This is a genomic window from Bradyrhizobium dasycarpum, from assembly GCF_042019905.1.
Taxonomy (GTDB): Bacteria; Pseudomonadota; Alphaproteobacteria; order Rhizobiales; family Xanthobacteraceae; genus Bradyrhizobium; species Bradyrhizobium japonicum_B.
Genome location: NZ_CP169574.1, coordinates 340,956 through 453,590, shown reverse-complemented (window position 1 = coordinate 453,590; position 112,635 = coordinate 340,956). Strand labels below are relative to the sequence as shown.

Annotated in this window: 105 protein-coding genes, 1 tRNA gene and 12 pseudogenes (2 of these 118 running past the window's edge); 62 read left to right on the top strand and 56 right to left on the bottom strand. The window is 65.2% G+C overall.

The features are described 5' to 3' along the window. Positions 1–282: the 3' end of a hypothetical protein gene (locus ACETMP_RS02200; RefSeq protein ID WP_375159738.1), read on the top strand. It extends 1,077 nt beyond the left edge of the window; 282 of the gene's 1,359 nt are visible here — the last part of the coding sequence; its start codon lies beyond the left edge, outside the window; it ends in the stop codon at positions 280–282. Positions 283–722: 440 nt separating this feature from the next. Here the strand turns inward: ACETMP_RS02200 and ACETMP_RS02195 are convergent, their stop codons facing one another. The 3 genes from ACETMP_RS02195 to ACETMP_RS02185 form a co-directional block, all read right to left on the bottom strand. Then, entirely contained in the window at positions 723–962 is a 240-nt protein-coding gene (locus tag ACETMP_RS02195) for a hypothetical protein (protein ID WP_375159737.1), read from the bottom strand. Positions 963–1,673: 711 nt separating this feature from the next. Next, positions 1,674–1,883, bottom strand: coding sequence for a cold-shock protein (locus ACETMP_RS02190; protein ID WP_028180113.1), 210 nt, complete (start codon positions 1,881–1,883; stop codon positions 1,674–1,676). A gap of 753 nt (positions 1,884–2,636) precedes the next feature. Beyond that, entirely contained in the window at positions 2,637–3,164 is a 528-nt protein-coding gene (locus ACETMP_RS02185; protein ID WP_375159736.1) for a hypothetical protein, read from the bottom strand. On the opposite strand from ACETMP_RS02185, the gene ACETMP_RS02180 reads away from it, so the two are divergent. Beyond that, positions 3,157–4,092: a LysR family transcriptional regulator gene (locus ACETMP_RS02180; RefSeq protein WP_375161819.1), complete on the top strand. Its 936-nt coding sequence runs from the start codon at positions 3,157–3,159 to the stop codon at positions 4,090–4,092. The genes ACETMP_RS02185 and ACETMP_RS02180 overlap by 8 nt on opposite strands. Before the next feature lie 421 nt (positions 4,093–4,513). Here ACETMP_RS02180 and ACETMP_RS02175 read toward each other — a convergent pair whose 3' ends face one another. Beyond that, entirely contained in the window at positions 4,514–5,611 is a 1,098-nt protein-coding gene (locus ACETMP_RS02175) for a helix-turn-helix transcriptional regulator (RefSeq protein WP_375159735.1), read from the bottom strand. 188 nt (positions 5,612–5,799) lie between these two features. Further along, a pseudogene (locus ACETMP_RS02170) lies at positions 5,800–5,928 on the bottom strand (alpha/beta hydrolase); the annotation flags it as partial. A 249-nt stretch (positions 5,929–6,177) separates the two neighbouring features. Here ACETMP_RS02170 and ACETMP_RS02165 point away from each other — a divergent pair. From ACETMP_RS02165 to ACETMP_RS02155, 3 genes are all read left to right on the top strand, one after another. Further along, positions 6,178–6,792 carry a hypothetical protein gene (locus tag ACETMP_RS02165; protein WP_375159734.1) on the top strand — a complete coding sequence of 205 codons (615 nt, stop codon included), beginning with the start codon at positions 6,178–6,180 and terminating at the stop codon, positions 6,790–6,792. Positions 6,793–7,021: 229 nt separating this feature from the next. Then, entirely contained in the window at positions 7,022–7,597 is a 576-nt protein-coding gene (locus ACETMP_RS02160) for a sodium:calcium antiporter (RefSeq protein WP_375159733.1), read from the top strand. Then, positions 7,594–8,028, top strand: coding sequence for a sodium:calcium antiporter (locus ACETMP_RS02155; protein WP_375159732.1), 435 nt, complete (start codon positions 7,594–7,596; stop codon positions 8,026–8,028). Before ACETMP_RS02160 ends, ACETMP_RS02155 begins: the two co-directional genes overlap by 4 nt. 9 nt (positions 8,029–8,037) lie before the next feature. Here ACETMP_RS02155 and ACETMP_RS02150 read toward each other — a convergent pair whose 3' ends face one another. The 3 genes from ACETMP_RS02150 to ACETMP_RS02140 all read right to left on the bottom strand — a co-directional run bounded on the left by ACETMP_RS02150 (position 8,038) and on the right by ACETMP_RS02140 (position 10,982). Beyond that, on the bottom strand, positions 8,038–8,730 hold the full coding sequence (locus tag ACETMP_RS02150) for a universal stress protein (RefSeq protein ID WP_375159731.1): 693 nt from the start codon (positions 8,728–8,730) through the stop codon (positions 8,038–8,040). A gap of 324 nt (positions 8,731–9,054) precedes the next feature. Further along, positions 9,055–9,810 (bottom strand): alpha/beta fold hydrolase, encoded by a 756-nt coding sequence (locus ACETMP_RS02145; protein WP_375159730.1) that lies wholly within the window; start codon positions 9,808–9,810, stop codon positions 9,055–9,057. Between the two features lie 35 nt (positions 9,811–9,845). Next, positions 9,846–10,982, bottom strand: coding sequence for a hypothetical protein (locus ACETMP_RS02140; protein WP_375159729.1), 1,137 nt, complete (start codon positions 10,980–10,982; stop codon positions 9,846–9,848). Between the two features lie 307 nt (positions 10,983–11,289). Between ACETMP_RS02140 and ACETMP_RS02135 the strand changes: the two genes are divergently transcribed. Then, the gene (locus tag ACETMP_RS02135) at positions 11,290–11,535 is read left to right on the top strand and encodes a zinc-finger domain-containing protein (protein ID WP_008562814.1); all 246 of its coding nucleotides are present in this window, start codon (positions 11,290–11,292) and stop codon (positions 11,533–11,535) included. 19 nt (positions 11,536–11,554) lie between these two features. After that, a complete protein-coding gene (locus tag ACETMP_RS02130) occupies positions 11,555–12,757 on the top strand; it encodes an FAD-dependent monooxygenase (RefSeq protein WP_375159728.1) in 1,203 nt (400 codons plus the stop codon). An 18-nt stretch (positions 12,758–12,775) separates the two neighbouring features. Here the strand turns inward: ACETMP_RS02130 and ACETMP_RS02125 are convergent, their stop codons facing one another. Next, positions 12,776–13,210 carry a twin-arginine translocation pathway signal gene (locus tag ACETMP_RS02125; RefSeq protein ID WP_375159727.1) on the bottom strand — a complete coding sequence of 145 codons (435 nt, stop codon included), beginning with the start codon at positions 13,208–13,210 and terminating at the stop codon, positions 12,776–12,778. Positions 13,211–13,383: 173 nt separating this feature from the next. Between ACETMP_RS02125 and ACETMP_RS02120 the strand changes: the two genes are divergently transcribed. The 3 genes from ACETMP_RS02120 to ACETMP_RS02110 all read left to right on the top strand — a co-directional run bounded on the left by ACETMP_RS02120 (position 13,384) and on the right by ACETMP_RS02110 (position 16,659). Next, positions 13,384–13,472: transfer RNA gene (locus ACETMP_RS02120), tRNA-Leu, on the top strand. Beyond that, positions 13,430–15,214, top strand: a complete 1,785-nt coding sequence (locus ACETMP_RS02115; RefSeq protein ID WP_375159726.1) for a hypothetical protein — start codon at positions 13,430–13,432, stop codon at positions 15,212–15,214. The genes ACETMP_RS02120 and ACETMP_RS02115 overlap by 43 nt, the downstream gene beginning before the upstream one ends. A 194-nt stretch (positions 15,215–15,408) precedes the next feature. After that, complete coding sequence (locus ACETMP_RS02110; protein WP_375159725.1) at positions 15,409–16,659, top strand: multidrug effflux MFS transporter; 1,251 nt, start codon at positions 15,409–15,411, stop codon at positions 16,657–16,659. Positions 16,660–16,936: 277 nt separating this feature from the next. Here ACETMP_RS02110 and ACETMP_RS02105 read toward each other — a convergent pair whose 3' ends face one another. After that, on the bottom strand, positions 16,937–18,544 hold the full coding sequence (locus tag ACETMP_RS02105) for an ABC transporter substrate-binding protein (protein ID WP_375159724.1): 1,608 nt from the start codon (positions 18,542–18,544) through the stop codon (positions 16,937–16,939). Between the two features lie 268 nt (positions 18,545–18,812). Between ACETMP_RS02105 and ACETMP_RS02100 the strand changes: the two are divergent. The 8 genes and pseudogenes from ACETMP_RS02100 (at position 18,813) to ACETMP_RS02065 (ending at position 29,370) form a co-directional block, all read left to right on the top strand. Further along, positions 18,813–19,944 (top strand): annotated as a pseudogene (locus ACETMP_RS02100) (M20/M25/M40 family metallo-hydrolase). 240 nt (positions 19,945–20,184) lie between these two features. After that, entirely contained in the window at positions 20,185–21,126 is a 942-nt protein-coding gene (locus tag ACETMP_RS02095; RefSeq protein WP_375159723.1) for an ABC transporter permease, read from the top strand. A gap of 21 nt (positions 21,127–21,147) precedes the next feature. Continuing rightward, positions 21,148–22,035, top strand: a complete 888-nt coding sequence (locus tag ACETMP_RS02090; RefSeq protein WP_028137266.1) for an ABC transporter permease — start codon at positions 21,148–21,150, stop codon at positions 22,033–22,035. A gap of 131 nt (positions 22,036–22,166) precedes the next feature. Beyond that, on the top strand, positions 22,167–23,816 hold the full coding sequence (locus tag ACETMP_RS02085; protein WP_375159722.1) for an ABC transporter ATP-binding protein: 1,650 nt from the start codon (positions 22,167–22,169) through the stop codon (positions 23,814–23,816). 264 nt (positions 23,817–24,080) lie between these two features. Next, a complete protein-coding gene (locus tag ACETMP_RS02080; protein WP_375159721.1) occupies positions 24,081–25,586 on the top strand; it encodes a M81 family metallopeptidase in 1,506 nt (501 codons plus the stop codon). A gap of 13 nt (positions 25,587–25,599) precedes the next feature. Next, entirely contained in the window at positions 25,600–26,772 is a 1,173-nt protein-coding gene (locus tag ACETMP_RS02075; protein WP_028137269.1) for a M20 aminoacylase family protein, read from the top strand. Next, entirely contained in the window at positions 26,765–28,186 is a 1,422-nt protein-coding gene (locus tag ACETMP_RS02070) for an amidase (RefSeq protein WP_375159720.1), read from the top strand. The genes ACETMP_RS02075 and ACETMP_RS02070 overlap by 8 nt, the downstream gene beginning before the upstream one ends. 293 nt (positions 28,187–28,479) lie before the next feature. Further along, positions 28,480–29,370: a crotonase/enoyl-CoA hydratase family protein gene (locus ACETMP_RS02065; RefSeq protein ID WP_375159719.1), complete on the top strand. Its 891-nt coding sequence runs from the start codon at positions 28,480–28,482 to the stop codon at positions 29,368–29,370. A 96-nt stretch (positions 29,371–29,466) separates the two neighbouring features. On the opposite strand, the gene ACETMP_RS02060 is transcribed toward ACETMP_RS02065, so the two are convergent. The 3 genes from ACETMP_RS02060 to ACETMP_RS02050 form a co-directional block, all read right to left on the bottom strand. Then, complete coding sequence (locus tag ACETMP_RS02060) at positions 29,467–30,444, bottom strand: NADPH:quinone oxidoreductase family protein (RefSeq protein ID WP_375159718.1); 978 nt, start codon at positions 30,442–30,444, stop codon at positions 29,467–29,469. Beyond that, positions 30,444–31,052, bottom strand: coding sequence for a 2-hydroxychromene-2-carboxylate isomerase (locus ACETMP_RS02055; RefSeq protein ID WP_375159717.1), 609 nt, complete (start codon positions 31,050–31,052; stop codon positions 30,444–30,446). The genes ACETMP_RS02060 and ACETMP_RS02055 overlap by 1 nt, the downstream gene beginning before the upstream one ends. A gap of 141 nt (positions 31,053–31,193) precedes the next feature. Next, a complete protein-coding gene (locus tag ACETMP_RS02050; protein WP_375159716.1) occupies positions 31,194–31,895 on the bottom strand; it encodes a glutathione S-transferase N-terminal domain-containing protein in 702 nt (233 codons plus the stop codon). A gap of 132 nt (positions 31,896–32,027) precedes the next feature. Here ACETMP_RS02050 and ACETMP_RS02045 point away from each other — a divergent pair, with 132 nt between their 5' ends. Then, positions 32,028–33,050 (top strand): methionine synthase, encoded by a 1,023-nt coding sequence (locus ACETMP_RS02045; RefSeq protein ID WP_375159715.1) that lies wholly within the window; start codon positions 32,028–32,030, stop codon positions 33,048–33,050. Between the two features lie 25 nt (positions 33,051–33,075). Here the strand turns inward: ACETMP_RS02045 and ACETMP_RS02040 are convergent, their stop codons facing one another. From ACETMP_RS02040 to ACETMP_RS02030, 3 genes are all read right to left on the bottom strand, one after another. Beyond that, positions 33,076–33,693 carry a hypothetical protein gene (locus ACETMP_RS02040; RefSeq protein WP_375159714.1) on the bottom strand — a complete coding sequence of 206 codons (618 nt, stop codon included), beginning with the start codon at positions 33,691–33,693 and terminating at the stop codon, positions 33,076–33,078. Between the two features lie 125 nt (positions 33,694–33,818). After that, the gene (gene gpt / locus ACETMP_RS02035) at positions 33,819–34,346 is read right to left on the bottom strand and encodes a xanthine phosphoribosyltransferase (protein WP_375159713.1); all 528 of its coding nucleotides are present in this window, start codon (positions 34,344–34,346) and stop codon (positions 33,819–33,821) included. A gap of 41 nt (positions 34,347–34,387) precedes the next feature. Beyond that, entirely contained in the window at positions 34,388–35,125 is a 738-nt protein-coding gene (locus ACETMP_RS02030; RefSeq protein ID WP_257175330.1) for a molybdopterin-binding protein, read from the bottom strand. Between the two features lie 279 nt (positions 35,126–35,404). Here ACETMP_RS02030 and ACETMP_RS02025 point away from each other — a divergent pair. From ACETMP_RS02025 to ACETMP_RS02000, 6 genes and pseudogenes are all read left to right on the top strand, one after another. Continuing rightward, positions 35,405–36,822, top strand: a pseudogene (locus ACETMP_RS02025) (circularly permuted type 2 ATP-grasp protein). Positions 36,823–36,826: 4 nt separating this feature from the next. After that, complete coding sequence (locus ACETMP_RS02020) at positions 36,827–37,771, top strand: alpha-E domain-containing protein (protein ID WP_375159712.1); 945 nt, start codon at positions 36,827–36,829, stop codon at positions 37,769–37,771. A 114-nt stretch (positions 37,772–37,885) separates the two neighbouring features. After that, complete coding sequence (locus ACETMP_RS02015) at positions 37,886–38,722, top strand: transglutaminase domain-containing protein (protein WP_375161818.1); 837 nt, start codon at positions 37,886–37,888, stop codon at positions 38,720–38,722. A 63-nt stretch (positions 38,723–38,785) separates the two neighbouring features. Further along, the gene (locus ACETMP_RS02010; protein WP_028137281.1) at positions 38,786–39,193 is read left to right on the top strand and encodes a carboxymuconolactone decarboxylase family protein; all 408 of its coding nucleotides are present in this window, start codon (positions 38,786–38,788) and stop codon (positions 39,191–39,193) included. Between the two features lie 192 nt (positions 39,194–39,385). Then, positions 39,386–40,144 carry a proteasome-type protease gene (locus ACETMP_RS02005; RefSeq protein WP_126257829.1) on the top strand — a complete coding sequence of 253 codons (759 nt, stop codon included), beginning with the start codon at positions 39,386–39,388 and terminating at the stop codon, positions 40,142–40,144. 24 nt (positions 40,145–40,168) lie between these two features. Further along, positions 40,169–40,927, top strand: a complete 759-nt coding sequence (locus ACETMP_RS02000; RefSeq protein WP_283086070.1) for an SDR family oxidoreductase — start codon at positions 40,169–40,171, stop codon at positions 40,925–40,927. On the opposite strand, the gene ACETMP_RS01995 is transcribed toward ACETMP_RS02000, so the two are convergent. Next, on the bottom strand, positions 40,924–42,207 hold the full coding sequence (locus ACETMP_RS01995; protein ID WP_375159711.1) for a hypothetical protein: 1,284 nt from the start codon (positions 42,205–42,207) through the stop codon (positions 40,924–40,926). The two genes, ACETMP_RS02000 and ACETMP_RS01995, sit on opposite strands and share 4 nt — an antisense overlap. Before the next feature lie 344 nt (positions 42,208–42,551). Between ACETMP_RS01995 and ACETMP_RS01990 the strand changes: the two genes are divergently transcribed. Continuing rightward, positions 42,552–43,802, top strand: a complete 1,251-nt coding sequence (locus ACETMP_RS01990) for a NupC/NupG family nucleoside CNT transporter (protein WP_375159710.1) — start codon at positions 42,552–42,554, stop codon at positions 43,800–43,802. A 15-nt stretch (positions 43,803–43,817) separates the two neighbouring features. Here ACETMP_RS01990 and ACETMP_RS01985 read toward each other — a convergent pair whose 3' ends face one another. Together ACETMP_RS01985 and ACETMP_RS01980 are read right to left on the bottom strand one after the other, a co-directional pair. Continuing rightward, complete coding sequence (locus tag ACETMP_RS01985; RefSeq protein ID WP_375159709.1) at positions 43,818–44,330, bottom strand: cupin domain-containing protein; 513 nt, start codon at positions 44,328–44,330, stop codon at positions 43,818–43,820. A gap of 152 nt (positions 44,331–44,482) precedes the next feature. Continuing rightward, the gene (locus ACETMP_RS01980; protein WP_049820194.1) at positions 44,483–44,770 is read right to left on the bottom strand and encodes an usg protein; all 288 of its coding nucleotides are present in this window, start codon (positions 44,768–44,770) and stop codon (positions 44,483–44,485) included. A 378-nt stretch (positions 44,771–45,148) separates the two neighbouring features. On the opposite strand from ACETMP_RS01980, the gene ACETMP_RS01975 reads away from it, so the two are divergent. Beyond that, positions 45,149–45,463, top strand: coding sequence for a co-chaperone GroES (locus ACETMP_RS01975; RefSeq protein ID WP_025037205.1), 315 nt, complete (start codon positions 45,149–45,151; stop codon positions 45,461–45,463). Positions 45,464–45,508: 45 nt separating this feature from the next. After that, entirely contained in the window at positions 45,509–47,149 is a 1,641-nt protein-coding gene (gene groL, locus ACETMP_RS01970; protein ID WP_375159708.1) for a chaperonin GroEL, read from the top strand. A 323-nt stretch (positions 47,150–47,472) separates the two neighbouring features. Here the strand turns inward: groL and ACETMP_RS01965 are convergent, their stop codons facing one another. From ACETMP_RS01965 to ACETMP_RS01955, 3 genes are all read right to left on the bottom strand, one after another. Continuing rightward, complete coding sequence (locus tag ACETMP_RS01965) at positions 47,473–47,760, bottom strand: GIY-YIG nuclease family protein (RefSeq protein ID WP_375159707.1); 288 nt, start codon at positions 47,758–47,760, stop codon at positions 47,473–47,475. A 53-nt stretch (positions 47,761–47,813) separates the two neighbouring features. Beyond that, a complete protein-coding gene (gene lepB / locus ACETMP_RS01960) occupies positions 47,814–48,560 on the bottom strand; it encodes a signal peptidase I (RefSeq protein ID WP_375159706.1) in 747 nt (248 codons plus the stop codon). 128 nt (positions 48,561–48,688) lie between these two features. Further along, a complete protein-coding gene (locus ACETMP_RS01955) occupies positions 48,689–49,528 on the bottom strand; it encodes a LysR family transcriptional regulator (protein ID WP_375161817.1) in 840 nt (279 codons plus the stop codon). Between the two features lie 131 nt (positions 49,529–49,659). Here ACETMP_RS01955 and ACETMP_RS01950 point away from each other — a divergent pair, with 131 nt between their 5' ends. The 3 genes from ACETMP_RS01950 (at position 49,660) to ACETMP_RS01940 (ending at position 52,364) form a co-directional block, all read left to right on the top strand. Then, entirely contained in the window at positions 49,660–50,253 is a 594-nt protein-coding gene (locus ACETMP_RS01950) for a cysteine hydrolase family protein (protein ID WP_028137290.1), read from the top strand. 11 nt (positions 50,254–50,264) lie between these two features. Then, entirely contained in the window at positions 50,265–50,903 is a 639-nt protein-coding gene (locus ACETMP_RS01945) for a glutathione binding-like protein (protein WP_375159705.1), read from the top strand. Between the two features lie 108 nt (positions 50,904–51,011). Then, positions 51,012–52,364, top strand: coding sequence for a caspase domain-containing protein (locus ACETMP_RS01940; RefSeq protein WP_375159704.1), 1,353 nt, complete (start codon positions 51,012–51,014; stop codon positions 52,362–52,364). 31 nt (positions 52,365–52,395) lie between these two features. Here ACETMP_RS01940 and ACETMP_RS01935 read toward each other — a convergent pair whose 3' ends face one another. Then, positions 52,396–53,487 (bottom strand): DUF2778 domain-containing protein, encoded by a 1,092-nt coding sequence (locus ACETMP_RS01935; protein ID WP_375159703.1) that lies wholly within the window; start codon positions 53,485–53,487, stop codon positions 52,396–52,398. A 682-nt stretch (positions 53,488–54,169) separates the two neighbouring features. Between ACETMP_RS01935 and ACETMP_RS01930 the strand changes: the two genes are divergently transcribed. Together ACETMP_RS01930 and ACETMP_RS01925 are read left to right on the top strand one after the other, a co-directional pair. Next, on the top strand, positions 54,170–54,694 hold the full coding sequence (locus tag ACETMP_RS01930; protein ID WP_375159702.1) for a FecR domain-containing protein: 525 nt from the start codon (positions 54,170–54,172) through the stop codon (positions 54,692–54,694). Positions 54,695–54,741: 47 nt separating this feature from the next. After that, positions 54,742–56,630: pseudogene (locus ACETMP_RS01925) on the top strand (CHASE2 domain-containing protein). A 2-nt stretch (positions 56,631–56,632) separates the two neighbouring features. Here ACETMP_RS01925 and ACETMP_RS01920 read toward each other — a convergent pair. The 4 genes and pseudogenes from ACETMP_RS01920 to ACETMP_RS01905 form a co-directional block, all read right to left on the bottom strand. Further along, positions 56,633–58,136, bottom strand: a pseudogene (locus ACETMP_RS01920) (glycosyltransferase family 39 protein). 6 nt (positions 58,137–58,142) lie between these two features. Continuing rightward, positions 58,143–59,276, bottom strand: a complete 1,134-nt coding sequence (locus ACETMP_RS01915; RefSeq protein WP_028137296.1) for a glycosyltransferase family 2 protein — start codon at positions 59,274–59,276, stop codon at positions 58,143–58,145. Positions 59,277–59,517: 241 nt separating this feature from the next. Continuing rightward, complete coding sequence (locus ACETMP_RS01910) at positions 59,518–59,721, bottom strand: hypothetical protein (protein ID WP_375159701.1); 204 nt, start codon at positions 59,719–59,721, stop codon at positions 59,518–59,520. 71 nt (positions 59,722–59,792) lie between these two features. Next, positions 59,793–60,167: a hypothetical protein gene (locus ACETMP_RS01905; RefSeq protein ID WP_028137298.1), complete on the bottom strand. Its 375-nt coding sequence runs from the start codon at positions 60,165–60,167 to the stop codon at positions 59,793–59,795. 117 nt (positions 60,168–60,284) lie between these two features. On the opposite strand from ACETMP_RS01905, the gene ACETMP_RS01900 reads away from it, so the two are divergent. Both ACETMP_RS01900 and ACETMP_RS01895 read left to right on the top strand, forming a co-directional pair. Then, on the top strand, positions 60,285–61,106 hold the full coding sequence (locus tag ACETMP_RS01900; protein WP_375159700.1) for a DUF72 domain-containing protein: 822 nt from the start codon (positions 60,285–60,287) through the stop codon (positions 61,104–61,106). A 7-nt stretch (positions 61,107–61,113) separates the two neighbouring features. After that, positions 61,114–61,575 (top strand): DUF488 family protein, encoded by a 462-nt coding sequence (locus ACETMP_RS01895; protein WP_375159699.1) that lies wholly within the window; start codon positions 61,114–61,116, stop codon positions 61,573–61,575. Between the two features lie 114 nt (positions 61,576–61,689). Here the strand turns inward: ACETMP_RS01895 and ACETMP_RS01890 are convergent. The 6 genes and pseudogenes from ACETMP_RS01890 to ACETMP_RS01865 form a co-directional block, all read right to left on the bottom strand. Beyond that, a pseudogene (locus ACETMP_RS01890) lies at positions 61,690–62,603 on the bottom strand (PhzF family phenazine biosynthesis protein). Positions 62,604–62,746: 143 nt separating this feature from the next. Next, on the bottom strand, positions 62,747–64,054 hold the full coding sequence (locus ACETMP_RS01885) for an adenylate/guanylate cyclase domain-containing protein (RefSeq protein WP_375161816.1): 1,308 nt from the start codon (positions 64,052–64,054) through the stop codon (positions 62,747–62,749). Positions 64,055–64,163: 109 nt separating this feature from the next. Then, a complete protein-coding gene (locus ACETMP_RS01880; RefSeq protein WP_375159698.1) occupies positions 64,164–65,327 on the bottom strand; it encodes an ABC transporter permease in 1,164 nt (387 codons plus the stop codon). Next, positions 65,324–66,253 carry an ABC transporter ATP-binding protein gene (locus tag ACETMP_RS01875; protein ID WP_375159697.1) on the bottom strand — a complete coding sequence of 310 codons (930 nt, stop codon included), beginning with the start codon at positions 66,251–66,253 and terminating at the stop codon, positions 65,324–65,326. The genes ACETMP_RS01880 and ACETMP_RS01875 overlap by 4 nt, the downstream gene beginning before the upstream one ends. Then, entirely contained in the window at positions 66,250–67,038 is a 789-nt protein-coding gene (locus tag ACETMP_RS01870) for an HlyD family secretion protein (RefSeq protein ID WP_375159696.1), read from the bottom strand. Before ACETMP_RS01870 ends, ACETMP_RS01875 begins: the two co-directional genes overlap by 4 nt. Next, the gene (locus ACETMP_RS01865) at positions 67,035–67,721 is read right to left on the bottom strand and encodes a TetR/AcrR family transcriptional regulator (protein WP_375159695.1); all 687 of its coding nucleotides are present in this window, start codon (positions 67,719–67,721) and stop codon (positions 67,035–67,037) included. The genes ACETMP_RS01870 and ACETMP_RS01865 overlap by 4 nt, the downstream gene beginning before the upstream one ends. Before the next feature lie 108 nt (positions 67,722–67,829). On the opposite strand from ACETMP_RS01865, the gene ACETMP_RS01860 reads away from it, so the two are divergent. Genes ACETMP_RS01860 through ACETMP_RS01850 form a run of 3 tightly spaced genes read left to right on the top strand, consistent with a single transcriptional unit; the run spans position 67,830 to position 69,052 of the window. Continuing rightward, positions 67,830–68,165 (top strand): ArsR/SmtB family transcription factor, encoded by a 336-nt coding sequence (locus tag ACETMP_RS01860; RefSeq protein ID WP_375159694.1) that lies wholly within the window; start codon positions 67,830–67,832, stop codon positions 68,163–68,165. After that, a complete protein-coding gene (locus ACETMP_RS01855; RefSeq protein WP_375159693.1) occupies positions 68,162–68,626 on the top strand; it encodes an SRPBCC domain-containing protein in 465 nt (154 codons plus the stop codon). The genes ACETMP_RS01860 and ACETMP_RS01855 overlap by 4 nt, the downstream gene beginning before the upstream one ends. 12 nt (positions 68,627–68,638) lie before the next feature. Next, complete coding sequence (locus tag ACETMP_RS01850; RefSeq protein WP_375159692.1) at positions 68,639–69,052, top strand: GFA family protein; 414 nt, start codon at positions 68,639–68,641, stop codon at positions 69,050–69,052. 32 nt (positions 69,053–69,084) lie between these two features. On the opposite strand, the pseudogene ACETMP_RS01845 reads toward ACETMP_RS01850, so the two are convergent. The 12 genes and pseudogenes from ACETMP_RS01845 to ACETMP_RS01790 all read right to left on the bottom strand — a co-directional run bounded on the left by ACETMP_RS01845 (position 69,085) and on the right by ACETMP_RS01790 (position 79,530). Beyond that, positions 69,085–70,364 (bottom strand): annotated as a pseudogene (locus ACETMP_RS01845) (alpha-glucosidase/alpha-galactosidase). Between the two features lie 17 nt (positions 70,365–70,381). Further along, positions 70,382–71,407: an alcohol dehydrogenase AdhP gene (gene adhP, locus ACETMP_RS01840; RefSeq protein WP_375159691.1), complete on the bottom strand. Its 1,026-nt coding sequence runs from the start codon at positions 71,405–71,407 to the stop codon at positions 70,382–70,384. Between the two features lie 135 nt (positions 71,408–71,542). Continuing rightward, entirely contained in the window at positions 71,543–71,953 is a 411-nt protein-coding gene (locus ACETMP_RS01835; RefSeq protein ID WP_375159690.1) for a DUF2000 family protein, read from the bottom strand. Between the two features lie 137 nt (positions 71,954–72,090). Further along, on the bottom strand, positions 72,091–72,480 hold the full coding sequence (locus ACETMP_RS01830; protein ID WP_375159689.1) for a DUF4189 domain-containing protein: 390 nt from the start codon (positions 72,478–72,480) through the stop codon (positions 72,091–72,093). A 195-nt stretch (positions 72,481–72,675) separates the two neighbouring features. Beyond that, complete coding sequence (locus ACETMP_RS01825) at positions 72,676–74,280, bottom strand: NTP transferase domain-containing protein (protein ID WP_375159688.1); 1,605 nt, start codon at positions 74,278–74,280, stop codon at positions 72,676–72,678. Continuing rightward, positions 74,277–74,966: an XdhC family protein gene (locus ACETMP_RS01820; protein ID WP_375161815.1), complete on the bottom strand. Its 690-nt coding sequence runs from the start codon at positions 74,964–74,966 to the stop codon at positions 74,277–74,279. Before ACETMP_RS01820 ends, ACETMP_RS01825 begins: the two co-directional genes overlap by 4 nt. Before the next feature lie 15 nt (positions 74,967–74,981). Beyond that, complete coding sequence (locus ACETMP_RS01815; RefSeq protein ID WP_007602422.1) at positions 74,982–75,305, bottom strand: XdhC family protein; 324 nt, start codon at positions 75,303–75,305, stop codon at positions 74,982–74,984. 10 nt (positions 75,306–75,315) lie between these two features. Further along, positions 75,316–76,518, bottom strand: a complete 1,203-nt coding sequence (locus tag ACETMP_RS01810) for a VWA domain-containing protein (protein WP_375159687.1) — start codon at positions 76,516–76,518, stop codon at positions 75,316–75,318. A gap of 114 nt (positions 76,519–76,632) precedes the next feature. Continuing rightward, a pseudogene (locus ACETMP_RS01805) lies at positions 76,633–77,555 on the bottom strand (AAA family ATPase). 60 nt (positions 77,556–77,615) lie between these two features. Next, positions 77,616–78,421 (bottom strand): annotated as a pseudogene (locus ACETMP_RS01800) (FAD binding domain-containing protein). Between the two features lie 27 nt (positions 78,422–78,448). Continuing rightward, positions 78,449–78,934 carry a (2Fe-2S)-binding protein gene (locus tag ACETMP_RS01795; RefSeq protein ID WP_028137319.1) on the bottom strand — a complete coding sequence of 162 codons (486 nt, stop codon included), beginning with the start codon at positions 78,932–78,934 and terminating at the stop codon, positions 78,449–78,451. Positions 78,935–79,083: 149 nt separating this feature from the next. After that, complete coding sequence (locus ACETMP_RS01790; protein ID WP_028137320.1) at positions 79,084–79,530, bottom strand: carbon monoxide dehydrogenase subunit G; 447 nt, start codon at positions 79,528–79,530, stop codon at positions 79,084–79,086. A gap of 204 nt (positions 79,531–79,734) precedes the next feature. Between ACETMP_RS01790 and ACETMP_RS01785 the strand changes: the two genes are divergently transcribed. The 3 genes and pseudogenes from ACETMP_RS01785 to ACETMP_RS01775 all read left to right on the top strand — a co-directional run bounded on the left by ACETMP_RS01785 (position 79,735) and on the right by ACETMP_RS01775 (position 82,383). Continuing rightward, entirely contained in the window at positions 79,735–81,057 is a 1,323-nt protein-coding gene (locus tag ACETMP_RS01785; RefSeq protein ID WP_375159686.1) for a 3-carboxy-cis,cis-muconate cycloisomerase, read from the top strand. Positions 81,058–81,084: 27 nt separating this feature from the next. Then, a pseudogene (gene pcaD, locus ACETMP_RS01780) lies at positions 81,085–81,866 on the top strand (3-oxoadipate enol-lactonase). Positions 81,867–81,990: 124 nt separating this feature from the next. Next, on the top strand, positions 81,991–82,383 hold the full coding sequence (locus ACETMP_RS01775; protein ID WP_028137323.1) for a carboxymuconolactone decarboxylase family protein: 393 nt from the start codon (positions 81,991–81,993) through the stop codon (positions 82,381–82,383). Here the strand turns inward: ACETMP_RS01775 and ACETMP_RS01770 are convergent. Continuing rightward, the gene (locus ACETMP_RS01770) at positions 82,345–82,884 is read right to left on the bottom strand and encodes a hypothetical protein (RefSeq protein WP_375159685.1); all 540 of its coding nucleotides are present in this window, start codon (positions 82,882–82,884) and stop codon (positions 82,345–82,347) included. The genes ACETMP_RS01775 and ACETMP_RS01770 overlap by 39 nt on opposite strands. A gap of 271 nt (positions 82,885–83,155) precedes the next feature. Further along, entirely contained in the window at positions 83,156–83,329 is a 174-nt protein-coding gene (locus tag ACETMP_RS01765) for a hypothetical protein (protein WP_375159684.1), read from the bottom strand. A gap of 279 nt (positions 83,330–83,608) precedes the next feature. Between ACETMP_RS01765 and ACETMP_RS01760 the strand changes: the two genes are divergently transcribed. The 5 genes and pseudogenes from ACETMP_RS01760 to ACETMP_RS01740 all read left to right on the top strand — a co-directional run bounded on the left by ACETMP_RS01760 (position 83,609) and on the right by ACETMP_RS01740 (position 88,706). Beyond that, the gene (locus ACETMP_RS01760) at positions 83,609–84,526 is read left to right on the top strand and encodes a branched-chain amino acid ABC transporter permease (protein WP_028137325.1); all 918 of its coding nucleotides are present in this window, start codon (positions 83,609–83,611) and stop codon (positions 84,524–84,526) included. A 27-nt stretch (positions 84,527–84,553) separates the two neighbouring features. Beyond that, positions 84,554–85,855 carry a high-affinity branched-chain amino acid ABC transporter permease LivM gene (gene livM / locus ACETMP_RS01755; protein ID WP_375159683.1) on the top strand — a complete coding sequence of 434 codons (1,302 nt, stop codon included), beginning with the start codon at positions 84,554–84,556 and terminating at the stop codon, positions 85,853–85,855. Then, a pseudogene (locus ACETMP_RS01750) lies at positions 85,852–86,686 on the top strand (ABC transporter ATP-binding protein). Before livM ends, ACETMP_RS01750 begins: the two are co-directional and overlap by 4 nt. Next, positions 86,683–87,426: an ABC transporter ATP-binding protein gene (locus tag ACETMP_RS01745; protein ID WP_375159682.1), complete on the top strand. Its 744-nt coding sequence runs from the start codon at positions 86,683–86,685 to the stop codon at positions 87,424–87,426. The pseudogene ACETMP_RS01750 and the gene ACETMP_RS01745 overlap by 4 nt, the downstream one beginning before the upstream one ends. 161 nt (positions 87,427–87,587) lie before the next feature. Beyond that, entirely contained in the window at positions 87,588–88,706 is a 1,119-nt protein-coding gene (locus ACETMP_RS01740; protein ID WP_028137329.1) for a branched-chain amino acid ABC transporter substrate-binding protein, read from the top strand. Between the two features lie 80 nt (positions 88,707–88,786). Here ACETMP_RS01740 and ACETMP_RS01735 read toward each other — a convergent pair whose 3' ends face one another. Then, positions 88,787–89,173 (bottom strand): response regulator, encoded by a 387-nt coding sequence (locus tag ACETMP_RS01735; RefSeq protein ID WP_375159681.1) that lies wholly within the window; start codon positions 89,171–89,173, stop codon positions 88,787–88,789. Positions 89,174–89,409: 236 nt separating this feature from the next. On the opposite strand from ACETMP_RS01735, the gene ACETMP_RS01730 reads away from it, so the two are divergent. The 3 genes and pseudogenes from ACETMP_RS01730 to ACETMP_RS01720 all read left to right on the top strand — a co-directional run bounded on the left by ACETMP_RS01730 (position 89,410) and on the right by ACETMP_RS01720 (position 93,532). After that, positions 89,410–92,217 carry a PAS domain S-box protein gene (locus ACETMP_RS01730; protein ID WP_375159680.1) on the top strand — a complete coding sequence of 936 codons (2,808 nt, stop codon included), beginning with the start codon at positions 89,410–89,412 and terminating at the stop codon, positions 92,215–92,217. Positions 92,218–92,274: 57 nt separating this feature from the next. After that, positions 92,275–93,269, top strand: a pseudogene (locus tag ACETMP_RS01725) (P1 family peptidase). 107 nt (positions 93,270–93,376) lie between these two features. Then, on the top strand, positions 93,377–93,532 hold the full coding sequence (locus ACETMP_RS01720) for a KTSC domain-containing protein (RefSeq protein WP_375161814.1): 156 nt from the start codon (positions 93,377–93,379) through the stop codon (positions 93,530–93,532). 13 nt (positions 93,533–93,545) lie between these two features. Here ACETMP_RS01720 and ACETMP_RS01715 read toward each other — a convergent pair whose 3' ends face one another. Further along, on the bottom strand, positions 93,546–94,334 hold the full coding sequence (locus tag ACETMP_RS01715; RefSeq protein ID WP_375159679.1) for an EF-hand domain-containing protein: 789 nt from the start codon (positions 94,332–94,334) through the stop codon (positions 93,546–93,548). Between the two features lie 252 nt (positions 94,335–94,586). Between ACETMP_RS01715 and rpe the strand changes: the two genes are divergently transcribed. The 4 genes from rpe to ACETMP_RS01695 all read left to right on the top strand — a co-directional run bounded on the left by rpe (position 94,587) and on the right by ACETMP_RS01695 (position 95,990). Beyond that, complete coding sequence (gene rpe / locus ACETMP_RS01710) at positions 94,587–95,288, top strand: ribulose-phosphate 3-epimerase (RefSeq protein WP_375159678.1); 702 nt, start codon at positions 94,587–94,589, stop codon at positions 95,286–95,288. Between the two features lie 163 nt (positions 95,289–95,451). Continuing rightward, on the top strand, positions 95,452–95,595 hold the full coding sequence (locus tag ACETMP_RS01705) for a hypothetical protein (RefSeq protein ID WP_375159677.1): 144 nt from the start codon (positions 95,452–95,454) through the stop codon (positions 95,593–95,595). Between the two features lie 5 nt (positions 95,596–95,600). Beyond that, positions 95,601–95,774, top strand: coding sequence for a hypothetical protein (locus ACETMP_RS01700; RefSeq protein WP_375159676.1), 174 nt, complete (start codon positions 95,601–95,603; stop codon positions 95,772–95,774). A 24-nt stretch (positions 95,775–95,798) separates the two neighbouring features. Continuing rightward, positions 95,799–95,990, top strand: a complete 192-nt coding sequence (locus tag ACETMP_RS01695) for a hypothetical protein (protein ID WP_375159675.1) — start codon at positions 95,799–95,801, stop codon at positions 95,988–95,990. A gap of 26 nt (positions 95,991–96,016) precedes the next feature. Here ACETMP_RS01695 and ACETMP_RS01690 read toward each other — a convergent pair whose 3' ends face one another. From ACETMP_RS01690 to ACETMP_RS01670, 5 genes are all read right to left on the bottom strand, one after another. Further along, positions 96,017–97,456, bottom strand: coding sequence for a serine/threonine protein kinase (locus ACETMP_RS01690; RefSeq protein WP_375159674.1), 1,440 nt, complete (start codon positions 97,454–97,456; stop codon positions 96,017–96,019). Positions 97,457–97,461: 5 nt separating this feature from the next. Then, positions 97,462–98,202: a metallophosphoesterase family protein gene (locus ACETMP_RS01685; protein ID WP_375159673.1), complete on the bottom strand. Its 741-nt coding sequence runs from the start codon at positions 98,200–98,202 to the stop codon at positions 97,462–97,464. 114 nt (positions 98,203–98,316) lie between these two features. Further along, the gene (locus ACETMP_RS01680) at positions 98,317–98,922 is read right to left on the bottom strand and encodes a hypothetical protein (protein ID WP_375159672.1); all 606 of its coding nucleotides are present in this window, start codon (positions 98,920–98,922) and stop codon (positions 98,317–98,319) included. After that, positions 98,915–99,586, bottom strand: a complete 672-nt coding sequence (locus ACETMP_RS01675) for a hypothetical protein (RefSeq protein WP_375159671.1) — start codon at positions 99,584–99,586, stop codon at positions 98,915–98,917. The genes ACETMP_RS01680 and ACETMP_RS01675 overlap by 8 nt, the downstream gene beginning before the upstream one ends. Continuing rightward, positions 99,583–100,350, bottom strand: a complete 768-nt coding sequence (locus ACETMP_RS01670) for a MotA/TolQ/ExbB proton channel family protein (RefSeq protein ID WP_375159670.1) — start codon at positions 100,348–100,350, stop codon at positions 99,583–99,585. The genes ACETMP_RS01675 and ACETMP_RS01670 overlap by 4 nt, the downstream gene beginning before the upstream one ends. A gap of 199 nt (positions 100,351–100,549) precedes the next feature. On the opposite strand from ACETMP_RS01670, the gene ACETMP_RS01665 reads away from it, so the two are divergent. The 3 genes from ACETMP_RS01665 (at position 100,550) to ACETMP_RS01655 (ending at position 102,993) form a co-directional block, all read left to right on the top strand. Next, positions 100,550–101,920, top strand: a complete 1,371-nt coding sequence (locus tag ACETMP_RS01665) for a sensor histidine kinase (RefSeq protein ID WP_375161813.1) — start codon at positions 100,550–100,552, stop codon at positions 101,918–101,920. A 7-nt stretch (positions 101,921–101,927) separates the two neighbouring features. Then, positions 101,928–102,578, top strand: coding sequence for a response regulator transcription factor (locus ACETMP_RS01660; RefSeq protein WP_257175394.1), 651 nt, complete (start codon positions 101,928–101,930; stop codon positions 102,576–102,578). A gap of 109 nt (positions 102,579–102,687) precedes the next feature. Beyond that, positions 102,688–102,993 carry a hypothetical protein gene (locus ACETMP_RS01655; RefSeq protein WP_375159669.1) on the top strand — a complete coding sequence of 102 codons (306 nt, stop codon included), beginning with the start codon at positions 102,688–102,690 and terminating at the stop codon, positions 102,991–102,993. Positions 102,994–103,029: 36 nt separating this feature from the next. On the opposite strand, the gene ACETMP_RS01650 is transcribed toward ACETMP_RS01655, so the two are convergent. After that, positions 103,030–103,617: a TetR family transcriptional regulator gene (locus ACETMP_RS01650; RefSeq protein ID WP_375159668.1), complete on the bottom strand. Its 588-nt coding sequence runs from the start codon at positions 103,615–103,617 to the stop codon at positions 103,030–103,032. A gap of 548 nt (positions 103,618–104,165) precedes the next feature. On the opposite strand from ACETMP_RS01650, the gene purB reads away from it, so the two are divergent. After that, positions 104,166–105,473 carry an adenylosuccinate lyase gene (purB, locus tag ACETMP_RS01645; RefSeq protein WP_375159667.1) on the top strand — a complete coding sequence of 436 codons (1,308 nt, stop codon included), beginning with the start codon at positions 104,166–104,168 and terminating at the stop codon, positions 105,471–105,473. A 113-nt stretch (positions 105,474–105,586) separates the two neighbouring features. Next, complete coding sequence (locus ACETMP_RS01640) at positions 105,587–106,759, top strand: M20 aminoacylase family protein (protein ID WP_375159666.1); 1,173 nt, start codon at positions 105,587–105,589, stop codon at positions 106,757–106,759. A 194-nt stretch (positions 106,760–106,953) separates the two neighbouring features. Here ACETMP_RS01640 and ACETMP_RS01635 read toward each other — a convergent pair whose 3' ends face one another. Beyond that, complete coding sequence (locus ACETMP_RS01635) at positions 106,954–108,861, bottom strand: acyl-CoA synthetase (RefSeq protein ID WP_375159665.1); 1,908 nt, start codon at positions 108,859–108,861, stop codon at positions 106,954–106,956. A gap of 248 nt (positions 108,862–109,109) precedes the next feature. On the opposite strand from ACETMP_RS01635, the gene ACETMP_RS01630 reads away from it, so the two are divergent. From ACETMP_RS01630 to ACETMP_RS01615, 4 genes are all read left to right on the top strand, one after another. Further along, positions 109,110–110,192 (top strand): preprotein translocase subunit SecD, encoded by a 1,083-nt coding sequence (locus ACETMP_RS01630; protein ID WP_375159664.1) that lies wholly within the window; start codon positions 109,110–109,112, stop codon positions 110,190–110,192. Positions 110,193–110,442: 250 nt separating this feature from the next. Further along, complete coding sequence (locus tag ACETMP_RS01625; protein ID WP_375159663.1) at positions 110,443–111,249, top strand: Crp/Fnr family transcriptional regulator; 807 nt, start codon at positions 110,443–110,445, stop codon at positions 111,247–111,249. 152 nt (positions 111,250–111,401) lie between these two features. Then, the gene (murI, locus tag ACETMP_RS01620) at positions 111,402–112,199 is read left to right on the top strand and encodes a glutamate racemase (RefSeq protein ID WP_375159662.1); all 798 of its coding nucleotides are present in this window, start codon (positions 111,402–111,404) and stop codon (positions 112,197–112,199) included. Between the two features lie 61 nt (positions 112,200–112,260). Then, positions 112,261–112,635 carry the start of an HpcH/HpaI aldolase/citrate lyase family protein gene (locus ACETMP_RS01615; protein WP_375159661.1) on the top strand. It continues 399 nt past the right edge of the window, so only the first 375 of its 774 coding nucleotides appear in the window; its start codon is at positions 112,261–112,263; its stop codon lies beyond the right edge, outside the window.

Here is a 112,635-nt window from a genome sequence, read left to right as displayed (position 1 = left end):
CAGCTCGACTTCACCGCGATCAACTGGCTGCATGTGCCGGTGGCGCTGGCCTCGATGCTGGCGCTGCTCGCGCTGCTCGGCAACGCACTCGCGCGCCGCCGGCTCGACGACCTGACATTGCTGGCGGCGACCGTGACGCTGGCCCTGCTCGGCAACGCCTTCATCTGCGCCGTCATCTCCGGCCCGCACGACCGCTACGGCGCGCGGATGGTGTGGGTGGCGACGTTCGTGGTGCTGATGGCGCTGGCGCGGCGGTTTGGCGAGGATGCCAATGCGCGATGAGATTGGGGTGAAGCGCCTTCGCGCTTGGTTCGTCCGGGCAGCGCGAAGGGTAAGCCGGACCTCACAGGTGCCACCCAAAGTCGGCGCGAACGACCCGAAGCGACATCCGGCCCCCGTCAGCATCTCTTGTCAGGTGCTGTTTCGGTCGGAAGGTTACTGAAAATACGAAAGTTGATCTTCCGTCACGACGCGCTCGATCTTCTCGGACTTGCCCCTGATGCGGTATCTAACTCGTCCATCGGACTCGATGGGCATGCATCGAATGATGGTATAAATCATCGGCGGTTCAGCGGTGGCACGTCCTTGTGGACCTTGGGGTTGGTGGCGAACGTCTTCATTCAACTTATAAGCATACGACATGTGTGACCTCAACGTTTGCGGCTTGGAGTGACCTAACGCGTACTGTCGGCTCTGGTTCGTAAAATCGAATACGAGATGCTCTAGCCCTCGAGAATGGATTTTGTAGCTTCGAATATCTGTTCCGCTGTGCCTTTGATCGTGCCCTTGGCCCAGGCCTGAAACACGGTCACGTAGGCGCTCTTGTAAGCCTCTTCGTCTGCAGAGAAGTAGACCTCATCTGTGACGGTATCCAAGACAAGCGCTCCTTTATCGATGCAAATTTCTTCGATTAGAACCAGTCGCTCTTCTTGCTCGGCGAGATGCCGTTTCAGAATGCTCATTGAAACTCCTGCTTTGCGCTGATCCACGTTCTTCGGGTGCATCGCCGCCCAATGCACACGCGAATGACTTCATAGAGAGCTGGAACAAGCCGCTGAAAGGAGCGCGCGACATCACCTAAGGAATGACGCGCCTGACACGGGACAAAGATGGCTCAGCCGGCTGGGGCGCTGGCGGACGAATGCGCCATGAACGTCTCATCCGATCGCCGGCTGCTGGTCCAATCTGCCAGTTGTATCATCCCTCGGACGGGGAATTCCGTACGGGACCGACAATCAACCTGTAGGTGGGCACCGAAGCAGTGTCCCACGATTCCAGGGTCGCGCCGCAAACCGTGCACTCGAAGCTGGCGATTTGCCGACTGGGGGCTTTTCCCTCGGTTCGACTATAGACGGCGCCGCACCGACAGGATCGGTGATGAGATTCGATCATGCCGATCTATGCGCCCGAAAGACGAAACAAGCCACGTCTAAATTCGATTTGGCTATTGAGCTCCGAGACAGAGACGCCTCGTCGTTTCACCTTTTCGGTCCGTTCAAGTTTTGGCTGGGCAACCACCGGGCCGAATGTCGAAGAGAAGCTACGACAACTCGCTTGACGGTCGCTTCCACGGGTTGAAGCAAGAACCCCGCCCCTGATGACTCAGGCGCGGGGGGACCACAAGCTCTGCCAGTACATCCGTGGCTAGAGCAACAGGTCTGTCGTGCTCTTAACTAAGCAGCACGAAGATTTTCGGCAGCGGACTTGCCCGTACGACGGTCTGCGACAACGTCGTAAGACAGCGTCTGACCTTCGTTCAGGGTGCCCATTCCGGCGCGTTCGACCGCGCTGATATGAACAAAAACGTCGTTGCTGCCGTTTGCCGGCTGGATAAAGCCGAAGCCCTTTTGGGTGTTAAACCACTTCACTGTACCTGTATTCATCGGGTCTTCCTTTCGCATACGCGCAGGAGCTGGCGCGCGGACTTGCGGCCAGTGTTCCAGTTTGTCGATGTTGGAGAATGTCTGAAACGTGCGCGCCGTCAGGACCTGAGGCGAAAGCGGAGCAGTTGTTCGGCCAGTATCGATGCTTGAGACCATACATCAATAGTTGTGAGACTTCAAGGAGAAGCCAACAGCACTTCTTATTTGGTCTGTGTCCTTTTCCGGTAGTTGAAATCCGTGATGACTGATGCGGAAGCGACCTCGGGCGCTCGGAGTTGTAAGAAGCTCTTCGTCGGCACGACAAATTGAGGCTGACGACAAGTTGCTCGAAATGGTTCCCTGAGGTTCCCTTTTCGCGCGCTTTCCTGCATGGTTCGGCATGGCAAAAGCAAAAGTAGACTTCAAACCACTTCGTAACTCAGAGGGCGACTGGACTATTGTTGCCGAGTACCCCGGCGCAGAACCCCGAGAAATCACGGGCTTCACGAGCAAAGCCGAAATCGATGATTGGATGAACGGGGAGCGCCGGATCGCTTGGCTCCGGTCACAGGGTTACGCGAAGTGACGTGGTGATCCCTTCTTCCAACTGTCGCATTGTCGCTTCTGGCTTGTGGCGAAGATCTGGCCGTCATCGCTATTCGAGCCTGCTTGATTGGCTGGATTATCGCTGACGGCCGAAGTTCTCGTCGCGGCAAGTCTGACAGCTCTGGTCAGGGCCGATGATTGTGCACAGTCACCGTTCTCAGTAATTTTTCAAATTGCCCTGGCGAGCGCGAACAGCCGGAAATCCTCGAGCGCCGCGTGCCGATGCGGAGCGACTTCGCGCCGGTAGGTCTCGGTGTCGACGATCGCGCGGAAGGTGGCGAAATCGCCGTATTCGTTGATCGCCGCTTCGTCCCAGCGTTCGCCTGGCGAGCCGACGAGACTCGCCAGGAACGGCCCGGAAAACATCCGCGCGAGCGGCTTGCCGGCCGCGAGACGCCGGAATGCCGGCCTGTAGCGTTCATTGAAGGCTTCGCGGCCCGAGCAGGGCGCGGCGTCGAATCCATCCTCGTAACGCGCCTGCGGGCGGTAGCGCAGCAGATTGAGCATGTAGACCGGCTGGCCGGGTGGAATCGCCCGCTCGGCGGCATCGAGAGCTTGCAGAGTGATTTCGATAGGGTTCATCGGACTTCCCGCGTTTCCAGCGCCGCAGAATGCGTGCTGACGCTGCCTAATTAGGCGTTCGGAAAAACTCTTGTAGTGACCGGACAGCCATGATTGTGTGGACTGCATGTCCACAACGACTTTGCCTCCCGATCTCTCCCGTCTGCTCGCCTTCGTCCGCGTCGTCGAGGCGGGCTCGTTCGCTGAAGCGGCGCGGCGTGCGGGGACGACCACCTCGGCGATGTCCAAGGCGGTTGCCCGCTTGGAACAGGCTCGCGGGTTGCGGCTGTTGCATCGCTCCACCCATTCATTGGCGCTGACCGACGAGGGCGACAGGCTGATGACGGCGGGACGCGCGTTGGTCGAAAGTCTCGCCCGTGTGCAATCCGCGCTTGGCGAAGTCGCGCGCGACGATGGCGGACGGGTGCGCGTGACTGCCCCCGCCTCGTTCGCGCGCGCCTGCATCCTGCCGCGGCTGCCCGCGTTCCTGCGGGAACGGCCGGAAATCGAGATCGAGGTCAAATTCCGCAACGAGATTCTCGATCTCGCCGCGGAAGGCGTCGACGTCGCGATCCGTTCAGGACCCCTCGACCGCACGCCCGGCCATCAGGCGCGGCGGCTTTGCACGTTCTCCTGGATCGCCTGTGCTTCGCCCGCCTATCTGAAGGCGCGCGGCGCGCCGGCCACTCCCGTTGAGCTTTCCGCGCACGACCACGTCGGCTTCCGCAATCCCGCGAGCGGTCAGATCCTGACCTGGCGCTTCGCCGACCCGCGCGGCAAAGCACCCATTCGCCTCACGCCCAAGCCCAAGCACATTTGCGACGACGCGCATGCATCGCTCGCGTTGATGGCGAATGGGTTTGGGATCGGCTGGGGGCCGGCGTGGCTGGTCCACGAAGACCTTCGCGCCGGCCGGCTGGTCGAGGTGCTGGCGCCCTGGCGCGCGCCCGGGGAGCCCCTGTGGATGCTGCGCAGCTCGGGCCGCCGCCCGCCCCTGCGCACACAGCGCGTCATGTCGTTCCTCAACACGCTTCCCGCCGCGTTCGGCGACAAGGCAGCGTGAAGCATCGGCCGTCATCGCACCCAGCGCGCTGAGCCCCGCTATACGGGAAGCCGCGACCGATAGGGCGCGGTGAGAAGCAGCATGAAAAGCGCTCTTTCAGCCTGGTACTTGGCGGCAGGTCGACTTGATTCCCGGCCCTGCGCCGCGACCGCTCCCTGGCTGGTGCAGACGCTCCAGGCCCATCGTTTTCGCCTGCGCTGCACCAGGACCACCTCGAATATCGGAAACTCCGGACTGGCCATAGTTGCCGCTTCTCGCCCAAAATCCAACCCAACAAACTTGAACCCGGAGGATTGACTTGAGTCTTCACCCATTTGGGTGAAGAGGGAGTTGGCGCATACCGGGACAAAGCCTGATCCAGACCGTCGCGTGTCAGATCAGGACGGGCGATCAGGGAATATGTCTGCGGATGGAAAACCGTCTAGCCGCCGCGCAATGCCTTGCCGGCGAGCAAGCTGACGAGCTCCTGCTGACGGGACAGACCGGTCTTTGAAAGCACGGCTTTGAGCTGCGTGCGCACTGTCTCTCGCGCAACGCCGATTGTTGCTGCGAGTGCATCGATCGATTCGGCCCGCGCCACGCCACGCGCGACCTGGGCCTCTGCCGGCGTCAGATCGAAAAGCCCTTGCAGGACTTCCGCACTCGGCACAGCGCCGCGGTCGACCGGGGTCACGACCAGCATGAAGGTGGCCCGCGTGAAGATATCGCGCGCCGATCCGCGCACCGGGATGACATGCAGGACCATCGGTACGCGATCCATCGCCGCTGCGATGGCAACGGACTTGACTATCCGATTGTTGCCAACCAACGGCGCCCCCACTGCGGCCACGAACAACTCGTCCGCGGCAGCATCGGTCAAGGTCAACCGCTCGGCGCGGTCGTGGAACAGCGACGGCATCAGCGCTTCGAACAAGCCGTTTGCCGCGAGCAATCGGCCGCGCTCGCGCAAGACCGCTCCGGGCAGCCCGATCGCCTGCAACGCATCGGCTTGGGCGCGCGCGCGCTCGAAACCAAGGCGGCTTGCGGTCAGGGACGCCCGGGCCAGGTGTGGCCTCAAGTCATCGAGGAACGAGACGACGTCGCGCGGCACAGGCCCATTGTCCTGGTGTCGCGGCATGACGATCGCGATCGAATCGCCGCTCGGGATCGGGATGATTGTCCCGGCCCTGTAGCCGAGCCCGTGCCTGCGGTAGAAGTCGCGGTACACTTCATTGGTCGCGATTTCCTCGTCCGACAGGAGGTCTCCATCATTGAGGAAGCCGGCGTAGTTGAGAGCGGCGGCACGCGGCAGCAACGGATCGCGCTCGCTCCATCCCTCATTCAGGAAAAGAGGCATGGTCTGGTCGAAATTGTTGGAATTGACCGCACTGATATAGCCGTCGCGTACTGCGAAAAGCAGGCCGCCATTCCCGCCGATAGCGAGACCGATTTCACTGAGGACCTCGGGCCACAATGACGGTATCAGCCCGGCCTCGTAGATGCGATCAATCAGATGATCGAGATGCCCAGATCCACTCATGCGCTGCGCGAAGGAGCCAATGGCGCAATTATAGCTGGATGACCAAGGGACGCAATCAGCCACATGGAGCGAGGTCCCGGGTCCTGCCGTGGAGCCAGCTGGCTCCTTAATCCCTGCCGTGGTGGTCGCCCAGGTGGTGCGCGCGCCCGCGATTCGGCTGGTGCCTCCTCGCCTCAGGCAACATGCCCTCACCCGCGGCGTGACAAAAAATCCAGCACGCCGGTCTTGTAGACCTTGTCGCCGACCGCGCGCATGTGGTCGCGATTGGGAATGTCGAGCACTTCCGAGCCCGGGATGATCGCACCCAGCGCGCTGGCCCTGCTCGGCAACGCCTTCATCTGCGGCGCGTCTCCGGCCCGCACGACCGCTACGGTGCGGGGATCCTGTCCGGCTCGCCGGCCAGCGCACCCGGAGCGGCTCCGGCAGTATAGGCATTTCAGCAACCTCGTGTTTAGCGATGTGAACCTCTTCTACGGAGAAGAAGAGACGCTTAGGATCGATCGGCCTCCATGACCGGCATCGACATGAAGCCCGTGAGAGTGACAAGCCCGGAGCAATGACGACCAATGATTGACCAAACATCCGAGGAGGTCATCGAACTCCGGGTCGACGACATCGCCCAGCTCTTTCACACGCTCGATCCCTTCCCGTTTCGCGAGCGCGACCTCGATCGAGAGGCGGAAGAGTACGTTGTCGGCTGGGCGCGAGAGCTGGCGGGGCAGAAGGCGATCCGGATTCGGATCCATCATCCCGACACTGATCTGCAGGTGAAGGCGGCGCTGGAGCTCCGCGAAGCCTTTCGCCACTATTTTGCGGATCGGGCGGAGGCAACCCAAAGAGATATCAATGAATTGTTCAGAATAGGCCGCCGGTCACTGGCGATCGGGCTAGCCATTCTGATCACATGTTTGCTCGTGGCGCATTTCGTCGTTGGCGCGTTTGTTGCCAACCCCTTGCAGCGTCTGCTGGAGGAAAGCCTCTTGATCTTGGGTTGGGTTGCGAACTGGCGCCCGTTGGAGATATTTCTGTACGACTGGTGGCCGCTAGTTCGCCGGCGCGACCTGTACCGGCGCCTCTCTCAGGCTGTCATCGAAAGCCGACCGCGTATTGACGAGCGGAGCCCAGCCAGTGGGTTAGGAATTCAAGGTGGTTCAAAGGCAGAACGCGTGCAGTCAAGCTAAGTCGGTCCCTATGGAGCCACGGAATCGTCGATATTCTTCTCGTGGATCGTGCGCACGCGCTGCCGTCGGTCCCAGCCACGCTCTGCTCACGTCCTCGCGTTGGTTCTCGACGCCGGAGGCTCCGCACGTCACGCCATCGGCGGACGATGTGGCAATCATCGTCAGCAGCCATTGGCCGCTAGTTCGGGTCGACCGCGCATCGTCCTGCTTGCCGGGTCGAGGTCGCTAGATGAATGCCGCGTTACCTTGGTTCGAGTTTGCCCTCTGTGTCATCATGATTGGCCTGGCCGGGCCTGTGCTGACGCGGTACGGCGATGCTATCGCCCGGTTGACAGGACTGAGCCGCTCCTGGATCGGGCTCGTCCTGCTCGCGACAGCAACTTCGTTGCCGGAATTGTTCACGGGGATCAGCTCGGTTGCCATCGCACGGGTGCCGGACATCGCAGTCGGAGACGCACTGGGCAGTTGTGTCTTCAATCTTGCGATGCTGGTTCTGCTCGACGAGCTGAGCCGCAGCGAACCTTTGTACCGGCGAATCGACCAAGGGCACGTGCTGACGGCGGGGTTTGGTATCGTCCTGATCGGAACCGTAGGTGCCATCATTCTGATCGGTCGCGGATCTTTGAGTGTCGAACTGTTCCATATCAGCATCTACACGCCGCTTCTCGTCCTGCTCTACCTCGTCGCAATGCGCGCGGCTTTCGAGTACGAGCGGCGCACACCCCTCTTCCAGAGACCGTCCAGACCGGCTCTGGCGTCAACCTGTCCGAGGCGCTGCTGCGCTATGCCGCAGCCGCCGCCGTGATCGCCGCCGCCGGAACCTGGTTGCCATTCGTCGGAGCGCAAATCGCCGATACGATGGGCTGGCAGACAAGCTTCGTCGGCACTCTGCTGATCGCCGCGGCGACGTCGATCCCCGAGTTGGTCGTGAGCATCAGCGCACTGCGGCTAAAGGCCGTCGACATGGCGATCGGCAACCTGCTCGGAAGCAATCTGTTCGACGTGCTCGTGCTGGCGATCGACGACCTCGCCTATCGCGACGGACCCCTGCTGTCCTCGGTGTCGCCCGTCCACGCAATCTCGGCCTTCGCGGCCGTCGTCATGTCGGGAATCTTCATCATCGCGATCCTGTACAAGCCGGAGACCCGCATCCGCGGCACAATCGGTTGGGTCAGCATCGCCCTATTGGCTGTCTATCTGTTCAGTGCGTACGCCGCGTATCTGCACGGGCACTGACGCCCGCCTCTAGTGAAAAAGGAACAGGGGACAAGGCGGCCGCTCGACCAATCGCCGCGTCGTCGAGCCAAACAACGCGTTGCTCCAGCCGCGATGGCCAAACGCGCCCATCACCAGCAAACCGATACTCCGATCAATCACCTCAATTCGGATCGCCTCGGATGGGTCCACCGATGACTCGATCGGAACGATCGTACAGTGTACTTCATGGCTCCGTAAGAACTCAGCCGCAGCATGAGCGCGTCGGGTCGCAAGCTCCGATTCCGCCGCGATCGACGTCACGTGCACGCGAGCCTCGCGCCACAATCCCAGAAGCGCGTACATCTGCAAGGCGCGCATGGCGGGCAGGCTGCCATCATATGCGACCAACACGTCGCTGGGACAGCGATAGTCGTCGCCGCAGACGACGACTGGCCGTGGCGACAACAGCAGAAGACCGGCTACCAATTCCGGCAAGGCCGCGGGCGGGTCGACTGAAAAGGTGGTATCGTGGCCCGTGACAATCAAATCTCGCGTCTCAGAAGCCGCGCGGAAGACCTCGGGCGGATCACCTTCGAAAGAGAGCCACGAGAACTCGACGCCGCTCGCATCACATGCTGCAGCGTATGATGCGTGCATCCGCGCGTTGTTCTCGCCCGCTTGCCGTCCCCGGATCTCTTCGAGCCTGGCTTGATACGCCGATGCGCCGATGCCGCCAATCATCGGAACGGTGAGGAAGAGAGATCGATTCCAGAAAGACCGGAAACGAGCACCCCGCCAGAACGGGCGAGATCGAATGCAAACTCCCGCGCGCAAAGCGAGGACGCCGTCTGGCCGAGAAGAAGAAGAATGCGCATTGACCCGCTCCGGTGATGCTAGGCATCAACTCTGGTTGTGACACCCTCCACATCGCAACTTATCGGAACACGGGGCGAGCTACATGACGTAGATCAATGAACCTTCACATCTGGAGTTAGGCCGTTGCGCATGAAGAGATGAATGGGTTGCCCCGAGGGACAACAACCTCGTCACTTGGACAACATGCCCTCACCCGCGGCGTGACAAAAAATCCAGCACGCCGGTCTTGTAGACCTTGTCGCCGACCGCGCGCATGTGGTCGCGATTGGGAATGTCGAGCACTTCGGAGCCCGGGATGATCGCGCCCAGCGCGCTGGCGGAGCCGGCGACGTCGTCGGTCGAGCCGACCGCGATCAGCACCGGCACGTCGATGCGCGCGGCTTGCTCCCGGGTCATGAGGTCGCGCGTGCCGCGCAGGCAGGCGGCGAGCGCACGATGATCGGAGCGGGTCTGGTCGGCGAAGGCACGGAAGGTACGCCCCACGGGATCGGTGACCTCGTCCAGCGAGGGCGCCTCCAGCGCTTTCGCCACGTTCTCGCCGGGCCCGGTGCCCTCGATTAAGCCACCGATGCCGATGCCGCCGAAGATCGCCGAACGCAGCCGTTGCGGCTCGTTGAGCGAGAGCCACGCCGCCATCCGCGCGCCCATCGAGTAGCCCATGATGTCGGCCTGCGGGATGGCGAGATGATCCATCAGCGCCAGCACGTCGCCGGCCATGGTCGGAATCGAATATTGCGCGGGCTCGTAGAGCTTCGCGCTTTCGCCGTGGCCGCGATTGTCGAGCGCGATGACGCGGCGGCCGTTCTTGCGCAGCTCCGACACCCAGGTCGGATAGACCCAGTTCACGTTCTTGCTCGAGGCAAAGCCGTGCACCAGGATGATGGGATCGCCCTCGCCTTCGTCGAGATAGGCAATTTCAACGGCGCCGTTGTGAAAGCTCGGCATCTTCAGTTCCGCAAGTTGAGGGGGAATGGTCGATCTTAGGCCGTGACGGCGGCGTTCGCCAGAGCGGCATCGGCCGCGACCTGGGCCCGGCGGAGCCGGCGCGCTCGCTTGCGATCGCACCAGGCCTGGGTCAGGCGCTCGGTGGTCGCCTTAATGGACGACAGAAGACCGAACAACGTCAGCATCGCGCCGAACAGCCACATCGCCAGGTCGAAGGCGCCGCCGATCAGCAGCAGCGCGCCGCGGCCGAGCAGCTTCACGATCGCACGCGTCTTGCTGCCTTGCGCTTCGGCAAGCCGCGCCGCGCGCGCCACGTCCTTCGGACCTTCGGCGATGCGCAACGTATCCATCGCCCCGCGCGTGCCGGTCTTCCCGGCGACGCGCGTGACGTCCTTGCCCAGCCGCACCAGCGCGCCGGCCTTCTCGGCCCGGAACGCAGCCTTGATCGCGCTCACCGTCGCGCCCGGACGGAGCACCGATCCCTTGGCGACCGCATTGCGGAGCATCGGCGTGTCGACGACCTCGCGCGCGGAGCGGCCGGCCCATGTGGCGAGCCCCTCGCCGAGCCGCCCGACCTTGCGCGCATCCTTCACCAGCGTCAGTCCGGCGCGCACCGGTGCCGCACCACCGGCGGAGACGTAGGTTGCCGCCGTCACCGCGAGGCCGGCGGCCGCAAGCCCGAGCACGAGGCGATCGGTGTCCTCGCCCATGGCGAGGTGCTTGCCCTCCCGGACGATGTCCCTGATGTCGCCGAACACGAAGAGATCGCCGGCCACCGTTCCCGACAGGCTCGCGACATCGTCGGCATTGCCGGTGACGAGACCGGTGGCAAATCGCTTGGCCAATTGCGAAGTGGAATTCTCGGCCTTGACCGCATCGCTGACGCGGTTCAACAGGTCGTCCGGCAGCGCGATGTTGCGATCGCGCGCGAGCGCGACGAAACTGTCGGCGAGATCGGCATCACCCGCGGCGAGCGCGGCCTCGATGTTGTCCTGAACCACCCGCTCGTTCTGCCGCAGCATCGCATCGAGCTTCAGTTCGGACAGCGCGGCCGGATCGTCCTGGGCAGCGAGGATCGCGCCGGCCTCACGGGCATGCGGCGCCACCTGCGCGAGCAGGAAGGTGCACGCGGCAATGCCCGCCAACGCCGTACTGATTCGCAGCCACTTCATGTGGAACAGCCCGGATGCCCCTGGGATCGCTCGCGCCGACAATTCGTCTTTCGTCTCGAATGCACGCGTCCACAGAGATAGTATGCCAAAATTGCGACACAACGTCCCCGACGAAAGAAGGGCTTCTCTCAGGCCGCAAGATTGTGTCGAATTTGCATGAGCAAATGAGCATGGGGCAATTGCGGAGCTTTCGGTTCCGCCGGACTAGCAATCAGCTGCACCCGCCAGTATGGTCCGCGGCGCCTTAAAGATGCCGCGTCAGTTCTTGATTGTGTCTGCCGCCATTGCCACTCCAGGATGAGTTACGATGTCCGACCATGTCGTCCCGCACTTCCACAACGATGCCGGTGTCCCCGTCATCGAGATCGGCTCGCAAGAGTTCATGTGCGTGGGCGCCAACCCTCCGTTCGACCATCCGCACGTCTTCCTCGACCTCGGCAACGACAACGAGATCATCTGCCCCTATTGCTCGACGCTGTACCGCTTCGCGGCCGACCTGAAGCCGGGCGAAGCCCGCCCGCCGGAATGCGTCCTGAAGGACAAGGTGGCCTGACCGCTTCCGTCGGTCAGGGGTGGCGCTCTCCCGAACGATTGTCATCGCCGGTGCCGGTATCGGTGGCCTGACGGCCGCGCTTGCGCTCGCGGCCCGCGGGTTCCGCATCGTCGTGCTGGAAAAGGCCGAGCGCCTCGAGGAAGTCGGCGCCGGCCTGCAGCTCTCCCCCAATGCCACCCGCGTCCTGGTCGAGCTCGGCCTCACCGAGCGCCTCAAGCTGCGCGCCGTCGTCCCGGAAGCGGTCTCGATCATGAGCGCACGGGCCGGCGGCGAGCTCTTGCGCATGCCGCTCGGCGAAGCCGCCTCGCTGCGGGCCGGCGCCCCCTATTGGGTGGTGCACCGCGCCGACCTGCAATCGGCGCTGGCCGGCGCCGTCGCCGATCATCCCGATATCGACCTGAAGCTGGGCGCCACCTTCGAGGACGTCGCGCCGCATGCCAAGGGACTGACGGTGGTCCATCGCAGCGGCACGATCCGCCGCAGCGATCTCGCCAGCGCCCTGATCGGCGCCGACGGCATCTGGTCGACGGTGCGCCAGCATCTGTTTCCCGAGGTGCAGCCGCGCTTCTCCGGGCTGATCGCCTGGCGCGGCACGCTCGATGCCACCCAGCTGCCGAAGGACTACACCGCGCGCCGGGTGCAGCTCTGGATGGGCCCGAACGCCCATCTGGTCGCCTATCCGATCGCCGGCGGACGCCAGATCAACGTGGTGGCGGTGCTGCCGGGCACCTGGAACATTCCGGGCTGGAGCACGCCCGGCGATTTTCGCGAGGTGATGGACGCTTTCACCGCCCCGCGCTGGCCGCCGTCGGCGCGGATGCTGCTCGCCCCGGTCGACAGCTGGCGGAAATGGGCGCTGTTCGGCGTGCCCGACGGCTGTCCCTGGAGCAAAGGGCCGGTGGCGCTGCTCGGCGATGCCGTGCATGCGATGCTGCCCTTTGCAGCCCAGGGCGCCGGCATGGCGATCGAGGATGCCGCGGTGCTCGCCCGTCATCTGAGCTTTGAAGCCGCCGAGAGCACCGCTGATATCGCCGCGGCGCTGAAGCAGTACGGCCGGGCGCGCGAGGCGCGGGTGCGTCGGGTGCAGCGCACCGCGCGGCAGCAGGGCCGCATCTATCATCTCAGCGGGGCGCTGGCGATCGCGCGCGATGTTGCGATCCGCGCGCTCGGTCCCGAGCGCATGCTGGCGCGGCAGGACTGGATCTACGGCTGGCGGCCGTGAACCGGCGCGGCCGCGGTCTCAGCGTGCCGTTCGGCCGGATTTCGGAGCAGGCTTGACCGCTGCGGCCGGCGCAGCCGCCGGCTCGGCGGGCGGTGCCGCCGCCTCCATGTCGCTCTCGCGGCATCTGTTCCTGCGCCAGGTCTCTTCGAGCAGCTTCTGCTGACCCCGCGCGGCGACGTAATCGTTGCGATAGGCGAGCTCTGCGACGACGACGCCCCCCGTCCCCGTCTCGGCCTTCGCCATCAGCCGCTCGAGCTCCTGGATGCGGTTGACGAGACTCTTGCGTTCGGGGGCAAGCTGCTTGCAATCCCAGAGGTCGTAGCGGGCCGGGTCCACGAAGGCCGGGCTGATGGTGTCGCTGACGCTCGCGCAGCCGGCGAGCGCTGCGCAGAGCAAGCCCAGCGCAAGCAGTCCGCGCCCGGAGCGACAGCGGGAGAGAAACGAAACAGGCATGTCGGATGAACAGTCCCCGTGGATGAGAATGCCTAAAGCAATAACACATGTCCGGATTGAGGCTTTGCCTTGTGGCGCCGGCTCGCTTAGAGAAGAAACGTCCCCCGGTGGCGCAAAGCGCCAATTCCAGACCGCCGGCGATGGACTTAAGTGTTTGATCTCGTTGGATCAAAGCGGGCATGGCGGAATTGGTAGACGCAAGGGACTTAAAATCCCTCGGTGCGCAAGCGCTGTGCCGGTTCGACCCCGGCTGCCCGCACCACGAGATCTGACGCTCGCAAAGCTGCCACCTCCGCAAGCGGGCTTGCAGCCCATGACGCGCGCCGGGCACGCAACGGTTCGTTTACCAAGCCGCCCTTCCGCGTGCCGAATCCGGGCGGTGCGGCCGGCCTTTACTCCACCTTAGATCGTCCTCGCCTAAACCGAGCGATGTCTGCCCGTCGATGCAGACCCAGGGACACGCAGGGCCTGGAGCGGCTGGCTTCGATGGTGAGAGCTCCGATGGACGCGCGCGAGGATTGGTCCCGGTCCAGGATTGGCGGAATACGCGCGGCGTCCGCATCTCACCTGCACGGGGTCGAGGTCTACGTCTTCCTGATCGCTTTCCTCGCGGTGTTCTACCTGTCGAACGGCCCGCTTCTGCTCGGCCATTACGATCTGGGCTGGCACCTCGCCGCCGGAGACCTGATCAGGCAGCGAGGCGAAGTGCCCTTGCAGGATCCGTGGGCGTTCACCGTCGGCGACAAGCGATGGTACAATCTGTCCTGGCTCTGGGACGTGATGGCCAGCGCGCTGTATCAGCAGGCCGGCTTTGCGGGGATCGTCCTCATGGTCGTCGCCTCCGGCGCGGTCATCGCCGGCTATCTCGCCTTCTGCGGCTTGAGCAGCGGCGCTTCGGCCCCCGCGGTCTGCATTGCGGTGTTCGCCGCGTGCCTGCTCTATCCCTGCTACGAAGCCTCGCCCAACATGTATCTGGCGGCATCGCCGAACATCGCGACGATGTTGTTCGCGGTCGTCTTTTACGCGGAATGCCTGCGGCGGGGACGATGGTTCCTGCTGCCGCCGATGATGATCGTCTGGGTCAATCTGCATGGCGGCTTCATGCTCGCCTTTCCGATTCTCGGCGTCTTCGCCGGCGTCGCCTTGCTGCGGCGGGACTGGACAGGCTTTCGCGATTACTGCCTGGCGGGCGTCGGATGCTTCGTCGCGATCTTCGTCAATCCGCTGGGATGGCACATCTATGACGGCGTGACGGCGACGCTGGGTCATTTCGTGCAGGCCGACATCAGCGAATGGCGGTCCTATTTTCACAACGTGGAGCTGCCGGGGAGCCTTCCCGGCATCGCCTATGCGCTGACATTCGTGGCCCTGGAGCTGCGATATCGGAACTCCACGCGCGTGCCGCTCGAAGCGCGCGTGCTGGCGTGGCTCTTCCTTTTTCTGGGCCTCTACCAGTTCAGATACACCGCGTTCTTCTTCATCTTCTCGAGCGTCCCGATGGCGCTGCACATCGACCGGCTGCTGCCGAAGCTCCGGGGCCTCGAGGGGCGGCGCGCGATGCTGGCGGCAGGCGTCGTCGGCATGTTGTTGCTGCCCGTCACGTTCATGCAGGTGAGACCGGCGCTGGCATTGCCCGACATGCTCTCGGAAGCAGATGCTCGCTATCTCGAGGCGCACAGCCCGCGCGGGCACCTGCTCAACCATTGGAACGTCGGCGGGCTCCTGATCTTCAGAACCCAGGGATCGGTGCCCCTCTTCGTCGACGGCCGGGCTGCGACCGCCTACCCCGACGCGCTGCTGCGGGACTATCTCGCGCTGGTGCGGTGGGACATCGACGCGGCGACCTGGGACAAGGTGATCGCCAAGTACAGGATCGATGCGGTGCTCTGGATCAGAGCGCATGACCAGCTGCGGCACTTCCTGGTCGGCGAGAGGGGCTGGAAAGAGGAATATACCGGCGCGTATGTCAGCCTCTACACACGGCAACAGGCCGCTCCCAGATAAGGCCTGCCGGGGCTTGAGCCGGCCGAACCAGCGATGAACACACCCGCGATCGATGCCGGGGTCGGTCCTGCGCAGGGCTGACCGCTCACCAAGTCTTGTCCGCACCCGCTCCGTCTGCCAGCCATCCCGAAACGTGGGTTGTGCAGCGCAGCATAGGCGGCGGATAAAGCCCTTGAAATCGAGAGGTGAGCTTCTTGTCTGACGTCAATGCCGACGACTGGGTGTCCACGGGACACCGCCCGATGCGCTTTCCGGAATTCGTCATCGTGATCGCGTCCATCATGGCGCTGAATCCGCTCGCGATGGACATGATGCTGCCGGCGCTGCCCAATATCGGGGCAGCCTTCAGGATTCCTGTCGCCAATCATCTCCAATTGGTGCTGTCGACCTTCCTGATCGGCTTTGGTGTCGGCCAGTTCGTCATGGGCCCCCTGTCGGACCGCTTCGGCCGCCGGCCGGTGCTGCTCGGCGGCATGGCGGTCTATGCGGTGGCGAGCGTGCTGGCGGTCGCCGCGCCCTCATTCGAGACGCTGCTGCTGGCACGTGCGCTCCAGGGACTCGGCACCGCGGCGACGCGCGTGATCGCGACTTCGATCGTGCGCGATTGCTATGTCGGCCGCCGCATGGCGAGCGTGATGTCGCTCGCCATGATGGTGTTCATCGCGGTGCCCGTGGTCGCCCCCTCGTTCGGACAGGCGGTGCTGCTGGTGACCGCGTGGCGCGGCATCTTCGTGGTGCTGATGCTGTACGGCCTGCTCGCACTCGCATGGTGCGTGCTGCGGCTACCTGAAACCCTGCCCCAATCCGAGCGCCGGTCGCTGGCGCCCGCCGACGTGCTTTCGGCGTTCCGGCAAACCGTCACCCATCGCCAGACCATCGGCTATGCCACGGCCGCCGGCAGCGTGATGGGCGCCCTGTTCGGTTATGTCTTCTGCGCCCAGCAGGTCTTCACCGACATCTATCGCCTCGGCCATTACTTCCCGCTCGCTTTCGCGGCGATCGCGGCCGGCGTCGCCATTGCCGGCTTCCTCAATGCAAGGCTGGTCGGGCGGCTCGGCATGCGCGTGATCTCGCACGGGGCGCTGACGCTCTACACGGTCGTGGCCGTCGTGATGCTGCTGACGGAGAGCCTCGGCATGCTGCCCCTCGCCTTGTTCATGGTGCTCTCCGCCCTGATGATGTTCTCGTTCGGCATGATGGTCGCGAACTTCACCGCACTCGCGATGGAGCCGCAGGGCCACATCGCGGGGACCGCCTCGTCGCTTTACGGCTCGATCACGACGCTGATCGGGATCGTGGTCGGCATGGCGATCGGGCAGAGCTTCGACGGCACGCTGCTGCCCTTCTCGATCGGCTTCTTCCTGTCGACGCTCGCCGCGCTCGCGATCGTGCTGGTGGTCGAGAAGGGACGGCTGTTCAGGCCGCATCATCGCCCCATCGCCTGAGGAACTTCCCGGACCTCTCGATGTTGTACTGCAGCAATTGAAGGGATCGGCGAGATGGAACAAGAGAGCAGAGCGGATCAGCCCGCGTGGGAGACCGAGCGGGCTGCCCCCAGCGAAATATCCGAGCAGCGGCCGAACCGAAGCCTGCCATTCGCAAGTGAAGGTCTCGAGCAGGTGCGCGACAGCCACTGCTGATCGAGACCGATAGCCTCACATAGAAAAGGCGCCGCGGTTTCACCCGCGGCGCCTTTCGCTTTTCAAACGCAGGCGGGATCGCCTACTCCTTCTTGTCGATGTTCCAGAACACCGGCGTCGCGGGACCGTCGAGCACACCGGCCAGCGATTTGCGCCAGCCGCTCGGGATCAGATACTGCCCCAGCGGAATGTAGATCACCTGCTCATAGGCCTGCTTCTGGATGTCGGCGGCGATCTTCTTCTGCTCGTCGACCGAGGCCGCGCGGACGAAAGCGTCCTTGAGTTGCTCGATCTTGGCGTCCTCCGCCCAGCCGAACCAGCCCTTCTTGCCCTGGCCGCCGATCGAGAGATTGGCGATCGGGTTGGACACGTCGGCCGCGACCCAGTTGGTGAAGAACATGTTCCAGCCGCCTTCCTTCGGCGGCTTCTGGCTGGCGCGGCGGCTCACCACCGTCTGCCAGTCGGTCGCCTGAAGGTCGACCTTGAAGCCGGCCTCGCGCAGCAGCTGGGCCGCAACGATCGGCTGCGCCTTCAGCGTCGTGACATCGCCAGGGGCCATGATCACGATCGGCGTACCGTCATAGCCGGACTCGGCCAGTGCCTTCTTGGCTTCCGCCATTCCGTTGCCCTTGATCAGGGTCTCGGAGCCCGCATCGGTTGCGAGCGGCGTGTCGCAAATGAAGAAGGCGCCACAGATCTTCTGATATTTGGCGTTGCCGACCAGCGCGTCGAGCACGTCCTTCTGGTTCATCGCCAGCAAGGCGGCGCGACGCACCTTCACGTTGTCGAACGGCGGATGAAGGAAGTTCATCCGGCCGAGCGTCTGAAAGCCGAACTTGTTCAGGACCTCGATCGTGAGCTCCTTGTTGGGTTCCAGCACCGGCAGCATGTCGAACGGCAGGTTCTCCATGAAATCGATGTCGCCCGACTGCAGCGCGTTCACCGCGGTCTGCGAGTCCGGCATGGTGATCCACTCGACGCGGTCGACCTTCACGACCTTGCCGCCGGAGGTCCAGCTCGCCGGCTCCTTGCGCGGCACGTAATCGGTGTTCTTGACGTAGACCGCCTTCACGCCCGGCTGGAATTCGCCCTGCACGAACTTGAAGGGACCCGAACCGATCTGCTCGGGGATCTGCTTGTCCGGCGGCGTCTCGGCGAGGCGCTTCGGCATCATGAAGGCGACGCGCGAGGACGGCTTGCCGATGGAGTCGAGCACGAGGCCGTAAGCCTCCTTCAGCTTCAACGTGATGGTCTTGGCGTCGGTCGCCTCGATGCTCGCGGTGAAGTCCATGAGCTTCTGGCCCATGCCGTCGACCGCAGCCCAGCGCTTCAGCGAAGCGACGCAATCCTCCGCCGTTACCGGCGCGCCGTCATGCCACTTCAGCCCGTCGCGGAGCGTGAAGGTGTAGGTGAGCTTGTCGTCGGAGATCTTCCAGTCCGCCATCTGCGGCTGGACCTTGAAGTTCGAATCGGTGGCCACCAGCGTGTCGTAAACCATGTAGCCGTGGTCACGCGTGATGTAGGCCGTGGTGAAGATCGGATCGATGATGCGCAGATCGGAATGCATCACCGCCGTGATGGTCTTGCCGGCGGCGAGCACCGGCGAGGCGAGCGCCGTCGAAAGCGCGACGACAGACAGCGCGAGTTTGGAGGCAAACGCGCGAGGCCCCCGGCGCATGAAGTGCAACATAAAAAGTTTCTCCTGACGTGAAACTGTTCAAAGGCGGGTTATTGATTGAGCATGTGGTTCGTTCCTTGGGCGAACTAACCCCATGCAATGCCTTTATCTTTCGAGACTTGCAGACAGTGCCGAGCGCGTCAATCCGGTTTCGCTGCAGGCCCTGGCGGCGTGCGCACGGGCTCCACAAGGATCGGTTTGGCTCTACAACACTCTCCGCTCGTCTCACCCGCGGCGATGCAATGCGCGTTCCATCTTTCGAAGCTTGAGAGACATTGAGATGAATCCAGCCAATCTTCCCTTCGATTCCGAGGCCATGCTCGAAGGCCTGCGCACCTGGGTGGAATGCGAGAGCCCGACCTGGGATGCCGACGCCGTCGACAGGATGCTCGATATCGCAGCGCGGGATATGGCCATCATGGGTGCGACGATCGAGCGCATCGCGGGCCGTCAGGGCTTTGGCGGCGTGATCCGCGCGCGCTTTCCGCATCCGAGACAGGGCGAGCCCGGCATCCTGATCGCCGGACACATGGATACCGTCCACCCGGTCGGCACCATCGAGAAGCTGAAATGGCGGCGCGAGGGCAACAAGTGCTACGGCCCCGGCATCTATGACATGAAGGGCGGCAACTACCTCTCGCTGGAAGCGATCCGGCAGCTGGCGCGCGCATCCTTCACCACGCCGCTGCCGATCACCGTGCTGTTTACGCCGGATGAGGAAGTCGGCACGCCCTCGACGCGAGACATCATCGAGGCGGAAGCCGCGCGCAACAAATATGTACTGGTGCCCGAGCCCGGCCGGGCCGACAACGGCGTCACCACCGGACGTTACGCCATCGCACGCTTCAATCTCGAGGGCGACGGGACGGCCGAGTCACGCCGGCGCGACGCTGTCGGCGGGCCGTTCGGCAATCCGCGAGATGGCGCGGCAGATCCTCGCGATCGACGCGATGACGACGGAGGACTGCACCTTCTCGGTCGGCGTCGTGCATGGCGGGCAATGGGTCAATTGCGTTGCCACGACCGCCACCGGCGAAGCGCTCTCCATGGCCAAGCGGCAAGCCGATCTCGACCGCGGCGTCGAGCGGATGCTGGCGCTGTCAGGCACGACCAACGACGTCACCTTCAAGGTGACGCGCGGCGTAACGCGCCCGGTATGGGAGCCGGATGCGGGCACGATGGCGCTGTACGAGAAGGCACGCGGCATCGCCAAATCTCTCGGCGCGGAATTACCCCATGCGAGCTCCGGCGGCGGCTCCGACGGCAACTTCACCGGTGCGATGGGCATCCCGACGCTCGACGGCCTTGGCGTGCGCGGCGGCAACGGCCACACGCTGGAAGAGTATATCGAAGTCGAGAGCCTCGTTGAGCGCGGTCGGCTGATGGCGGGACTCTTGGCGACACTGGAGTGATGGTGCAGGCCGTCATTCCGGGGCGGCGCGTAGCGTCGCACCCGGAATCTCGAGATTCCGGGTTCGCGTCTGCGACGCGCCCCGGAATGACAAAGCATCGGAAGGGGCTACACGCTGCCAAAACAGCTGACCGCACTGCAAAAACCGCGACCCTGATGGCACGGGAATTGCTGAAATGTTAGGCTGATGGCAGAACAGACCCTCGCTGCCACGATTTGACTCTAATCTGACGGATCCAACTTGCTCGGATATCTCTTTCGCCGAATCCTCGCCGCCGTGCCCGTGATGGGCGTCGTCGCGCTGTTCGTCTTCCTCCTGCTCCGCCTCACCCCTGGCGATCCCGCCGCGATCCTCGCCGGCGACAATGCGACGCCCGAGCGGCTGGAGCGCATCCGCACCTCGCTCGGCCTCAACGAGCCGCTGATTGTGCAGTTCATCACCTGGGTCAACAAGCTGCTGCACGGCGACCTCGGAACTTCGCTGATCTCCAACCTGCCGGTGATCAAGATGATCAGCCAGCGCGTCGAGCCCTCGATCTCGCTCGCGCTGTCGACGATCATCCTCGCCGTCATCGTCGCAGTCCCGCTGGGCGTGATCGCGGCATGGAAGCACGGCACCTGGATCGACCGCTTCGTGATGGGCCTGTCGGTGCTCGGCTTCTCGGTGCCGGTGTTCGTGGTCGGCTATGTGCTGATCCAGATCTTCGCCATCGAACTGCGCTGGGTCCCGGTGCAGGGCTTCCGCAGCGTCTTTAACGGCTTCGGGCCGTTCTTCGAGCGCATCATCCTGCCGACCTGCGCACTTTCCTTCATCTACATCGCGCTGATCGCCCGCATGACGCGCGCGGCGATGCTGGACGTGCTCGGCGAGGATTATGTGCGCACGGCGCGCGCAAAAGGCATCAACGAGGTTGCGGTGATGATGCGCCATGCGCTGCGGAACGCCGCGGTGCCTGTGATTACCGTGATCGGCACCGGCTTCGCGCTGCTGATCTCCGGCGTCGTCGTCACCGAGAGCGTGTTCAACATACCCGGCATCGGCCGCCTCACCGTGGACGCGGTGCTGGCGCGCGACTATCCGGTGATCCAGGCGATGATCCTGCTGACATCGCTCGTCTATGTCGTCGTCAATCTTCTGATCGACGTCGCGTACACCCTGCTCGATCCCCGGATCCGGTACTGAGGCAAGGATTTAAGAACGAACATGTCGGTCGATACCCTTCCACAGTCCTCCATTCCGATCACGTCGCCGCTGCGGCCGCGGTTCGGATTCCTCACCTCGACGCCGATCATCGCCACGGCGACGGTCCTGCTCGCCTTGATCGTGCTGGTCTCGATCTTCGCGCCGCTGATCGCGCCCCATGATCCGATCCAGCTCGCGCCGTCGCAACGGCTCAAGCCGTCGTCCGCGCAATTCCTGCTCGGCACCGATGCCTACGGCCGTGACCTGGCCTCGCGCGTCCTCTATGGCGGCCGCATCTCGCTGCTGATCGGCATCGGCGCGGCCATCCTGTCGATTGCCATCGGGCTCGCGATCGGCCTCGTCTCCGGCTTCTTCAAGCTGGTCGATGCCGTGCTGATGCGCGTCATGGACGGCCTGATGGCGATGCCGAGCATCCTGCTCGCGATCGCCGTGGTGTCGCTGTCCGGCGCCAGCCTCTGGACCGTGCTGATCGCAATCACGATTCCGGAGATCCCCCGCGTCGCGCGCCTGGTGCGCTCCGTCGTGCTCTCGGCACGGGAGGAGCCTTACGTCGAAGCCGCGATTTCGGTCGGCTCCAGCCTGCCGAAAATCATGTTGCGGCACCTGATGCCGAATACGGTCGCCCCGCTGATCGTGCAGGGCACCTATATTTGCGCCAGCGCCATCCTCACCGAGGCCATCCTGTCCTTCCTCGGCGCCGGCATCTCACCGGAGACGCCGACCTGGGGCAACATCATGGCCGAGGGCCGCCAGTACTTCCAGATCAAGCCGTCGCTGATCTTCTGGCCGGGCCTTCTGCTCTCGATCGCCATCCTCAGCATCAATCTGATCGGCGACGCCGCCCGCGACGCCCTCGATCCGCGCATGAAGCAGCGGGAGGGGAAGTGAGGTCCTCAGTTTCGGCACTCCGGGCCGCGACGCCGTCGCGAACCCGGAATCCATTTCAACACCGACACTGCGGCCCGATGAATTCCGGGCCGCGCTGCGCGCGCCCCGGAATGACGGCGGAGAGAATTGACGTGACCAACATTATCCTCGACATCAACAACCTCGTCGTCTCCGTCGGCAAGAAGCCAGGCGGGCCGAAGATCATCGACGACATCTCGATCCAGGTGCGCGAGCGCGAGACGCTGTGTCTTGTCGGCGAAAGCGGCTCGGGCAAGTCGGTGACCTCGCTCACCACGATGGGCCTGCTGCCGAAGGGCACACTGGTGCCCACCGCCGGCAGCATCAAACTGGTCGGCGAGGAGCTGCTCGCCGCCACCGATCGCCGCCTGCGACAGCTTCGCGCCACGCAGATGGCGATGATCTTCCAGGAGCCGATGACCGCGCTCAATCCTGTCGTGCCGGTCGGCCGTCAGATCGACGAGGTGCTGCGCGCGCACACCAGCCTCGACGCCAAGGCGCGCAAGAAGCGCATTCTCGACATGATGGAGCAGGTCCACCTGCCCCAGGTCGAACGCATCTTCGCGTCCTACCCGCATCGGCTCTCCGGCGGCCAGCGCCAGCGCATCATGATCGCGATGGCCCTGGTGCTGGAGCCGAAGCTGCTGATCGCCGACGAGCCGACCACCGCGCTCGACGTCACCACGCAGAAGCAGATCCTGACGCTGATCCGCGAGCTGCAGCGCGATCACGGCACCGCGGTGCTGTTCATCACCCACGACATGGGCGTGGTCGCCGAGATCGCCGACCGCGTCGCGGTGATGCGGCAGGGCCGCCTGGTCGAGACCGGCCCGCTCGACACCGTGCTGCGCAATCCCACCATGGAGTACACCCGCAATCTGCTCTCTGCGGTGCCGAGCCTGGTGCCGCGCGCGGCGCGACCCGAGACCAAGGAGCCGGTCGTGCTGGAAGCCAACGAGCTCAGCAAGGTCTACAAGGAGCGCGCCTTCTTCGGCAAAGGCCGCGAGGTCGTTGCCGCCGACAAGGTGACGCTGACCCTGCGCAAGGGCCGCACGCTCGGCATCGTCGGCGAGAGCGGCTCGGGCAAGTCGACAGTAGCGCGCTGCATCGTCCGCCTGATCGACCCGACCTCCGGCGGCATCCGCCTCGCCGGCCGCGAGATCGCCGACATTTCGCGGCGCCTGCTGCAGCCGCACCGGCAAAAGATCCAGATCGTGTTCCAGGATCCCTACCGCTCGCTCAACCCGCGCGTCACTGTCGGCGAGAGCATTGCCGAAGGCCCGATCAATTACGGCGTCGCGCACGCTGACGCTATGAAGCGGGCGCGCGAGCTGCTCGAGCTGGTCGGCCTGCCCCCCGACGCGGTGTCGCGCTATCCGCACCAGTTCTCCGGCGGCCAGCGCCAGCGCATCGCCATTGCCCGCGCGCTCGCGCTCGATCCGGACGTGCTGGTGGCCGACGAAGCGGTCTCCGCGCTCGACGTCTCGGTGCAGGCGCAGGTGCTGGACCTGCTCGACGAGATCCAGACCCGGCTCGGCATCGCCATCCTGTTCATCACCCACGATTTGCGCGTCGCGGCGCAAATCTGCGACGAGGTCGTGGTGATGCAGCACGGCCGCGTGGTCGAGCAGGGCCCGGCTGCCGAGGTGCTGACGCATCCGCAGCAGGCCTACACCAAGGCGCTGCTCGACGCCGCGCCAGGACGCGGCTGGGATTTTGCGAACTTCCGGCCGGTGGCGGAAGGTGTGGGGGCCGCACTGTAGCTCTCTGCGCCGTCATTCCGGGGCATCGCGAAGCGATGCGCCCGAATCCATCGGACAGCTGATTCTATAGCGCAATGGATTCCGGGCTCGCGCCTCAGCGGGCGCGCCCCGGAATGACGGTGGATCGAGTCAGCGCGCTCTCACCGCATCCGCAGCATTCCCAAAACAGCTTGACCCTATGCACGGCGCGAGTGCTTCCCGCCTTGCTCTCTCCTTCGCGCCGGGGCTAACGTCGCGCACTTTCAAAACGCTGGACTTGAATTGATGACACGTATCGCCGTTGGCGGCTTCCTGCACGAGACCAACACTTTCGCTCCCACCAAGGCGACCTTCGCCGACTTCCAGCATGGCGGCGGCTGGCCGGCGATGACCGAGGGGGCCGACGTGCTGAAGGTGATGCGGCGCATCAATGTCGGCCTCGCCGGTTTCGTCGACAGCGCCGAGACCAACGGCTGGGAACTCGTACCGACGATTGCCGCCGCGGCGAGCCCCTCCGCGCACGTCACCGAGGACGCCTTCGAGCGCATCGTGAAGGTGATGGTCGACGGCATCGCAGCCGCGGGCCCGATCGACGCGGTCTATCTCGACCTGCACGGCGCGATGGTGACCGAGCACCTCGACGACGGCGAAGGCGAGATCCTGGCGCGGGTCCGCCGCGTCATCGGCAGAGACGTTCCGCTGGTCGCCAGCCTCGACCTCCACGCCAACGTCACCCCCGAGATGATCGAGCATGCCGACGCGCTGATCGCCTACCGCACCTATCCCCACGTCGACATGGCCGAGACCGGCCGCGCCTCGGCGCGACATCTCGCTCTGCTGCTGAAGACGAAGCAACGCTTCGCAAAGGCGTTCCGGCAATTGCCGTTTCTGATTCCGATCAGCTGGCAATGCACCAACGACCAGCCCACCAAGGGCATCTACGAAAAGCTCGCCGCCCTGGAGAGCGATGCGGTCCCGACGCTGTCTTTCGCGCCGGGCTTTCCCGCCGCCGACTTCCGCGATTGCGGGCCGAGCGTGTTCGCCTATGGCACGACGCAAGCGGAGGCCGATCGCGCCGCGGACGCGGTCATGCGGCTGGTCGAAAGCCATGAGGACGATTTCGACGGCAAGATCTGGACGCCCGACGACGGCGTGCGCCACGCCATGGAACTTGCCAAGAGCGCGAGCAAGCCGATCATCATCGCCGACACCCAGGACAATCCCGGCGCCGGCGGCGATTCCGACACCACGGGCATGCTGCGCGCGCTGGTGCGTAACAAAGCGAGCGCCGCGACCGGCGCGATCTACGATCCGGTCTCGGCCAAGGCCGCGCATGCGGCCGGCGTCGGCGCCACCGTGACGCTGTCGCTCGGCGGCAAGTCCGGCATTCCCGGCGACGAGCCCTACACCGAGACCTTCGTGGTCGAAAAGCTCTCCGACGGCCGCTTCATCGCACCGGGTCCCTATTACGGCGGCCGCGAGATGGAGATGGGCCCCTCTGCAGCCTTGCGCATCGGCGACGTCCGTGTCGTGGTGAGCTCGTACAAGGCCCAGCTCGCCGACCAGGCGATGTACCGCTATGTCGGCATCGAGCCGACGCAAGAGAAGATCCTCGTCAACAAGAGCTCGGTGCACTTCCGCGCCGATTTCGAGCCGATCGCGGAGAAGCTGATGATCTGCGCCGCGCCCGGCGCGATGCCGGCCGACACCGCCTCCCTGCCCTGGACGCGGCTGCGCCCGGGTATCCGCATCAAGCCGAACGGCCCCGCTTTCATTCCTCCCTCACGCTGACTGGACAAAGCACATGCCCACGATCGACCGCATCGACGGCTATGCCGACGAACTCACCGCCATCCGGCGCGACCTCCACGCCCATCCCGAGATCGGCTTCGAGGAAGTGCGGACCTCCGGCATCGTCGCCGACAAGCTCAAGAGCTGGGGCATCGAGGTGCACCGCGGCCTCGGCGGCACCGGCGTGATCGGCGTCATCAAGGGCAAGGGCTCGGGCAGCAAGCGCATCGGCCTGCGCGCCGACATGGACGCGCTGCCGATGGAAGAGAACACCAATCTGAAATGGAGCTCGAAAATCCCCGGCCGCTTCCACGGCTGCGGCCATGACGGCCACACCACCATGCTGCTCGGCACCGCGCGCTACCTCGCCGAGACCAGGAATTTCGACGGTACCGTACACCTGATCTTCCAGCCGGCCGAGGAAGGCCTCGGCGGCGCCCGCGCCATGATCAAGGACGGCCTGTTCGAGAAATTTCCGTGCGACGAGCTCTACGGCCTGCACAACGCGCCCGACCTCAACCACGGCGAGATCGCGATCCTGCCGGGCCCGGCGATGGCCAGCGCCGACTTTTTCGACCTGCGCATCACCGGCTACGGCGCGCATGGCGCGATGCCCGAGCGCTCGAAGGACGCGGTGATCATCGCGACCACGCTGGCGCAGGCGATCCAGACCATCGTCAGCCGCAACGTCGATCCGCTGCAGGCCGCCGTGGTGTCGATCACCCAGATCCATGCGGGCTCCGCCTACAACGTCATTCCCGGCGACGCGCATCTTTGCGGCACCATCCGCACCTTCTCGAAGGAAGTCCGCGCCCTCGTCAGCGAACGCATCCGCACGATCTGCGCCGGCGTCGCCAGCGCCTACCAATGCGTGATCGACGTCGACATCCGCGACACGTTTGGCGTGCTGATCAACCAGGTCGAGCAGTCCAAGGTGGTCGAGGAGGTCGCGCGCACCATCGTCGATCCCGCCAACGTGATCACCCGCGCCCAGCCCAAGATGGGCAGCGAGGATTTCGCCGACATGCTGGAGACCATTCCCGGAGCCTATTTCTGGGTCGGCCATGACGGCTCGGTGCCGGTGCACAATCCCGGCTTCGTGCTCGACGACAAGATCCTGCCGATCGGCGCCAGCATGTTCGCGCGCATCATCGAGACGCGCATGCCAGTGGGTGCCAATGCATAAGAAGCGTGCCGACGAGGCGGTCACCTCGCTGCACGATCTGTCCGCGGTCGATCTGATCGCGGGCTATCGCGCCAAGCAATTCTCGCCGAGCGAGGTGCTGGAGGACTTGCTCGCGCATGTCGCGGCATGGGAACCGCATCTGAAGGCGCTCTATGCATTCGATCCCGACGGCGCGCGCGAGGCCGCCAAGGCTTCGTCCGCGCGCTGGGCCGGCGGCGAGCCGTCCGGTGCGCTCGACGGCGTGCCCGTCACGGTGAAGGACAACATCGCGACCAAGGGCGTGCCTTTGCCGCTGGGCGCGGCCAGCGTCAAGCTGGTGCCGGCCGAGAAGGACGCCCCGCCCGCCGCGCGGCTGCGCGAGGCCGGCGCGATCATCTTCGCCAAGACCACCATGCCCGATTACGGCATGCTGTCCTCCGGGCTCTCCAGCTTCCACGCGCTGGCGCGCAATCCCTGGGACCTCACCAGGAATCCGGGCGGCTCCAGCGCGGGCGCAGGGGCTGCCGCTGCGGCCGGCTACGGCCCCTTGCATCTCGGCACCGATATCGGCGGCTCGGTCCGCCTGCCGGCCGGCTGGTGCGGCCTCGTCGGCCTGAAGCCGAGCTTTGGCCGCGTGCCGATCGATCCCACCTATGTCGGCCGCGTCGCCGGGCCCATGACCCGTACGGTCGATGATTGCGCGCTGATGATGAGCGTGATCGCCAAGCCCGACCGGCGCGACGGCATGAGCCTGCCCGCCGAGCCGCTCAACTGGAAAGGCCTGGAGAAGTCCCCGCGAAAACTGCGGATCGGCTTGATGCTCGATGCCGGCTGCGGCCTGGCGCCGGAGAAGCCGGTGCGCGAGGTCGCGGTGAAGGCGGCGAAGGCGTTCGAGTCCGCGGGCAGCGTCGTCACCGAGGTCGACGGCATCCTGACGCGCGAGATGCTCGACGGCCTCGACAATTTCTGGCGCGCCAGGATGTGGGACGATCTGTCGAAACTGACGCCGGCTGAGCAGGCCAAGGTGCTGCCCTACATTTTCAAGTGGGGCGAGTCCGGCGCCAGGCTCTCGGGCGTCGACGTGATCCGCGGTTTCAACCAGACCATGGCGATCCGGGCCGCCGCAGCCAGACTGTTCTGCGAGCTCGACTATGTGATCTCGCCGACCGCACCGAACGTGAACTATCCGGCGGAATGGGCTTCCCCCACCAACGATCCGATGAAGCCGTTCGAGCACATCGCCTATACCGTGCCGTGGAATATGTCGGAGAACCCTGCGGTCTCCGTCAACGGCGGCTTCGACGCCAAGGGCTTTCCCATCGGCGTGCAGATCGTCGGCCGCCGCTTCGACGATATCGGCGTGCTCGGCATGGCCAAGGCGTTCGAGGCCCTGCGCGGCGCGCAGCGGCCCTGGCCGAAGCCGCCGGCGAAGTAAGCACCCTCTGTCATTCCGGGTTGCGCCCACTTGGCGCAAGCCCCGATGACTTGGGACAGACAACCTGCGGGAGCCTCTTGCTTACCCTCCCCTGGAGGAGGGGGGTCAGCTCACATTGAGCGCAGCGAAATGTGAGACGGGGTGGGGTGACGGTCTCTCCACATCCGACACTGCCCGAGGAGAGATCACCCCACCCCGCTCGCGCTGCGCGCGATCGACCCTCCCCTCCAGGGGAGGGTAAAGACAACCAGCCTCTGCCGTCTGCGCAGCAAGAAACAAGGAAGGAAACCATCATGGCGTATGAGACGATCAAGTACGAGGTCGCCGAGCAGATCCTCACCATCACGCTGAACCGGCCCGACAAGCTCAACGCCTTCAACGCGCAGATGCAGGCCGAGCTGATCGACGCGTTCGACGCCGCCGACAAGGACGACAATATCCGCGCCATCATCGTCACCGGCGCCGGCCGCGGCTTCTGCGCGGGCGCCGATCTCTCCTCCGGCGCCGACACGTTCGACCGCGACGCGCGGCGCGGGCCGGTGAGGCGCCTTGCCGACGGCAAGGTCGATTACAGCGATCCGCAGGTGCGCGACGGCGGCGGCCAGGTGACCTTGCGCATCTTCAAGTGCCTGAAGCCCGTGATCGCCGCGGTGAACGGCCCGGCGGTCGGCATCGGCGTCACCATGCAGCTCGCGATGGACATCCGCATTGCCTCGGACGCCGCGCGGTTCGGTTTCGTGTTCTCCCAGCGCGGCATCGTGCCGGAGGCCGCCTCGAGCTGGTTCCTGCCGCGCATCGTCGGTATCTCGCAGGCGCTGGAATGGTGCTATTCCGGCCGCGTCTTCCCGGCCCAGGAGGCCCTCGCCGGCCGTCTCGTCAGCAAGGTCGTCGCCCCCGACGATCTCCTGCCGACCGCCCGCGCGCTCGCCAAGGAATTTGCGGCGAAGACCGCGCCGGTCTCGGTGGCGCTGATCCGCCAGATGATGTGGCGCATGATGGGCGCCGACGATCCCATGGAGGCGCACAAGGTCGACAGCCGCGGCATCTACGCCCGCGGCCGCTCGGACGACGTCAAGGAAGGCGTGGTGTCGTTCCTGGAGAAGCGGCCGGCGCAGTTCAAGAACAAGGTGTCGACGGACATGCCGGATTACTTCCCGTGGTGGACGGAGCGGGAGTACAAGTGACGCGTAGCGTCATCCCGGGGCGATGCGAAGCATCGAACCCGGGATCTCGAGATCCGGGTTCGCCCTTCGGGCGCCCCGGAATGACGGCGGTGAGGATCACTCCATCATCAGCGCGACGCGACCGATCGCCTTGCGGTCGATCAACAGCCGCATCGCCTTCGCATAGTCCGCCAGCGGCAGGCGGTGCGAGACGCTGGGGCGCAGCTTGCCCTGCTCCGCCCATTGCAGCAGCGCCTTCAGGCGCACCTCTCCCAGCGCGGGATTTTTCCGCACGGCTTCGCCGGCACGCACGCCGAGCACGCTGGCGCCCTTGATCAGCAGGAGATTGGTCCTGGCCGAGCCGATGCCGCCGGTGAAGCCGATCACCAGGAGCCGCGCGCCCCAGGCGATGCAGCGCAGCGAATCTTCAAAGACCTGGCCGCCGACGGGATCGAACACGACGTCGGCGCCGCGACCGTCGGTGATGCGCTTGACGGCATCGCGAAACGGCTCGCGGTCGTAGCGGACGAGATGGTCGGCGCCGCGCGCCTTGGCGACGGCGAGCTTTTCGTCGCTGGAGGCGGTCGCGATCACGATCGCGCCGAGCATCTTGCCGATCTCGACCGCGGCCAGTCCCGTGCCGCCGCCGGCGCCGTGCACCAGCAGCACCTCGCCCGGCTCGACCCGGCCGCGATCGATCAGCGCATGATAGGCCGTGCCATGGCCGGCAAGATAAGTTGCAGCTTCCGCGTAGTCGAATGTCGACGGCTTAGGGGTGAGCTGAGACGGCGTGACGACGGCTTCATCCGCAAACGCACCGTGGCGCATCTTGACGATGACCTTGTCGCCGACGGCAACACCTGTCGCCTCCGGGCCGATCTCGGTGACGTCGCCGGCGGCTTCCATGCCGGGCGTGAACGGCAGCTCCGGCTTGAGCTGATATTGGCCGGCCGCCATCAGCACATCGGGAAAATTCAGCCCGGCGGCCCGGATCGCGACGCGCACCTCGCCGGGCTTCAGGACGCGCGATGGATGTTCCTCGAGCCGCAATGCTTCGGGCTCGCCGAGCGTGCGGCAGACGACGGCCCGCACCATCAGGCCGCGCTCGCCTTGCTGCGCAGAAGCGCTTCGCGGATCAGCGGCAGGCGGTCGTTGCCGAAATACATGTCGGTCTTGTTCACGAAGATCGTCGGCGAGCCGAAGCCGCCGCGCGCGACCACCTCTTCGGTATTCGCCTTGAGCTGGTCCTTGATGCCCTGCTCCGAGATCCCTGCGAAGAATTTCTGCTCGTCGATGCCGACCTGCCTGCAGATCTGGGCCAGCACGGCGTCCTGCGAAACGTCCTTGTCACCGCCCCAATAGGCTTCGAACACGGCGGTTGCGAACGGCACCATGTCCTTGCCCAACCAGATGCAGCCGCGCATCGCCTTGACGCTGTTCACGGGAAACACCGTCGGCGGCATCTTGATCGCAAGGCCCGCCGAGCGCGCCCAGTCCTGAAGATCCTTCTGCATGTAGCGCGCCTTCAGCGGCACGGGCTTCTCGCGCTGCGCATAGACGCTCGGATTGACGGTGTTGAAGATGCCGCCGACCAGGATCGGCCTCCAGACGATCTCCGCGCCCAGCTCCTTGGCCAGCGGCTGGATGTTGTGGAAAGCGAGATAGGTCCAGGGGCTGGAACAGTCGAAGAAGAACTCGATCATGGGGGTTCCTTGTGTCTTGGTTGTCCCGCTCCCTCCCCGTCATCGCGAGGAGCGAAGCGACGAAGCAATCCAGGTTGCCACTGCGGAAAGATTCTGGATTGCTTCGCTTCGCTCGCAATGACGGGGAAAGAGCGATGGCCGTCACTTCCTTCCCAACACTTCCTTAGCCCTTTGCCCGAACATGATCTTGCGTGATTCCTCGTCGAAGGGCTCCTTCACGAATTTTCCGATCGCAAGCCCCGCCTGCACCTGCGGCCGTGCCCGCACCTCGGCGTACCAGCGCTTGACGCTGGGATAGTCGTCGAGCGTAAAGCCCTGCGCCTTGTGGGTCATGGTCCAGGGAAAGCAGGCGATGTCGGCGATCGAATAGTCGCCGGCGACATAGGAACCCGTCTTCTCCAACTGGCGGTCGAGCACGCCATAGAGCCGGGCCGCCTCGTCGCGATAGCGCGCGATCGCGTAAGGAATTTTCTCGGCCGCATACAGCGCGAAATGACCGTGCTGGCCGAGCATCGGACCGAGCCCCGCCATCTGCCACATCACCCATTGGATCGTGGTGGAGCGGCCGCGCAGGTCGGCGGGAAGGAAGCGGCCCGTCTTCTCCGCGAGATAGATCAAAATCGCGCCGGTCTCGAACGCCGAGAATGGACTGCCGCCATCGGCGGGCTCGTGATCGACGATCGCGGGAATACGGTTGTTCGGCGAGATTGCCAGAAACTTAGGCGCAAACTGCTCGCCGGCGCGGATGTCGACGGGCTTGACCGTGTAGGGCAGCCCGAGCTCCTCCAGCATGATCGAGATTTTCCAGCCGTTGGGCGTCGGCGCGTAATAGAGGTCGATCATGACCTGTTCCCTGGCGTTTCCTTGACAATTTCCCTTGTCGCTGCCGGACGAGAGAGCGACTTTCGTTGTTCTGTACCTCGACGTTAGGACATGGCAGGAAGGGGCGCAACACAACCTGCCGGGAGGGCCGCCATGCTGTTTCCAACCACGATCGCCGGCTCCTTGCCGAAGCCGGAATGGCTCGCCGAGCCCAACATGCTCTGGGCGCCCTGGAAATCGCAAGGCGACGAACTTCTCCGCGCCAAGCGCGACGCGACGCTGATCTGGCTGAAAATCCAGGAGGACGCCGGCATCGACGTCGTCACCGAGGGCGAGCAGGCCCGGCAGCACTTCGTCCACGGTTTCCTCGAGAAGATCGAAGGCATCGACTTCGCCCACAAGGTCGAGATGGGCATCCGCAAAGACCGCTACAAGGCGATGGTGCCGCAGGTGGTCGCGCCGCTCCGGCTGAAAGATCGCGTCCATGCCTTCGAGGCGCGCGTGGCCCGCACGCACACCAGGAAGAAGCTGAAATTCACGCTGCCCGGCCCGATGACCATCATCGACACCATCGCCGATCGCTATTACGGCGACCGCGTCAAGATGGCGTTTGCCTTCGCCGAGCTCTTGAACGAGGAAGCCAAGGCCTTGCAGGCCGACGGCGTCGATCTCGTGCAGTTCGACGAGCCTGCCTTCAACGTCTACATGGACGAGGTCAACGATTGGGGCATCAAGGCGCTGGAGCGCGCCGCGCAGGGGCTGACCTGCACCACCGCCGTCCACATCTGCTACGGCTACGGCATCAAGGCCAACACCGACTGGAAGGAGACGCTGGGCAGCCAATGGCGGCAATACGAGCAGATCTTCCCGGCGATCGACGCGAGCCCGATCCAGCAGGTCGCGGTCGAATGCCGCAATTCGAAGGTGCCGCTCGACCTGCTCGGGCTCCTGAAGAACAAGATCGTGCAGGCCGGCGTGATCGACGTCGCCAGCGACGCGGTGGAGACCGCCGAGGACGTCGTCCAGGTGATCGACGCCGTGTCAAAGTTCGTGCCCAAAAGCAACATCATCGCCACCACCAATTGCGGCATGGCCCCGATGCGGCGCGAGATCGCCGAAGCCAAGCTGATGGCGCTCGGCGCGGGCGCGGCGCTGGCACGCGAGAAGTTGGGATGATGGCGGCGACCTGCAAACGGCTCCGCTAGTCCAGAGCCGTCGGATGCAGCGCCGGCCGATATCCGGCGCTCAGCGCCCGCAATGCGGACGGAGGCGTCAGCAACATCGGGCCTTCCGGCTCGCGCTCGGTGCGGGCATAGCCGGCGGGGGACCATAGCCGCGCCCGGCCTTTCTTCATCAGAAAGCTCTCCTCGCCCAGCTGCACCATCGCGCCATCCGGCAAGTCTGCGAGCGCCACTTGCAGCGGGTGCAACCGCTTGCGGCCGCGATCGAGACGCTCCCGATGCAGCTGCGCGTCCATCGCCTTTGCGCTCACCTTGCTTGCGCCATTGCCCCGCTCCCAAGCTGTGCGGAAGCGGTTGGCATCGTCGCGGCGGCAGAAGAAGCAGGGGCGGTGCCCCGCGGCAAGCGCGGTGGCTTCGTCGAGAAAGAACAGCTCGGTCCAGCTCCGCCGCGCCATCACCGGCCGCCGCCAGCCGCGGAATTCGCACAGGCAGGTGATCCACGCCGGTGACGACCAGCGCTTCTTCAGCAGAGACTTCGTCGCGGGATCGTGGATGATGCCGCGATTGCCGGTGAACATGCCGCGATGCGGGGTGGCGATGATGTCGCCGGTGGGCGTGACGCGGTTTTGCAGGGGCATGGGGCGACTATTCTGCTGCCGTCATTCCGGGGCGATGCGACCATCGAACCCGGAATCTCGAGATTCTCAGGCGCAATTGCGCACCATAGTTCGGTCCTGCGACCGCCCCGGAATGACTCCATACCTCACGCCGCCCCGTCGCGCAGCGGCGGGTGGTAGGACAGCGCGGTGTCCCAGGGGAAGAAGATCCAGGTGTCCTGCGAGACCTCGGTGATGAAGGTGTCGACCAGCGGGCGGCCCTTCGGCTTGGCGTAGACGGTGGCGAAATGCGCGTCCGGCAGCATCTCGCGCACCAGCCGGCCGGTCTTGCCGGTGTCGACGAGGTCGTCGACGATCAACAGCCCCTTGCCGGTGCCGCCGCCAAGCTTCATGGCCTGCTCCGAAATGCCCTTGAGGACCTGGAGCTCGCCCTGCTTGTCGTGATCGTAGCTGGCGATACAGACCGTATCGATCACACGCACGCCGAGCTCGCGGGCCACGATCGCGGCCGGCACGAGGCCGCCGCGCGTGATCGCGATCACCGCGTGGAACGGACCGACCTCGTTGAGCCGCCAGGTCAGCGCCCGGCAATCCCGGTGGAATTGGTCCCACGAGACCGGAAAGGCCTTGCCCGCCCGCTCCTGTGCGCTCAGTTCCGGTGCTTCACCAGCCATTGTCGTCTCCTGCGTCGTAAACCGTCCAGCAAGCCGGGGCTTTAACGGCTGACGTTCAATCCTGCCAGCATCTCCTTCACCGCAGCCATCGCTGCCGCCAGCTTCTCCGGATCGCGCGAGCGCACCACCAGGTTGGTGTTCGGCTTCGAGTCCTCGTCCATGAAGGGATAGCTGCCGATGATGGTGTCGGGATGGGCGGCGGCGATCGCCCGCAGCGGGCCGCCGATGTCGCCCTCGCGCGCGTTGGCCCGCACCGTGTCGGAGAGCATGCGCACGCCCGATTTCAACTTGGGCGCGACGATGTCCATCATCGCCTGCATGATCGAAGGCACGCCCGCCATGACGATGACATTGCCGATCTTGAATCCGGGGGCCAGGATGGTCGCGCTCTGGATCAGCTCGGCACCGTCGGGGATGCGGGCCATGCGCAGGCGGGCCTCGTTGAGGTCCTGCTCGCTCCAGCGCTCGCGAAAACGGGCGACGACCTCCGGGTGGTGGTCGATGCCGACGCCGAACGCCTTGGCGACGGCATCGGCAGTGATGTCGTCATGGGTCGGCCCGATGCCCCCGGTGGTGAAGACATAGGTGTAGCGATGCCGCAGTGCATCCAGGGCCGCAATGATGTCGGCCTCGTCGTCGGAGACGACCCGGACTTCCTTCAGGTCGATGCCGATATTGGTCAGGTATTCGGCGATGAAGCCGATATTCTTGTCCTTGGTTCGGCCGGACAGGATCTCGTCGCCAATGACCAGAATGCCCGCCGTGACGATCTCGCTCATAACTCAAGTCCCTCACCTGTAGCACCGACTTTGCCGGGGTAACGCGTTGAAGTCACGCGGTTTTGCTGCCGAAATAAGCAGTCCTCCGCCATTTTTTCGGGCAGGCCGCCGGCCACCCCCGGCAAATGCTGCCAAGCCATGCTTATCGCGCTGGCCCGGCCCTTGCTACCACATGAAAGTCATGCACTCTTGCCGCATGGCCACAGGACGTTGCGGTCTTCAACAAGGCCTTGCGGCCTGTCCAATGGCGCAACGCCTTGCGGAGACAAGTCGGGATCTATGGCAGTCGCGTTTGATGAAATGAACATTCCCGGCGGGGATCTTCGCCCCGCCTATCAGGAGCTGGCGCGCTGGCTCAAGGAGACGCCCCCGAGGCGCTCGAATATCGCCGCCAGGAGGCCGAGCTCCTGTTCCGCCGGATCGGCATCACCTTCGCGGTCTACGGCGAGGCCGAGTCCACCGAACGCCTGATCCCCTTCGACGTCATCCCGCGAATCATGTCCGGCAAGGAATGGACCCTGTTGGAGAAGGGCCTGAAGCAGCGCGTGCGCGCGCTCAACATGTTCCTGCGCGACATCTATCACAGCCGCGACATCCTCCGCGCCGAGATCGTGCCTGACGATCTGATCTTCCAGAATCCGGTGTTCCGGCCCGAGATGAACGGCCAGCATGTGCCGCACGACGTCTACGTGCACATCGCCGGCATCGACATCGTCCGGGTCGATGCCGAGGACTTCATCGTGCTGGAAGACAACGCCCGCACGCCCTCGGGTGTGTCCTACATGCTGGAAAACCGCGAGATCATGATGCGGCTGTTTCCGGATCTGTTCGCCCGCCACAGAGTGGCGCCGGTCGAGCGCTATCCGGACGAGCTGCTCTCTGCCTTGCGCTCGGTCGCGCCGCTAAGTGCATCCAGCGAGCCGACGGTGGCCCTGCTCACCCCCGGCGTCTACAACTCGGCCTATTACGAGCACTCGTTCCTGGCCGACAAGCTCGGCATCGAGCTGGTCGAGGGCCGCGATCTCATCGTCAAGAACAACGAAGTGTTCATGCGGACGACAGAAGGGCTGAAGCGGGTCGATGTGATCTACCGCCGCGTCGACGACGACTTCCTCGATCCCCTCACCTTCCGTCCCGATTCCGTGCTCGGCGTGCCCGGGCTGATGTCGGCCTATGCGGCCGGCAACATCACCCTCGCCAATGCCGTCGGCACCGGGATCGCCGACGACAAGGCGATCTACTCCTACATGCCGGACATCGTGAAATTCTATCTCGGCGAGGAGCCGATCCTGAAGAACGTACCGACCTGGCGCTGCCGTGAGCCGAAGGATCTCGCCTACGTGCTGGACAATCTGAGCGAGCTCGTCGTCAAGGAAGTCCATGGCTCCGGCGGTTACGGCATGCTGATCGGCCCCGCTGCGACGAAAGCGACGATCGAAGCGTTCCGCGACAAGCTCAAGCGCGAGCCGGAGGGTTTCATCGCGCAGCCGACGCTGGCGCTTTCGACCTGCCCGACCTGCACCGCATCCGGCCTCGCACCGCGCCATGTCGATCTTCGGCCCTTCGTGCTCACGGGCAGCAAGAGCACGACCATCGTGCCGGGCGGCCTGACACGTGTCGCGCTGAAGGAAGGTTCCCTGGTGGTGAATTCGAGCCAGGGCGGCGGCACCAAAGACACCTGGATCCTGGACGAGTAGACAGATGCTGTCGCGTACCGCCGAAAACCTCTATTGGCTCGCCCGCTACGTCGAACGGGCCGAATATCTCGCGCGCACCATCGACGCAACGCTGCGCGTCACCGCGCTTCCCGCCGCCTATATCGGCAAGACCAACGAATGGGACTCGGCGCTGCTCACCGCCGGCGTCGCCGCCAGCTTCTACCAGACCTATGAGGAAGCCAACGAGCACAACGTCGTCGAATACCTCTCGTTCTCCGCGGACAATCCGTCCTCGATCAGGAACTGCATCGAGGCGGCGCGGCTGAACTCGCGTTCGGTGCGCACGGCGCTGACCAGCGAGATGTGGGACACCATCAACTCGGCCTGGATCGAGCTTCAGGCGGTGTGGAGCAAGGGCGCCTCGACGCGGGAGGACCTCGCGAAGTTCCTGCGCTTCGTGCAGGAGACCTCGCTGCGCTTCGACGGATCTGCCTACCGGACCATGCTGCGCAACGACGCCTATTGGTTCTCGCGGATGGGCGTGCACCTGGAGCGCGCCGACAACACCGCGCGCATTCTCGACGTGAAGTATCACGTGCTGCTGCCCGAGGAGGAGCATGTCGGCGGCCCGCTCGACTTCTACCAGTGGAGCTCGATCCTGCGCTCGGTGTCGGCGCTGACCGCCTATCACTGGGTCTATCGCGAGACGCTGAAACCCTGGCTGATCGCGGACCTGCTCATCCTCAACGACACGCTGCCGCGCTCGCTGGCCAGCTGCTACGGCAATCTCGTGCGCAACCTCGACCAGATCGGCGTCGCCTATGGCCGCCAGGGCGCGGCCCAGCGCCACGCCCGCGGCATCCGCAACCGGCTGGAGCACAGCAACATGAACGACATTTTCCAGCACGGCGTGCATGAATTCATTCAGGAATTCATCACGGATAATTCCAGGCTGGGCGAAATCATCACGAAGCAGTATTTGATCTGACCCACGCTGTCGTTCCGGGATGGTCCGAAGGACCAGACCTGGAACCTCGAGATCCGGGCTCGGTCCTGCGGACCGCCCCGGAATGACGGAATCAAACCACCATGCGCCTGCGAGATCCTGCACACCACGACCTATCGCTACGAGCCGCCGGCCACGAGCGTGATCCAGATCCTGCGCATGACCCCCGGCAGCCATGACGGGCAATATGTGGCGGAATGGCAGATCGACGTCTCCACCGACACCAAGCTCGACACGCATGAGGATGCGTTCGGCAACGTCACCCATGTGCTGTCCTGCGGGCCGGTCGGCGACATCCAGATCACCGCCGAAGGGCTGATCGAGACCCACGACACCGGCGGCGTGCTGCGCGGCACCGACGAACGCTTTCCGGCGGGCATGTTCCTGCGCTCGACCGATCTCACCTCCGTCAATCCGGCGATGACGGCGGTGGCGCGTCAGTTGCGCAGCGAGGCCGAGAGCGACACGCTCGGCTTCCTGCATACGCTGATGACTGAGATTGCCGACCACATGACGTTCGACGAGGACCCGACCCATAGCGGCACCTCGGCGGCGGAGGCATTCACGCTCAAGCGCGGGGTGTGCCAGGACTACGCGCACATCTTCATTGCCTGCGCCCGCGCCGGCGGCGTGCCGGCGCGCTTCGTCTCCGGTCACTTCCTGCGCGCGGACGGTCTGTTGCATCAGGACGCCGGGCACGCCTGGGCGGAAGCCTTCGTGCCCGACCTCGGCTGGGTCGGCTTCGATCCCGCCAACAGCATCTGCGCCACCGACGCCCATGTCCGCGTCGCGATCGGGCTCGACTATCTCGGCGCGGCCCCGGTGCGCGGCACCCGCTACGGCGGCGGCAAGGAGACGCTGACGGTGGCCGTGAAGGTCGAGCAGGCCGGCCGCGGTGGGCCGTCGCAATCGCAATCCCAGCGGCAGAGCTAACCGCAGCCGTCGGATCGCATCAGCCATGCTACACTCGCGGGATCAGCCCTCCGCGAGGTACCCATGGCCACTGTAAAACTGCTTTCGGACGATGAGCTCTCCCCTGAAGCGCGCGCCGTCTTCGACGATATCCGCAAGGTGCGAAAGTCGGACTTCGTCAACAATTTCTGGCGCGCGCTGGCGCATGATCCGAAGACGTTGCGGCGGACCTGGGAGAGCATCAAGGAGGTGATGGCGCCCGGTGCGCTCGATCCCAAGGTCAAGGAAATGCTTTACGTGGCGGTTTCGATCGCACATGGCTGCAGCTATTGCATTCATTCGCACACCGCCGCTGCGCGCGCCAAGGGCATGAGCGAGGCCGAATATGCCGAGATGCTCGCCATCGTCGGCATGGCCGCGGAGACCAACCGCCTGGTGACGGCGCTCGGCGTGCCGGTGGATGAGGCGTTTCTTGTTGATGCCGGCGAATAGGCTGCCGTCTCACGCCGTCATTCCGGGGCGCGCGCAGCGCGAGCCCGGAATCCATCGGGCCGCATAATTCGTCGATGCATGGATTTCGGGCTCGCGACTTCGTCGCGCCCCGGAATGACGGCCGGAATCGGGGGTTTCATGCCTCCTTGAAATTGGCTAGTAATTCCGCGCAAACGCGTTCGGGGATTGGAAATGACCTATTGCTGCGGAATTCTGGTTCGGGACGGTCTGGTGATGATCGCCGACACCCGCACCAATGCCGGCCTCGACAACGTCTCGACGTTCCGCAAGCTCCACATCTTCTCCAAGCCCGGCGAGCGCATCATGGCGATCGCCAGCGCGGGCAACCTCGCCATCAGCCAGTCGGTGCTGTCCACGCTGACCGAAGGCCTGGAGGACCCCAACACGGGCGAGCTCGAGACGCTGATGAACGCGCCGACCATGTTCCAGGCCGCCCAGCGCATCGGCCGGGCGATCCGGGCGGTGCACGCCACCGAAGGCCCTGCCTTGAAGTCCGAGGACGTGTCCTTCGACGTCTCCTTCCTGTTCGGCGGCCAGATCAAGGGCTCGCGGATGCGCCTTTTCATGGTCTACACCGCCGGCAATTTCATCGAGTGCACCACCGACACGCCCTATTTGCAGATCGGCGAGCACAAATACGGCAAGCCGGTACTCGACCGCGCCATGCACTACGACGTCGAGCTCTACGAGGCGCTGAAGACCGGCCTGATCTCGATGGACTCGACGATGCGCTCCAATCTCGGCGTCGGCCTTCCCATCGACGTGCTGGTGGTGCGCTCGGACGCCTGCGAGGCCGACCTCAACCACCGCATCGAGGCGGGCGAGCCCTATTTCCACGACCTGCGCTCGCGCTGGTCGGCGGCGCTGCGCGCAGCGCATCAGAACATTCCGCGGCCGCCCTACAAGAACGAAAAAGAGCCGAAAACCTGACAACATGAGCAAAGGCAGGAAACGATGAGCGAAGCAAAAAAGATCGCATTGGTGACGGGCGCCGGCACCGGAGTCGGGCGCGCGGCCTCCCTGGCGCTGATGAATACCGGCTTCACCGTCGTGCTCGCGGGGCGCCGGCTTGACATGCTCGAGGAGACCGCAAAGCTCGGCCCGGCAGGAAAGAGCCTGTGCGTCACCGCCGACATGACCAAGCCGGATTCCATCGCCGCGCTGTTCGACAAGGTGAAGGCGACCTATGGCCGCCTCGACGTGCTGTTCAACAATGCCGGCATGGGCGCGCCGGCCGTGAACTTCGAGGACCTCAGCCTCGAGCAGTGGCAGGCGGTGGTGAACACCAACCTCACCGGGCCGTTCCTGTGCACCCAGCACGCCTTCCGCATCATGAAGGACCAAAACCCGCGCGGCGGCCGCATCATCAACAACGGCTCGATCTCGGCGCATGCGCCGCGGCCGTTCTCGGCCGCCTATACCTCGACCAAGCACGCCATCACCGGCCTGACCAAGGCCAGCAATCTCGACGGCCGCATGTACGACATCGCGGTCGGCCAGGTCGACATCGGCAATGCCGCGACCCCGATGACCGATCGCATGGTCAACGGTCCCGGCGTGCTGCAGCCGGACGGCACCACCAAGCACGAGCCGCGCATGGACGCCAAGGCGGTCGGCGACGCCGTGGCCTACATGGCCGGCCTGCCGCTCGATGCCAACGTGCTGACCATGACGGTGATGGCCACCAAGATGCCGTTCGTCGGACGGGGCTAGCCGCTCACGCGCTGCAGGCGTTCGCGTAGAAACCGACGCAACGCCTGCTCCGCCGCTTCCGTCGGGACCGCGGCATCAAATCCAATGAGCTTGACGTCCACCAGAGGATACTCGTCGCTGCGAAACGCGAGGGCGGCTATCGCGCCGAGCGGAACTCGAACGACGGCGTCCTCGCCGCGCCGTGTGGCTTGCATTTCGCCGAGCTCCTTTCGGGAATCGAACCAGAAGAACCTGGTCATCTCCCGCAGCGTGATGTCGCGCCGCGCGATGTGAACCTGCGGATTGCGGCTGCTCGAGCTTAACCCGTATTCGTCAGGCAACGGGACCACGACAAACGACGTCGCGCCGTCGGGCATTGCAGGACCCATGAAGACTCCGACCTCGTGATAAGGAACGTCGACGCGATATCCGGCAACGGCGATATCGGGCGTGGGCAGGATGTGCAGTGCACGCAGAGCGGGGCGTACCTGGTTGTTCATGAGCTTGAGGCCTGTGTGGCCGAATATGCCGGGGCTGTAGAACCACGCGACGGCACAGGCCGCTGCCAACGCCCCAATCTTCAAACTATGGCGAGGGTTACGTTCTTGGCGACGCACGCGATGGGCAAGCCATAGCTGCACGGTGAGCGCCGCAATCGCACTGAGGCAAGCACCGGCGACGGGCAGCCAGCGCGGCACGGCACTGGCGGGATGACCGAGCGGCAGCTGATACGCGAAGCGAATGGCAAGATAGCCACCGAACGCGATCGTTAGCCAGACATATGCGCCGACCAGATTTGCCTGGAATTCGCGACGTGTATCCGCAGCCCGCCACGGAAGCCCAAGCAAGTAGCGGCTGGCAAGGGTGAGCAGCAGCGCCAGGATGAGGCCACAGCCGATCAGTACGATCGTGTTTATCGCGAACAACAGCCGTGCGCCGTTAAACTCCACACCGATCGACATCGCTGCTCTGATCGCAACTCCGGCGATGACGCGGGGCACTTCCCCCACGGCAACCACCAGCCAGTCGATCGCTAGCGACGAGGCCGCAAAGCTCGCCACCGCCAGGACAATCAGATCGTACCAGGGAAGGATCGACCGGCGCGCAAGATCGGAGAAGATAAAGCCCGCCAGCGCTCCTCCCGCACCGAGCTTCATGGTCAGGAGGAAGTATCCGTCGGGAAGGTTTGCAATGCGCAGATAAATGATAGAGCCGTACGCGGCATATATCGCACATGCGAGCGGCACGGCCACCCACAGCCACATCGGCACTTCGAACTGGCGCGGTCCGATCCGGATCATGCCGGGATGATAGCAAAGCGCGCTTAATCCGCGGTCAATGACAGCGGAAAAAGCCCGTGGCGGCGTTAGCAATCCGGAAACGGTGTCGCCGCCGGTCGTCCCCTACTCCAGGCGCTCCACCTTTCGCAGCGTCGGAAATAACTTCATCCAGAGCAGCGCGATCGCGATCTGTTGGCTGCTCTGGCGTCGTCCCCTGGGTCACCCTAATCGGTTTGGGCCCTGATCTCGCCGCCCCGCGTGGCTGAGGCGGACCTGCTTGTCAACAGCAGGACGCCCTCTGCCGCTTGCCGGCATTGCCTTTGCAGCGCCTGCCCGGCCATAATCATTGAGGGTTTGGGAACATCATGCTGCGGCTGCAATCGGCACTGGGCATTTTCGCATTGCTGCTGATCGCCTGGGCGCTCAGTGAAAATCGTCGCGCGGTCTCGCTGCGCCAGGCGGCGATCGGCCTCGCCGCGACCTTCGTCACCGCGGTCGTGCTGCTGAAGCTGCCGGTCGTCGCGCATGCGTTCGGCGCCATCAATGACGCGGTCGGCGCGATCTCCGCGGCCTCGCGCGCCGGATCCGCCTTCGTGTTCGGCTATATCGGCGGCGGCTCGGTACCCTTCGATGTCAAGGTGCCGGGTGCAGATTTCATCCTGGCCTTCCAGGCACTGCCGATCGTGCTGGTCATGAGCGTGCTGACGACGCTGCTGTTCTACTGGCGCGTGCTGCCGCCGATTGTGCGCGGCATGGCCTGGCTGCTGGAGCGGACGCTCGGCGTCGGCGGCGCGGTGGGCCTGTCGACCGCCGCCAACGTCTTTCTCGGCATGGTCGAGGCCCCGCTGTTCGTGCGACCCTACCTCAAGCAGATGACGCGCAGCGAATTGTTCCTGGTGATGACCGGCGGCATGGCGGGCATCGCCGGCACGGTGCTGGTGCTCTATGCGACGCTGCTGGCGCCCCTCATTCCCGACGCAGCCGCGCATTTCGTCATCGCCTCGGTCCTGGGCGCACCCGCCGCGATCCTCGTCAGCCTGATCATGGTGCCCGAAACCTCGGACAAGCGCACCGGCGGCACGCTTGAAGATCCCGAGATGAAAATGTCCGGCACGATGGACGCGATCGTGAAAGGCACCACCGCCGGCCTCGAGCTGCTGCTCAACATCGTCGCCATGCTGCTGGTGCTGGTGGCGCTGGTCTATCTCGTCAACGCCATGCTCGGCCTGCTGCCTCACATCGGCGGTACCGCGATCTCGCTGCAGCGTCTGCTCGGCCTCGTCATGGCGCCGGTGTGCTGGCTGATGGGATTGCCGTGGGATCAGGCGGTCACCGCCGGCAGCCTGATGGGCACCAAGACCGTGCTCAACGAATTGATCGCCTATGTGGACTTCTCGAAGCTGCCGCCCGGCGCGCTCGATCCGCGCTCGCGCCTGATCATGCTCTACGCGATGTGCGGCTTCGCCAATTTCGCCAGCCTCGGCATCATGGTCGGCGGCCTGGGGGTGATGGCGCCGGAGCGGCGCGAGGAGATCAACGCGCTCGGGCTGAAGTCGATCGTGTCGGGGACGCTGACCACATGCTTGATGGGCGCGGTGGTCGGCGTGGTGGCGTAGAGCTCTCTGCCGTCATCAAGCCTTCAACTCCACCGTCTTGAATTCCGCCGGCAGGATCACCTCCAGCAGCTCGACGTCGTCGGAGTAATCCAGGATCATGTGCTTGATCTTCGGCGGCTGGGTCCAGGCGCTGCCTTCCTTCATCAGCGTCTCGCCCTGCCCGTCCATGTAGGTCTTCACCCAGCCCTTGAGCACGTAGACCATCTGGAATTCGACGTCGTGGAAGTGCAGCTTGGAGACCTCGGCGGGATTGCAGGGGCCCTGCAGGCGGATCACATGCGCCTGCGCGAGACCGTGGGTCGCCTCGGCAATGCCGAGGTCGCGGTATTTTGCGTAGGCGCGCAGGCCGTCGGCCTTGAAGTCTTCCTCGCGGTGATGACTGATGGCGATGCGTTGCCGGGGGCGCGCGGGCTTTTTCGGCGCCAGAACCGCCGGCTGCTTGACCGGCACGCGCACAGCGGCCTTGGCGCTGCTTCGCTTCCGGGCAACGGCTTGCACCGCACCGCGCGATTTGGTCTTCGTGGCCATTGGGTGCCTCCCCTGTTGTTATTCTGGGAGGATAGCACGGAAACGGGTCTCGTGGCGTGCGCAAAGCGAGGCGTACCCACCGTTGAGGGATCGCGAGAGGTCGCGGGCACGGCGCAGGTGCGCCTTGCCCGCCTTAGGGCACCGTCTCCGTTTCAATGCAGCCGGAACACGCCGTCCACGGCGCGCAGCTCGGCCGGCTTGATCAACTTGGAATGCGCCACGGTGACCGAATGGAGGGGGCCGTCGAGCTTCTCCTGCCAGAACGCCAGGAAATCCTTCAGCGCTGGGAATTTCGGAAACATGTCGTAGTTCTGCCAGACGTAGGTCTGAAGCAGCGAGGGATGATCCGGCATCCGATAGAGGATCTGTGCCGTCGTCAGCCCGTAACCCAGCATCTGTTTCCGGAAATCCTCGGAAACGGCCCCATTCCGCAGTCCCATGCCAAACCTCCTTTGCAGGAGCGCATTGAGGGGCGGCTTGGTCGGTGTGCGCCTTACGAGCCACCCGGTACTGATGCGCTCACATGAGAGAAATGTGACGCAAACTGACAATTCATCTCAAGCCCAAAAGTTTAACAAGCTGTTGAAATTCAACGCGTTAGCAGCAGAGAAGACTCCGTGCTAATACGGGCGCGAGGCTCGGTTAACGATGGCGCGAGAAGCTGGCAATCGGCGCTTCCGAGTGCTGATTTTTTTGCTACAAACCCTTGCCCCCGCAAAATTCCTGTCCTATTTCAGCTCCGCGTGTGCTAGCACTCGCGGGCACCGACTGCTAACAATCTCAAAACCTCAACCCGAGCAAATGCTTAGGAGGACTGCATGAAATTCCGTCCGCTTCACGACCGCGTCGTGGTCAAGCGCATCGACGCAGAAGAGAAGACCGCTGGCGGCATCATCATTCCCGACACTGCCAAGGAAAAGCCCTCCCAGGGCGAAGTCGTCGCCGTTGGTCCCGGTGGCCGCGACGAAGCCGGCAAGCTGATCCCGATCGACCTGAAGGTCGGCGACCGCGTGCTGTTCGGCAAGTGGTCCGGCACCGAGGTCAAGATCGACGGCCAGGACCTGCTGATCATGAAGGAGAGCGACGTGATGGGCGTTCTCGAAGTCAGCGAGTCCAAGAAGAAGGCGGCTTAAGAGCCCCTCTCCTCCCTCCAGTCAAACATCCAAGGAAAAATCCAGATGGCAGCCAAAGAAGTCAAATTCTCGGTCGATGCGCGCGACAAGATGCTGCGCGGCGTCGACATCCTCGCCAACGCGGTGAAGGTCACGCTCGGCCCGAAGGGTCGCAACGTCGTGCTCGACAAGTCGTTCGGCGCTCCCCGCATCACCAAGGACGGCGTCACCGTCGCCAAGGAGATCGAGCTCGAGGACAAGTTCGAGAACATGGGCGCCCAGATGGTGCGCGAAGTCGCCTCCAAGTCCGCTGATGCGGCCGGCGACGGCACCACCACCGCCACCGTGCTGGCCCAGGCCATCGTGCGCGAAGGCGCCAAGTCGGTCGCCGCCGGCATGAACCCGATGGACCTCAAGCGCGGCATCGACCTCGCGGTCGAGGCCGTCGTTGCGGACCTCCAGAAGAACTCCAAGAAGGTCACCTCGAACGACGAGATCGCCCAGGTCGGCACCATCTCGGCCAACGGCGACCAGGAGATCGGCAAGTTCCTCTCCGACGCCATGAAGAAGGTCGGCAACGAGGGTGTCATCACCGTCGAGGAAGCCAAGTCGCTCGAGACCGAGCTCGACGTCGTCGAGGGCATGCAGTTCGACCGCGGCTACATCTCGCCCTACTTCGTCACCAACGCCGACAAGATGCGCGTTGAGATGGACGACGCCTACATCCTCATCAACGAGAAGAAGCTCTCCTCGCTGAACGAGCTGCTGCCGCTGCTCGAGGCCGTGGTGCAGACCGGCAAGCCGCTGGTCATCGTCGCCGAGGACGTCGAAGGCGAGGCGCTCGCGACCCTGGTCGTGAACCGCCTGCGCGGCGGCCTCAAGGTCGCGGCCGTCAAGGCTCCGGGCTTCGGCGATCGCCGCAAGGCCATGCTGCAGGACATCGCGATCCTGACCGGCGGCCAGGCGATCTCGGAAGATCTCGGCATCAAGCTCGAGAACGTCACGCTCAACATGCTCGGTCGCGCCAAGAAGGTGATGATCGACAAGGAGAACACCACGATCGTCAACGGCGCCGGCAAGAAGGCCGACATCGAGGCGCGCGTGGCCCAGATCAAGGCGCAGATCGAGGAGACCACCTCGGACTACGACCGCGAGAAGCTCCAGGAGCGTCTGGCCAAGCTCGCCGGCGGCGTCGCGGTGATCCGCGTCGGCGGCGCGACCGAGGTCGAGGTCAAGGAGCGCAAGGATCGCGTTGATGACGCGATGCATGCGACCCGCGCGGCTGTGGAAGAAGGCATCGTCCCGGGCGGCGGCGTCGCCCTGCTCCGTGCCTCCGAGCAGCTCAAGGGCCTTCGCACCAAGAACGACGACCAGAAGACCGGCGTCGAGATCGTGCGCAAGGCGCTCTCCTCGCCGGCCCGCCAGATCGCAATCAACGCCGGTGAAGACGGCTCCGTCATCGTCGGCAAGATCCTGGAGAACAAGGCCTACGCTTACGGCTTCGACTCCCAGACCGGCGAATATGGCGACCTCGTCAAGAAGGGCATCATCGACCCGACCAAGGTGGTCCGTACCGCGATCCAGAACGCAGCCTCGGTTGCAGCCCTGCTGATCACCACGGAAGCCATGGTCGCCGAGCTGCCCAAGAAGGGCGGCGCCGGTCCGGCGATGCCTCCGGGCGGCGGCATGGGCGGCATGGACTTCTGATCCAGCCGTTCAGGCAAGCGACGAAATGCGAAACCCCGGCAGCGATGCCGGGGTTTTTGTTTTGAGGAACGTCATTCCGGGGCGCGCCCTCCTGGGCGCGAGCCCGGAATCCATAGCCACGTACCTTAGTTGTTGTCCCGGGATGAAGATCAGCTCGGTTGGGATTTCAGTCTCGTTGACCTAGTCTTCTAATCCGGCCGTCACGTCTTGCACTTGCGGGCGACAAGCATAGCGGGCCCCTCCATCCGCCTGTGGTTATGGATTCCGGGCTCGATGCTACGCATCGCCCCGGAATGACACGAGGAAGGAGCGCGGCACGAACCTCAGTTGGCGATCCCCGGATAGAGATCATCCCAATTGGGGTTCTGTTCCTCGATCAGGCGCGTCTTCCAATCCCGTCGCCATTTCTTGAGTTCTTTCTCGCGGGCAATTGCCGTTGCAGGGTCGTCATAGATTTCGAACAGAACGAGCTTGTTCACGCCGTACTTCGTGGTGAAGCCAGGAACGGCCTTTGTCTTGTGCTCGTACACGCGGCGCACGAGGTCGTTGGTCACGCCGATATAGAGCGTGCCGTGCTTCTTACTCGCGAGGATGTAGACGTAATAGGCCATTCCATCGGCCTGTGGTTATGGATTCCGGACTCGCGCCCAAGAGCGAGCAAGCCTCACTCCACCTTGCCCAACCGCTCGAAGCGCGGCTCGCCGTCCTCGTCGAGGGACCAGAAGACCCGCGTCACCTTGCCGATCAGGTTGTCCATCGGCACGAAACCGAATGTCGACATGCGGCTGTCGGTGGAATTGTCGCGGTTGTCGCCGAGCACGAAGAGGTGGCCCGGCGGCACCGTGAAGACGGCGGTATTGTCCAGGAAACCGCCGTCGTCGCAATCGACGGTGACATAGAACGCGCCGTTCGGCAGCGTCTCGCGCCAGCGCTTGACCTTCGCCTCGCCGTCGCCGCCGCAGGTTGGGCCGGCGGGCTCCGCCTCCAGCGCGACCCGCGTCACCGGACGGTCGTTGAGGACGAGCCGGCCCTGCCGCATCTGGATGCGGTCGCCGGGCAGCCCGACCACGCGCTTGACGTAGTCGACCGAATTGTCCTTCGCCGTCCGGAACACGACGATGTCGCCGTATTCCGGGTCGGCGGCAAGGACGCGGCCCGAGATCCAGGACGGCGCGAACGGGAAGGAATAGCGGCCGAAGCCGTAGGCGTATTTCGCGGCGAAGACGTAGTCGCCGACCAGCAGCGTCGGCGCCATCGAACCCGAGGGGATGCTGAACGGCTGGTACAGGACGAAGCGAAACAGGAGCAGCGGCGACCACAGCACCGGGACCAGCAGGATCAGGATGAGAATCGCCTTCCATTCCCGCGACTGGGCTCGCGAGGGCCGGATGGTTTGCGAAAGACTGGTCATGCGCTTGCCCCGGTCAAGTCTCGTCACGAGATTACGCAACCTTGGCGCGCACGCAATCCCTGCTCCGTGATCTTGGTCGCGCATAGCGCGGACCGCGTTCAATGCGAAGGCCTTGAACGCCGCCGGCGTCAGAGCTGCGGGACGTCCTTGAAGCAATGCCTGACCCAGTCGATCGTCACGCGGGTGGCTGCGTCGCGCTTGAGATGGTTCTGCACGAGGAGCCAGACGTCGCGCCGTTTCGACAACAGCGTGGCACGCAGACCGCGGTCGGCGAGCAGCGCGGTGCAGCTGTGCTCGGGCAGCACGCCAACGGCCTGGTGCGACTGGATCATGGTCCGGATGATCCGGACATTGTCGGTGACGCAGCGGACGTTCGTCAGCCGCTTCGCGCGCAGGAACTGCGCCTCCGGAATGCTGTCCAGCTCGTCCGGATAGACGCAGGCGATCGGCTCGCCGCTGGAGCGGTCGGCGGGCTCGAAGAAGTACAGCCTGACGTCGCCGAGCTTGGAGATGGTGAAGTCGCCCTTCTCAGGCTTGCGCAGGCGGATGGCGAGGTCGGCCTGCCAGCGCGAGAACTTCACGTTGCCGCTGGAGGTGAGGAATTGCAGGGTCAGGCCAGGATGATCGCGCAGGAAGCTGCTGGCCCGCGGCGCCAACAGCTCTTCGGCGACCGCGTTGGTCGAGGCGATGCGCAGGCGCCCGACCGGGCCCACCTGGCTCTCCTTGATGCGGTCGATCGCGGCGGCGTGGGCGGCCATCGCCCCGACATGTTCGAGCACCGCCTCGCAGTGGCGCGTCGGCCGCCGCAGCCCGTCCACCGCATCGAACAGCGGCACGCCGAGATCGCGCTGGATCCGCGCGAGCCGGCGGCCGACCGTGGTCTCGTCGATGCGCAGCCGCGCGCTGGCGCCGGCATAAGTGCCCTCGTCCCTCACCGCAGCAATGATGCGCAAATCGTCCCAGTTCATCGCGGCGAGCCTAGCAGGCGACGCCGCGCCCTGCAAATTCGCAGCCATAAGCTGCAATAGTCCTGCACAATGGCAGGCCGTCGTTGCGTTAATGTCGCGCCCATCCGCTATCCTCTTAAGGCCTGACCCGCATGACCGCTCCGAAGACCCTGCTCGAACTCGCCGGCGCCGATCTCGATCCGCCGAAGCTCCACGAGGCCTGCCTCGTGCTGATCGACATCCAGAACGAATATTGCGCCGGTCCGCTGGCCCTGCCCGATGCGCAACCCGCAATCGCCGCGGCGGCGCGCCTGCTGGCGCGGGCACGGGAGAGCGGCACCGCGATCTTCCATGTCGCGCACAAGGGCCGCGCCGGCGGCCTGTTCGACCGCGAAGCCGCGCGCGGCGCGATCGTCGAGCGCCTGACACCGCTCGCGAGCGAGCCCGTGATCGAGAAGGCGCTGCCGAACTCGTTCGCCGGCACCGACCTGCAAGCACGCCTTGCCGCAACCGGGCGCAAGAACATCGTGCTGGCCGGCTTCATGACCCACATGTGCGTCTCCTCGACCGCCCGCGCCGCGCTCGATCTCGGCCTGCGCACGACGATCGCCGCCGATGCCTGCGCCACCCGCGACCTGCCGGACGGCCGCGGCGGCACGCTGGATGCCCGGACCATTCACGAGGTCGCGCTGGCCGAGCTCGCCGACCGCTTCGCGATCATCGCGCAGAGCGATGCGCTGACCTGACGGAGCTGGCCATGCTGCAACTCTATTTCTTTCCGATGGCCTGCTCGCTCTCGAGCCGCATCGCGCTGATGGAGGCCGGCATCGAGGCGCAATATCACCTCGCCCATATCTGGACCAAGCGGATCGTGGACGACGGCAGCGATTTCCGCGACCTGTCGCCGAAGGGCGCGGTGCCGGTTCTGGTGCTGGAGAACGGCGAACGGCTGACCGAGAGCGCGGCCGTGCTGCAATACATCGCCGACCTGAAGCCCGAGGCCCGCCTTGCGCCTGACAACGGCGAGCCCGCTCGCTATCGCCTCCAGGAATGGCTGAGCTTCGTCGGCGCCGAGATCCACAAAGCGTTCCTGTTTCCGACCTTCTGGTACAAGGACGACGGCTCGCTCGCCAAGCCGCGCGCAAGGATCACGCAGACCTTGTCGGTGCCATCTGCGCATCTTGCGGAGCGCGAATTCCTCGTCGGCAACAGCTTCACGGTGGCGGATGCACACCTCACCTGGGCCTTGCTGCTGCTGCGTCCCGCGGGAATCGACATTGCGCAATGGCCGGCCCTGTCGGCCTACCTCGCGCGCATGCAGGCGCGCCCCGCCGTGCGGGAGGCGATCGCGACCGAGATGGCGCTGCGCAAGACCATGGCGGCCGGCGCCGCGTGACAGGATGTCACGGCCGGCCGATCGGATCGCCCCATCGCGAGGGCATTGATGCCGGCGCGGCATGCGCTAATCTGGGAGATATTTTTCAGTATTTTCCGGACGACTTTGATGCACGCTGCTTCAAGTCTTCACCTCCTCGGATTCTCTCTGGCTCTCCTCGCCTGCTGGCTTGGCCTTGGTGCCGCTTCTGCCGAGACGCGGGTCGCGCTCGTCATCGGCAACGGCGCGTATGCCTCGACGGCGCGGCTTCCCAATCCATCGCACGATGCCGAGGACGTCGCGGCTTCGCTGAGGCGCAGCGGCTTCGAGGTGATCCAAGGCATCGATTTGCGCCAGGCCGACATGCAGGACCTGACCATCCGCTTCGCGCGCGCAGCGAGCAGGGCCGACGTCGCCCTGTTCTACTACAGCGGCCATGCGATGCAGTACAACGGCGTGAACTATCTGATGCCCGTCGACGCCGCGCTGGCCGACGAGGCGGACCTCAAGCGTTTCGTCCGGGTCGACGAAATCGTGAACGATCTGCAGCAGGCCAAGAACCTGCGCATCCTGGTGCTCGATTCCTGCCGCGACAATCCACTGGCAGAAGCACTCAAACGCTCAGCCGGCACCACGCGAGCCGCCACGATCGGGCGCGGTCTGTCGAAGGTCGAGGCGCCACGCGGCACCATCGTGTCGTTCTCGACGCAATCCGGCCAGGTCGCCGCCGACGGCGTCGGCCGCAACAGCCCCTACACGACGGCGTTCCTGAAACACATCGAGCAGCCGCAGGAGATCGGCGACGTGTTTCGCGACATCAGCAGCGACGTCTACGACGCCAGCGGCAAGACCCAGCTGCCGGAGCTATCACTATCGATCATCGGCAAGTTCTATCTGAACGGCCCGGTCGCGGTCACAGTGGGCCCTGCGGCGCCGTCGGCCGCGCCGCGGCCCGACCCTTGCGCGGCTGCGGAGGCCCATTGGAAGGCTGCGGAGGGCATCGGCACCATCAGCATCTTCGAGGACCATCTGGCGCGATTTTCGAGTTGCAGCTTCGCCGGCCTCGCCAAGGCGCGGATCGACAGCCTGAAGCAGAAGGTGGCGGTCGCGCCGAGCGGCAATGCCAGAACCACCGGCAGCAATGATTTCGACGGCAACTGGGACGTGACCCTGAGCTGCCCGCCGACCGGCAAAGCGCAGGGTTACACCAGGGCCCTTGCCGCCACCGTCACCAACGGCGTGTTTCACGCCGAGGCTCAGGGCAAGGACGCCAACCGCCTGGAGATCGACGGCCAGATCCCGGCCGACGGCAAGACGACGTTGAGCGCGCGCGGAACGACCGGAGCAAGCGCGTACACGCTCAACAACCTCGCGCCGGGCTCGCCTTACGCCTTCACGATCGATGCGCAGTTCGATCGCACCCGCGGCAACGGCAAGCGCAACGAGGCGCGCGCCTGCAACCTTGTCTTCGTCAAACGCTGATCGTGGAGAAAGCGATGAGGCGCGCTGCGCCTCACTCCACCCGCGCCAGCACCGCGAGCTTGCGGATGCCCTTGTTGCGGTAGGCGTCGAGGAACGCGTAATAGTCCTTGAACGACACGCAGCCGTTGGAATCGCCGCCCGGCCCGAGCATGAAGGTGTGCGCGAGCAGGCCGTCGCGGCCGTAGATCGCGCTCTCGCCGCCGATCGGGGTCAGGCGCAACGCCGGCACGCCGTGGAACAGCGCCTCGCGCGGCTTCAGCGTGTAGATGTGGGGCGGAGTCACGCCGCGCATGCGCAGGCGACGCGAGCTCGGATCGTCGCGGTTGGCGCCAAGGCCGGAATGCGCCTCGAGCCTGGTGCCGTCGGGCAGATACACCGTCTTGGCCATGATGTCGTAGACCGCGGTGTCGCGCTCATAGGGCGGCGCGCCGCCGAGCATCGGATTCTGCTCCTTCGGCGCGATGGCAGCGGTGATGCTGGCATCGGCCGAGGCATAGGCGAGCAGCCCGCCGGACGGCTCACGCTTGCCCCAGAGCTTTTCCACCATCGACTGGCGCGGCCCGGTGATCGACATCACCGCAGCCTTGGCGCGGTCCGCGAACGATGTCTTCGCTTCAGGCGCCGGCACGATCTGGGCCGGATCGGCCGAGGCGAGCTGGATCTGGGCATCCGGAGCACGCTTGGCCTTGTCGGTTGTCTTGTCGGTGGCCTTATCAGTGGTCTTGGCCGGAGCCGCCGGCTTCAGCGCTTCGGCGACCTTCGCGATCACGCTCTGCTTCGGCGGGTCCTTGGCCACCGCGACCTGGGTGGACGGCACGGCGCTCGCTGCATTCGAGGGCACGCCTTGCGTCGCGGCCGCGGCGAAGCGCTCGTTGAACATCTCCCGCGAGATCGGGGCGGCGACCTGCAATCGGTCGGGCAGCAGCGCGAAGGCTTCCTTGATGGCATCGCCTGCCTCGCGCAGCACGACCTTGGGTGCCCGCTTGATCACCGGCTCGTCGTAGCCGATGCCGCCCATGGTCGGGTAGACGCTCGCGCCGAAGACGTTGCTGTAGATGGTCCAGCCGGCGCCCATCACGATGCAGCCGATCGCCGCGGCGCCAAGCCAATTAATCGTGGTCATTTGCCGGGAAGATTTCCGCGAACAGCTTTGCGAGAAATTTTTCGACTTCCGTGCCGCGTTACTCGGCGCAGCGATACTCGTACTCATTCGCCTTGCGTCCAGGACGGTGTCACTCAGTCCCCCTTCAAAGTGCCGCTGGTCACGATCCGGGAACAGCATCTCGCAGAGGGTCGGAGCGTCATTAAGGCGACTTTTAGTTAAATGCGGATTAAGTTCGGGCAGATGTGAGGCGGCTCGTCAACGCTGTCTCATTCTGGGAAAAAAGCCCGCAGAATTACGGACTTAGGCGCGTCTGTTAACCATCATTCTCGGCCGGATCGGCGCATTCTGCGAACTTCTCCGGTCGCCCCTTTAAGCACATCCAACCAAGTCCTTTTCGTGGTCTTCAATGCCCGGATGATGACGGGGAAGCATTGCGCGAGGCTGGCTTGCATGCGCGCCCCTCCGCCTCTCTGCTTGGCTCGCTTGGCGGCCGCGCTGGACCGCTCACGCCATCACGCCTCGTACAGCGCGACTGACGTCGCACCGGTCTTCCCTGACCGAAATTTGATCGCGCCGGACTGGACAATGCCGCGGCAGGGAAATAGCTGGCAGAGCGGCACTTTTCAGCAGCCTCTGCGCGTGATACGGTACCGTATCAACATCGCCTTGAACTGTGCCAAGCACGCAAACGGAGGCTGGCATGAGTGGGTTCGCGCGCGCGGGGTTTTTCGCCGTAGCGTGGTCGTTTCTGTTGATCGGTTCTGCAATTGCACAGCCTGCTGCCAATGCGGGCTGCACGGCAGCGCCATCCACCGCAGGCACACAAATCTGGCGCTGCGGCAGCGGCATCACCATCGTCGCAGAAAACGGCGCCCGATTTGAACTAAAGGACGCCAACCGCGACGGACATATAGACTCCGTCGAATTGAGCAGCAAAGCGCTGCTGGTCGAGGTGCCAAGGAAGCCCCGGGGCAATGCCTTCAAGGTGCTGACGCCGCAGGCGATCGCCGCGGTGCGCGGCACCAGATGGGCCGTCGATGTCGCCGAGGCCAGGACCTCCGTCTTCGTCGCTGATGGTCGCGTCGGCGTCAGCCGCAGGTCCCGTGGGCGCGGCGTCGTTCTGGGCCCCGGCGAAGGCGTCGACGTGGAAGCGAGCGGCCCGTTGACCGTCAAGACGTGGGGCCAGCCGCGCGTCGACGCGCTGATGGCAAGGCTCGGCCAGTAGGACCTATTGGCCGATACGACTCAGAACAAAGAAGATTGCAGTTCATAGTGGCTAGACGCGTTCAGATCCTGGTGGCACTCGTCCTCACCGCGCTGTGGGGTGCGGGCATCTATGCCGCGCACGCCTACGGGCATCTGCGCTTTCTCGACCGCCTCGAAGCCACGCTGACCGATTGGCGAACCCAGGTTCGCGGCGTGCAGCGGCCGCCCGATCTCGTCACCATCGTTGCGATCGACGATACCGTGGTGAAACGCGGCGGCAGCTATCCGTTGCCGCGCGCCGACCTCGCCCGGGTCGTCGACACCATCGTGCAGTTCAAGCCGAAGGTGGTCGCGATCGATCTCCTGCTGGTCGACCGCAGCGCCGCGATCGGCGACGCCACGCTGGCCAACACGCTCGCCACCGGCCCCATGGTGCTTGCCGCCGCGGCGATCTTCCCCTCCGACAGCGAAACCGTGACATCCGTCAGCGAAGACGGTCCCCTCGCCGTGCTGCCGCAGGCCGAGCGCTTCCTGCAGCCCCTGCCCGCCTTCGCCGATCACGCCGAGGTCGGTGTGGTCAATGTCGCGACAGGACAATCCGGCTCGCCGCTCTCGGTGCCGATGCTGTTCCGGACACGCGACAAGGTCGAGCTGTCGTTCCCCTTGCGCGTAGCCGCCCGTGCGCTCGACGAGCCCCTGACAGTCGCGCCGGACCATCTGAGATTGGGTGACCGCGTGGTGCCGACTGACAGCGACTTCGCGTTGCCGATCACCTTCTACGGCCCGCGTCGCACGATCCGCACCGTCAGCGCGCAGAGCATCTTCGACGGCACGCTCGACCGCGCGGCGATCGAGAACCGGATCGTCGTGATCGGCGCCTCGGTCGCCGGCGGCGGCGACTTCTTCCCGACGCCGTTCGACTCCCTGATGCCCGGCGTCGAGGTGATCTCGACGGCGATCACGCATCTCGTCGCCGGCGACGGCATCGTGCGCGACCGCAAGGTCCGCATCACTGAAGCGCTCACCGCGATCCTGCTGCCGATGCTGCTGGTCGGCCTGCTCGCCTGGCGCCGCAGCGCGCTCGGCATCGCGGCCGCCGCCGCTTTGATAATCGCCTGGGCCGGCCTCAATGCGTTCGCGTTCACCCATGGCATCTGGCTGAATGCGGCAACCACACTTGCCGCCGCAGTGCCGCCGGTTGCGATCTTTGCCGGTGTGCAGCTGTGGGCCGGAGGCCGCCGCACGCAATATCTCGCCGCCAAGAGCAGGTCGCTTGCCCGGTTGCAGTCGCCTGCAGTGCAGGAATGGCTGGCGCGCGATCCGAATTTCCTGTCAAAACCCGTCCGGCAAAACGCAGCCGTGGTCTTCATCGATCTCTCCGGTTTCACCGGTTTGAGCGAGCGGATTGATCCGGACGAAGTCGGAATCTTCTGAAGGCGTTTCACGCGCTGATCGACAGGATTGCGGTCGATTGCGGCGGCACGATCACGGGCTTTCTCGGCGACGGCGCCATGATCCTGTTCGGACTTCCGGGTGCGATGCCCGATGATTCGGCGCGCGCGCTGAAATGCGCGATCGACCTGCATCGCAGCGTCGAACGCTGGATCGCCTCGCTGCCGCCGGCGATTGCAGGTCAGCTCGGTTTCAAGATCGGCGCGCATTGCGGCGAGATCGTCGCATCGCGCCTCGGCGAAAGCCACCAGCACATCACCGCAACCGGCGACACCGTCAATGTCGCGAGCCGCCTGATGGAGGTTGCCGCCCGGAACGGTGCGCGGCTCGCGCTCAGCGATACGCTGCTGGATGCGGCCGACTTCCACGGCGCTCCCGACGGCGTTCTGTCGGGCCCCCTGCTCGCTCAGGTCCGCGGCCGTTCAGCCGTCGTGACGGTGTGGTTCTGGCGCGATCAGAGCGGCCCGGGCCAGGCTGCGGCCAGGGCCGAGATGATCGACTGAACCTATCGAGCTTCCGGCGGCGGCGAGCGGTCGAGCACGTCGCCCTTGGCGCCCTCCAGCAGGTCGACGCTGTAGGTCTCGACCACGAGCGGCCCGCGCTTGCGCTGCAATTGCGCAACCGGCGTGACCTTCGCGAAGCGATCGTTGAGGAAGGGGTGGCCGCCGGGGCTGCAGCTCGTCGACATAGAGCAGCTTGCCGGCGAGCAGCTTTGGATCGGGCTCGGCCATGTTGACCCAGCGGATGCGCTGGTTCTGCTGCAGCACGCAGGTGCCGCGCGGCAAATAGAAAGCGAGCCACCCCGTGGTGCCGTAGTCCTGCGCGAGCACGCAGCTCGCGCCATGGCGCGTGCGCACCTCCTCGATTCCCGCGGCGAGTTCGCGCCAGCCGACACCGACGCTGCGCACGGTGGCGTCGCGGCGATAGCCCGAGAGCCAGCCGGTGTTGGCCTGCACGATCAGCGCGGCAAACATCACGATGCCCACAGGCGCGGCCCAGCGCAGGCAGAAATCGACGAGGCGCCGTGCACGCGGCTTCCACTGCACGAGGTTGGCGGCGGCCGCGGCAGCAATGACAAAGGGCGGATAGACCGGCGCGAACCAGTTGGCCTCGACCCGGGCATGCAGCGAATGCCAGACGAAATAGGCGACGATGGTCCAGAACATCGCCTCGATCAGCACGCGCGAGGCCAGCGCGCCGGCGCGCTGCCAGGTCAGCGCGTGCAGGCCCATCGCGCCGAGGATGAAGACCAGCGGGGTCGCGAACGCGATCTGGGTCGGGATCAGCTCGGCGATGAAGACCGGGCGGAAGTCCTCGATCCTGGCACGGCCGAGCTGCTTTGCGAACGAGACCCATTGATGGTCCGCATTCCAGAGGATCACCGGCGAGAACAACGCCAGCGCAACGAGGCCGCCGAGATAGGGCCAGGGCGAGAGAAACCAGCGCCGCAGCTTCGGCACGAAAGCGAGCCAGATCAGGATGCCAGCGCCAAAGAACATCGCGGTATATTTCGACAGCAGCGCCGCGCCGACGGCCGCGCCGACCGCGAGCCACCAGATGCCGCGGCCGGTCTCCAGCACCTTGGCGAGGAAGAACAGCACGAAGCTGGATGCGACCAGCAGCGGCGCATCCGGCGTCACGATCAGCGTGCCGACGGCGGCCAGCAGCGTCACGTTGAGCAGGATGGCGCTGGTCGCCGCGACGCGCACCCCGCCGAACAGGATCGCCGCGGAGCGGTAGATCGCATAGCTCATCGGCAGCGCCAGCAGGATCGAGACGAGGCGGACGCCGAGCTCGGTATCGCCGGCGATCATGGTGCCGGCCCGGATCACGTAGGCGACCATCGGCGGGTGGTCGTAATAGCCCCCGGCCAGGTTCTTCGACCACATCCAGTAATAGGCTTCGTCGAAGGTGATCGGCGTCAACGCGGCCGCGACGAGCCGTAAGCCGACCAGCGCGAGAATCAGCAGCGCGCCGTTGCGGACGATCCGCGCGTCAGCCCCGCCCATATCGCGCTATTTCTTGCGCCAGACGAACAGTCCGGACATCGCGTAATTCCACACCACACCCATCAGCGCTCCGGCCATGCCGGCCAGCCACCAGATCGGCTCCTGGTCGTACACCGAGAAGGCGACGCCGACATTGGCGAGCAGGCCGACGCTGCAGACGATGTAGAAGGCGATCAGGCCGCGCAGCAGCGCAAATCCCTTCAGCCGCTGATCGCGATAGGTGAGGAAATTGTTGAGAATGAAATTGCTGGTCATGGCGACGACGGCGCCGGCGGCCTGCGCCTCCGCGAACGGCGCGTTGAACAGGCGAAGCGCGATGAACAGCGTGGTCAGATGCACCACGAGGCCGATGCCGCCGACCATCGCGAACAGGATGAAACGCAGCGAGACGACGTCGTTGGTCAGCTTGGCGAAGACGAGACCGAGGAAGTCGAGCGCGACCATGGAATCGAGCTTGCTCTCCCCGTGTTGGCGCGCACCGAAAGTGTAGGGAATCTCGATTGCCCGCAAGCTACCGTGCGCGGTTGCCACGATGTCGAGCAGGATCTTGAAGCCGTGCACGGACAGTTTTGGCGCGAGCTGCTCGAAGCGGTCGCGGCGGATCATGAAGAAGCCGCTCATGGGATCGGCGATCTCAACCCGGAGCATCTTCCTTGCGACCTCGGTCGCCAGCGCGCTGGCGCCGGCGCGCTGCTTGTTGAAGCCTTCGCTCTTGTAGCCCTCGATGTAGCGGCTGCCGACCACGAGGTCGGCTTGGTCGCTCGCGAGTAAGAGCAGCATCTTTGGCAGCTGCGTCTCGTCGTGCTGGAGGTCGGCATCGATCACGGCGACGTAGGGCGCGCTGGATGCCAGAATGCCCTCGATGCAGGCGCCTGACAGACCGCGGCGGCCGATGCGGCGGACACAGCGGACGCGGCTGTCCTGCTGCGCCAGCGCGCGCACGACGTCCCAGGTGCCGTCGGGTGAATTGTCGTCGACGAACACGACCTCCCAGGCGACGTTGACGAGCGTCGCCTCCAGGCGCCGGTACAGCACCGTGACGTTGTCACGCTCGTTGAAGGTCGGGACAATGACCGACAGTTCCGGGCCCTCGTGAGCCTGCTGCGGAATGTCGGAGCCCGGTCTGATCGCTTCGTTCATGACGGCAGCGTATATCTGCCGCATCCTGCGCTGCCAAGCCGGGAGGTCTGTGGGAAAGGCCCCAAAAAGGGGCCCAAAATGCCAACGACCCCGGAACGGCGGGCCGCGCGTACATCCGGCGCAAGCCCAAGCTATTCCAAGGTCGTTCCAGCGCCGGAGTTTTCGCTCAACGGCGCCGTTACAAGCAAGATAGGAAGGACAGGACTGCTCCGCAAGGGGCAGGAAACCGGAATTATGAGCCTTACTGGTTCGGCACTTCCCGGATGATCGGGCCGCGCGGCGCGGGCGCGGCGGGGGCTGCGGGTGCCGCAGTCGGGGCCGGCTCGGCTTTCGCCGGTTTGGGCGGCTTGCCGTACTGGCCGATCGGCCCGAACACGACGGCAACCGCAAGCACGAAGGCGGCAACGATCGCGCCCAAAATACCCCCCACCGATTCAGACGCCATGGACACCCATCCCTGTTCCAGATGCGGCCTGTGATATCACGGATGCGCGCGGAGCCGGAAGGGCCACGGCCCTACTTCGCCGGTGGCCTGTGCTTGACGAAGGCCGTCACGATGTCCTTCTGCGCGGATTCCACCGCCCTGTTCGCGGTCGCGAGATGGGCGCCGGCATCGATGTCAGGATATTGCGTGGTGAGATAATCGAGCAGCGCCACCCGGTAATATTGCCGCTCCGACCGACAGGCGCCCGCGACCGAACGGCCAAAATCCTGCTCCGTCATTCCCTGATTGCTGTCGCGCGAATATTCCCGCGCCAGGCAATGCCAGTAATCATCGCGGCCCTGCTGGGCGAGCTTCTGCGCGCCCTTGGCATCGTCGTCATCCGCCATGACCGGGGACATCATGGCGGCAGATGTCATCATGATGAGCGCCGCTCCCAGCATCCGCATCTTGTTCTCCTTGTTCGCAGATCGCACGGCCGAGCTTAGACCGGCGGCGAGAACTGGCCAATCACATCTCGTTTGACTAGGATGACGTCTTCCCTCCCCGTCGATGCGAGATCCTCCGTGGCCAAAGCAAAAACCGCGTCAAAAAAATCCGGCAACATCTTCATCGGCATCGGCGGCTGGACCTTCGAGCCCTGGCGCGGCGTGTTCTATCCGGAGAAGCTGGCGCAGGCGAAGGAGCTGTCTTATGCGGCCTCGAAGCTGACCTCGATCGAGATCAACGGCACCTATTACGGCTCGCAGAAGCCGGAGAGCTTTCGCAAATGGGCGAGCGAGGTGCCCGAGGGTTTCGTGTTCTCGGTGAAGGGTCCGCGCTTTGCCACCAATCGCCGCGTGCTGGCGGAAGCGGGCGATTCCATCAAGCGGTTCTACGATTCCGGCGTGCTGGAACTCGGCGACCATCTCGGGCCGGTGCTGTGGCAGTTCGCGCCGACCAAGAAATTCGACGGCGCCGATTTCGGCAAGTTCCTGGAGCTGCTGCCGCGCAAGCTCGATGGACGCGCGCTGCGCCACGTCGTCGAGGTCCGCCACGACAGTTTCTGCACGCCGGATTTCGTGGCGCTGATCCGCGAGTTCGAGACGCCCGTCGTGTTCGCCGAGCACGGCAAATATCCCGCCATCGCCGATGTTGCCGGCGATTTCGTCTATGCCCGGCTTCAGAAAGGCAATGACGAGATCAAGACCTGCTACCCGCCGAAGCAGCTCGATGCCTGGGCCGAACGCTTGCAGGCCTGGGCGTCGGGCGGCGAACCGGACGACCTGCCGAAAGTCGACAAAGCCAAGCCGAAGAAGGAGCCGCGCGACGTGTTCGCCTACGTCATCCACGAGGGCAAGGTGCGCGCACCGGCCGGCGCCATGGAATTGATCGCGCGGGTGAGCTGAGGGACCCATGGCAAAGGCGAAAAAGCTGTTCACCATCGGCTATGAGCAGACGCCGCCCAAGGCCGTGCTGGACGAGCTGGAAGAGGCCGGCGTCAAGCTCGTGGTCGATGTGCGCGCGGTGACGTCATCGCGCCGGCCCGGCTTTTCCAAGAAGCAGCTTGCGGCAGGGCTCGACGAGCGCGGCATCGCCTATGTCCACCTCGCCGCGCTCGGCACGCCCAGGGAAGGCCGCCTCGCCGCACGCAGCGGACAGTACGACGTGCTCGAGAAGATCTTCTCGAAGCACCTGAAGGCGCCCGAAGCCAGGGAAGCGATGGACGAGCTCTCGGCGCTGGTGAAGAAGGCGGGCCCGGTGTGCCTGCTCTGCTACGAGCGCGACCACACCCATTGCCACCGGCAGATGATCGCGGAGATCATCGAGGAACGCGATGGGGTGACGGTGAAGAATCTGGCGGGACGGCAGGTGTAGTTGCCGCCGTCATTCCGGGGCGCGACGACGTCGCGAGCCCGGAATCCATTCATCCACCAACTCTGCGGCCCGATGGATTCCGGGTTCGCGCTGCGCGCGCTCCCGAATGACAAATTACCCCTCCCCCGCGAGCCTGAACGTTCCTTCCATCATCTGCACGGATTGTCCGCCGACATGGGCGGAGACGATCTTGCCGCCCTGCTTGCGCACGCGCGTCAGCAGCAGGCTCGGCCGGCCCATGTCGAAACCCTGGCCGACGGTGAGCTTGAGCTCGCCGTCGCGCGCGGATCGAGATCGGCGAACAGCGCGGCGGCGGCGACGGTCGCGCTGCCGGTGGCGGGGTCCTCGACGAGGCCGCTGGCGCCGCGCATGAACATCCGCGCCTGGCGATCGCAGGGCGCCTCCGCCGCGGGCACGTCGCGCGTATAGAACCAGACCGAGCGGGCGCCATCGCGCGGCAACAGCTTGCCGTAGGCTGCCGCATCGGGCCGCGCGCGCTTCAGCGCCTCGCGCGAATGCAGCTCCATCACCAGAAACGCGTTACCGACGGTGACGATCTGAGGCTCGTGATTGTCCGTCTTGATGTCGTCCGCGCCGAGCGAGATGCAGCTCGCGGCTTCGGCAGCCGACAGCCGTGAAAGCCGCTCCAGCGGCTGCGGCGCGGTCAGCTCGGTTCTGGTCACCCGGCCCTGCTCTCTCACGACGTCGACGGGCACGAGCCCGGCCTTCTCCTCGAACAGCAGGCGCGGCTTCGGCTCCTTCGCCATCGCGGCGAGAACGAAGGCGGTGCCGACATTGGGATGGCCCGCAAAGGCAATCTCCTGCACCGGCGTGAAGATGCGCACCTGCGCATCATTGGCCTTGTCGCGCGGCGGCAGCACGAAGGTGGTCTCGGAATAGTTGAATTCGGTTGCGATCGCCTGCATCTGAGCCGTCGTCAGCCCGCCGGCGTCGAGCACCACGGCGAGCTGGTTGCCGCCGAAGGCGCGGTCGGTGAACACGTCGACGGTGATGTAGCGGCGCTGCATCGTCACTTCCCCATGCAAGTCGCGGCCAATAGCCGGCCGCATCGCCGGCAGTCTACAAGCCCGCGATATCGCTCGTCATGCCCCAAAATTCGGTGCAATCGGAGCAATCGCAATGATGTGTCGGACGTCAGTCAGAAGCAGCGCTAGCCCAGCTGAAACACCGGCACCTTCTGCGCATAGCCGCGCACCTCGACCTCGCCGAGCGCGACGGCATCGCTGCCGGCCTCGCCCACCGCCTCGCGCACGGTCGCAGAGATCAACAGCTGCGAGCCGAACTCCTTGTTCAGCGCCTCCAGCCGCGAGGCGAAGTTCACGGTGTCGCCGATGACTGTATACTCCTTGCGCCGGGGCGAGCCGATATTGCCGGCGACGACCTCGCCGAAATGAATGCCGATGCCGATGCGCAGCGGCCAGCTGGTCTGCGCGTTGATGGTATCCATCGCTTGCAGCATCTCGCGGCCGGCAGCAACCGCCCGCTGCGCGGCGTCAGAGGCCTCCAGCGGCGCGCCGAACAAGGCGAGGAAGCCGTCGCCGAGGAACTTGTTCACGATGCCGCCGTGACGGTCGAGGATGTCGACCAGCACCGCAAAGGCGCCGTCGAGCCGGTCGACCACCTCCTGCGGGCTGCGCGATTGCGCGCCGGCGGTGAAGCCGCGGAAATCGACGAACATCACGGCGACGCGGCGGACGTCGCCGCCTCCGCCGGTGCCCGCCGCCATCAGCCTTTCCACCACCTGCGGAGAGACGTGCTGGCCGAACAGGTTCGTCACCCGGTCGCGCGCGGTCGCCGCCGCAATGCTGGCGGCGAACTGGCGGCGCAGCTGGGCGCCGACGGCGCCCGCCAGCACGCCGCAGATCAGGATGACGATGCTGCGCACGGCGTGGAAATAGATCAGCGGTTCGCCGGTCTCGTCGGCCGCGTTGTAGAGTAGCGCGACGGAGAAAAGCCCGGCCGCGGCGACGAAACCCGTGAACGCCGAGAGCCAGAAGTCGAGCCGCAGGGTCGAGAGGATGACGAAGATAAAGTACATCAGCGGCACGGCGAAGCCGATCGCCTGGCTTGCGCCCATGGTCCTGGTCTGCAGGACCAGGATCACCGTGGGCAGCGAGGTCTCGATCAGCGTGCCGATATAGCGCCTGACCACCGGCAGGTCGCGATCGAGCCGGAGGTTCTTCCTGATCTGGGTATGGACCCAGACCTCGAACAGGATGAAGCCGGCCAGGAGACCGTAGACCTCGAAGATGCCTTTCGTTCCACGCCAGACCCGGTTCACCACGCCGGGGTCGATCAGATAGATCGCGGTGAGCAGCAGCAGCATGACGCAGCCCGTCGCGATCAGCGCCCGCACCCGCAGCAGCTCGGTGCGCAGCACCTCCCGCGTCAGCTCGCGCTCGAAATCCTCCGATAGCACGGCGTGCTGCCGTGTCCTCCTGCTGGCAAAACGAACCATCATCGCCCCTTGTCATTCCGGGGCGATGCGACAGCATCGAACCCGGAATCTCGAGATTCCGGGTTCACGCTTCGCGTGCCCCGGAATGACTTTCAAGAGGCATTGTGCCTCAATCCAGCGTGCGGCGGAAGCGCGTCACGGCGATGGTCATGGCGAGCAGCATCAAAGCCGCCAGCGCCAGCGTGTCGAAGTGCAGATTCTGCATGGTCGCGCCCTTCAGCATGATGGCGCGGACGATGCGCAGATAATGGGTGAGCGGCAGGCATTCGCCGACATATTGCGCCCAGGCCGGCATGCCCGCGAACGGGAACATGAAGCCGGACAGCAAGATGCTCGGTAGAAAGAACATGAACGACATCTGTATCGCCTGCAGCTGATTCTGCGCGATGGTGGAGAACGTGTAGCCAATCGCGAGATTTGCGGCGATGAAGAGGGTCGAGAGTGCCGCCAGCAGGAGCAGATTGCCGAGCACCGGCACACCGAACAGGAACACTCCGATATTGACGATCAGGAAGGCTTGAATGAAGCCGACCAGGATGTAGGGAATGATCTTGCCGAGCATGACCTCGACCGGCTTGATCGGCATCGACAGCAGGCTTTCCATGGTGCCGCGTTCAATCTCGCGCGTCACCGACAGCGCCGTGAAGATCAGCATGGTCATGGTAAGGATGGTGCCGACCAGTCCCGGCACGATGTTGAGCCGCGATTCCGCAGCCGGATTGTAGCGTGCATGCGCCCGGATCTCGAACGGCAGCGCCGGCGCATCGCCGATATGGAGATCGTGCCGCAGAGCGGTCTGCACGAGCATCCCGAGCGAGCCGAGTGCGGAGCTTGCAGCGACCGGATCGGTGGCGTCGGCGGCGACCAGCAGCGCCGGCTTGTCGCCACGCCGCACCGCCCGTTCGAAGCCGCGCGGGATCTCGACGCCGAACAGCACCTTGCCGGACTTCAGCAGGTTGTCGAAATCGTCCACGTCGTGCACTTCGTAGACGAAGCGGAAGTAGGCGGTATTCTCCAGCGCTTTCAGGACCGAGCGGGCAAGATCGGATTCCTCCTGAATGAGCACCGCGCTCGGCAGATGGTGCGGCGTGGTGTTGATGGCATAGCCGAACAACAGAAGCTGCATCACCGGGATCGCCACGATCATCGCGAACGAGACGCGATCCCGCCGAAGCTGAATGAACTCCTTCGCCATCATGGCATAGGTGCGGCGCCAGAAGCCAAAGCGGTCGCGGATGTCCGGGTCGGGCCCGGTTGCCTGGACGGTGCTCATTGGAAATTGTCCCTTGAGCGGTTCATCAGTTCGATGAAGACATCTTCCAGCGATGGATGCGATTTCTGCCAGTGCAGGCCACTCTTCTCGCGCCACGGCGCGACGCTGGCCTCGAGCGCGGTAACGTCGCGGCCGGACACGTGCAGCGAGGTGCCGAACGGCGCCACCATGTCCACCCCGGGCTTGCCCTCGAGCTCGGCCGCGAGGCCGCCCAGCTCGCCGGTGACGGTGTAGGTCGTCAGCGCGGACTTCGCGATCACCTCGTCCACGGTCCCGCGCGCCAGCAAGTGGCCGTAGGCGATGTAGGCGATCTCGTGGCAGCGCTCGGCCTCGTCCATGTAATGGGTCGAGACCAGCACGGTGAGGCCCTCGGCGGCAAGTGCATGGATCTCATTCCAGAAATCGCGCCGCGCCTTGGGGTCGACGCCGGCGGTGGGCTCGTCGAGCAGCAATAATTGTGGATTGGGCAGCGTGCAGGCTCCGAGCGCCAACCGCTGTTTCCAGCCGCCGGAGAGCTCGCCCGCAAGCTGCCCCTCGCGCCCTGAGAGCCCGAGCCGCTTGACCATGTCGCGTGCGGCGCCGCGCGCGTCAGCCAGGCCATAGAGCCGCGCCACGAATTCGAGATTCTCGCGCACCGAGAGATCCTGGTACAGGCTGAAGCGCTGGGTCATGTAGCCGACCTGGCGCTTGATCTTCTCGGAATCGCGGCGGATATCGTAGCCGAGGCAGGTGCCCTCGCCGCTGTCGGGCGTGAGCAGCCCGCAGAGGATGCGGATGGTCGTGGTCTTGCCCGAGCCGTTCGGCCCGAGGAATCCGTAGATCGAGCCGCGCCTCACCTGCATCGACAGATCGTGCACGACCTCGCGGCCGCCGAACGATTTGCTCAGGCCTTGGACGTCGATGGCAATGCCGTTGCCGCCCTTCATCGCTTGTCCGCCACCGGAGTCTTGGGGTTGAGATAGACGTCGATCGGCTGGCCGACCCGCAGCGCGTCGGGGCGCGAGGGCCGCGCCTGGATCAGATAGACCAGCTTGCTGCGCTCATCGAGGCTGTAGATGACAGGCGGGGTGTATTCGGCCGAGGTCGCGATGAAATAGATCTTTGCGGTGAGATCGGCCGCGCAATTGTCGCAGGAGACGCGCACCGTATCGCCGATCGCAAGCTTCGGCAGCGCCGTCTCCGGCACGAAGAAGCGCAGCTTCATGTTGCCGGGCGGCATGATCGACAGCACCGGCCGCTGCGCCGCCACCATCTCCCCCTCGCGGAAATAGATCTGCTGGATGGTACCGGCAACGGGCGCAAAGCCCTTGCGCCGCGCCATCCGCGTCTCCGACGTCGCCACCCGCGCTTCTGCTACACGCAATGCGGACACGGCGGAGTCGAGATTGGCCTGCGTGCCCGACCCGGTCTTGCTCAGCGAGGCCGCGCGATCATAGGTCTGCTGCGCGTTCGCCAGCGTCGCCTTTTGCTGGTTGAGATCGGCGCGCTGGAGATCGTCGTCGACGGAATAGAGGGCGTCGCCGACCTTGACCTCGTCGCCCTCGCGGACATTGAGCTTCGTCACCCGCCCCGCTTCGTCCGGACTGACGAAGATCATGTCGGCCTCGACCCAGCCCTGGAAGCCGGGCTCGCGTTTCTCGTTGCACCCGGCAAGCGAGGTTGCGAACACGACAGCCAATGCAATACTGAAAAATGCGCGCGACGACCTCATGTCGTCCTCCGTTCGCCAAAGATCAAATCGAGATGGACGCGCAGCATGTCCTGTGCGTCGAGCGGCGCATGCCGCGCAAACAGGCTCTGCCAGATCACCGCGATCATCGCCGGTGCGACCAGGATCTGCGGATAGCGCGCGAGATCGTGCTGGCGGATCTCGCCGCGGGCAATGCCGAGCTCGATCAGCCCGCGCATGGCGGCGATGCCGCGCGAGACGACCTCGCGGTAGTAGAAGTCGGCGACGGCCGGAAAGCGCGGCCCCTCCGCCACGATCAGCCGCACCAGATCGCCGCGCCTGGTGCCGATGACCTCTTTCAGGAAGTTGCCGGCAAAGGCCTCGATGAGGTCGCGCACCGAGCCGGTCGGCGGCGGCAGCGCAGTCAGCCGCGCCACGACCGGCACGATCACGACGCGCACCAGCTCCTCGAACATCGATTCCTTGTCCTTGAAGTGCAGATAGATCGTGCCCTTGGCAACACCGGCACGCTTGGCGATGTCGTCGAGCCGCGTTGCGGCAAAGCCGCGGGCGATGAACTCCTCCATCGCCGCCTCGACGATCGCCGCGCGCCGCTCGGCCGCGCGCGTAGCGCGGTTCGAGGCGGGCAGCTCTCCGCGGATCGTGGACGGACGGTCTCCACGCGCAGGAGACGGTTTGGCGGGCTTGGTCAACTTGGTCATCATTGGTAATTTCTGACTGACTAGTCAGTCATTGTCAAGTCCAGAGCTGGATGAGGTCAGGCCCAACGGATTAGTGTTGACTAATGTATTAGCATACGCTAATTGAATTTCATGACCGAAGCCGCTCCCAACCCCGTCACCACCGTGATGCGTGCCCTCGCCGATCCGACGCGGCGGGCCGTATTCGAGCGCTTGTTTGAGAGCAAGGAGATCAGCGTCGCGGCGCTGACGCGGGGCAGCGGCGTGACCCAGGGCGCGGTCTCGCAGCACCTGAAGTCGCTGAAGCAGGCGGGTCTCGTCGCCGAGCGCGCCGAGGGCCGCAACGTCTATTACCGCGCCGCGCCGCAGGGGCTCGAGCCGCTGGTCACCTGGATGGACCATTACGGCGTGTTCTGGCGCGAGCGTTTCCAGAACCTGCGCGACCTGTTGAAGGAGATCGATCCGTGAGTGCAGTTGCTTCCAAGGTCCAAACTCAAGACATCGTCATCGACGAGGTCTTCCCGCACGCCGTCGCGACGATCTGGAAGGCGCTGACCAGCGCCCAATTGATTGCGCGCTGGCTGATGCCGCCGACAGGTTTCGAGGCGGTCGTGGGCAACGCCTTCACCTTCAAGACCAATCCGGCCGGCGCGTGGGACGGCACGATCCATTGCCGCGTCCTGGAGGTCGTGCCGAACCAGCGTTTTGCCTACGCCTGGAAGGGCGGCGACGAGAGCAATACCGGTTACGGCTCGGCGCTCGACACCGTCGTCACCTGGTCGCTCACACCGGTTGAAGCAGGCACGCGCGTGCGCGTGGTGCATTCGGGCTTCGTGACACCGAAGAACGATACCGCTTATCGCAACATGAGCGACGGCTGGGTCAAGGTGCTGCAGCGGCTCGACGCCATCACCGCCGAAGACGAGTAAGGACGCATCATCATGGACAAGCCCTATACCGGCGGCTGCGCCTGCGGCGCGATCCGCTATTCGATTCTGGGTGAGCCCCTGTTCAGCAATCATTGTCAGTGCCGGGACTGTCAGCGGGAAAGTGGCAGCGGCCATGGCTCCTACGCAACGTTCGCGCGGACAGGCGTCACGCTCACCGGCGAAGCCAGGCATTGGGACATGGTCGCCGACAGCGGCAACGTGAAGAGGCGCGGCTTCTGCCCACAATGCGGCGTGGCCGTCTATATGACCTTCGCGGCACAGCCCGGTGTCTTCACGATCCGCGCCGGAAGCCTCGACGAGCCCGCCCGCTACAAGCCGCAGGTGGTCACTTTCGCCGCGCGCGGCCACGGCTGGGATTGTCTTGACTCCGACCTGACGAAATTTGCCGGCATGCCGCCGGCATGAGGTAAAGCGCGCTGGTCGCGGCAGTCGGTCGCTCAGATGCATGGCCGGATGTAAGGTCGGTTGATCTCCCATAATTCATCGAGCAGGCCGCGCGCGGCCTGCTCGGAATGGATGACGGGATCGAGCAGCAACGCTTGCAGCGCCATTTCCTTCGAGGCATGCATTGCCGCCTCCACCGCCATCTGCTGAACCTGAACCTGGGTCGACATCAGCTTGGCGACGCCGTCGGGCAGTGGCCCGAGCGAGACAGGGTGGATGCCCGCGGCATCCGCCACCACCGGCACCTCGACCGCGGCGTCGGCCGGCAGGTTCGGGATCACCTGTCGATTGTGGACGACGGCGGATTCGATGAGTTGCTTCCGGTTATGAACGATGCCGGCGATGATGCTGATGGCGCGCTCCCCGACGGCGCCGACCACCAGTCCGGCACGCCGGCACGACCGGCGAGCACGTCGTCAATCAGCCGTGTCAGTTTCGCGCGCTCGCTCTCGTCCCAGTCGTAATTGTAGCCACCCTCGCCGGCCTCCCAGCCGAACGAGAGATACTCGCCAACGTGACCATCCCCGCATCCGAGCCAGTAGCCAAAGGCATGCAACAACTTCCGCGTCAGGGGTGAGAAGGTGGGATCGAAATCCCGCTCCTTGTCACGCAACAGCGGATAGAGGTCCTCACCCGTCTCGCGATCCCGAATTTCGGTCAGGCATTGGAAATGGTTGAGGCCGGCGCCCCACACGTCCACCCGGCTTTCCGGCATCCCCAGGATTCGGGCGACATCGCCACGCGCAAGGAATATTCCGTGGCAGAGGCCGACGCTGCAGATCCTGCTGTACCGCCCGAGCGCCAGGATGATGCGGCTTTCCGGATTGGAGAAGTTGATGAAGGTCGCGCGCGGGCAGCGGCGCTCCATCTCGCGCACGAAGTCGAACACCACCGGCAAGGTCCGCAACGTGAAGAACAGACCGCCGGGCCCACCGTTCTCGCCCAGCGTATGGCGGATGCCGAACTTGCGCGGAATCTCGAAATCGAGCCGCCACAGCCGATTGCGATCGATCGCGGTGGAATGCACGACGAACTCAGCACCGTCGAGCGCCGCGTGCCAATCCGTCGTGGCCTCGATGGCATAGCCAGCGCTGGATCTCTCGTTGAGCAACCTCGCGAGCTGCGTCGACCGGCTGAGCCGGTCGACGTTACGTCCGACCAGAGTCAGTGTTGAACCTGAGAGATCGCGGCTCGAGAACAGGTCCCGGAACATGCTCATCCCGAAGGATGCGCTGCTGGCGCCGAGAAAGACGATCTTCGTTGGCCGGGTCACGCTCTGCTCGTCGCGAGTTAGCCGAAGTCGAGCACCATGCGGCCGTCGATCTTGCCGACCTTCATCCGCTCGAAGACGTCGTTGATCTGCGCAAGCGGCACCTTGGTCACCTCGGCCTTGACCTTGCCGTCCGCTGCGAACGCGACGGCTTCGTCGAGGTCGCGCCGCGTGCCGACGATCGAGCCGCGCACCGTGATGCGCTTGAGCACGACGTCGAAGATCGGCGTCGGGAATTCGCCCGGCGGCAGGCCGACGAGACTGACGGTGCCCTTGCGGCGTACCATCTTCAGCGCCTGGCCGAACGCGGCGGTCGAGACCGCCGTCACCAGCACGCCGTGAGCCCCGCCGCCGGTCGCCGTCAGCACCTTGTCCACCGCGCCATCCGCGAGCGCATTGACCGCGAGATCGGCGCCGGTTTCGCGGGCCAGCGCGAGCTTGTCCTCGGCGATGTCGACGGCGGCGACCTTGAGCCCCATTGCCTTGGCGTACTGGATCGCGACATGACCGAGCCCGCCGACGCCTGAGATCACCACCCACTCGCCGGGCCTGGCCTCCGTCTCCTTCAGGCCCTTGTAGGTGGTGACGCCGGCGCACAGGATCGGCGCGATGGCCGCGAAATCGACGTTCGCCGGCAGCTTTGCCGCAAAGGCAGCCGAGGCGACGACATATTCGGCGAAGCCGCCGTTGACGCTGTAGCCGGTGTTGTGCTGGTGCTCGCACAGGGTCTCCCAGCCGGTCTCGCAATATTCGCAGGCCATGCAGGCATCATGCAGCCAGGCGACGCCGACGGCGTCCCCCACCTTCAGATTCTTCACGCCGGTCCCGAGCGCGGCGACGATGCCGGCAGCCTCGTGGCCGGGAATGAAGGGCGGAACCGGCTTCACGGGCCAGTCCCCGGAGGCCGCATGCAGATCAGTGTGACAGACGCCGCAGGCCTTGACCTTGACCAGAACCTCGCCGGGACCCGGCTGCGGCACCGGCACGTCCTCGATCACCAGCGGCTTGCCGAATTGCTTGACGATTGCGGCTTTCATGGTCGGCATATCTCTGCTCCTTCGCATTGCGAATGGCAGAGTAGCGGCCGCGCGCGGCCGGCACTTGATCCGGGTCAAACCGCCCAATCGTAGCGCTGCGTGCCGCCGTCATGACAGCGCGGTGACAGGACTTCGCAGGCGACATCAGCTATGGAACTTGAGGCCGTCGAGGATCTTGTCGACCACCTTGCGATCGGCCCGCATGGCGATGCCGACGAGATTGAGATCGCTGCGCGCCACCGCCCTTACCGCCTCGCGATTGGCGGCATCGTGCGTGGTCTTGAACATGTCCTCGGTATAGACCGCCGGCTTGACGTTGCGCGCGAGTGCACGGTCCAGCGCGCGCGACAACGCCGGCCCGTCGGCACCGTAAATCAGGATCGGCTGGCCGATCAGCGCATGATATTTCGTGCCTGAGGCGTCTTCGTAGGCTTCGCCGATGCATTCGGGAAAGGCGGCGGCGATGCCGCTGGTGAGGAAGGAGGCGACGTTGAGCTTCTGCCAGATCTGAAGATCGGTGCGGATCACGACGGCGATCTTGGTATCGAATTGCATGCAACTCCTCGACTGTCATCGGGGCGCGCCACTTGGCGCCAGCGGAATCCATTCGTCCACGGACTCCGTAGCACGATGGATTCCGGGCTCGATGCTACGCATCGCCCCGAAATGACGGCAAGAAAAATCAGCCTTCATCAACCCTTGGCGTCGCAGGCCCAGGCGCGGATCACACATTCCTTGCCGCCGTATTTGTAGCATTCGCGCGTGGCGGCGTTGAGCGAGGCGGAAATCTTCGGCTTGACGGCGTAGCCGTAGGCGCCGCAGGGGTTGGCGAGGTCGATCGACATGGCCGCGCAGGCGTGCTTCATCGTCACGGTGGTGCAATCGCCCTTGCACTGTTTCTGCGCCGCGGCGCGCGCTTCGTGCTCGTGACCGTAATCGAAGGCCTGGCCATAGGCGCCGCATTTGCCGACCGCAAACGCGCCGGCGGCGCGGGCTTCACTGATATAGCGGGCGCCCGTGACGGCAACCGATAAGACAAAGCAAAACATCGCGCAACGGCGCGCGACGACGTTCGAGGCCATGGAAAATCCCCTCCCCCAAGGCAGGTGGAGGCAACTTTAAGCCGGGGTCGTTTCCACTTGGTGAACGGGTGGTTGAAATCGGCAGGCTTGGAGGGGGCTGTAGGGCGGATTAGCGAAGCGTAATCCGCCTGTTTTGTTTCCGCGGAGAAACACAGCGGCGGATTACGCCTTCGGCTAATCCGCCCTACGCACCCTTCATCCCCGCCTTGCCGCTTCCAACGCCTGCGGCGTGTCGATATCGAGGAAGGCGCTCTCGCCATCGACCGGCACTTCGGCGACCGCCTCGGTGTGCTTGGCGATCAGATGCCGCGCGCCGACGTCGCCGTCGAGCGTCATCAGCTCCTTGAAGAAGCGGCGCGACCACAGCACGGGATTGCCGCGGCGGCCTTCGCTGACGGGCACGACGATGAGATTGCCGCGGTCCGGCGCGAAGGCTTCGATGAGCCGGTCGATCAGGCCCGAATCGATCAGCGGCATGTCGCCGAGACACACCACGGCGCCGTCGCAGGCCTCCGGCACGGCGGCGATGGCGGCCTTGACCGAGCTGGCGATACCGCCGGCAAAATCCGGATTGCGGACGAATTTCACCTTCAGGCCTTGCAGCGCCTGCTCGACCAGCTCGGCCTGATGGCCGGTGACGACGATCACCTCGGAGGCTTTCGAGGCCAGCGCCTGCTCGGTCGCGAGGCGCACCAGCTTCTTGCCGTCGAGTTCGGCGAGCAGCTTGTTGGGCCCTCCCATGCGCGTGGAGCGGCCCGCCGCAAGCACGATCGCGGCGACCTGGCTGTTGCCCTCGATCTCGGGTTTTGCGCGCGGCTGCGGGCGCGTGACGATCTCCATCAAGAGGCCACCGACCCCCATGCCCATCAGCTCGGCGCGCGTCACCTCGATGCCGGCGAGGAGCCGCATCAACACCCAGTCGAACCCGTTCTCGACCGGCGAGCGCGCACAGCCCGGCGCGCCCAGCACCGGCACGCCACCGGCGCGCGCGATCAGCAAGAGATTGCCGGGATCGACCGGCATGCCGAAATGCTCGATCGCGCCGCCGATCGCGGTGACTGCCGCGGGGATGACGTCGCGGCGATCGGCGATCGCGGACGCCCCGAACACGATGACGAGCTCGGCCCCGAGCGCGAGCAATTCCTTGATCGCCGCCGACAGCTCGCGTTCCTCGTGCTGGACACGACGCTCGGCGATGATGCTGGCACCCGCGGGCGCGAGCCGCTCGGCGGTGACCCGCAGCGTCTTGTCGATCACCTTGGAGGACAGGCCCGGCAGCTGCGTCGAGACCACGCCGACGCGCTGGATCACGTAAGGCGCGATCCTCAGCACGTCCTTGCCCGCCGCCTTCACCGCAGCATCGCGCAAGCTTCCGGCGACGCCGAACGGGATGATCTTGACGGTGCCGACCATCTCGCCCTCGACCACCGGCTTGTAGGCGGAGAGCGTCGCAAAGGTGATGGCCTCGTCGATATTGTTGATGCGGTCGACTGCGGCGCGGTCGATCACCAGCACGCCCGGACGCGCGGCGAACAGGTTGGCGCGGCCGGTGAAGGCGCGCTCGACATGAATGCCCTCGCCGCCGACGGCAAGCGCGATGCTGGCGGCCGCGACGTCCTCGGAGACGTCGCCCGCCTCCATGCGCACCACGACGATGTCCTTGATGCCGGCGCGCTCCAACGCCTCGACCTCGGCGGGGCCGATCGTCGTGCCCTTCTTCAGCACCAGCGGCCCCTGGCGCAAGGTGTGAACGGTCACCCCGCCGATCGCATCCCTTGGGCTCGCCGGGCCGAATTTCATGCAGCTTCTTCTTTTTCCTTGGGCGGCAGGCGGAGCACCGCGGTGATCTCAGCCATGATCGCGACCGCGATCTCGGACGGAGAGACCGCCCCGATCGCAAGCCCGATCGGCGCGTGGATACGCGCGATGTCGCTTTCCTTCGCGCCCTGCGCCCGCAGCCGGTCGGCCCGCTTGGCGTGCGTCTTCCGCGAGCCGAGCGCGCCGATATAGAAGCAGCCGCGCTCGAAGGCATGCAGCAATGCGGGATCGTCGATCTTGGGATCGTGCGTCACCGCGACGAAGGCGGTATAGGCATCGACATTGAGCGGCGGCAGCGCGGTATCAGGCCATTCGGCCACCAGCGGAATATCGGGGAAGCGCTCGGGGCTCGCAAAGGCCGTGCGCGGATCCACCACCGTGACGTCGTAGCCGAGTGAGCGCGCCAGCGGCGCCAGGGCCTGGCTGATATGCACCGCGCCGACGATGACGAGCTTTGCGGTCGGCGCGTAGACGTTGAGGAACAGCTTCTTGCCGGCGGCTTCGACACTGGCGCTCTTGCCCATGCGAAGCTGCTTCTCCAGCTCGCTGCGCAGCGGATCCTTGGCAAAATCCTTCGCCTTCACCAGGCGCTGCTCGCCGCTTTCGGTGTCCGTCACCAGGATCGCCGGCCGGCGCGCGGCCCGCTCGGCATTGAGTTCGTGCAGGATCTCGAGGCTTCACGGCTAGCCGACCTTCTCGACGAAGACGCGGATAGTTCCGCCGCAGGACAGCCCGACATTCCAGGCGGTCTCATCGGCGACGCCAAACTCCAGCATCCTGGGCTTGCCGCTCTGGATCACATCCATGGCCTCGGTGACCACGGCGCCCTCGACGCAGCCGCCGGAGACCGAGCCCAGGAACGTGCCCTCGTCGTTGATGACCAGGCTCGAGCCCGCCGGGCGCGGCGCCGAGCCCCAGGTCTCGACGACCGTCGCCAGCGCGACGCCACGGCCGGCCTTCTGCCAGTCCTCCGCCGCCTTCAGGATATCCTCGTCGCGATCGAGCATGGGTGACCTCTCAAGCTGCGGAGCGGATCAGGCTGCGGTGATGCGGCGGCAGCGGCCGGGAGAGCGTCGTGATCAGCTCCTGGATCGAACTCAAATTATGTACCGGGCGGAATTCGTCAACGTGCGGGAGCATCATTTTGATGCCCTGCGCCTTGGCCTCGAAGCCGCCGAAGCGGAGCAGCGGGTTGAGCCAGATCAGCCGCCGGCAGGAGCGGTGCAGCCGGTCCATCTCGAAGGCCAGCTTGGAATCGGCCTCCCGCTCCAGCCCGTCGGAGATCAACAGCACGATGGCGCCCTGGCTCAGCACGCGGCGCGCCCACAATTTGTTGAAGTTGTGCAGCGAGGCCGAGATCCGGGTGCCGCCGGCCCAGTCCTCGACCGAAGCCGAGCAGCTCGCCAGCGCCTCGTCGGGATCGCGCTGGCGCAGCGCGCGGCTGACATTGGTGAGGCGGGTGCCGAACAGGAACACCGAGACGCGCTTGCGGGCATCGGTGATGGCGTGCAGGAAATGCAGGAACAGGCGGGTGTACTCGCTCATCGAGCCCGAAATATCGAGCAGCGCCACGATCGGCGCCGGCTTCTCGATCCGTCCCAGGCGGTGGATGTCGATGATGTCGCCGCCGGTGCGCAAGGACGCGCGCAGCGTTCGGCGGAGGTCGAGACGAAGCCCGCGCGGGTCGGACCGGTGTCGGCGCGTCAAAAGCTGGGCCTGCGGCAGGTGCATCCGATCGATGGCGCGCAGCGCCTCGGCAATCTCCGCCGCGCTCATTTGCGCAAAATCCTTCTTCTGAAGGATTTCCTTGTCGGAGACCGACAGGCGCAGATCCTGCTCCTGGTGCTGCGGCGTCTCGGTCATGCGCGGCTGGGACATCGCCTCCTGCACGCGGCGCGAGCCGGCCTTCGGCTTCTTCTTGGCCTCGTCCGGCAGCGGCACCGAATCCAGCATGTGCTTCCACTCCTCGGAGGCGCGGAAGAACAGGTTGAAGGCCTGACTGAAGATCAACGCATGTTCGTGGCGCTTGACGAAGATCGACTCCAGCGTGGTGAAGACGTCGGCGCGGTTGCCGATCTCGATCACCTGCAGCGCGCTCATGGCGTCGATGACGGCGCCCGGCCCGACCGGCAGGCCCGCCGCGCGCAGCGCGCGGGCGAAGCCGACGATGTTGTCGGCGAACTGCTCGGTTTGCTCCGGGGCAAGGTGGTTGATGGGCATGGGTCTATCCTCGCTCCGTCATTCCGGGGCGTCGCGAAGCGACGAACCCGGAATCCAGAAGTTGTGGCGCGAGATTCCGGGTTCGCGCTACGCGCGCCCCGGAATGACGGAAAATCAATTCTCGCTCGTCGCTTCCTTCAGCACCTTCTGCAAGGCGTCGCCCTGCATCCGGGTGATGTCGTCCTGATATTTGAGCAGCGCGCCCAGCGTGTCGCCGACCACCTGGGGCGTGAGCGAACGCGCGTCGAGCTCGGACAAAGCGGTGGCCCAGTCAATGGTCTCGGCAACGCCCGGCGATTTGTAGAAGTCCTGGTTGCGCAGCGCCTGCACGAAACGCACCACTTGCTGCGACAGCTTGGCGGAGATGCCGGGCACGCGTGACTTGACGATCGCGAGCTCGCGCTCGGCGGCGGGATAATCGACCCAGTGATAGAGGCAGCGCCGCTTCAGCGCGTCGTGGATCTCGCGGGTGCGGTTGGAGGTGATGATCACGATCGGCGGGTGTGGCGCCTTCACGGTGCCGAACTCGGGGATCGTCACCTGGAAGTCACTGAGGATTTCGAGCAGGTAAGCCTCGAATGCCTCGTCGGCGCGGTCGAGCTCGTCGATCAGCAGCACCGGCGGGCCGGCGACGTCGGGCTCCAGTGCCTGGAGCAGCGGCCGCTTGATCATGTAGCGGTCGGCGAAGATGTCCTCGAGAGCTGGTCGCGATCGGTATCGCCGGCAGCTTCCGCCATCCGGATCGCGATCATCTGCGCCGCGCTGTTCCACTCGTAGACCGCCGAGGAGACGTCGAGGCCTTCGTAGCATTGCAGGCGGATCAGCTTGCGCCCCAGCGCCGCCGAGAGCACCTTGGCGATCTCGGTCTTGCCGACGCCGGCTTCGCCTTCCAGGAACAGCGGCCGTCCCATCCGCAGCGAAAGATACGTCACCGTCGCCAGCGATCGCTCGGCGAGATAGCCGCGCGAGGTCAGGAGTTCGAGCATCGCATCGACCGAAGCCGGCATGGCACGGGAAGGATTGGCCACTGAAGTCATGAAACGCCAGTCTCGGTTACGCCCTCGGAGGGGCAGGCATCGGGCCCGTCGGTCGGTCGCTCATTCCTTGGCGTTGGCCGCATCGACGGCGCGCCGGGTCAGCACACCGATGAGATGCGCACGGTATTCGGCGCTGCCGTGGATGTCGCTGTTGAGGCCTTCTGCCGGCACGTTGATGCCGTCAAGCACCTTGGACGAGAAGCGCTTCTTGAGGGCTTCTTCGAACGCCTCGACGCGGAATACGCCTTCGGAGCCGGCGCCGGTCACGGCGACCCGCACGTCCGACGGACGTCGCGCCACGAACACGCCGACCAGCGCATAGCGCGAGGCCTGGTTGCGGAACTTGATGTAGGCCGCCTTCTTCGGCAGCGGGAACATCACCTTGGTGATGATCTCATCGGCTTCGAGCGCAGTCGTGAACAGGCCCTGGAAATACTCTTCGGCCTTGAGGCGGCGCTTGTTGGTGACGATGGTCGCGCCCAGCGCGAGCACCGCGGCCGGATAGTCCGCGGTCGGATCGTTGTTGGCGAGCGAGCCGCCGATCGTGCCCTTGTGGCGCACGGCCGGATCGCCGATCTGGCTGGCGAGATTGGCCAGCGCCGGGATCGCCTCACCGACGATCGCGGAGGCTGCGACCTCGGCGTGCTTGGCAGTGGCGCCGATCACCAGCGAGCGGCCCTTCATCTCGATCGTGTTGAGCCCCTCGATATGGGAGAGGTCGACCAGATGCGGCGGGCTCGCCAGGCGCTGCTTCATGACGGAATCAGCGTGTGGCCGCCGGCGATCACCTTGGCGTCTTCGTTCTTCACCAGGAGGTTGGCGGCCTGCCGAACGGTCCCGGGGCGATGATATTTGAATTCGTACATCTGAATGTCCTGATCGCGGGATGCGCGTTACGCGAGGTCGGATTTCGCCATCGCCTTGGCGCCGGCAGAGATCGAGGCGACGATGTTCTGGTAGCCGGTGCAGCGGCAGAGATTGCCTTCCAGTTCTTCCCGGATCGTATGGTCGTCGAGCTCGTGGCCCTTGCGATGCACGATGTCGATCGCGGTCATGATCATGCCCGGCGTGCAGAAGCCGCACTGCAGGCCATGGTGCTCGCGGAAGGCTTCCTGCATCGGATGCAGCGGCGCGCCATCGGCGGCCAGCCCCTCGATCGTCTTGACCTCGTGGCCGTCGGCCATCACCGCAAGCGTGGTGCAGGACTTCACGGCCTTGCCGTCGAGATGCACGACGCAGGCGCCGCATTGCGAGGTGTCGCAGCCGACATGGGTGCCCGTCAGCTTCAGATTCTCGCGCAGGAACTGCACGAGAAGCGTGCGGGGATCGACATTGGCCGTGACTGGATTGCCGTTCACGATGAGGGAGATTTTTGCCATAAGCACTCTCTATCAGCGCCCCGACGGGTCCCATCGAAGCGGTTCTTATAATTATTCCAACCCATCATATGGGCCATTATGCCCCGGGGCAACATCGCCCCGGACGCAAGGCGCCATGCCGGAGGCGCTACCCTAAAGGTATTGGACCTTCAGCTCTGTACGGCCTTGGCGAAGTTCGCGAAAAACTCGTCGGCGAGCTTCTTGGCGGCACCGTTGATGAGGCGCTGGCCGAGCTGCGCCAACTTGCCGCCGATCTGCGCCTCGACATCGTAGGAAAGCAGCGTGCCGCCGTCCTTCTCCGCCAGCCTGACCGCCGCGCCGCCCTTGGCGAAGCCGGCGACCCCGCCCTCGCCCTCACCTGAGATCTTGTAGCCGTTCGGCGGGTCGAGATCGGACAGCGTGACCTTGCCCTTGAATCGCGCCGACACCGGGCCGACCTTCATTTTCGCCGTTGCACGAAAGCCGCCGTCGTCGGTCTTCTCGAGCTCCTCGCAGCCGGGGATGCAGGCCTTCAGCACCTCGGGATCGTTGAGCTTGGCCCAAACGGCCTCGCGCGGCGCCGCAAGCTGGACTTCGCCGTTCATCGTCATGGCCATGAGGGTGCCTCCCGGATCGCGTAACTATAGTGCTGATCAAGTAACGCAGGGACGCGGCAAAGGAAAGAGCGGCGCTCGGTCAAGTGCAATGCATATTCGCAACTGCAAAAAGGCGTGTGCAGGCGGTTGGGGATTGGCATGGCCGGGCCATGATGATTAGGTCGCGCGCAACATGAGCACATCCCTCTCCCCCTGCTCGCACCGATGCTGTCGAGCGCTGCCATGCGCGCGGTGTGCGACGACCGGTCAACGCTGCAGAACATGCTTGATTTCGAGGCAGCCCTGGCACGCGCCGAGGCCGTCACGGATGTGATTCCGGCATCCGCCGTGGGGCCGATCGAGGCCGCCTGCAAGGCCGATTCCTTCGACATGGCCGCGCTGGCAGAGGCCGCGACCCGATCGGGCAATCTCGCGATTCCCCTGGTCAAGACCCTGACCGCCAATGTCGGCAAGGCCGACAAGGAGGCCGCTCGCTACGTGCATTGGGGCGCCACCAGCCAGGATGTCATCGATACCGCCACCATGCTCACGCTTCGCGCCGGCATCGATGCGCTGGACGCCGACCTCGGCCGCGCCATCAAGGGCTTTGCCGCACTGGCGCGCCACCATCGCAACACTGCGATGGTGGCACGGACCTGGCTCCAGCACGCGCTGCCGATGCCGTTCGGCCTCAAGGCCGCCGGCTATGCCTCAAGCCTCGCCCGCGCCCGCTGCCGCCTGCGGCGGCTCCGCCGCGAGGGCCTCGCGCTGCAATTCGGTGGCGCCGCCGGCACGCTCGCGGCCCTCGGCGACAAGGGCCTGGCCGTGGCGGAACGCCTTTCGCGCGAGCTCGACCTGGCGCTGCCGGAAGCGCCCTGGCACACCCATCGCGACCGGATCGCGGAGGCCGCTTCCTGCTTCGCCATTCTGGCCGGGAGCTGCGGCAAGATCGCGCGCGATGTCTCGCTGCTGATGCAGACCGACGTTGCCGAAGCCTTCGAGCCGGCCGGCGAAGGCCGCGGCGGCTCCTCGACCATGCCGCACAAGCGCAACCCGGTCGCCGCCGCAAGCGCGCTCGGCGCCGCCACGATGGCCCCGCAGCTTGCCGCGACGATCTTTGCGGCTCAGGTGCAGGACCACGAGCGCAGCGCCGGTCCCTGGCATGCGGAATGGCCGACGCTGCCGCAATTGATGCTGGTCACTTCGGGCGCGCTCTCCGCCATCGTCGACATCGCGGATGGCCTCGACGTCGACGCCGCGCGCATGCGCAGCAATCTCGATGCGACGCAGGGACTGATCATGGCGGAGGCGGTCACCTTCGCGCTGGCGGAGAAGATCGGCAAGAGCGAGGCGCATCACCTCGTCGAGGCCGCCAGCAAGCGCGCGGTCGCCGAGAAGAAGCATCTGCGCGAGGTGCTCTCGGCCGATCTGCAGGTCAATGCGCAGCTTTCGCCGGAAAAAATTGCGGCATTGTTCGAGCCGATGGCCTATCAAGGGGCTTCCCAAACCCTGATCGACCGGCTGCTCGACAGCCTCGACCGCGAATAAGACCGCAAGATAAGACGGAGACGCCGCATGCCCATGATCGATGCCGACGGATGCCTGCTCAACGTCTCCGTCGAGGGCCGCGACGGCGGGCCAACCTTGATGCTGTCCAACTCGCTCGGCTGCACGCTTCAGATGTGGGAGCCGCAGATGAAGGCGCTGACGCAGCTGTTCCGCGTCATTCGCTACGACCGCCGCGGCCACGGCAAGTCGAGCGTGCCTCCCGGCCCCTATACGATGGAGCGCTTCGGCCGCGACGTGCTGGCGATCCTCGACGACCTCAACATCGAGAAGGTGCATTGGTGCGGCCTGTCGATGGGCGGCATGGTCGGGCAATGGCTGGGCGCCAACGCGCCGGAGCGTTTCGGCAAGCTCATCCTCGCCAACACCTCCTGCTATTATGCCGAACCGACCAAATGGCTGGAGCGCATCGATGCCGTGAAAAAGGGCGGCATCGCCGCGGTCGCCGATGCCGTGATCGCAGGCTGGTTGACGCAGGATTTTCGCGAGCGCGAGCCTGACATCACCGCGCGGATGAAGTCGATGCTGCTCGCCTCGCCTGTCGAAGGTTATCTGGCCTGCTGCGAGGCGCTGTCAACGCTCGACCAGCGCGAGCTGCTTCCCAAGATCAAGAGCCCGACGCTGGTGATCGCCGGCCGCCACGACGTGGCGACGCCGATCTCGGCGGGCGAATTGATCCGCTCGAGGATCCCGGCGCCAGCATGACCATCATCGACGCCGCGCACATTTCCAACGTCGAGCAGCCGCATGCGTTCACGGACGCGGTGGTGGGATTTTTGACGCAGCGCTAGTCATTCACTGTCATTCCGAGGCGATGCGCAGCATCGAACCCGGGATCTCGATCCGCATTCATCACGTCGAGATTCCAGGTTCGCCTCTTCGAGACGCCCCGGAATGACCGATCGGAGCAACACCATGGACGACCAGAAGCGCCGCGATGCCGGCATGAACGTGCGCCGCAAGGTGCTGGGCAATGCCTGGGTCGACAAGTCGATCGCGAACCGCAACGCCTTCAACACCGATTTCCAGGACATGATCACGCGCTATGCCTGGGGCGAGATCTGGACGCGGCCGCATTTCGACGAGCGAACGCGGCGGGTGCTGGTGATCGGCACCATGGTCGCGCTGGGGCAATGGGACGAGTTCCGCCTGCACGTGCGGGCGGCGCTTGCCGAGGGCGGCTTCACGCCCGACGACATCAAGGAAATCCTGCTGCAGCAGGCGATCTATTGCGGCGTGCCGGCCGCGAACCACGCCGTCAAGGAAGCCTCAGCGATTGTGCAGGAGCTCGGCCTGCTCGAGCCCTAACGACGCCGCGGTCTCGACGGTCTTCTGCTGAACGGTCTTGGGCGGGGCCTCGGGCCGTTCGATCACCACCACGATGGCGGCGCCGAGCAGGAGCAGCAGCTCGGTGGCGTGCAGGCGAAGCGCCGCCATCTCGCCGACCTTCGAAGCCATGATCATGCTGGCAAACGAGATCAGGCTGCCGATCGCCAGGGCGATGCCGAGCGCCTCGTCGCTGCCGCCGTTCTTGCGGATGCGAGGAATGCAGAGCAGCACGAGATAGATCGCAAAGAACGCCACGACCGTCAGCCGGCCCAGCGCCAGCAGCCAGGCGGCGCGCACCGTGTCCATGCCGGCGATCTGGAGATGGTCGCTGAGGTACAGCGCAACTGCGACGCTCGGCCGCTCATAGAGGCCGTGCACCGGCGCGACGATGATATTGAAGACGACAAGGGCCCAGACCGGGATGAAATAGGCCGCCAGCAGCGCGCCGTTGACCGAGCCGATCCGCCAATTCCTGAACATGCCGCTTCCCGCTTCGCCTGCCTTCGCCTTCGGTCGAAAGCTTTGCGGGGAGCTAACTCGCATCGGACTGTGGCGGCAATTTAAACCCTTTGTTTACCTTAACTGGCCTCGCCGAGGCGGCCGTTCCGGGCAGTCGAAGCCGAAATCTCGAGATTCCGGGTTCGGCTCGGCGAGCGCCACGGAACGAAGACGCTAGAAGACCACAAAAAAGGCCCCGCCTTTCGGCGGGGCCCCTCGTCGCCCTCTTATTATTTCTCGGCTATCAAGCGCGCTATTCCTGGTCGCGCTGGCCGCCCTGCTGCGGGCCGGGACGATCGCCCTGGCGCATCGGGTCGTTCTGCTGCTGCTGTCCGGGTTTCTGACCACCGCCCTGCTGCTGCCCGGGGCGCTGCTGGCCGGGGTTCTGACTCTGCTGGCCCGGATTCTGGTTCTGTTGCTTCGTCATTCGGGGAACTCCCTTGTTGGACGTCAGAGATGAGACAACGGCCGCCGCCCAGTTAGGTTGCCGTCGGAACCCGGTTTCTCGCACCTGCGGAACCCATCGGAAGCCAAATGACCTCTGTACAAGACCTGCTGCCACCGCGTGAGCTGTTGCAGCCGTCAGTTCCCTCCTGTTACAAACGTGCAGAATGCTAAGCGGCTGCCGGGGCCCAAGAAAACCACCCTCCAACCCACTCTCCCAAGAGCTCGCTTTGAGCCCGCCTCAGGTTTGGTACGGCAGCGCATGGATTATTTCGCCCAACAGCTCATCAACGGTCTCGTCCTGGGCTCGATCTACGGCCTGATCGCCATCGGCTATACGATGGTCTACGGCATCGTCGGCATGATCAACTTCGCCCATGGCGACGTCTTCATGATCGGCGGCTTCATCGCGCTGATCACCTTCCTTCTTCTAGTCTCGACCGGCCTGACCGCGGTCCCGGTGATCCTGCTTGTCGTCATCCTGGTCTCGATGGCGATCACGGCTCTGTATGGTTGGACCATCGAGCGCATCGCTTACCGTCCGCTGCGCCACTCCTTCCGCCTCGCCCCGATGCTGTCGGCCATCGGCATGTCGTTCGTGCTGACCAATTATTCGCAGGTGGCGCAAGGCGCGCGGGTGAAGCCGGTGCCGCCGGTGATCACCGGCGGCTACACGCTGCATGAGAGCGCCGATGGCTTCGTGATCCAGCTCTCCAACATCCAGATCGTGGTGGTCATCACCACGATCGTGCTGCTGGCGATCTTCACCTGGCTGGTGTCGCGCACCCGGCTGGGGCGCGACATGCGCGCCTGCGAGCAGGACCAGACCATGGCGGCGCTGCTCGGCGTCGACGTCGACCGCACCATCTCCATGACCTTCGTGATCGGCGCCGCGCTCGCCGCGGTCGCGGGCCTGATGTACCTGCTCTATTACGGCCTGGTCGATTTCTTCATGGGCTTCGTCGCCGGCATCAAGGCCTTCACCGCCGCCGTGCTCGGCGGCATCGGCTCGCTGCCCGGCGCCATGCTCGGCGGCCTCGCGATCGGCCTGATCGAGACGTTCTGGTCGGCCTATTTCTCGGTCGAATACAAGGACGTCGCGGCGTTCTCGATCCTGATCGTGGTGCTGATCTTCATGCCGACCGGCCTGCTCGGTCGTCCCGAAGTCGAAAAAGTCTGACGGTCGCGCGTGGCAATTTCCTCACCCATGACTGCCAAACCTGCAACGGGCATCGCCTCCATCCTGAAGACGGCTTTCTTCAACGCTCTGGTCGCGCTGGTGCTGTTCTCGTTGATGGTCGGCATCCGCACCGAGGCGGGCGCCTCCGGCCAGCTCACTTATTGGACGCGCTTCGGCGAGCTCGCTTCGCTCGTCGCCGCGGTGTTCGGCGGCTCGATCGTGATCGAGCTGCTGCGGCAATGGATCGGCCCGACCGGGGCCGAGAAGCTGGTGCCGCCGGCGGTGCAGAGCGGCATGTCTTTCATGGGCCGCTACCTCGCGCCGGCGCTCCTGATCTTCACGGTGCTGGTGCCGGTGATCTTCTACGACCAGCGCTACATCCTCGACCTTGCGATCCTCGTGCTCACCTACGTGATGCTGGGCTGGGGCTTGAACGTCGTGGTCGGGCTCGCCGGCCTGCTCGATCTCGGCTACGTCGCCTTCTACGCGGTCGGTGCCTATTCCTACGGGCTGCTTGCGACCAATTTCGGCTGGTCGTTCTGGATCTGCCTGCCGCTCGCCGGCATCCTCGCGGCGTTCTGGGGCGTCCTTCTCGGCTTCCCCGTGCTGCGCCTGCGCGGCGACTATCTCGCCATCGTGACGCTCGCCTTCGGCGAGATCATCCGCCTCGTCATCATCAACTGGCAGGAGCTCACCGGCGGCCCCAACGGCGTCTCCGGCATTCCCCGTCCCTCCTTCTTCGGCATCCCGCTCGACAACAGCGACGACGGTCTCGCCGCCAGGCTCGGCATTGAATATTCGCCGACGCACCGCATCATCTTCCTGTTCTACCTGATCCTGGCGCTGGCGCTGCTCACCAACTGGGCGACGATCCGCCTGCGCCGCCTGCCGATCGGGCGAGCCTGGGAAGCCCTGCGCGAGGACGAGGTCGCCTGCCGCGCGCTCGGCATCAACACCACCACCACCAAGCTGACGGCGTTCGCGACGGGTGCGATGTTCGGCGGCTTCGCCGGCGCGTTCTTCGCCACTCGCCAGGGCTTCATCAGCCCGGAATCCTTCACCTTCCAGGAATCGGCGCTGGTGCTGGCCATCGTCGTGCTCGGCGGCATGGGCTCGCAGCTCGGCGTCGCGCTGGCCGCGCTCGCCATGATCGGCGGCTTCGAATTGTTCCGCGGCCTCGAGACCTACCGCATGCTGGTGTTCGGCATGGCCATGGTGCTGATCATGATCTGGCGGCCGCGCGGCCTGGTCGGCCATCGCGCGCCCACCGTCTACCTCACCAAGGCGAAAGCGATCTCCTCCGACCTCGTCAAGGAAGGGCACGGATGAGCGGCGACAAGATTCTCAGCATCGACCGGCTCGCCATGCGCTTCGGCGGCATCGTTGCCGTGCAGGACCTTTCTTTCGCCGCCGAGCGGAAAAAGATCACCGCGCTGATCGGACCGAACGGCGCCGGCAAGACCACCGTGTTCAACTGCATCACCGGCTTCTACAAGCCCAGCAGTGGGACGATCCGTCTCGCCCACGACGACGGCAGGACGATCGCGCTGGAGCGGCTGAGCGATTTTCGCATCGCCAAGCAGGCCAAGGTCGCACGCACCTTCCAGAACATCCGGCTGTTTCCCGGCATGACCGCGCTGGAGAACCTGATGGTGGCGCAGCACAACGCACTGATGCGCGCCTCCGGATTCACCCTCCTCGGTCTGCTCGGCGTTCCCTCCTACCGTGACGCCGAACAGCGCGCCATCGACCTCGCCACCGACTGGCTCAAGCGGGTCAAGCTGATCGACCGCGCCGACGATGCCGCCGGCAACTTCGCCTATGGCGACCAGCGCCGGCTTCGAGATCGCGCGCGCAATGTGCACCGAGCCCGCGCTGCTGTGCCTGGACGAGCCCGCCGCCGGCCTCAACGCGCGCGAAAGCGCGGCCTTGAGCGAGCTCCTGCTCTCGATCCGCGACGAACTCGGCACCTCGATCCTCCTGATCGAGCACGATATGTCGGTGGTGATGGAGATCTCCGACCACATTGTGGTGATGGACCACGGCGTCAAGATCGCGGAAGGCACGCCGCGCGAGATCCGCGACGATCCCAAGGTGATCGCGGCCTATCTCGGCGCCGACGAGGAAGAGGCGGCAGCCGTGATGGAGGCCGGATCGTGACGCCGGCGCCCTCTCCTCTGCTCGCGATCCGGGGCCTGCGCGCCGCCTACGGCAAGATCGAGGCGCTGAAGGGCGTCGACGTCGATATCGATGCCGGCGAGATCGTGGCGCTGATCGGCGCCAACGGCGCCGGCAAGTCGACGCTGATGATGACGATCTTCGGCAAGCCGCGCGCGCGGGCCGGCCAGATCCTGTATGAAGGCCGCGACATCACCAACGTCCCGACCCACGAGATCGCGCATTTGCGCATCGCGCAATCGCCGGAGGGCCGCCGCATCTTCCCGCGCATGAGCGTGGCGGAAAACCTCCAGATGGGGGCGGACGCCACCGAATGCACCGAGGCCGAACGCGAGGCGACGCTCCAGCGCGTCTTCACGCTGTTTCCACGGCTGAAGGAACGCTATGACCAGCGCGGCGGGACCCTCTCCGGCGGCGAGCAGCAGATGCTGGCGATCGGCCGGGCCCTGATGAGCCGTCCGCGCCTGCTCCTGCTCGACGAGCCCTCGCTGGGCCTCGCGCCGCTGATCGCGCGCCAGATCTTCGATGCGATCCGCACCCTGAATCGGCAGGACGGCCTGACCGTCCTGATCGTCGAGCAGAACGCCAACCATGCCCTCAAGCTCGCCCATCGCGGCTATGTCATGGTCAATGGCCTGATCACGCTGGCCGGCACAGGCGCCGAATTGTTGCAGCGCCCTGAGATTCGCGCCGCCTATCTGGAAGGCGGCCGGCACGGCTGACCGAGCCGTACGCGCTCCCGCGTGCGGCCGAACGTGGCGAGATATCTGCGCCAATGCCCGTATTTTGCCGGTGACTTCTCCGGAAATTCATTCAAGAATGGCGCCGGTTTGGACCGGGCCTGCCCGGCAACTTCCACAGGCGACCACCCGCGAGGTATCTCATGAAATCACTGAAGCTCATCGGTCTGGCATTCGGCGTATCGATCGCGCTGTCGAGCGCGGCGTTCGCGCAGGATGTCACCATCGCAGTCGCAGGTCCGATGACCGGCGGCGAGTCCGCCTTCGGCCGCCAGATGAAGAACGGCGCCGAAATGGCCGTGACCGATATCAATGCCGCCGGCGGCGTCAACGGCAAGAAGCTCGCGCTTTCCGTCGAGGACGACGCCTGCGACCCGAAGCAGGCGCGCTCGATCGCCGAAAAGATCGCCGGCGCGAAAATCCCGTTCGTGGCCGGGCATTATTGCTCGTCGTCGTCGATCCCGGCCTCTGAGGCCTATGCCGACGGCAACGTGCTCCAGATCACGCCGGCCTCGACCAACCCGCTCTTCACCGAGCGCAAGCTCTGGAACGTGGCGCGCGTCTGCGGCCGTGACGATCAGCAGGGCCTGATCGCGGCGCAGTACATCGCCAAGAACTACAAGGGCAAGAACATCGCGATCCTCAACGACAAGACCACCTACGGCAAGGGTCTTGCCGACGAGACCAAGAAGGCACTCAACAAGGCCGGCGTCACCGAGAAGATGTACGAGTCCTACAACAAGGGCGACAAGGACTTCAACGCCATCGTCTCGCGCTTGAAGCGCGACAATATCGACCTCGTCTATGTCGGCGGTTACCATCAGGAGAGCGGCCTGATCCTGCGTCAGATGCGTGACCAGGGCCTCAAGACCGTGCTGATGGCCGGCGACGCGCTCGCCGACAAGGAGTACGCCTCCATCACCGGCCCGGCCGGCGAAGGCACGCTGTTCACGTTCGGTCCCGATCCGCGCAACAAGCCGACCGCGAAGAAGATCGTCGAGGCTTTCAAGGCCAAGAACATCGATCCGGAGGGCTACACCCTCTACACCTATGCGGCGATGCAGGTGTGGTCGCAGGCGGCCAAGAAGGCCGGCACCACCGACGCCAAGAAGGTCATGGAAGCGATGAAGGCCGGCAAGTGGGACACCGTGATCGGCCCGATCGAGTATGATGCCAAGGGCGACATCAAGCAGATCGATTACGTCGTCTACAAGTGGGACGCCAAGGGCGGCTACGCCGAGATCAAAGGCAACGGCACCTGAACGCGGCTCCGGGGCTCAAACCTCGTATCCGAACCTTATCAACGCCCCGGCTTGCCCGGGGCGTTTCTTTTGCGGCAGGATCAGACGGCTGCGGGCAACTCGCCGGCGGCAGCGGCTTGGGCCTTGCGAAGCGCTTGCAGGAGATCGTTCGGCCGAAACGGCTTTTGCAGGCAGATCACGTTGGCGAGGTGGGGCGATTCTTCCATGAAGTCCAGCGCCGTCATTCCGGACACCGCTACAATGGGCAGCCCCGGCGCACGTTCGCGCAGGGCCGCGATGACGTCGACACCGCTGATGTCACCGAGAAAGATATCGACGATCGCCGCGTCGAACGGACCTTCAGCGAAGGCCTTCAGGCCGGCCGCGCCGCTGTCGGCCTCGGCAACCTCGTAATGGTTGACCCGAAGCACGATCGCGACCATCGCACGCACGTCCTTCTGGTCGTCGATGATGAGAACGCGAGACATGGGAACAACTCCCGCAGATCAATCAAATCGTATGTTTCAAGCCTGGAACCCGGCACCGTGGCGGGGCATTATGACACCGCGCAGTAAAGCGCATCTTACCCGATCCCTATTCCGCGTTCCCACCCGAATTAGGTAAGCTGTAACCTTCGGTTGAGTCGTCGCTGCATCAGTTCACGACCCGTGTCCGGAACGGGCTATCCTGGAGGTCAAGGCTGCCAGATCTTGGAACTGCGGAGATGCTCAACACGGGTCTGCACGAGATGAACGCGCCTGCGATTGACCGAAGCACATTTCTTTCCACTCTGCCGGCCACCTCAACCGACCGGAACGCGGCTCTGTGGATCGTTGGCGCCTCTTCGATCCTGTTCGCCCTGGCCGTGCCGTTCGCCGGTATCCCGCTGCCGCCGGTCCCCGCCTTCGTCGCGAGCTATCAATCCGCCCTGGCCGTGAGCGACATCATCACGGCAGTGCTGCTGCTGTCGCAGTTTTCGGTGTTGCGGACCCGCGCGCTGCTGTGGCTGTCGACCGGCTATCTCTTCACCGCCGCGGCGGCGCTGGCCCACGCCCTTACCTTCCCCGGCCTGTTCACCCCGACCGGACTGTTCGGCGCGGGCAGCCAGACCACCGTCTGGCTCTACATGATCTGGCACGGCGTCTTCCCGCTGTTCGTGCTCGGCTATGCCTGGCAGAAGGAAAAGGACGGCGGCCCCACGATCAAGGGTCCGACCAGCAACGCGATCTGCGCCATCGCGCTCGGCGTCGTCGCGGCCATGGGTGCCTTTACCTGGATCGTCACCGCCCAGCACGATCTGTTGCCGGTGCTGCTCCGCGACGGCCGTTACACGGCGACCATGATCGGGGTCGTATCCTTCGTGTGGTCGCTGAGCTTCGCCGCTCTCGTTTTGCTATGGTTCCGCCGCCCGCATTCGGTGATCGACGTCTGGCTGATGGTCGTGATGTGCGCATGGCTGTTCGACATCGCGCTGTCTGCGATCGTCAACGTCGCGCGCTTCGATCTCGGTTTCTACGCCGGCCGTCTCTACGGCCTCTGCGCGTCGAGCTTCGTGCTCGCGGTGCTGCTGATCGAGAATGTCCGCCTGCAGGTGCACACCGTCGGCCTCGTCGGCAGGCTGCGCCAGCAATCGGCCTCGGAACGCGATTACTACGGCAAGCGCCTCGCGCTGTACGGCGCCGTCGTCGAATCCTCCAACGACGCCATCATCACCAAGACGCTCGACGGCATCATCACCGGCTGGAACAAGGCCGCCGAGCATCTGTTCGGCTATTCCGCCGCGGAGGCCGTCGGAAGGTCGATCGACATCATCGTGCCGCCGGACCGCAAGCACGAAGTCAGGAGCATCCTCAACCGGATCGCCGGCAACGAGTCGATCGCCCAGCACGAGACGGTGCGGATTCGGAAGGATGGCCGCGCGCTCGACGTCGTCCTGAATGTTTCGCCATTGAAATCGGACAACGGAGAGATCATCGGGGCCTCCAAGATCGCCCATGACATCACGGAGGAGAAGGAGGCGCGCGAGAAGTTGCGGCGCGAGACCGAGGAGCGCCGGCGCATCTTCGAGACCTCGCAGGATCTGATCCTGGTCACCGATGGTTTCGGCCATTTCGTCCAGGTCAGCCCGAGCGTGAAGGACATCCTCGGCTTCAACCCGGAGGACATGATCGGGCACAGCGCGACTGAGTTCATCCATCCTGACGACCTCGAGAAGACGCGGGAGGAGATGCGGGCGGCGCGGCGCGGCGCGGTCAAGCGCAGTTTCGAGGCGCGCTACTATCACTACGACGGCCACGAGGTCACACTGAACTGGATGGGCACCTGGTCCGAGCCCGTGAAGCGCCATTTCTTCATCGGCCGGGATCTCACGGAGAAGCAGGCCGCCGAAGCCCAGTTCCGGCACGTCCAGAAGATGGACTCGGTCGGCCAGCTGACCGGCGGTGTCGCCCACGATTTCAACAACGTGCTGACCGTCATCACCGGCACGATCGGCATCCTGGCCGACGCGGTCGCCGACCGCCCCGAGCTGGCTGCGATCACCAAGCTGATCGACGACGCCGCCGAGCGCGGCGCGCAGCTGACCAAGCATCTGCTGGCCTTCGCCCGCAAGCAGCCGCTCCAGCCCCGCGAGATCGACGTCAATGCGCTGGCGCTCGAGGCCGCCAAGCTGTTGCACCCCACCCTGGGCGAGCAGATCACCATCGTGCCGCAGCTCACCGAGGATGCATGGCCGACGCTGGTCGATCCCGGCCAGTTGTCAACCGCGATCCTCAATCTCGCGCTGAACGCTCGTGACGCCATGCCGGAGGGCGGCACGCTGGTGCTGGAAACCCGCAACATCTTCCTCGACGACGGCTATGCCAGCATGAACCCCGACGTCGTCGCCGGCAATTACGTGATGATCGCGGTCAGCGACACTGGCTCCGGAATCCCGCCCGAGCTGATCGACCGCGTGTTCGACCCGTTCTTCACCACCAAGGAGGTCGGCAAGGGCACCGGACTGGGCTTGAGCATGGTGTTCGGCTTCGTCAAGCAATCCGGCGGCCACATCAAGATCTACAGCGAGCAGGGCCATGGCACGAGCGTGAAGATCTACCTGCCGCGCTCGAGCGGCGTGCAGGAGAGCGAATTCGAGGCGCTGCAGAATGTGCCCGTCACCGGCGGCAACGAGAAGATCCTGATCGTCGAGGACGATGCGCTGGTGCGGCAATATGTGGTGACCCAGGTCAAGAGCCTCGGCTACACCGCGCTTGAGGCCGCCAACGGCGCCGAGGCCCTGACCATCCTCGACAACGACAAGACCATCGACCTGCTCTTCACCGACATCATCATGCCGGGCAACATGAACGGCCGTCAGCTGGCCGACGAAGCCGTCCGCCGCCGCCCCGACCTGAAGACCCTGTTCACCTCGGGCTATACCGAGAATGCCATCGTCCATCACGGCCGGCTCGATTCCGGCGTGCTGCTGCTGGCAAAGCCCTACCGCAAGACCGAACTCGCCAAGATGCTCAGGACTGCACTGGCGAGTTGAGCCTGCGGCATCCCTGCGCTATCGCAAGGCGAGCTCCTTTCAGCGCGCGAGGCCATCTTGAAGAACCTGCTCACCGACATTGCCGGGGTCCGCGTCGGCCATGCCGAGGACGCCAAAGTCGCCAGCGGCACCACCGCGATCATCTTCGATTCCCCCGCGGTCGCCGCGATCGACGTGCGCGGCGGCGGTCCCGGCACGCGCGAGGACGCCCTGCTCGATCTTGCCAACACCGTCGAGCGGGTCGATGCGATCGCGCTGTCCGGCGGCTCCGCCTTCGGCCTCGATGCCGGCGGCGGCGTCCAGGCCTGGCTCGCCGAGCAAAGGCGCGGCTTCAGGGTTCGCGAAGCCCTGATCCCGATCGTGCCGGGCGCGATCCTGTTCGATCTGCTCAACGGCGGTGACAAGGCCTGGGGCCGCTTCTCGCCCTATCGCGACCTCGGCTACGCCGCGGCCGCTGCCGCCGGCACCGACTTCGCGCTCGGCAGCGTCGGCGCTGGCCTCGGGGCCACCACCGCGACGTTCAAGGGCGGGCTCGGCTCGGCTTCGGCGGCGACTCCTGATGGCGTGAAGGTCGCGGCGATCGTCGCCGTCAACGCGGTGGGCACCGTTACCGTCGGCGACGGGCCGTGGTTCTGGGCGGCGCCGTTCGAGCTCGGCGGCGAATTCGGCGGCCGCGGCCTGCCTGACACGTTCACCGACGACATGCTTCGCATGCGCATCAAGGGCGGTCCCGCGGCGAGCGCGCGCGAAAACACCACCATCGGGGCCGTCGTCACCGACGCGGTGCTGACCAAGCCCCAGGCCAAGCGCCTGGCGATGATCGCGCACACCGGCTTTGCCCGCGCCATCTATCCGGTGCATGCACCGACCGATGGCGACGTGCTGTTTGCGGCAGCGACCGGCGAGAAGCCAATCGAGCCGCTGGTCGGCCTCACCGAGCTCGGCACCGTCGCCGCCAACGTGGTCGCGCGCGCGATCGGCCGCGCCGTGTACAGCGCGGCCGCGCTGCCGTTCCCGGGGCGCAGCCGGCGTGGAAGGACAGATTCGGCTAGAAACGAAACGGCTGATGCGGCGTTACCCTGGCGGCCTCAGGTGTACTGCCATGCCGTCTTCCGTGATCCGGTTCTTCCGCTATGCGCCCGACACGCGGGAGCTGAAGGTGACTTTCGTCAGCGGACGCCTCTATGTCTATGAGGACGTTCCGCCCGAGGTTGCCGCAGCGTTCCGGCAAGCGCGCTCAAAGGGCGCGTTCTTCAACCACGAAATCCGTGACCGCTACGGCTATCGTGACATCACGCACGAACATGCCGGATGATCTCGGATGCCGCTCAGACGCTCATCGACATCGACGAACCGGCCGCCGCCGAAGAGCCCTGGCCCTGGCCGCCTTGCTGCTGCATCAACTGCGCGAACAGATCATAGGCCGAATTGCGGGGGCTGGAGGGGCCCGGCACCGTCGTCGACATCTTGAAGCCGTCGGCATAGGTGACGGTGGTGGTGGTCGAGCCGTCGGCAGCGGTCGTCGTCGTCGAGGTCGATCCGCCGACGGACTTCGACGATGAATCCGATCCATCGCCCGAGCCGCCGGCACTCTCCGCGTGATGGTGGCCGTGGTGACCGCTCTTCAGGGCCTTCGACATCTCGTCGAGACTGACGTTGCCGTCGAAGTTCGCGTCCATCTTGGAGAACACGTCATCGGCCTGCGCTAAGTTGGTCCCGCCAGCTCCCAGTGCGTCCTCGAACTCGAACTTGGTGATGTTGCCGTCGCCATCCGCATCGATCTGCGAGAACAGATCCTTGAGTGCAGCATCCCGGCCTTTCGACGTTGCGTTCGACGACGTCGAGGTCGCCACGCTGCTGCCGTCGGACGATTGGCCTTGTGCCGCGATCAGCGCGCTCATCGTTTCCGGCGAAATCTGTGGGCGATTGCCCGAATTGACCGACGAAGTCGCGCCGCTGGTCGTATTGCTGCTGCCGCTGTCGATCGCGAACGGATTGGTCGCGCCCTGCGCCGAGTTCGTCTTGTGCGTCGAGGAGGGCGATTTCGAGTTCGTCAGCGACTGAATCGCATCGAGTGCGCTCGATACGGCCCCGACGGCCCCAAGGGCAAACAACATTGCACAACTCCAACGGATGCGGCATGCCGCGGCCAATGTTCTGCAGGTGTCGTCAGCAAGCGTCGTGCCAGCGCAAAAAGTTCAATGAAATCCGGCTACGCCGCGCCCTGGACGGCCGCGGAACACCGGCAATTCGTGCCGGCTGGGGCAGAATTTTCCGCCCACAGCAAGCACGCCTGTCCTGCATTGCCCGTCATGGAGGCCCATGTTAGGCGAGGCCCATCTTTCACGGCCGCCACGGGAAACCGCGCCATGACCCAAGCCTTTACCCCCCGCCCGCTGGCCATCGCGCCCTCGATACTGGCCTCGGATTTCTCCAGGCTCGGCGAAGAGGTGCGCGCCGTCGACGCCGCCGGCGCCGACTGGATCCATCTCGACGTGATGGACGGGCACTTCGTTCCCAACATTTCCTACGGTCCCGACATCATCAAGGCGATGCGCCCGCACACCAGGAAGGTGTTCGACGCGCATCTGATGATCTCGCCGTGTGACCCCTATCTCGAAGCCTTTGCGAAAGCCGGCTGCGACCACATCACCGTGCATGCGGAGGCAGGTCCCCATCTGCACCGCTCGCTGCAGGCGATCCGTGCGCTCGGCAAGAAGGCCGGCGTCTCGCTCAATCCAGGCACGCCGGTCAGCGCGCTCGAATACGTGCTCGATCTCGTCGACCTCGTGCTGGTGATGTCGGTCAATCCCGGCTTCGGCGGCCAGGCCTTCATTCCCTCGGCGATCGGAAAGATCCGCGACATCCGCGCGATGACGGCGGGACGCCCGATCGACATCGAGGTCGATGGCGGGGTCGGCCCCGATGTCGCCGGCGCGCTCGCTGCGGCCGGCGCCAACGCCTTCGTCGCCGGCACATCCGTATTCCGGGGCGGCACGCAGGATGCCTACAAGGCCAACATCGCCGCGATCCGCAACGCGGCGCTAGGGGCCCGCGGCGAAGCGATTTGAGCTGCATCGGGACGCAGGCGGACCGTGGAAAAACCTGCGGCTGTTACGGGTGCTGCAATGCGCAATGCCTAAAATTGCAGTCTTGATCCGTACTCATCCGGACTTCACTGATTCGCGCAAATCACCGCAAGTGATTCCTGCCTGCTTTTGACGGGAGGACATCATGACGGCGATCCTGCTCTGGACTGGTGTAGCGTTGTGGTTGGCGTTCAACGCGGCGATTGCGGCTCGCAGCCTGTACGTGGCGCGACCGGTGAAGGCCGAGGCTTCTGCCCGCGTCATGCACCTTCGTCGTCGCCGGGGCTGAGCGCCATGCAGATCACGCTCGTGAAGCGCCAGCCGAAGCGCAGGTGCCGGATCCCGCGCCGCCCGCATCCGGGCCTTGATTATTTCTTCGGCCGCCTCGATCGCACCGACGGCGCGATGGACGATGATGCCAGACTCGACACCACGGACCTCGATCATTCGTTGGCGTCGCAGCATTGATACTTCCCTCTTTCGGACCACCCCATGAAACCGCACTGCCCGAACTGCCTGAAAGAAATGATCAAGGCATCCGCGTCGCGTAACCTGTTCAATTGCGAGCCCTGCCGCGAGATCATCCAGTATTTCGGCGGCAGCGCGGATCACGGTGAGCCCGGCCCGCAATTCTCCTGGCCGATCCGCCGCAAGCGGGTCGCTCACGCCGCTCACGCAGCCTGATCCGCCCGTTCAAGTCGGCCGGCAGCCTATCCCGGTCCTTCGCCGGAATCGGATTTGCCGGCGTCGCCGGCCATCCGCGGCGGCCGTACCACGGTGACGGTGCAGGCCGCTTCCGCGGCCACCTTGGCCGAGACACTGCCGAGCAGCGTGCGCCTGAATGAGTCTTGCCGGGCTCCGATGATGACGTGGTCGACCTGGTTGACCTCGGCGAATTCCAGGATCGCGGCGGCGGGATCAACCGCCTCCAGCACATGAGCCGTCAGCCGGCTCTCATCCAGTTTGAGCGGCGTCGCCCAGTGCCGGAGTGCGACCAGGCGGTCGATATGCTTGTTGGAGCCCTGCTCGTCCAAGGTGCGGTCGACCGCGATCCGGCTCAGCTTGAGCACGTTGAGGCAGGCGAGCCGTGCTGACGGCAGGGTGGCGAGGATGCGCTCGGTGGTCACACGCAGCGCTTCGTTGAGCTCCGGCGCGCCTTCCACCGTGTCGAGCGCGACCGCGAGGATCGGGCTCGATGCGATTTGGGCGGCGACATCCGACTTCGCGCGCGGCGCCATGACACCCAGATTGAACCGGCGCCGCCAGGCGACGCTGAGCGGGTCGCGTTTGACCCGCTCCGAGCGCGTGGTGAGCTTGACCTGGTCCGGGTGGGCGAGGTCGAAAGCAAGCTGGGACGCCGTCGGATAGCGCCACACCGGCTCGATCTCGAGACATCGCAGCACCACCTCCTGGAGCCAGGGCGGATAGTCGGCGCGGAGCTTGCGCGGCGGATGCGGATCGCGCCACAGCCGGCGCCGCATCGCGCGCAGCGTCTCGCCCTCGCCGAACGGCCGCTCGCCGGTGGTGAAGAAGTAGAGCAGCACGCCGAGCGAAAACAAATCGCTGCGCGGATCGTCGCGCACCCCCGACAGCCGCTCGGGCGCCATGTAGGGCGCAGTGCCGTAAGGCAGGCGGAACTCCTCCTGCAACAGATCCGGCAGGTGGTTGTGATGCGACAGGCCGAAATCAATCAGCACGGCCTCGCCGCTCTCGCGGAACATGATGCTGCTCGGCTTGATGTCGTGATGGATCACGTTCTGCCGGTGCAGGTCGGCCAGCGCGCTCGCGATCCTGGCGACCAGCTGCCGCGCTTCGTCATAAGGCAGCGGCAGGTCGGGCAGCCGCTTGTAGAGCGTGGCGCCACCGATGCGCTCGATCACGACATAGGCCTGGTGCGCGAAATCGCCGGTCCCGAAACAGGTCGGGACGTGCGGCCCCGCAAGCCGCGGCAGGATCATCATCTCCATCTCGAAGGAGACGATCGCGGCGGGATCCTCGCCCTCCGAGACCCGCGGTATCTTCATCAGCAGGGGCACGTCGATGCCGGGATGGGTGACGGTCCACAGCGTCGCCATGCCGCCGGCGTGAACGCATTCGCCGATGGTGTAGCCATCGATCACCGCGCCGGATTTGACCAGAGGCTTCGGCATTGCCTTCAGCGCCCCTGCGACAGCCGATCGGCGAGCCAATGCGGCAGACCGTTGTCGCGAATTCTGCCCGCTGCGGTCGCGACGTCATAAGGCGCGCGGCAATAGGTGATCTGGCACGATTCGGTGTCGAACAAGACGAAAGCTGCCGACGGATCACCGTCGCGGGGCTGGCCGACCGAGCCGAGCACGGCGAGCCATTGCCGTCCGCGCAGCAGCTGCACCGGGACGTCGGTCTTCGGCACGAAGCTCGTCATCTTCGCCGTCACCGACATCGAATAGAGTGCGGGACGATGGACATGGCCGCAGAACGTGACGTGGGCCGGTGTCGCGATCAGGCTCTTGGCGGCCTCCACCGTCGAGCGCACATAGTGCCAGCGCTGGGGGTGGGAGGCTTCCGAATGCACGAAGAGACGATCGTCGTCCTCGACCAGCATCGGCAATTCAGTCAGGAACCTCCGCTGCGCGGTATCAAGCCGGCCACGGGTCCATTCGATCGCGACCTGCGCCTCGGCGTTCATGGTCTCCGCCGAGGAATTGACCGCCTGGTCGTGATTGCCGCGCACGGCGACAGCACCTTGGGCAACGAGCTCCATCGCGGTATCCACCACCCATTCGGGATCGGCGCCATAGCCGACGAAATCGCCGAGCAGGACGAATTGCTCCGCGCCCTTCGCACGGGCGACCTTCAGGCAGGCCTCGAAGGCCTGCCGGTTGCCGTGGATATCCGAAAAGACAGCGAGAAGCACGCACCCTCCACCCTTGAATTCTTATTGAAAGCCGATAAGGCCAATTTGAGGGAGGTCAAGACCATGCGCCAGCGCGGCGGCCTTTGCCAGCGCCCGCGGACGATGGCGGAGAGCCTATTGCTCGTCTTTCGGGGGCATTCGGGGCGGCGGCAGCGGGGTGAACACGGCGCCTTGCGCGCCGGCCGGCGGGGCGATGAACTCGCCGGTCGAGGAATCGCCGCCGGTCGTCTCCAAGATGGTCTTGGGCGTCACATATTCGCGGACCATGTCGATGATGCTGCCATCGCCGCCGCCGAAGTCGGCGGCGCGGCCGCCTTGCGGATTTCCGAGCGCGATCTCGTTCTCCGCGGCATGGGTCTTGTCGGCGAGCCTGTCGTTGTAGGGCACGCGGAAGGCCCGCGGGATGCCGCTCGGGCGATTGTCCTCGTCGAGCTGCTCGACCCACAGATAGATCGAGCCGGGATCGCCCTCAAGCGAGTGCGGCTCGACGATGCGGGCCTTCAACAGCTTGAAGGACGCCGGCAGCCGGTCGGAACTGGCCCAGCCGAGCAGCCCGCGCATTTCGGTGAAGCTGACGACATAGAAGGCGCTGGTCACGATCACCGCGACCGCCTTCAGCGACCAGTGCAGGCGCGCATAGACCAGCACGACCAGCAGCAGGGCGCCGATGACGGCGTAGGCGACCGACAGGGTCAGGATGATCGTCTGCAGATTACTCACGGCGCATCCTCACACCGGTCTTGGGATCGAGGTCGGCGCCGTTGGCGCGCACGTTGCGGAACGTCTCGAGCAGCGATTTGGGGCGCTGGTCGACATTGATGACCTTGCCCTCGGCATCGAGCCGGAACCGCACCGCGGTCTTCTCGTCGCCGGTACGGCTGAGAACGAGCTTGTTGTCGAAGACCACCTGCGCAGTCGGGTTGAGCTTCTGCACCTTCACGCTTGCCGTAACGGGCTCGCCCGTGGTGGCTTGGAAATGCGAGATATTGACGGTGTATTCGCCGGCGACGATGCCGCGCACGGTCACGATCTCCTCACGGATCGGCGAGGCGATCTTCTTGCCGTTGACGATGATAAAATCGTTGGCGCCGCCGCGGTCGTCGCGGTCGAGCGTGAGGAAGCCGGCCTCGCGGTGGCGATACCAGGCGATGTTGCCGGCGGGATCCTGCACGAACAGGTCGAGATCGTCAGGATGACTGTCCGGCCAGTCCATCGTAATGATGAACTCCGCCTTGGAGTCGATCTTGCCTTCCTTGGCGTCCGGCGAGACCGCGAGCAGCGCGAGGAAGAACAGGAACGCAATGACCTGGAGCGCCTTGAACAGCATCACGCCCAGCGGATCGAACGGCTCCTCACGCGGATAGAGACCGAAATCGTCCATCATGGCTGCGCACCAGAACCTTTGCGCTCCAGCACCGGCGTCACATAGGTCTCGGTCAGCACCACCGCATCCGAGAACACCAGCTGGGTCGCGGCGTCCAGCATGTAATACTGGATGCGGACCAGGATCGAGCCGATGAGGCCGGCGAGCGTCGTGTACATGGCAACGGCCATGCCGTCGCTCATCAGGCCCATCGAGGAGCGCATCGCGACCTTGTCGGCGGCATCCAGCCCGGCGATCGGCGCGAGCATGATGATGAAGCCGATGATGGTGCCAAGCAGGCCCAGCTTCATCAGCGTGTCGGAGACGAAGGCCCCGAATCCGTTGGACCCGCGCAAGCGGTCGGCGAGCGTCCGCAGCAGCAGGGTCTGGTCGACCGGGCGGTAGTCCTGCGCGGCGGCCTTGGTCACCAGGCTCTCAATGTGGTCGCGCACGAGACCGCGCGGCAGTTCCGCCGCGCCCGCGTCGAGCGCCTTGCCGCCGCCGGCCGACAACACGGCGCGGCAGCGCCGCGCCGCCGTCCCCTCCCGCGCGATCGCCCGCGTCCGCAGGAAGCAATGGCCGCAGGTGACGACATAGAGCAACGCGATCACGCTCGAGATGTAGGTGCGGTCCGACGTCACCATCAGGTGGATCAGCCCGAACCGCCACAGCAGCACCGCGGCGAAGATCGAGAGCCCAGTGAAGATCATCCAGAACAGCAATGCGCTCCGCTCGGATGGATCGGCGGCCTGGCTCGCGATTGGTCCAATCGTCATCGAACTCATGCTGCACCGCTCCTCGGGCCGTAACGATTGGCCCCCTAAATTTCCACCCGATTAGATCAAAGCCGCCGTATCAGGTCCAAAGACCCATGCCCAATCCGGCTTGGGAAATTTGCCCGAGCTGCGATCCTGCCGAACCCCGCAATTGGCAAGGCGCGGCGGCGTTGTTAGGCTGACCTTATCAAACGTCGAGGGTGATCGCATGCGCCTCGTGCTTCAGCTTGTCGCCCGTCTGCTGCTCATCGTGGCTCTGTGCCTGGGCGCGGCAACCATATGGGCCACGTTCGACGCCTATCGCAGCGTCGATCGGGCGACCGCAGCCTCGGCGCAGCGCGTCGCGCAGGCGCTTCAGGGGCTGTATTGGCGCGAGCTTTTGTTGCGCAGCAGCAGGGCCCGCGAGCATATCCTGCCGGTTCCGGACTGGCGCACCCTGGAGACCATGAAGCTGATCTCGCCCGGCGTCTGCGTCGAGTTCCAGCCGGCCATCGCTTTTGAGAAACCGCTCTGCGGCCAGAGCGAGGGGCTGGGCAAGGCGCCGCCGCGCTGGTTCGCCGCAATCGTGCCGATGATCCTCGGCAGCCACGCCGAGGTGATACGGCCGGTCAGTCCCCGGGCCGCTTCCGCCGGCACGGTGGTCGCGACGCCGGATGCGGCCGCCGCGATCTCGCTCGCCTGGGAATACATCCTCAACGTGATCGACGTCGCGCTGTTGATGGCGGCGGCGATCGCACTGCTGGCATCGCTCGCGATCGCGCATGCGCTGGCCCCGGCGCGTGCGATCGTGACGGCGCTGCAGCGCATGGCGCGCGGACAATATCGCAGCCAATTGCCGCGCTTCCGCTCGATGGAGCTGGCGATGATCGGCCGCGCCGTCGAGGAGCTCGGCGGCCGCCTGGAGGAAGCCACCGAGCAGCGCGCCGCGCTGACGCGGCGCCTGATCGAGATCCGCGACGACGAGCGCCGCGCCCTCGCCCGCGAGTTGCACGACGAGTTCGGGCAGAACCTGTCCGCCATTCTCGCTTTCGCCAACACGATCGAGACGGCGAGCAAGAAGGGAAACGCCGACATCGGCATCGCGCAGGATGCGCGGATGATCTCGCAGGCCACCCATCATCTGATGGCCTCGCTGCGCGATGCGCTGAAGCGTCTGCGCAATCCGCTCCCCCAGGAGCTCGGGCTCGAGGCAAGCCTTGTCAATCTGGTCGACAGCTGGCGCTCGCAGAGCGCGGCGCGGCCGACCATCCGGCTCGACCTCAGGGGCGATCTGACGGACGTGCGGGGAGCGGCCGCCACCACGGCCTATCGCGTGGCGCAGGAATGCCTGACCAACGCGCTGCGTCACAGTGCGGCGCGCGAGATTTCCTTGCGCATTGAACGCCGGACCGGCGACGACAACGCGCTGGTGATCCGCGTCGAGGACGACGGCGGCGGCGATGCGGCGCGCGTCGCACAATCGGCCGGCTTCGGCCTGACCGGCATCCGCGAGCGTGTCAATGCGGCCGGCGGATCGCTCTCGATCCTGCCTGCCCGGGGCGGCCTCAGCATCGCCGCCACCATCCCGCTCGCCGCGTGAGGCCGCCATGAGCGAGGTGGCAGCAACAGGCATCTCCGTGCTGCTGGTCGACGACCATCCGATCGTCCGGCAAGGCTACCGACGCGTGCTGGAAAGCCAGGGCGATCTGCATGTCGTGGCGGAAGCCGACAACGCCGCGGACGCCTATGGCGCCTTCAAGGCGCACGACCCCGATGTCGTGGTGCTCGACATCTCGATGCCGGGCGCGAGCGGGCTGGAGGCGATCCGCAACATCCGCGCCCGCAGCCCGCGGGCGCGGATCCTGGTGTTCACCATGCACAACGAGGCTGTGCTGGTGAAAGCCGCCTTCGGCGCCGGCGCCAGCGGCTTCGTCACCAAGAGCAGCGAGCCGTCCTCGGTGGTCGGCGCCATCCGTGCCGTCGCCCGCGGCGAACGCGCCATGAGCGACGACATCGCGCATATCCTGGCCGAGGACAGCCTGTCGTCGGGTTCGGTGCTGGATCAGTTGGGGGAGCGCGAGATCGAGATCCTGCGCCAGTTCGCCGGCGGCGCCACCACCGAGCAGATCGCGGCGCATCTCAATCTCAGTGTGAAGACGGTGCAGAACTATCACTACCTGATCAAGACCAAGACCGGCGCCCGCACGGATGCGCAGCTGGTGCGGCTCGCCGCGACGTGCGGTCTGACGAGGATTTGAGTCCAGCACTGCGCACCGCCCTGCCCCCCACTTGAGGCTTCTCAATCTGCCGAAGCAAATTGGAACGGAGACCATCCGGCGCCGGTTAACACGGCAAAGGAGTCCAGGTATGAGTAAGGGTCATCACAAGTCAGTCGACCATCCCTCCATAATTACCGTCGGTGAGCTGATCGACGAACTGTGCCGCCTGCCGGATACCGCTGTTATCCATTTCCGCTGCCCGATGCTCGGCCAAGAGCTGGCATTCGAGCGCCTTCGAAAGCGGTCAAAGGACGATGTCGAGATCGCAATCAATGCGTATCCGGAGAGTCCGCCGGTCGCGCCATCCTCGGAGGCCGCCCTCCACGCCCGAAGGCGCTCGGCTTCCTCGGCCTCGCCTCGCAACGGCGCAGTTCTTAACAAAGTGAGAAGTTGATCGGCCGCACCGCGAATTGAATGGGTCCCTGCGGCCTCAGGCCGCCTTCAATCCGCGCAGCAGCAGCGCCAGCGTCGCATCGACGCGCGCGGGAAGATCGGCATCCTTCCACTCCTCGGCATGAGCCGGATGGTGGAAACGCACGGTCGCATCGAAGATCGCGCGCGCCGTGATCTTGGCGTCGGCGACGTCAAACACGCCCTGCTTCACGCCATCACTCAGGATCGCCGCGATCTGGTCGATCATGGTGTCCTTGTGACACTTCACCGCCGCGCAGGCCTCGCGCGCCAGCGTCAAGTAGGTCTCGAACATCTCGGGGTCGTCGAGCACGCGCGAACGCTTGGCAGCGAACAGCGTGCGCAGCCAGCGCTCGAGCCTGGCCGGCGCCGAGCCCTGCTCCTCGACGATCGCCCGCAACGGCGCGTCGATGCGGTCCAGCCAGCGCTTGGCGACGGCCTCACGCAGCGAGGCCTTGCTGGGGAAATGGCGATAGACGCTGCCGTGGCTCACATCGAGCGCACGGGCCACATCGACCACGGTGGCCTTGGCAAGTCCGAAGCGCCTGAGCACGTCCTCGGTGACGTCGAGGATCCGCTCCGGCGTCAAGACAACAGCTTCATTCATGCCAGCACCATGTTCCCGTTCAGGGCTCAGTTTCCCGGCAGTAGGGCTGCTTCCGAAGCGCCCTGGCCGGTCGTTTCGGAAAGCCTATGCCCTAATGAGGCAGTTTCGCAGCCTGCGCCGCGATCTGGCGCGCCACCAGCAGATTGAGCCAATGCCCAATCACGCCGGTCAAATTGAGGATTTCGGTCGTCATCGTCTTAAGTCTCCATTCGTCCGCGGTCCCGTTCTTCAATTCGCCCTCCGATCCGCTTTGGATGTCGGGCTCCCCGGGGCTTGTCGCGGGACGCCCAATCGGAGCGTCCGGGAACGGATATACACGTCTCGATGACAGATTTCAATATCTGTCAGTCAATGATCCGTGATTGACAGTTGGTTTTTACCGGCCCCCTCCCCTACGAACCGGCCCGGTGGATAGCTGGGCGATCCTCCTCTTTGGCGGGTCAGACCGTTTGTTTCGCCCTGTCCGCTCTGTTAAATCACGGCGTAAAAAGCATTTTGGCCGGCGCCGCCTCCTCAGGATCGCCCGCCCACCTTCCTGGAGCCGCGCAATGATCCCCCGCTATACCCGTCCCGAAATGGCCTCGATCTGGGAGCCGCAGACCCGGTTCAAGATCTGGTTCGAGATCGAGGCGCACGCGGCGGATGCGCTCGCCGAACTTGGAACCATCCCCAAGGAGGCCGCCAAGACGGTCTGGGCGAAGGCCAGGAACGCCACCTTCGACGTCGCCCGCATCGACGAGATCGAGCGCGAGACCAAGCATGACGTCATCGCCTTCCTCACCCACCTTGCCGAGATCGTCGGCCCCGAGGCGCGCTTCGTGCACCAGGGCATGACTTCCTCCGACGTGCTCGACACCTGCCTCAACGTGCAGCTCACCCGTGCCGCCGACCTCCTGCTCGCCGACCTAGACAAGGTGCTGGCCGCGCTGAAGAAGCGCGCCTTCGAGCACAAGATGACACCGACCATCGGCCGCAGCCACGGCATCCATGCCGAGCCGGTGACCTTCGGCCTCAAGCTCGCTTACGCCTATGCCGAGTTCTCGCGCGCCAAGGAGCGCCTGATCGCGGCACGCAAGGAGGTCGCGACCTGCGCCATTTCCGGCGCCGTCGGCACCTTCGCGCAGATCGATCCGCGCGTCGAAGAGCACGTGGCGAAAGCCATGGGTCTCGTCCCCGAGCCGATCTCGACCCAGGTGATCCCGCGCGACCGCCACGCGATGTATTTCTCGACGCTGGGGGTGATCGCCTCCTCGATCGAGCGGATCGCGGTCGAGATCCGCCACATGCAGCGCACCGAGGTGCTGGAGGCCGAAGAATTCTTCTCCGAGGGGCAAAAGGGCTCCTCATCCATGCCGCACAAGCGCAACCCGGTGCTGTCGGAGAACCTCACCGGTCTGTCCCGCATGGTGCGCGCCTATGTGACGCCGGCGCTGGAGAACGTCGTGCTCTGGCACGAGCGCGACATCTCCCACTCCTCGGCCGAGCGCATGATGGGCCCGGATGCGACCGTCACGCTCGACTTCGCGCTGGTGCGCCTCGCCGGCCTGATCGACAAGCTGCTGGTCTACCCCGCCAACATGCAGAAGAACCTCGACCGCCTCGGTGGCCTCGTGCATTCGCAGCGCGTGCTGCTGGCGCTGACGCAGAAGGGCGCGAGCCGGGAGGATTCCTACAAGCTGGTGCAGCGCAACGCCATGCCGGTCTGGCGCGGCGAAGGCGACTTCCTCCAGCTGCTGAAGAAGGATGCCGAGGTGAGGAAGTATCTCTCGGATGCCGAGATCGAGGAGCAGTTCGACCTCGGCTATCACCTCAAGCACGTCGACACGATCTTCAGGCGCGTGTTCGGGGAGAGCTGAGTTTTCACGTCATTCCGGGGCACGCGAAGCGTGAACCCGGATCTCGAGATTCCGGGTTCGATGCTTCGCATCGCCCCGGAATGACGGCAAACCCAATCAAGAACGGATCACCCATGCCCATCGTCAACCGCGTTGCCGCCCTCTCCGACGAAATGGCCGCCTGGCGCCATGACTTTCACGAGAACCCGGAGCTGCTCTACGAAGTCCACCGCACCGCCGGCATCGTCGCCGACAAGCTGCGCGAGTTCGGCTGCGACGAGGTGGTGACCGGCATCGGCCGCACCGGCGTGGTCGGCGTGATCCGCGGCCGCAAGTCCGCCTCCGGCAAGACCATTGGCCTGCGCGCCGACATGGACGCGCTGCCGATCATGGAGACGTCGGGCGTGCCCTACGCCTCGAAAGTCCCCGGCAAGATGCATGCCTGCGGCCATGACGGCCACACCGCGATGCTGCTCGGCGCCGCAAAGTACCTGACCGAGACGCGCAATTTCGACGGCACCGCGATCATGATTTTCCAGCCCGCCGAGGAAGGCGGCGGCGGCGGCAAGGCGATGGTCGAGGACGGGCTGATGACGCGCTGGAACATCCAGGAGGTCTACGGCATGCACAATATGCCGGGCCTGCCGGAGGGGCATTTCGCAACCACCCCCGGCGCGATGCTCGCCTCCTCCGACAACATCCAGATCACCGTCCGCGGCAAGGGCGGCCACGCCGGCGCGGGTCCGCACAAGTCCGTCGACAGCGTGCTGATCGGCTCGCAGATCGTGAATGCCCTGCAATCGATCGTGGCGCGCAACGTCGACCCGCTGAAGTCGGCGGTCATCTCGATCACGCAATTCCACTCCGGCACGGCGTTCAACATCATCCCGGAGGTCGCCGAGCTCGGCGGCACCGTGCGCACGCTCGACCCCGAGGTACGCGATCTCGTCGAGCGCCGCATCGGCGAAGTCGCCGACAGCATCGCCCGCGCCTATGGCGGCTCGGCCGAGACGAAGTACACGCGGATGTATCCGGTGACCATGAACCATGCCCGCGAGGCCGGCCTTGCCGCCGACGTAGCCCGCGACATCGTCGGCACTGAGCGCGTCAACGACAAGTTCATCCCGATGATGGGTGCCGAGGATTTCTCGTTCATGCTGGAAGCACGCCCCGGCGCGATGGTGCTGGTCGGCATGGGCGACGGCAACGAGTGTCACCACCCGGCCTATGTCTTCAACGACAATATCCTGGGCCACGGCGCCTCGTTCTGGGCACGCCTCGTCGAGACGCGGATGCCGGCTGGGTAGAGGCTTCGTAGGGTGGGTTAGCCGAAGGCGTAACCCACCACTTCTGTTGCCGCGGAGACGAAAGAGGTGGGTTACGCCGAGCAGATGCGCTGTGCGCATCTGCAGGGCTAACCCACCCTACGCTCTCACGTCGAATAAGGTGGGCATGGCGCTTTGCGCCTTTGCCCATCCTACGCGTGCGAAGCGCCCTTCACCTACGCGTGCACCACCTCATGCCGCATCACGAACGGCGCGAGCAGCGTGTGCACCTCGGCCGCAATCGTCTCACGCTGATCCGGCGGCAGGCCGACCAGCGTGACGGTCGCGATCGAGCCGTGACTGCCATGGGCGCCGACCTTGACCTTGCAATCGATGCCGCGCTCGACCAGCGGCGCCAGCACCTTGGTGAACACGCGCTCCGCCGCGTCCCAGCGTAGCTGCGGCTTGAACACCTTGCCGACGCCCGTCACGGGCATCGGGTCGATCGGAATCACCTGCACCGGGACGGCGGCGCGCTCCGGCGTGCGCTCGCGCACCCACGATTCCAATTCGCCCGGCTCGACCTTGGCGCCCGGCTTCAGCTGCACATATCCCACGGGCAATTCGCCGGCATAGGCGTCGGGTTGGCCGACCACGGCGGCAAAGCCGACGGCGGGATGGCGGAACATGATCTCCTCGATCGGCGCCGGATCGATGTTGTGGCCGCCACGGATCACGAGGTCCTTGGCGCGGCCGGTGATCCAGAGATAGCCGTCGGCATCGAGACGGCCGAGATCGCCGGAATTGACCCAGACCTCTTCGACGAAGGCACCCTTGTTGTGCTCGTCGTTGAGATAGCCGCTGAACACGCCCGGCCCGGCCATGATGACGACGCCGATCTCGTCCGGCTTGCAGTCGCGGATCAGGCGGCCGTCGGCGTCCAGCTGCACGATGCGCACGCGCGAATAAGGCATCGGCAAGCCGACCGAGCCGAGCCGGATCGGCCGTGACGGATAAGCCAGCGTGTGCACGCTCGAGGTCTCGGTCATGCCGTAGACCTCGACCACCGGGAGCTTCAGCTTGTCCTGGATCGCCGAGCCGACGGCGACGGGGATCGCGGAGCCGCCGCCGGCTGCATATTTCAGGCTGGAGATATCCGCATTGCCAGGCGGCACCGCGAGCGTCGCGGCCAGCACCGTCGGCACGCTCGACAGCGCCTCGGGCTTGTAGCGTTCGACCAGTCCCCAGATGTTCTTCACGGCATTCGGATTGCGCCAGCCGCTCGGCGACAGCACGATTAGCGAGCCGCCGCTCGACAGCGTCGTCAACACCTGAGTCAGCGAGCCCCCGACGTGAAACAGCGGCATGCCGAACAGCAGATTGACGTCGGGCTTTCCCTTCAGCAGCAGATTGAGCGCCCAGGCCTGGTAGACCTGGTTGGCATGAGTGTGCCGCACCAGCTTCGGCGTGCCGGTGGTGCCGCCGGTGTGGAAATAGGCGGCGATGTCACGGCCGAGAATCTTGCGGCCGCTGACGAGCCGGTCGGACGGCTGCTGCTTGATCAGGTCGGCAAAGGCGAAGATGCCCTTGTCGGGATCGCCGCCGCCGAACACCTGCACGATCGCCTTGAGGTGCTTGAGCTGCGGGCGGATCTGCTCGACCTTCTGCCAGATGTCGGTGCCCGGCATCGGCCCGAGCGCCACCAGGATCTTGGTGTTCGCGGCTTCCAGGATTTCCGCGATCTGGTGCGGCTCCAGCAGCGGATTGACGGGATTGGCGATTCCGGCGGCCTCCGCACCGAACAGCGTCACGAAAGCATCGGGCACCAGCGGCAGCATGAAGCTGATGACGTCGCCTTTCTCCGCGCCGAGCGCGTGAAACATGTTGGCGGCCTGCGTGACGCGCGCGATGAAATCGCGGTACGTGACCACGGCCGGCGTGTCGGCGGGATCGGCATTCTGCAGGAACTGGATCGCCGCGCCGTCGGGGTTGCGCTCGGCACCCAGCTTGATGGCATCATAGGTACTCTCGGCCGCAATGCGCTCTGCGTAAGGGACCTGCTCGAAAGCGCGGACGTCCGCGTCCGTCAAAAGTTCCGGATAGTCGTTGCCGATAAGCCGATCGAGCGCATGGATGCCCGCCATGGAATTCCGTCCTCCCTCAGATGCATGTCCCCGCCCGCTGTCTTTTGACATCTTGTTCGGCGAGGCCTCGACCAATGGCCGGTCGAGCGAGCGCAGAATGATCGATGATTTGCCGTTCGTCCATGGCCTATCCGCTGCGGCGGCGGGCCTCGATCGACACCGGAATTGAACCTTCACACCCAATTCCGGGACCAAGAACTGGCGTCGGATTTGCCGGCCAGCGTCCTGCCGCAAGACTCGAGGTGATCATGCCGAGGCATTGGAGCAACTTCATCACCGCCCTCGGCGTAGCGCTCGCCATGGCAGCGGCGATCGCCATGCCGGGCGCGGCGTCGGCCGACGCCCAACTCGACAAGATGCGAGTCAAGGTCGCCGCCTTCATTGCCGACAAGATGGAGAAGCTGGGCGGGTCGCGCATCGTCTATCGGGTGGACGCCGACGGTTTGCGCGAGGCAGCCGTCGCGGACCTGCGCGACGACGTCTACAAGATCCTGCGCGAGGGCCGGATCGCCTTCTCCGGCCTCGCGATCCGCGACGGCGGAGTCGAGGTGAATATCCCCGACGCGAAGGGCCGCGAACAGCTCACACGCAAGCTCGCCTTGGCAGCGGAGGGGTTGCCAACGCACGCGCTCACCGTCAGCGGCAGCGGCGACGGACCGGTCAGGCTGGCGCCGACCGAGGCCGCATCCGCCGCACGGCTGCACGAGCTGGTCGACGATTCCATCGCCATGATCGAGCAGCGCCTCAAAGATGCCGGCGTCACGCTCGCCAGCGTCCTGCCCGAGGGCGCGGATCGCATCCGGATCCTCCTGCCGGGCGCGACCGAGCCCGAGCGCATCATCACCGCGATCTTCTCCAGGAAGGTCAAGGTCAGCTTCCGCCAGGTCGACCTCTCGATGCCTGCCGAGCAGGCGCAGCGGGGCGCTCCGCCGGACGGCACGGAAGTTCTGCTCGGCTTCAAGGACAACGAGCCCTACCTCGTTGCTAAGCGCAGCGCGCTCGACGGGGACGACATCAGCTCTGCCGGTCCGGGATTTGCAATCGGCACGAACGAGCCCATCGCCTCGTTCCGCTTCAACGGCCGCGGCACGCGGCGCTTCGCCCACATCACCAGCGAGAACGTCGGCAAGCCTTTCGCCATCGTGCTCGACGACAAGGTGATCTCCGCCCCCGTGATCCGCGAGCCGATCACCGGCGGCTCGGGCCAGATCTCCGGAAACCTGACACTGGAAGAAGCCAACAGCGTCGCCATGATGCTGCGGGCCGCTTCGCTGCCGGGGCGCCTTGGCCTCGTCGAGCAGCAGGTCATGCAGCCTGCCACGAAGCCGTAAGCCGAAGATCGTCCGGCGCCCCCGCCTGGGGTGCATCCAACCCCTCCGCGACGCCGCCTCCCGGTCCGATCACGGCCGCCACGGCCTGATGGGCAACCGACGGGCAATTGCCGAAAGGCCCGATCGGGCTAGAATTTGCCTCTTGCGACATGGCGGCCGAAGGCTTCATTTCAGCCGGCCGTCATCCGATTTCGGCTATAGGTGTCGAGCACACCGACCAGGACTGAAGGCCTTACGCGGGGTTAGTACCATGCCGTCCGGCAGCGCAGACATTTCCTCGATCCTCGACCGCATTCTCGACGCGGCCACGGACAATCTCAGGATCGCGAAGATCCTGGTTCAGATGGGGCTCGATCCCAACAACGTCACCTACGACGCGATCTTCAACCGGCTGCTGGAGATCTTCGTCAGCAACATCACGCTGGCCAATATGTTCGCCGTGGTCGGGGCGGTCTTCTTTGTCGCCACGCTCTTGATGCGGACGATGGTGCCGCTGCGCGTCGCCAACATGGTCGGCTGCGCGTTCTTTGCCATCTTCGGCGCGCTCTCCGCCAACGTCGCAACGTTCCTGCTCTACCTGCTGATGCTTCCGATCAACGCCCTGCGCCTCCGGCAGATGCTCAAGCTGGTCAAGAAAGCGCGTCATGCCGCCGAAGGCGACATGTCGATCGAATGGCTGAAGCCGTTCATGACCGAGCGCCGATATCGCCGGGGCGACACGCTGTTCAAGCTGGGCGATCCCGCGAAGGAAATGCTCCTCACGGTCACCGGCAAGTTCCTGGTCAAGGAGATCAACGTCGAGATTGGGCCCGGAGCGCTGATGGGCGAGCTCGGCTTCCTCACACCCGACAACCGGCGGACCGGAACGATTCAATGCATCGAAGACGGCCAGGTGCTGACGATCACCTACGACCGGCTGCTCGAGATCTACTTCCAGGATCCGCAGTTCGGCTACTACTTCCTGGTGTTGACCAGCCAGCGTCTCCTGCAGAACATCGATCGCCTGCAGAAGCAGCTTGCCACGGAACGGGCAGCCACGACGAACAGGATCGCGTGAACGTGGGCAGCCCACACCGGACCGCATCATGTCGGCCCCGGAATTCTGCGGATGCCGCTGGTACCTGGCTCCCCTCCCATGACGCCGAGCGGCCCCCGCCGCAAAACCGCCCAAAAAACCGAATGGTAACCATGGCGCCTTAAGGTGACGACGTGACCCATTCTCCGACCATCCTGGTGTTCGATTCCGGCCTTGGCGGGCTCACGGTGCTCCGTGAGGTCGTGGCCGCGCGCCCGGAGGCGCACTTTGTCTACGTCGCCGACGACGCCTTCTTCCCCTACGGCCACCACGGCGAGGACGAGATCATCGCCCGCGTCGTGCCGCTGATGGGGGAGCTGATCGGCACGCACGACCCTGACATCGTCGTCATCGCCTGCAACACCGCGTCCACCCTGGTCCTGTCGCACTTGCGCGCCGCTTATTCCGTGCCGTTCGTCGGCACCGTACCGGCGATCAAGCCGGCCTGCGCGCGGTCGAGGACCCGCCGCGTCTCGGTGCTCGGCACCAAGGGCACGGTGAGGCGCGAATACACCAAAGCCCTGATCCGCGATTTCGCGCAAGGCTGCGAGGTGACGCTGGTCGGCTCGCCCGAACTCGCCTCGCTCGCCGAGGCCGCGCTGGGCGGCGCTGCCGTCAGCGACAGCGACATCCTGGCCGAGCTCGCGCCCTGCTTCGTCGGCGATACCGAAGATGCCGGCGCGCGCACCGACACCGTCGTGCTCGCCTGCACGCATTATCCGCTGCTGCTCGACCGGCTGAAGCGGCTGGCACCCTGGCCGGTGGACTGGATCGATCCCGCGCCGGCGATCGCCCGGCGCGTCTCCGACTTGCTCGGTCCGCGCAGCGGAGACATCGCACAGGCCGGCGCCGAGATGATCTTCACCTCGAACCGCGTGCACGGCCTTTCGGCCACCCTGACGCCGTTCTTCGGCGGACGCGCGCTGGCCTGACTTTCCGCCTCGGCGCCGCGCTGCTACGTTTTGCCGTCGTCACCCAGCTGCAGGTCTTTCGATGTCGGTCCCGTCCACGCCACTCAACCGTCTCCGCCAATTGTGGAGCGAGGGGCGCCCAGCCTTCGGCGCGATCGCGACCATCCCGAGCGTGCAGATGGTGCAGATCATGGCGCGATCGCTCGATTGGATTATTGTCGATCTCGAGCACGGCCCGATCGGATTGACCGAAGCACATGCGATGATCGCCGCCACCACGGGCACGCCGTGCACGCCCCTGGTGCGGATCGCGGCGAACGAGCCGTGGCTTGCGAAGGCGCCGATGGACATCGGGGCCTTCGGCATCAACTTCCCGATGATCACCAGCCGCGCGGACGCCGAAAAGGCGGTGCGTAGCGTTCGATACCCGCCTCGCGGCGATCGGCTCTGGGGCCCT

Coding starts and splice junctions, on each gene's coding strand:
- ACETMP_RS01810 (WP_375159687.1), bottom strand. CDS start 76,518: ATGCCCATCAACCACCTTGCCCCGGAGCAAACCGAGCAGTTCGCCGAC.
- ACETMP_RS02020 (WP_375159712.1), top strand. CDS start 36,827: ATGCTGTCGCGTACCGCCGAAAACCTCTATTGGCTCGCCCGCTACGTC.
- ACETMP_RS02150 (WP_375159731.1), bottom strand. CDS start 8,730: ATGATTGGCGGCATCGGCGCATCGGCGTATCAAGCCAGGCTCGAAGAG.
- ACETMP_RS01940 (WP_375159704.1), top strand. CDS start 51,012: ATGCACGCTGCTTCAAGTCTTCACCTCCTCGGATTCTCTCTGGCTCTC.
- ACETMP_RS02060 (WP_375159718.1), bottom strand. CDS start 30,444: ATGGTGCGGGCCGTCGTCTGCCGCACGCTCGGCGAGCCCGAAGCATTG.
- ACETMP_RS02080 (WP_375159721.1), top strand. CDS start 24,081: ATGACACGTATCGCCGTTGGCGGCTTCCTGCACGAGACCAACACTTTC.
- ACETMP_RS01690 (WP_375159674.1), bottom strand. CDS start 97,456: ATGCCGAAGCCTCTGGTCAAATCCGGCGCGGTGATCGATGGCTACACC.
- ACETMP_RS02125 (WP_375159727.1), bottom strand. CDS start 13,210: ATGCCTGTTTCGTTTCTCTCCCGCTGTCGCTCCGGGCGCGGACTGCTT.
- ACETMP_RS01985 (WP_375159709.1), bottom strand. CDS start 44,330: ATGGCCACGAAGACCAAATCGCGCGGTGCGGTGCAAGCCGTTGCCCGG.
- ACETMP_RS02010 (WP_028137281.1), top strand. CDS start 38,786: ATGGCCACTGTAAAACTGCTTTCGGACGATGAGCTCTCCCCTGAAGCG.
- ACETMP_RS01765 (WP_375159684.1), bottom strand. CDS start 83,329: ATGACGAAGCAACAGAACCAGAATCCGGGCCAGCAGAGTCAGAACCCC.
- ACETMP_RS02165 (WP_375159734.1), top strand. CDS start 6,178: ATGATTGACCAAACATCCGAGGAGGTCATCGAACTCCGGGTCGACGAC.
- ACETMP_RS01735 (WP_375159681.1), bottom strand. CDS start 89,173: ATGTCTCGCGTTCTCATCATCGACGACCAGAAGGACGTGCGTGCGATG.
- ACETMP_RS01975 (WP_025037205.1), top strand. CDS start 45,149: ATGAAATTCCGTCCGCTTCACGACCGCGTCGTGGTCAAGCGCATCGAC.
- ACETMP_RS02090 (WP_028137266.1), top strand. CDS start 21,148: ATGTCGGTCGATACCCTTCCACAGTCCTCCATTCCGATCACGTCGCCG.
- ACETMP_RS01815 (WP_007602422.1), bottom strand. CDS start 75,305: ATGCTCGATCGCGACGAGGATATCCTGAAGGCGGCGGAGGACTGGCAG.
- ACETMP_RS01740 (WP_028137329.1), top strand. CDS start 87,588: ATGAAATCACTGAAGCTCATCGGTCTGGCATTCGGCGTATCGATCGCG.
- ACETMP_RS02050 (WP_375159716.1), bottom strand. CDS start 31,895: ATGATCGACCTCTATTACGCGCCGACGCCCAACGGCTGGAAAATCTCG.
- ACETMP_RS02140 (WP_375159729.1), bottom strand. CDS start 10,982: ATGAAGTGGCTGCGAATCAGTACGGCGTTGGCGGGCATTGCCGCGTGC.
- ACETMP_RS01860 (WP_375159694.1), top strand. CDS start 67,830: ATGACCGAAGCCGCTCCCAACCCCGTCACCACCGTGATGCGTGCCCTC.
- ACETMP_RS01730 (WP_375159680.1), top strand. CDS start 89,410: ATGCTCAACACGGGTCTGCACGAGATGAACGCGCCTGCGATTGACCGA.
- ACETMP_RS02195 (WP_375159737.1), bottom strand. CDS start 962: ATGAGCATTCTGAAACGGCATCTCGCCGAGCAAGAAGAGCGACTGGTT.
- ACETMP_RS01905 (WP_028137298.1), bottom strand. CDS start 60,167: ATGCGGATGCTGGGAGCGGCGCTCATCATGATGACATCTGCCGCCATG.
- ACETMP_RS01980 (WP_049820194.1), bottom strand. CDS start 44,770: ATGGGACTGCGGAATGGGGCCGTTTCCGAGGATTTCCGGAAACAGATG.
- ACETMP_RS01835 (WP_375159690.1), bottom strand. CDS start 71,953: ATGCAATTCGATACCAAGATCGCCGTCGTGATCCGCACCGATCTTCAG.
- ACETMP_RS01880 (WP_375159698.1), bottom strand. CDS start 65,327: ATGAGCACCGTCCAGGCAACCGGGCCCGACCCGGACATCCGCGACCGC.
- rpe (WP_375159678.1), top strand. CDS start 94,587: ATGACCCAAGCCTTTACCCCCCGCCCGCTGGCCATCGCGCCCTCGATA.
- ACETMP_RS01715 (WP_375159679.1), bottom strand. CDS start 94,334: ATGTTGTTTGCCCTTGGGGCCGTCGGGGCCGTATCGAGCGCACTCGAT.
- ACETMP_RS01655 (WP_375159669.1), top strand. CDS start 102,688: ATGAGTAAGGGTCATCACAAGTCAGTCGACCATCCCTCCATAATTACC.
- ACETMP_RS01700 (WP_375159676.1), top strand. CDS start 95,601: ATGCAGATCACGCTCGTGAAGCGCCAGCCGAAGCGCAGGTGCCGGATC.
- ACETMP_RS01705 (WP_375159677.1), top strand. CDS start 95,452: ATGACGGCGATCCTGCTCTGGACTGGTGTAGCGTTGTGGTTGGCGTTC.
- ACETMP_RS01650 (WP_375159668.1), bottom strand. CDS start 103,617: ATGAATGAAGCTGTTGTCTTGACGCCGGAGCGGATCCTCGACGTCACC.
- ACETMP_RS02180 (WP_375161819.1), top strand. CDS start 3,157: ATGTCCACAACGACTTTGCCTCCCGATCTCTCCCGTCTGCTCGCCTTC.
- ACETMP_RS01775 (WP_028137323.1), top strand. CDS start 81,991: ATGGACGACCAGAAGCGCCGCGATGCCGGCATGAACGTGCGCCGCAAG.
- ACETMP_RS02045 (WP_375159715.1), top strand. CDS start 32,028: ATGCTGTTTCCAACCACGATCGCCGGCTCCTTGCCGAAGCCGGAATGG.
- ACETMP_RS01785 (WP_375159686.1), top strand. CDS start 79,735: ATGCTGTCGAGCGCTGCCATGCGCGCGGTGTGCGACGACCGGTCAACG.
- ACETMP_RS02005 (WP_126257829.1), top strand. CDS start 39,386: ATGACCTATTGCTGCGGAATTCTGGTTCGGGACGGTCTGGTGATGATC.
- ACETMP_RS01930 (WP_375159702.1), top strand. CDS start 54,170: ATGAGTGGGTTCGCGCGCGCGGGGTTTTTCGCCGTAGCGTGGTCGTTT.
- ACETMP_RS01830 (WP_375159689.1), bottom strand. CDS start 72,480: ATGGCCTCGAACGTCGTCGCGCGCCGTTGCGCGATGTTTTGCTTTGTC.
- adhP (WP_375159691.1), bottom strand. CDS start 71,407: ATGCCGACCATGAAAGCCGCAATCGTCAAGCAATTCGGCAAGCCGCTG.
- ACETMP_RS02075 (WP_028137269.1), top strand. CDS start 25,600: ATGCCCACGATCGACCGCATCGACGGCTATGCCGACGAACTCACCGCC.
- ACETMP_RS01935 (WP_375159703.1), bottom strand. CDS start 53,487: ATGACCACGATTAATTGGCTTGGCGCCGCGGCGATCGGCTGCATCGTG.
- ACETMP_RS01770 (WP_375159685.1), bottom strand. CDS start 82,884: ATGTTCAGGAATTGGCGGATCGGCTCGGTCAACGGCGCGCTGCTGGCG.
- ACETMP_RS01635 (WP_375159665.1), bottom strand. CDS start 108,861: ATGGCGGGCATCCATGCGCTCGATCGGCTTATCGGCAACGACTATCCG.
- ACETMP_RS01915 (WP_028137296.1), bottom strand. CDS start 59,276: ATGAACGAAGCGATCAGACCGGGCTCCGACATTCCGCAGCAGGCTCAC.
- ACETMP_RS02065 (WP_375159719.1), top strand. CDS start 28,480: ATGGCGTATGAGACGATCAAGTACGAGGTCGCCGAGCAGATCCTCACC.
- ACETMP_RS01885 (WP_375161816.1), bottom strand. CDS start 64,054: ATGGTTCGTTTTGCCAGCAGGAGGACACGGCAGCACGCCGTGCTATCG.
- ACETMP_RS01895 (WP_375159699.1), top strand. CDS start 61,114: ATGGCAAAGGCGAAAAAGCTGTTCACCATCGGCTATGAGCAGACGCCG.
- ACETMP_RS02160 (WP_375159733.1), top strand. CDS start 7,022: ATGAATGCCGCGTTACCTTGGTTCGAGTTTGCCCTCTGTGTCATCATG.
- ACETMP_RS02190 (WP_028180113.1), bottom strand. CDS start 1,883: ATGAATACAGGTACAGTGAAGTGGTTTAACACCCAAAAGGGCTTCGGC.
- ACETMP_RS02135 (WP_008562814.1), top strand. CDS start 11,290: ATGTCCGACCATGTCGTCCCGCACTTCCACAACGATGCCGGTGTCCCC.
- ACETMP_RS01670 (WP_375159670.1), bottom strand. CDS start 100,350: ATGAGTTCGATGACGATTGGACCAATCGCGAGCCAGGCCGCCGATCCA.
- groL (WP_375159708.1), top strand. CDS start 45,509: ATGGCAGCCAAAGAAGTCAAATTCTCGGTCGATGCGCGCGACAAGATG.
- ACETMP_RS02040 (WP_375159714.1), bottom strand. CDS start 33,693: ATGCCCCTGCAAAACCGCGTCACGCCCACCGGCGACATCATCGCCACC.
- ACETMP_RS02175 (WP_375159735.1), bottom strand. CDS start 5,611: ATGAGTGGATCTGGGCATCTCGATCATCTGATTGATCGCATCTACGAG.
- ACETMP_RS01625 (WP_375159663.1), top strand. CDS start 110,443: ATGCCGTCCGGCAGCGCAGACATTTCCTCGATCCTCGACCGCATTCTC.
- ACETMP_RS01865 (WP_375159695.1), bottom strand. CDS start 67,721: ATGATGACCAAGTTGACCAAGCCCGCCAAACCGTCTCCTGCGCGTGGA.
- ACETMP_RS02145 (WP_375159730.1), bottom strand. CDS start 9,810: ATGCCGAGCTTTCACAACGGCGCCGTTGAAATTGCCTATCTCGACGAA.
- ACETMP_RS01870 (WP_375159696.1), bottom strand. CDS start 67,038: ATGAGGTCGTCGCGCGCATTTTTCAGTATTGCATTGGCTGTCGTGTTC.
- ACETMP_RS01660 (WP_257175394.1), top strand. CDS start 101,928: ATGAGCGAGGTGGCAGCAACAGGCATCTCCGTGCTGCTGGTCGACGAC.
- ACETMP_RS01795 (WP_028137319.1), bottom strand. CDS start 78,934: ATGGCAAAAATCTCCCTCATCGTGAACGGCAATCCAGTCACGGCCAAT.
- ACETMP_RS02000 (WP_283086070.1), top strand. CDS start 40,169: ATGAGCGAAGCAAAAAAGATCGCATTGGTGACGGGCGCCGGCACCGGA.
- ACETMP_RS01630 (WP_375159664.1), top strand. CDS start 109,110: ATGCCGAGGCATTGGAGCAACTTCATCACCGCCCTCGGCGTAGCGCTC.
- ACETMP_RS01910 (WP_375159701.1), bottom strand. CDS start 59,721: ATGGCGTCTGAATCGGTGGGGGGTATTTTGGGCGCGATCGTTGCCGCC.
- ACETMP_RS01875 (WP_375159697.1), bottom strand. CDS start 66,253: ATGAAGGGCGGCAACGGCATTGCCATCGACGTCCAAGGCCTGAGCAAA.
- ACETMP_RS01760 (WP_028137325.1), top strand. CDS start 83,609: ATGGATTATTTCGCCCAACAGCTCATCAACGGTCTCGTCCTGGGCTCG.
- ACETMP_RS01675 (WP_375159671.1), bottom strand. CDS start 99,586: ATGATGGACGATTTCGGTCTCTATCCGCGTGAGGAGCCGTTCGATCCG.
- gpt (WP_375159713.1), bottom strand. CDS start 34,346: ATGGCTGGTGAAGCACCGGAACTGAGCGCACAGGAGCGGGCGGGCAAG.
- ACETMP_RS01825 (WP_375159688.1), bottom strand. CDS start 74,280: ATGAAATTCGGCCCGGCGAGCCCAAGGGATGCGATCGGCGGGGTGACC.
- livM (WP_375159683.1), top strand. CDS start 84,554: ATGACTGCCAAACCTGCAACGGGCATCGCCTCCATCCTGAAGACGGCT.
- ACETMP_RS01965 (WP_375159707.1), bottom strand. CDS start 47,760: ATGGCCTATTACGTCTACATCCTCGCGAGTAAGAAGCACGGCACGCTC.
- ACETMP_RS02070 (WP_375159720.1), top strand. CDS start 26,765: ATGCATAAGAAGCGTGCCGACGAGGCGGTCACCTCGCTGCACGATCTG.
- ACETMP_RS01945 (WP_375159705.1), top strand. CDS start 50,265: ATGCTGCAACTCTATTTCTTTCCGATGGCCTGCTCGCTCTCGAGCCGC.
- ACETMP_RS02030 (WP_257175330.1), bottom strand. CDS start 35,125: ATGAGCGAGATCGTCACGGCGGGCATTCTGGTCATTGGCGACGAGATC.
- ACETMP_RS02105 (WP_375159724.1), bottom strand. CDS start 18,544: ATGTTGCACTTCATGCGCCGGGGGCCTCGCGCGTTTGCCTCCAAACTC.
- ACETMP_RS01990 (WP_375159710.1), top strand. CDS start 42,552: ATGCTGCGGCTGCAATCGGCACTGGGCATTTTCGCATTGCTGCTGATC.
- ACETMP_RS01665 (WP_375161813.1), top strand. CDS start 100,550: ATGCGCCTCGTGCTTCAGCTTGTCGCCCGTCTGCTGCTCATCGTGGCT.
- ACETMP_RS02055 (WP_375159717.1), bottom strand. CDS start 31,052: ATGATCGAGTTCTTCTTCGACTGTTCCAGCCCCTGGACCTATCTCGCT.
- ACETMP_RS01790 (WP_028137320.1), bottom strand. CDS start 79,530: ATGGCCATGACGATGAACGGCGAAGTCCAGCTTGCGGCGCCGCGCGAG.
- lepB (WP_375159706.1), bottom strand. CDS start 48,560: ATGACCAGTCTTTCGCAAACCATCCGGCCCTCGCGAGCCCAGTCGCGG.
- ACETMP_RS01640 (WP_375159666.1), top strand. CDS start 105,587: ATGCCCATCGTCAACCGCGTTGCCGCCCTCTCCGACGAAATGGCCGCC.
- ACETMP_RS01850 (WP_375159692.1), top strand. CDS start 68,639: ATGGACAAGCCCTATACCGGCGGCTGCGCCTGCGGCGCGATCCGCTAT.
- ACETMP_RS01695 (WP_375159675.1), top strand. CDS start 95,799: ATGAAACCGCACTGCCCGAACTGCCTGAAAGAAATGATCAAGGCATCC.
- ACETMP_RS01950 (WP_028137290.1), top strand. CDS start 49,660: ATGACCGCTCCGAAGACCCTGCTCGAACTCGCCGGCGCCGATCTCGAT.
- ACETMP_RS01955 (WP_375161817.1), bottom strand. CDS start 49,528: ATGAACTGGGACGATTTGCGCATCATTGCTGCGGTGAGGGACGAGGGC.
- purB (WP_375159667.1), top strand. CDS start 104,166: ATGATCCCCCGCTATACCCGTCCCGAAATGGCCTCGATCTGGGAGCCG.
- ACETMP_RS01995 (WP_375159711.1), bottom strand. CDS start 42,207: ATGATCCGGATCGGACCGCGCCAGTTCGAAGTGCCGATGTGGCTGTGG.